Source organism: Agromyces sp. GQ35, from assembly GCF_059758475.1.
The window spans coordinates 791639-904192 of sequence record NZ_JCAXEO010000001.1; the positions used below are offsets into that span (position 1 = coordinate 791639).

The window sequence follows — 112554 nt, forward strand, 5'->3', positions numbered from 1 at the left end:
TGCTCGTCGGGTCGCTGTCGAAATCCATGGCGCAGGGGTTCGGACTCGGCTGGGCGGTCATGCCTCGATCGCTTCGCGAGCGTATTCCCGTCGCGGACCGGTCGAGGCCGTCGACGCTTGAGCAGGCCGCCCTCGCCGAGTTCATCGCTGCCGGCGACCTCGAACGACACCTGCGAGCGGCGCGCGGACGGTTCCGCCGGCGCCGCACCGCACTGCTCGCGGCGATCGCACGAGAGCTGCCCGGTCTCACGGTCACCGGCATCGCCGCGGGCATGCACGCGGTACTCGAGCTGCCGCTCGGCGTCGACGCGAGCCGAGTTCGCGACGCGGCATCCGCGCTCGAGGTGGCGGTCACCGACCTGACGAGGTACCGCGCATCGAGCGCCGGACCGTCGACCGAGGCGCTCGTCATCGGCTACGGCAACCTCTCCGATGCGCTCGTCGACGAGGCGGTGGCGAGACTCGCACGGGCCATCGCCTCGTCGGCTTGAGCTGTCCGAGTCCGGCGGAGCCTAGGCGAGCCGTGCGACGGATACCTCGACGCCGGCCCAGAACCGTTCGACGTCGATCTCGGTCGCGACCCACGCATTCGGCTCGCGTCCGAGCATGCCGTCGAGGTCGACGCTCGTGGCTCCGGCCGTCTCCGTGCCGGTGAGTTCGACGTCGAGTCGGGTGCGCACCAGCCCGATGCAGCCGGGGTCGGCGAGCACGGCGACGGCGACGGGATCGTGCAGTGGCCCGTCGGGCATGCCGAACACCTCGTCGTTGGTGCGGCAGAAGAACTCGAACAGCTCCTCGCCGAACGCCGACGTGGCGGTGCCGACCGCAGCGAACCGTTCGCGTACGGCGCTGGTGACGAGCGCCCGGTGGGTGACGTTCAGTCCGACCATGGTGAATCGCACGCCGCTGCGCACCACGAGGTCGAGCGCCTCGGGGTCGACCCACGCGTTGAACTCGGCGTACGGCGTGACATTGCCTCGCTCGGTCGACCCGCCCATCCAGACGACCTCGCGGATGCGGTCGGCGAGGTCGGGCCGGTCGCGCAGCAGCACCGCGACATTCGTGATCGGCCCCGTCGCGACGATCGCAACGGGCTCGGCCGAGGCGATGAGGGTGTCGGCGATCAGCTCGGTCGCCGTGCGCTGATCGAGCGGCACGGTCGGCTCGGGCAGCTCGGGGCCGCCGAGCCCGTTCTCTCCGTGGATCCACTCGGCGGTCTGCAGCCGGCGCACGAGCGGGCCGGCGGCCCCGGCGGCGACCGGCACGTCGGTCACGCCGGCGACCGTGAGGGCGATGCGCGCGTTGCGGCTCGTGTGCTCGAGCGGCACGTTGCCGCCGACGGTCGTCACGGCCACGAGATCGAGTGACGGATGCCCCGCCGCCAGCCAGAGGGCGAAGACGTCGTCGTGGCCGGGGTCGCAGTCGATGATCACGGGGATGGTCATGCGGCGCTCATTCCAGGTGGGTGACGGGTGCGGACGGGGCTGCGTCCGCCTCTGCAGCGCCGCGGGCCTGCGCGTGGGCCCGCGCAGCGGCGAGCACGGCGGCCCGCGGGGCGTAGGAGTCGACGGTGCCGCGCGCCTGCACGGCGAGTGCGCCGGCCGCGACCGCGATGCCGAGTGCCTCGGGCAGTGGCCGGCCCTCGGCGAGGAACGCCGCGAGCGTTCCCGTGAACCCGTCGCCGGCGCCCGTCGTGTCGACCGCGACCACGTGCGGCGCCGCGGCCGCCCACGAGCCGGTGGAATCGGCCGCCACGGCGCCCGCAGCACCGAGCGTCACGACGAGCGAGCGAGCGATGCCGCCGGCAGCGGATGCCGCGAGCCCGCGCCAGTCGTCGAGGGAGGCGTCGGCCGGGGCATCCGTGCCGACGCCGACGGCTCTGGCCTCGTGCTCGTTCAACACGAGCGGATCCGCGGTGCGCAGCGTCGCGGATGCGACGGGTGCCGGCGGCGCGAGGTTCAGCACGAAGCGCACACCGAGTTCGGCCGTGAGTGCCGCGACGCGATCGATCGTGTCGACCGGCAACTCGCCCTGAGTGAGCACGAGCTCGGCTGCGGCGATGCGATCCCGCTCGGCGTCGACCGCCGCCGGTGCGAGCGCGAGGTTGGCACCGCCGGTGACGATGACGGTGTTCTCACCGGAGTCGGCGACGGTGATCTGCGCGACGCCCGTCGTGGCATCCGCCACCTGCTGGAGCGCCGACAACGGCAGTCCCAAGCGCTCGAGCGTCGCTCGTGCGAAGGCGCCGCTCGAGTCATCGCCGATACGAGCGACCAGCTCGACCGGAAGGCCGGCGACATGTGCCGCGACGGCCTGGTTCGTGCCCTTGCCGCCGAGGGCGACCTGGAAGCCATGCGCCAGGATCGTCTCGCCGGGAGCAGGGAACGCCTCGACGTAGCTCGTCGAATCCACGTTCAGGGAGCCGAACACGACGACCGTGCGCGGTCGCACCGGTGATCCGGCCACGCCGTGCACCCCGGTCAGGCCGCCGGCACGGGGCCGTTGATCGGTCCCGTCAGCGGCTCACCGCCCGCGCGGTTGGCGAAGCAGAAGTAGCTGCGCTGGCCCTCGGCCCACTGCACCTCCAACGGGAAGGCGCCCTGCACCTGCAGGTCGCCGATGCCCGCGATGAGCGTCAACTCGAAGACACCTGCGGCCTGGCAGAGGATCGGCATCTGCGCAGCGAGTTCCGCCTCGCCCGGATACGGTGCAGCGGCGTCACCGGGCAGCGTTCCCCGATACACGAGCTGGGCCGCGTGCGGCGCCGCGCAATCGACGACGGTGAACTCGCTTGCCCACGCGTCGACGAAGGGGTCGAGGCACTCGCCTCCGAAGAGGGTGTCCCACGCGTGCACGCCGGCGGGCTGCGGCGCGGTCGGCGCCGCGACGGGTGTCTCGGTCGCACTCGCCGGCGCGCTGCCCGTCGCTTGCTCTGCGCCACCGCCGTTGCCGCCCAATTGCGTGCCGAAGAAATAGAGCCCGGCGATCACGAGCACCACGACGAGACCGCCGGCGACCCAGATCAGCGTGCGCACCGTGCGGTTGCCGCCCTTGGCGGAACCGGAACCCGGGTCGCTGCCGCCGCGACCGCCGCCGGCGCCGCCTGCGCCGCCACCGCCCCCTGTGCCACCAGGCCCACTCGGCTCACCGGTGCGGGCGGGACCGCCAGTCGAGTACGGGCTGCCGGTGCCGGGAGGTGTGCTGGATGGTGTGCCGGCGAATGCGCCGAACGACTGCTCGGCGTCGCGTCGCCGCGCGGGGTCGATTCCCGTCGCCGGAGGGTATGCGGCTCCGGCGCCGGCGCCAAGACCGGCCTCTGCGCCGCCGAACAGGGCCGCGAGCGGGTCGTCTCCGGAGACGTCGCCGGACGGCGCGTCGCGCTGCGGGACGATCGCGGTCGGGGTGTCGACCGCGGGGAACATCACCGTGGCGGCATCCGTTGCCGGGTCGTCGGACTCGGCCGCGACGTCCGCCTCGGGTTCGTCATGCCATGCCGCCGCGGATGCCTCGGCGAAGGGGTTCACGTCGTCTGCGCTGACTGCGCCGTCGTCTGCGCTGTCCGCGCCGTCGTCGGCACCGCCGGTCGCCGCCAGGAACGACGTCGCCACCGCCTCCGGCCGGTCCTTGGGGTCTTCGGCATTCGGGTCTGGAGTCAGGTTCCAGAAGTACCCGGTCTCGGACATCTCGCGCGAGATCGACGAGTCGTCGTCACCGGGAACGGGATCCGGATGCCACTCGCCACCGCCACCGCCTCGACCGAAGAATCGGCCGCGGATCCCGGTGGCCGACGCCTCGTCGTGATCATCGCGCGTCGGCTCGCCATCTGGGTCGTCGTCGCCGGCCTCATCGTCGAATCCCAGCCCGAGAGCGTCGAGACCTGAGGGCACGGGGCCGGTCGGCGGCGTCGAGCCGCCGCCATGGGATGCCCCATGCTGAGCGGGCGGCACGGCATCGCGTCCGCGCGCTCCGCCGCCACCGAGGGAGGCGAGCAGATCATCGACGGGAGCGGGCGGCTCGCGAGTGGGGTCGTCATCACCGCGGTTCGAGCCCGACGCGAACGCGGGGAACGGCGTGGTGTTGAACGCGCCGGCCTCGCGTGCCGGAGCGCCGACCGGGGTGCTGCGAGCCGATTCCGCGGCACCCCGCACCTCGAGGAACGGAAAGCCGCCGGGCGACTCGGGATCGGGCGCGGCGGCCGGGGCACGGAGTTCGGGCACGGGGTTCGATGCGGGTTCCGGCGTCGACACCGGAGCGGAGGTCTGCACGGGCGGGAGCGCCGGCGGCTGTACGGGCAACGCCGTCGCTGCGGTCAGCGCCGCGAACGGGTCGGTCGCCTCGGTCGCGAATGCGGCGAAGCGACCAGGTTCCGCGTGCGGCGCCGGCGCCGGTGCCGCCGCCGCGGACGGCTCTGCGGTCGGTTCCGCCTCGTGCAGCGCGGCCCACAGTTCGTCGTCGTACCTGGCGGCAGGCGTCTCGACTGGTGGTCGGCGCTCGTCCCAGCCGGCGGGTGCGTTCGCCGGTGCGGTCGGATGCGTCGGCGCCGGCGAAGAGACCGGGGTGAACGACTGCCGGGCGACCGGCGGTGCCGAGTATCCCGCGAACGGCGAGGGGTCGACGGGCGCGACCGGATCGAACAGGGAACCGGCGGTCGAAGCGGATTCCGGCGCACCGGGCATCGGCGGTGTCGGCGGTGTCGGCGGAACAGCCTGGCTCGTGGCGGCAGCGTGCGACGGGGCGGACGGCTCGTGAGCTGCAGCATCTGACGACGATGTCGGAAGCGGCGACGACGGCTCGGCGAGGCTGCGGAACGCTGCCCGGATGGAGTCTTCGGACTCGAGTGCCTCGTCACCCCAGGTCAGCGCGAACGGAGCCGTGGGAGTGACCGGGCCCGGGGGTACCGGCGCGGGCGCCGCGGGCACGCCCGGAGCTCCGGGCGGCACGGGTGCGGCGGAAACACTCGGCGCACCGCCGGGTACCGGCGCCTGACCAGGCGTCTGTGCCGAGGAGCCGACCGGAGGCTCGACCTGCGTCAGGTGGACGGGCGGGCTCGCGGGCGGCCTCGGCTGCGCGACCGCGAAGGGCGGTGTCCATGACGGGGCGCTCGGCGCCGTCGGCGGAGGAGTTGGAGCTGCAGCCGGGGCCGACGGCGCGACGGGGGCCGACGGCGCGACGGGGGCCGACGGCGTGACCGGCGCCGACGCGCCAGGATCCGGCGCGATGGGCATCTGCGGTACCGGGCCGCCGATGACGGGCAGCGCACGGGTCTCGACCTCGGCCGGGGCAGGAGCCTCGGAGAACCAGTCGAGAACTTCCTCGCGCCGCGGCGCAGCGGAACGCTGGCTCCCGGGCGGAGCGACCGGTGGCGTGGCCGGGGCCTGCACCGTAGGCGGCACGGGCCGGGCGGGTGGTACCGGCGCTGCGGCGTCGGGGTCGACGGGCGTCTCGGGCTGGTCGCTGCGCTGCGGCGGAGTGCCGTTCGCCAGCTGGGCGAGGAGCCAATCGGCTCCGTCGCCGCCCAAGTCGTGCCCGTCGCCGCTCATCAGGCCAACCCCAGGTCTTCCAGCCCGATGGCGTAGAGGTAGGGCACACCCGCGGCCTCGATGATCTCGCGGGCACCGGTCGCCCGGTCGACGACCACGGCCACGGCCACGACCTCGGCACCGACCTTGCGCAGCGCCTCGATGGCCTTCAGCGGGGACCCGCCCGTCGTCGAGGTGTCTTCGAGCACGATGACTCGCTTGCCGGCGAGGTCGGGGCCCTCGACCTGCTTGCCACGACCGTGGTCTTTCGGCTCCTTGCGCACGACGAAGGCGTCGTACTCGAGCCCCTGCGCGGCGCCCTGGTGCAGGATCGCCGCGGCGATCGGGTCTGCGCCCATCGTGAGCCCGCCCACGGCGAAGACATCGGGCACGTCTTTGATGACGTCGATCATGACCTGGCCGATGAGCGGCGCGACCCGGTGGTCGAGGCTCACCTTGCGGAGGTCGACGTAGTACGTGGCCTTCTTGCCGCTCGTCAGGGTGAAGTCTCCGTGGAACACGGCGTCGGCGGCGATGAAGTCGATCAACTGGGCGCGCACGGCGTCGATGGGCTGGGGCTCACGGAGGGTCACCCGAATACTCTACGACCCGGTTGCCTGAGAGGAAGGGGCGGATTCATCTGCGGCGGTCGGCGGCGCCGCGGCATCCGCTCGATCGCGGCGTCGCACGGGCCGTGCACGGAGCCCCCACAACGAGCGGGGCGTGCCCGGCACGAGCCGCGCCCAGAACGGCGGTGTCTCGGTCTCGGTGAGCGCGGCCGGAACCTCGATGTGGAACTGCGCGATCTCCTCGGCGCCGTGATGCGCGAAACGGTAGAGCGCCGTGCCGATGAGCACGCCGAGGGCGATCGACATGACCGAAGTCAGCGCGGCCGCGAAGTCCTCCGTGCCCCCGGCCGTGCCGACCGCTTCGGTGAGCCCGACGAGTCCGGCCGCGCCCGGTACGAGCAGCCAGAACGCCGGAAGGAAGGTCAATTGCGAGGGGACGCCGTGACGCAGGGTCGCGATCCAGAGCACGACGGGCGTCATCGCCAGCGCACCGATGAACCCGCTGATCGTGGCGCCGATCAGGACCGTGCCGAGCTGCTGGCCGGCGTACGCGGCGATCAGCGCGAGGAGCACCCAGCCGAACGTCGACGGCGGCGCTGAGAAATGCAGGAAGTTGCCGACCGCGAAGAGCAGCACCCCCACGATCGACGTCCACCACGGGAAGGCGGCGGATGTCTCCAGTGACGCGTACTCCGAACTCTCGACGCCGACGATCGTGCCCGCTGCGAGGATCCCGAACGCGAGCAGGGTGAGCTGGACGAGCCCGAACACGAGCCGCGACGCTCCCGCGATCATCTGACCGGCCGCGAGTTCGACCGTCGCAGTCGTGAGCGCCCCGCCCGGAAGGAACGTCGCAAGGGGTGCGATCAGCAACCGGAGCGGATCGCCGATGGCGATGTGCGGCGCGAGCAGGAAGACCGCGAGCGCGCACGCGAACGCCGCGAAGACCGGGAAGACGATCTGCAGCGTCGGCGAGCGCACCATCTTCGCGAGCCCCATGAGCGCGCCGAGGCCGAATGCGACGAGGGCGCCCTGCCAGGTCGGCGCGAGCAACAGCGCCAGGCCGGTGGTGAGCAGTGCGTGCCCGAAGGTGCGCACGAGCCATCCGTGCGCCGGCCTCATCGCCCCGATCTCGTTCAGTCGGCGGATGCCCTCGACGGGCTCGATCGCGCCTCGCTTCGCCAGCTCGATGACCGGATACAGCGCGGCGATCTGATCGAAGCGGAACGACGCGTTCACCGCGGAACGGATCGCGACCCGACCGGCCTCGCCGCGACCGGTCTCGACGAGGATCACCGTCGGCAGCAGCAGGAAGTCGGTGTCCTCCCGGCCGTACGCCTTGGAGACGGCGATCATCGTCTCGTGGATCCCGTTCATGGGTTCCCCGGCTGCGTTCAGTCCCTCGGCGAGGCCGAGCAGGAATCGGCGCAGGACGGCACTGTCGTCGGCGATCATGTCCGCCACGCCACGATGATGAGGGAGCGCGCGATGCCGATGCCCATGGCGGCAGTGGTCGCGACCTGCACGTGCGTCATCGTTCCCCCAAACGTCGTGCCTGGGCACACGCTAGCGGGACACGATCGGCCGCGCGGAGTGCCGCGCGCGGAGGGCTGCGGATCGGTTCCCCCGGTGCATCCCGACACATGCATGACGAAGGGCCGCTCCGCGGGGTGTCCCTCCCCCGCGCAGCGGCCCTGCACTCCCGGGGAACGGACCCCCGGGGTTCGCGTCGGCGCCTAGACGGTGCGCGCGAACGTCTCTCGCGGCTGACGACGGTAACCGTCACGCACGGTGACGACGATCGAGCCGATGATGGCGACGGCGGAGACGACGCCGAGGATCACGAAGATGCTGAACATGGTGGTTCCTTTCGAAGTACGAGCGGGCTGATCGAGCGATCGATGCGCCGTTGCACGTGTTCGATGACTCAATTCTCGCGCCGAAGACCCTTCAGCACAAGCTCACAATTCTACAATGACGATGTAGTCTGGCTACATGGACGTACGCCGACTGGACCTGCTGCGCGAGCTCGCCGAACGGGGCAGCGTCACGGCAGTCGCGGAGGCCACCGGCCGCACCCCGTCGGCCGTTTCGCAACAACTCAAGGTGCTCGAGCGCGAGGCCGGCATGCCGCTCACCGAGCGCAGCGGCCGCGGAGTCGTGCTGACGAGTGCCGGACATGCGCTGGCCCGCAGTGCGGCCGATGTCGCGATCGCCCTCGAACACGCCACCGCCCTGTGGGACGAGTTCCGCAACCACCCGAGCGGCGAGGTGACGCTGCTCACCTTCCCCACGATCGGGGCGACCCTGCTGCCGGCCGTGCTCTCCGACCTCGCCCGGGTCGCGGGCCTCGTCGTGCGCGCCACCGACCTCGACCCCGAGCTCGCCGAATTCGCCGACCTCACGAGCGACTACGACATCGTGCTCGCGCACACCATGCCGGGGGTGCTGCCGTGGGGCGGCCGCGGGCTGAGAGCGGTGCCGCTGCTCACCGAGCCGCTCGACATCGGCCTGCCCGCCGACCACCGGCTCGCCGGGCGCGCGCACCTCACGCCGGCCGATCTCGTCGGCGAGACCTGGCTCGGCGTACCGCCGGGCTTCCCGTTCGAACGCATCCTGCACGCCATCGAGCAGCAGGCCGGCCAGCGCGCCACTGTCAGCCAGCGATTCAGCGACATGCGCATCATCGAGGCGTTCATCGAGGCGGGCCTCGGCATCGCCTTCGTGCCGCGATTCACCAACGGCACGGTGCCCGATTCGATCGTGTTGAAGCCGCTGCGCGGCGTGGCATCCGCTCGGCAGATCGTGGCCCTCGTGCGACCGGATGTCGCGGAGCGCCTCGCCGTGCGCACGGTGCTCGACGTGCTCGTGGCGCGCGCGTCGCGCCTCGAACAGGCGCACACCGTCGGCTGAGCCGGCTGCCACCCCATCTGGACCACTCGTGTCGGACCGGACCGCCGATGTCGAGTGTCCCGCGCGACACGAGTGAGCCTGAGGGTCGAAGTAGACTCCACGTCCATGAGCGACGACGCGATCCTGTTCGACGTGACCGACGGGCTCGCCCGCATCACCCTCAATCGGCCCGCCCGGCTGAACGCCGTCGACCCCGAGGCGATCGCGCGCTGGCAGTCGCTCGCGCACGAGATCGCCGAGCGCGACGACGTCGGCGCGGTGCTCTTCGACGCCAACGGGCGAGCGTTCTGCGCGGGCGGCGACGTCGTCGCGATGTCGCAGCTCGCCACCGGGGAGCCCGACGCCGGAGCCGTCATCACCGCGCTCGCCGACCGCATCCACGACGGTCATCGCGTGCTGCGCGAGAGCGCCAAGCCCATCGTCGCCGCCGTGCAGGGCCCGGTCGCCGGCGGCGGTCTCGGCTTCATGCTCGTGGCCGACCTCATCGTGGCCTCCGAACGCGCGACGTTCGCAAGCAGGTATGCGGATGTCGCGTTGACCCCCGACTGCGGAGTGAGCACACTGCTGCCCGAGGCCATCGGTACGCGACGGGCGCTCGAACTCACCCTGACCTCGCGCACGCTCTCGGCGGCCGAGGCGCTCGAGTGGGGACTCGTCACCGAGGTCGTCGCGCCGGAAGCGCTCGAGGAGCGGGCACGAGCGATCGCCGAATCCTGGCTGCGCGGGGCGACCGGCGCATTCGGGCAGGCGAAGCGGCTCGTGCGATCCGGGCTCGAGCGCTCGTTCGCCGAGGCGCTCGACGACGAGGCGCGCACGATCGGCGCCGCGTTCGAGACACCCGCCGCGCAGGCCGCGATCGCGGCGTTCACGGCGAGATCGGCCAGGCCGCAGACGTCGGCGACGCGCTGACGCGCGAGTCATCGAGGAATCGGAGTATTGAGATGGAGGATCCGGCCGAGGAGTTCGCAGCGATCGCGCGTGAGATCGCCGAGCGCGCACAGGCAGCGGGCATCGGTGTGGCGACCGCGGAGTCGCTGACGAGCGGCGCCATCGCCAATGCCCTCGGCGCAGCACCCGAGGCCTCGAAGTGGTTCCAGGGCGGCGTCGTGGCGTACACGGAATCGGTGAAGCGGAACGTGCTCGGCGTGACCGCCGAATCCGTCACCTCGACGGCATGCGCCCGAGAGCTCGCGTCCGGTGCGTCACGGCTGCTCGGCGCCGAGGCCGCGGTCGCCGTGACGGGTGTCGGCGGCCCCGAGCCCGATGGTGACGAGCCGGCGGGCAGCGTGTACGCCGCGGTCCTCGTGCGCGGCGACATCCGCGACGTGCATTTCCAGTTCGAAGGAGACGACCCCGCGATCGTCGTGCACCAGACCGTGCGCGCCGCGCTCGAGTTACTGCGCGACGCCCTGCCGGAGACCCCAGTCGATCGGAGCTGAGACCGGCTTCGCTATTCGTGCTGCGGGAAGCCCAGGTTCAGTCCACCATGGCTCGGGTCGAGCCAGCGCGACGTGATCGCCTTCTCCTGCGTGAAGAAGTCGAAGCCGCGCGGGCCGTACGCCTTGGCGTCGCCGAAGAGCGAGTCCTTCCAGCCGCCGAACGAGTGGTAGGCCACCGGCACGGGAATCGGCACGTTGATGCCGATCATGCCGACGGTCACCTCCCGCTGGAATCGACGGGCGGCTCCGCCGTCGTTCGTGAAGATCGCCGTGCCGTTGCCGTAGGGCGAGGCGTTGATCACGTCGAGGCCGGCCTGGTAGCCGTCGACGCGCACGATCGACAGCACCGGCCCGAAGATCTCGTCGCGGTAGACGGATGACTCGAGCGGCACCCGGTCGACGAGGGTCGGGCCGAGCCAGAATCCGTCGGCGTCCCCGTCGATCTCGACCGACCGGCCGTCGACCACCACCGTCGCGCCATCGGAGACCGCGACGTCGAGATATCCCACGACCTTGTCGCGGTGCTCGCGCGTGATGAGCGGCCCCATGTCGCAGCCGCGGGTGCCGTCGCCGGTCGTCAGCTGCGACATCCGCTCGCCGATCTTGGCGACGAGTTCATCGGCGACGGTGTCGACGGCGAGCACCACCGAGACCGCCATACAGCGCTCCCCCGCCGAACCGAAGCCGGCGTTGACGGCGGCATCGGCGGCCAGGTCGAGGTCGGCGTCGGGCAGCACGAGCATGTGGTTCTTCGCTCCGCCGAGCGCCTGCACGCGCTTGCCGTGGCTCGCCGCCGTCTCGTAGATGTACTTCGCGATCGGCGTCGAGCCGACGAACGAGATCGAGCGCACGACCGGGTGCACGAGCAGCGCATCGACCGCCACCTTGTCGCCGTGCACGACGTTCAGGACCCCGTCGGGCAGACCTGCCTCCTGCATCAGCCGGGCGAGCCAGATCGCCGCCGACGGGTCCTTCTCGGACGGCTTCAGCACGACCGTGTTACCCGTCGCGATCGCGAGCGGGAAGAACCACAGCGGCACCATCGCCGGAAAGTTGAACGGGCTGATGATGCCCACGACGCCCACGGGCTGCTTCGTCGAGTAGACGTCGATGCCCGTCGACACGTTCTCGGAGTACTCGCCCTTCGCATACCCCGGCATGGCGCAGGCGAGTTCGACGACCTCGAGCCCGCGGGCGATCTCGCCTGCGGCATCCGACAGCACCTTGCCGTGCTCGCTCGTGAGGATCGCCGCGAGCTCGCCGCTGCGCGCGTTGAGCAGCTCCCGGAACGCGAACATCACCTGCTGGCGCTTCGCGATCGAGGTGTCGCGCCAGCCGGGGAAGGCCCGGGCGGCGGCCTGCACTGCCGTGTCGACGTCGTCGGTCGAGGCGAAGCGCACGCGCTTCTGCTCGGTGCCGAGTGCCGGGTTGTAGACGGGTCCGGTGCGGCTCGCATCGCCGGCGACGGATGCACCGTCGATCCAGTGCTCGATGAACTCGGTCATGATCAGTTCTCTCCTTCGAGTGCGGTGCTGAGCACCTCGTCGTACATCGCCACGGCTTCGGCGACCTCGTCGGCCGTCACGACGCACGGCGGCACGACATGGATGCGGTTGTCCTGCACGAAGGGCAGCAGCCCGCGCTCGACGAGCGCCGACTTGATGCGGCCCATCGATGCCGCCGGCAGCGGCTCGCGAGTGTCGCGATCGGCGACGAGTTCCATCGCCCAGAACACGCCCTCGCCGCGCACCTCGCCGACGACGCGGTGACGGTCGGCGAGATCGGCGAGCGCCGGGGCGATGACCGTATCGCCGATGTCGCGGGCGTTGTCGACGATGCCCTCCGACGCCATCGCATCGAGCGTCGCGACGATCGATGCCATCGCGAGCGGATGCCCCGAGTACGTGAGCCCGCCCGGGAACACCCGCTCGTCGAACGTCGCGGCGATCGGTTCGTCGATGACCACGCCGCCCGCGGGAATGTAGCCCGAGTTCACCCCCTTCGCGAAGGTGATGAGGTCGGGGCGCACGTCGTAGCCGTCGAACGCGAACCATCGGCCGGTTCGGCCGAACCCGCACATCACCTCGTCGAGGATGAGCAGGATGCCGTGCCGGTCGCAGAGATCGCGCACCCCCGCGAGGTAGCCGGGCGGCGGCACGAGAACGCCCGCGGTGCCCGGAATCGTCTCGAGCAGCACCGCCGCGATCGACGACGGGCCCTCGGCCTCGATCACGCGGCGCAAGTGCTGCAGGGCCCGTTCGCTCTCCTGCTCGGGCGTGGCCGCCCAGAACTCGGAGCGATACAGGTACGGACCGAAGAAGTGCACGTGCGCGCGGGCGAACTCGTTCGGCACCCGCCGCCAGTCGCCCGTCGCGACCACGGCGGCGCCGGTGTTGCCGTGATACGAGCGGTAGGTCGAGAGCACCTTGTCGCGGCCGGTGTGCAGCCGCGCCATGCGGATCGCGTTCTCATTGGCGTCGGCGCCGCCGTTCGTGAAGAACACCCTGCGGAAGCCGGATGGCGCGTGCGCGACGATGCGCTTGGCGGCCTCGCCTCGCGCGAGGTTCACGGTCGAGGGTGCGATCGTCGTCAGCAGCTCGGCCTGTTCGCGAATCGCCTGCACGACCGAGGGATGCTGGTGGCCGATGTTGACGTTGACGAGCTGGCTCGAGAAGTCGAGGTATTCGCGTCCGGCGTGATCCCACACTCGGGCGCCCCGGCCGCTCGCGATCACGAGGCTCGACGGGTTCGCCTGAGCCGACCACGAGTGGAAGACGTGCTCGCGATCGAGTTCGCGGGCGCGTTCGTCGAGGCCGTCGGTGAGGGAGGTGTCGGTCATGGCGTCTCTGCCTTTCCTGTTCATTCGCCGATCGAGTGGCGCCGCGCCCCGGCGCGGTGCGTATCGAGATCTCTCAACGGGGTCTCGATACGCACCCTCCTTCGTCGGGCGCCACTCGACCGGCGGTCGGTGCTAGTTGCCGCCCTCGACGAGTTCGACGTCGATGGGTTCGAAGCCCTCACCCGTGACGTCGACGCCGTCGGCCTTCAGTTCGTCGAGCGCCATCGTGATCCACTCGTTCGACCACGCGGACGCCGGCGGCTCCTCGGTGATCGGGCTCGCGCCCGACTCGTTCACCGCCGAGAGCGCCCCGGCCACCGTGGCATCCCAGGCCGCCTCATCGATCATGCCGATGCCGTTCGGTGCCGGCCAGATGAGCTTGTTGGTCTCGTTGACCATCCAGAGCTCGTGGCTGGGGCCCCAGCCGGAGCCCTCGGCGATCGTGATCTCCGATGCCTCCTCGGGGTTCTCGGCCGCGTAGATCCAGCCCTTGATGACCGCCTTGAGGAACGAGACGGTCGTCTCCTGGTACGCCTCGTCACTCTCGAGCCGCTCGGTGTCGGCCCAGATCGCGTCCTGCAGCATGGCCCCGACCGTGTCCTGGTACGAGATCACGTTGAAGTCCTCGGGCTGGTACAGCTCGCCCGTGTCGGGGTTCGGCGTCTCGAGCAGCTGCGCGTACTCGTTGTAGGTCATCGCCTGGGCCGCATCGATGTCGCCCTGCAGGAAGGCGTTCATGTTGAAGTCCTGCGTGATGATCTGCACCGTCGAGGAGTCGAGGCCCTCTGCGGCCATGGCTGCGAAGATCTCCCACTCGTTGCCGAAGCCCCACGAGCCGATCTTCTTGCCCTCGAAGTCGGCGACGGAGTCGATGCCCGAGTCGGCCCACGAAACCTGCAGGGTGCCTGACTTCTGGAAGATCTGGGCGATGTTGGTGAGGTTCGCGCCCTGCTCGATCGAGCCGAGCACCTTCGGCACCCAGGCGATCGCGTAGTCGACGTCGCCGTTGGCGAGTGCGTCCTGCGGAACGATGTCGCCGCCGGAGGGGATGATCTCGACGTCCAGTCCCTCCTCTTCGAAGTAGCCCTGGTCGACGGCCGCGAAATAGCCGGCGAACTGGCCCTGCGGCAGCCATTGGAGCTGGAGCTTCACCTCGGTGAGGTCGCCCCCGGCGTCGCCGCCGGAGCCGCCGTCCGACCCGTCGCCGGATGCCGAGCACGCGGTGAGGACGAGCGCCGCCGAGATGGCGAGCGCGCCCCCGATTGTCGCGAAGCGACGTCTGCTGTGGTTCATGTCGGTCCTTTCGTGGTGCGGTGTGGTGCGGTGGTGGTGGGAACGCGGCGCTGCAGCAACCGTTCGAGGCCGAGCGTCGCGAGGTAGAAGAGCAGGCCGAGGGCGATGGACGCCACGACGTAGGCCCAGGCCCTGGCGTAGGCGCTCGATGCGGCCGAGGTCGAGATGAGCCCGCCGAGGCCGCCGCGCGGGCCGCCGAAGTACTCGGCGACGAGCGCTGAGATCACGGCGAGCGATGAGGCGATGCGGATGCCGGTGAGGATGAACGGTCGCGCGGTGGGCAGCGTCAAGGTACGCAGCACCTGGCCCGAACTCGCGGCGTACGCCTTCATCAGGTCGCGATGCACGGGCGTCGTCTGCCGGAATCCCCGCAGGGTGTTGATGAAGACCGGCACGAACGAGGCGAGCGCGGCGATCGCCTGGCGGCCGAACTGGCTGTCGGCGCCGAACATCGAGTTCAGCACCGGCGCGAGGGCGACGATCGGGATGACGGCGAGCGACGCCACGACGGGCGCGCTCATGCCGTCGATCGAGCGCCACCTCGCGGCGAGCGCGGCGAGCGCGATGCCGAGGAGCGATCCGACGATGAGGCCGATGAGGGCGTTGGTGCCGGTGAGCAGCGTCGCCTGCACGACCGACGGCCAGTACGCCACGAGTTCCTCGACGATCGAGGCCGGGCTCGGCAGCAGGTAGTCGCTCACCCCGACGACGGTCACGAGGAACTGCCAGACGCCGAGCACGATGAGGCCCACCGCGATCGGCGCGACGAGGCGGAGCGTCGTCTCGGTGCGCGGGCTCATGCCGCGTGGCCGTGATCGTGGGCCGGACCCGCGCGGTGCAGCGCCGGCGGCCGTGCTCGCGGTGGCGGTGGACATCAGCGGTTCTCCACTCCGCGCGCGCCGGTCGCGACCGGCGAGCCGCCGTGGAGCGCCTCGCGCACGGCCGTGACCATGTCGAAGAAGTCTCGCTCCTCGCGAAGCTCCTCGGTGCGGGCCGCGCGTTGCGCGTCGGCGCCGAGCCGCATCGGCACGATCTGCTGGATGCGACCCGGCCGAGGCGACATCACGACCACCCGGTCGGAGAGGAACACGGCCTCGGGGATCGAGTGCGTGACGAAGACGACCGCGGCGCCGGTCTCTGCGGAGATGCGCACGAGGTCGGACTGCATCTTCTCGCGCGTCATCTCGTCGAGCGCGCCGAACGGCTCGTCCATGAGCAGCAGGCGCGGCTGCTCGGCGAGCGCGCGGGCGATCGCCACGCGTTGCTGCATGCCACCCGAGAGCTGGTCGGGATACCGGTCGGCGAAGTCGGAGAGCCCCACCATGTCGAGCAGTTCCGCCACGCGAGCGGTTCGAGCAGCGGATGCTGCGCCGTGCAGTTCGAGCGGCAGGGCCACGTTGCCCGCGACCGTGCGCCACGGCAGCAGGCCGGCCTGCTGGAACGCGATGCCGTACTCCTGGTCGAGCCTGGCCTTTCTCGCGCTCTTGCCGAAGACCGTGAGCCCACCGCCTGTCAGCTCGTCGAGATCGGCGATGATGCGCATGAGCGTCGACTTGCCGCATCCGCTCGGGCCGATGAGCGAGACGAACTCGCCCGCCGCGACCGTCAGGTCGATCGAGTCGAGCGCCTGCACCTGACCGGAGCGGGTCTCGAACACCTTGTCGACCCCGCTGATCTCGACTGCCGCCTCTGCCGCCGCGAGGTGAGCCGCGCCGTCTGCGGCTCGAGCCTGCCGCATTCCATCGTCGGTCATGCCGCCTCCTCGGTTCGTCGGTAGTTCTTGAGCATCACGCCGAGCAGCGCGACCGAGCCGGCGGCCACGAGCCCGAGCACGATCGAGCCGAAGATCGGGCCCCATGCCTTGGCCGGGTCGCCGGAGGCCTGCCCCGCGAACTGGATCAGGATGCGCCCGATTCCGCCCTGCAGTCCGGTCGAGACCTCGGCGACCACGGCACCGATCACGGCGTTCGCGGCACCGAGCCGCAGCGCGGGCAGCAGGTACGGCACGGAGGCCGGCATCCGCAGCTTCACGAGTGTCTGCCAGTAGCCCGCCGCGTACGTCTGCATGAGCTCCTCGTGGATGCGGTCGGGCGACTGCAGGCCCTTCAACGCCCCGATGGCGATCGGGAAGAACGCGAGGTAGCTCGCGATGAGCGCGACCGACATCCAGTCCTGCCACTCGAACGCGCCGATCTCGACGCGCGAACCCCAACTCTTCACGACGGGCGCGAAGGCGATGAGCGGCACGGTCTGGCTGATCACGATCCACGGCAGCAGGCCCCACTCGGCCAGCCGCCACCGCTGCATGACGAGGGCGAAGCCGATGCCCACGACGACGCCCACGAGCCATCCGGCCGCGGCGATGCCGAGGGTGGTGAGTGCGGCGAGGGCGACCACCGCCCAGAGCGGCAACGCGTCGTCGGCTCGGGTGACCGGTTCGCCGAGCCGGGCGAGCATGTCCCAGATGTGCGGCATCGCGAGGTCGGTCGTGCGCGGCAGCACTCGGGTCTCGCCGAGCACGACGCCGTCGGCGGGACCGATCGCCTTGTAGCCCTCCCAGACGAGCGCGACGACGAGGATGCCGGCGAGGCCCCAGCCCCAGCGGGCGAGCTCACGTCGACCGCGGCCGGGCCTGTTCGCCGGTCGAGTAGCGAGCGCCAGCGAGCGTATCGAGGCCTCGGGAGCTGCCTCGGCAGGTCTCGATACGGCCCCGGGGGGCCTACTCGACCGGCGGGTGTCGGTCATGCCTTCGCCGTGAGGTGCTCGGAGAGCGCGGGGATCACGGTCTCGCCGTAGACCCGGAGCGTCTCCTCCTTGTTGTCGTGCTGGAGGTAGCCGGCGAACTGGTCGACGCCGAGTGCCTTGAGCTGCTCGAGCTTCTCGATGTGCTGCTCGGCAGTGCCGAGCACGCAGAACCGGTCGACGATCTCGTCGGGCACGAATGTCGTGTGCGCGTTGCCCGCACGCCCGTGCTCGTTGTAGTCGTACCCTTCACGGCCCGCGATGTACTCGGTCAGCGCCTCGGGCACGTCGCCGTGCGCACCGTACTTCGCGACGATGTCGGCCACGTGGTTGCCGACCATGCCGCCGAACCAGCGGCACTGCTCGCGCATGTGCTCCCAGTCGTCGCCGATGTACATCGGCGCGGCGACGCAGAACTTCACCGACATCGGGTCGCGACCCGCGGCCTCTGCCGCGTCGCGCACATGCTTGATCATCCACGCGGCGATGTCGACGTCGGCCAGCTGCAGGATGAAGCCGTCGCCGACCTCGCCCGCGAGCTTCAACGCCAGCGGACCGTAGGCGGCCACCCACACCTCGAGCTCGGAGCCGTGGCTCCACGGGAACTGCAGCGTGGAGCCGTGGTACTCGACCGGCCGGCTGTTCGCGAGCTCGCGGATGACGTGGATCGACTCGCGCAACTCGGCGATCGTGGTCGGCTTGCCGTTCGTCACCCGCACCGCCGAGTCGCCGCGGCCGATGCCGCAGACGGTGCGGTTGCCGTACATCTCGTTGAGGGTCGCGAAGACCGAGGCCGTCACCGTCCAGTCGCGCGTCGCGGGGTTCGTGACGAACGGCCCCACCTTCACCTTGCGGGTCTCGGCGAGGATCTGGCTGTAGATGACGTACGGCTCCTGCCAGAGGATGTGCGAGTCGAAGGTCCAGACGTGCGTGAACCCGTGGTTCTCGGCGAGCTTCGCGAGCTGCACGGTTCGCGATGCCGGGGGGTTGGTCTGCAGGACCGCTCCGAATTCCATGCGTGCTCCGTTCGTTTCGCCGGTCGAGTAGGCCCGGATGGCCGTATCGAGACCTATGTTCGGTTGAGACATCCGTGTTCGGTTGAGACATCCGCTGGTCTCGATACGCGCTTCGCGCTACTCGACCGGCGGTGGGACTAGATGAGGTACTGGCTGAGGCCGCGCTTGAGGAAGCGACCGTCGCCCTTGGCGCCGAGGTACTGGTCGCCATCGACGATGACCTTGCCGCGCGAGAGCACCGTGTCGACGTGGCCGTCGATCTCGTAGCCCTCCCACGCGGAGTGATCCATGTTCATGTGATGGGCCTTGCCGACGCCGATCGAGGTGTGTCCATTCGGGTCGTAGACCACGACGTCGGCGTCGGCGCCCGGCTGGATGACGCCCTTCTGTCCGTACAGGCCGAACATTCGGGCGGGCGTGGTGCTGGTGAGTTCGACCCAGCGTTCGAGCGTGATCTCGCCGGTGACGACGCCCTGGTACATGAGGTCCATGCGGTGCTCGATCGAGCCGATGCCGTTCGGGATCTTGCGGAAGTCGCCGAGCCCGAGCTCCTTCTGGTCTTTCATGCAGAACGGGCAGTGGTCGGTCGAGACCATCTGCAGGTCGTTCGTGCGCAGCGCCTGCCACATCGACTGCTGGTGCCCCTCTTCACGGGAGCGCAGCGGCGTCGAGCAGACCCATTTCGCCCCCTCGAACGCGCCCCACTCGTCGCTCTTCGCGCCGAGCTGGTCTTCGAGGCTCAGGTAGAGGTACTGCGGGCAGGTCTCCCCGTAGACGTTCTGCCCCTTGTCGCGCGCCCACGCGAGCTGTTCGACGGCCTGCTTGGCCGACACGTGCACGACGTAGAGCGGTGCGCCGGTGAGCTTCGCGAGCATGATCGCGCGGTGCGTCGCCTCCTCTTCCATCTCCCAGGCGCGGGCGATGCCGTGATAGTACGGGTCGGTCTTGCCCTGGTCGACGAGCTGCTGGGCGAGCACGTCGATCGCGGGCCCGTTCTCGGCGTGCATCATCGTGAGCATGCCGGTGTCGCGGGAGACCTGCATGGCCTTCAGGATCTGCGCGTCGTCGGAGTAGAAGACGCCCGGGTAGGCCATGAAGAGCTTGAAGCTCGTGATGCCCTCGTCGGGCAGCTTCGCGATCGAGGCGAGGGATGCCTCGTTGACGTCGCCCACGATCTGGTGGAACGCGTAGTCGATCGCGCAGTTGCCTGCCGCCTTCGAATGCCAGGCGGCGAGCCCGTCTTCGATGCGCTGCCCGTAGGTCTGCACGGCGAAGTCGACGATCGAGGTCGTGCCGCCCCACGCGGCCGCCCTGGTGCCGGTCTCGAAGGTGTCGATCGCGGCGGTGCCGCCGAACGGCAGTTCCATGTGAGTGTGGGCGTCGATGCCCCCCGGAATCACGTACTTGCCGGTTGCGTCGATCACCCGGTCGACGGATGCCGCGACATCCGTGCCCAGGATGCGGCTGCCGGGCTCGAGCACGGCGCGGATGGTCTCGCCGTCGATGAGCACGTCGGCCGCGGCTCGGCCCGTCGCACTCACGACGGTGCCGCCGGTGATGAGGGTCGTGGTCATGCTGGCTCCTCTCTTCGGTGATCGAGTAGGCCGCTTGCGGCCGTATCGAGATCTCGCGTGCTGGTCTCGATACGCTTCGCTACTCGACCGACGGTGTGTCTACGGCTTGGCGATCGCGGTGTACGAGTCGGGGCGACGGTCGCGGTAGAACTGCCAGTCGTCGCGCATCTGCTGCACCATGTCGAGATCGAGGTCGCGCACGAGCAGTTCCTCGTGCTCGCTCGACCCTCGCTCGCCGACGAAGTTTCCGCGCGGATCGATGATCTGGCTCGTGCCGTAGAAGTCGACGGCGAGGTCGCCGTACTCGTTGTCTTCGCGGCCGACGCGGTTCGGCTGCAGCACGAAGTATCCGTTGGCGACCGCCGCGCACGGCCCCTCGACCTCCCACAGGCGGTTCGAGAGCCCGGGCTTCGTGGCGTTCGGGTTGAAGACCATGTGCGCGTCGTTCAGGCCGAGCTCGCGCCATCCCTCGGGGAAATGCCGGTCGTAGCAGATGTACATGCCCACCCGTCCGACGGCCGTGTCGAAGACCGGGTAGCCGAGGTTGCCCGGCCGGAAGTAGAACTTCTCCCAGAAGCGGTCGAGGTGCGGCAGGTGGTGCTTGCGGTAGGTGCCGAGGATCGAGCCGTCGGCATCGACGAGCACCGAGGAGTTGTAGTAGACGCCCGTCTGCGCCTCTTCGTAGATCGGCAGCACCATGACCGTGCCGAGCTCTTTCGCGAGGTCGGCGAAGCGCTGCACGATGGGACCGTCGGCCGGCTCGGCGAAACGGTAGTACTTCTGGTCTTGCGTGATGCCGAAGTACGGGCCGTAGAACAGCTCCTGGAAGCAGACGACTTGCGAGCCCTGCGCCGCGGCATCCCGGGCGAACTGCTCGTGCTTGTCGAGCATCGACTCTTTGTCGCCGGTCCAGGTCGTCTGCGTGATGGCCGCTCGGACGATCGTCATGGTGCCTCCTGCATCGGTCGGCGTCAGTGCCGTGCACTCGATGGGCGTGGAACGGAACTGCTCATCGGGTGGTGCGGTGACGCCGAGAGGGTGTGCCACGGACCGCGTCGTCCGTGGTGGTCGAACGGGACGAGTGAACCGTTCTGTTATTCTTCGGCGTGAACATTTCTCTTGTGTTTCACACTGTGACGTTGTGGTTACTTATCCTGTCCCTTGCGCCGTGAGGAGGCAATGGTCGTGTCAGGTATTCATGTGAATGCTCGTCATGCGCCCGACGCTCGCCTCGACGCCGCGACCCTCCTCGCGCTCGCCGAGTTCCCCGACGCGAGCCCGCGCGGCATCGCCGGGGTCATCGCGAGACTCGTGAACTCGGGCGAGCTCGGCTCCGGTTCCCGCCTGCCGACGGTACGCGAACTCGCGAGCGGGCTCGGCGTGAGCCCGGCAACCGTGAGCCAGGCGTGGCAGGCACTCTCCCGAGCCGGCCTCATCGAGTCGCGCGGTCGCGCCGGCAGCTTCGTGCGGCCGCTCTCGCAGGGCTGGCTCGCCCCGCGCATGCGCGGCATGGCGGCACCGAACGACCCCGTGCGACTCGACCTCTCGCGCGGCACCCCCGACCCGCTCCTGCTGCCGGCGCTCGGCCCGGCGCTCTCCCGCGTCTCGGCGCGCGCCGAGACGGGAAGCTATCACGACGAACCCGTGATCCCGGCTCTCGCGGCGGTGCTCGCCGATTCGTGGCCGTCTGCAGTCGACACGATCATGGTCGTCGACGGCGCGCTCGACGCGATCTCGCGCACGCTCGAGCAACTCGTGCGTTTCGGCGACCGGGTCGTCGTCGAGAGCCCCGGCTTTCCGCCGTTCCTCGACCTGCTCGACGTGCTCGGCGCCGAGGCGGTGCCCGTGCGACTCGACGAGCAGGGCATGGTGCCCGAGGCTCTCGCCCGGGCACTCCATCGTCGGCCCGTCGCGGTGCTCCTGCAGCCGCGCGCGCAGAACCCGACCGGGGCATCGATGAACGCCGAGCGTGCCGCGGCGCTGGCTCGCGTCATCCGTTCGGCCGACGACGTCGACGACCTCGTCGTGATCGAAGACGATCACTCGGGCCTCATCTCGACCGAGGGCGACGTCTCGATCGGCACCTCGTTGCCCGGCCGGGTGGTGCACGTGCGCAGCTTCTCGAAGTCGCACGGCCCCGACCTCCGCATCGCGGCAGTCGGCGGGCCCCGCGAGCTCGTCGAGCGGGTCGTCGCGCGGCGCATGCTCGGACCCGGCTGGACCTCGCGCATGGTGCAGACGATCCTGCTCGACCTGCTCACCGAAGCGGCGTCGATCGACGCCGTCGCCGAGGCGCGTCATCAGTACGCTGCGCGCCAGCGCGCCCTCGGCGACGCGCTCCGCGACCGGGGCGTCGAGGTCGCCGCCGCCGACGGCATCAATCTCTGGATGCCCGTGCTGAGCGAACGCTCGGCCCTCGTGCAACTCGCGGCGGCCGGCATCCGGGTCGCGGCGGGCACGCCCTTCCTCGCCGCCTCCGACGCCGCGGATGCCGTCAACGGTGCCCGCCCGCGGGCCGACGGCGACTTCGTGCGCGTGACGGTCGGCCTGCTGCGCGAAGGCACCGACGAGGTGGCGGCTGCGCTCGCCTCGGCCGCCCATCACCTCGCAGCGGGCGGGTACTGACCGCAGCCGACTCCGGCCCTCAGCGCGCGTCGATGAGCCGGGCGCCGACCCGGGCGAGCTCGCGCATCGCGGCGCTCTCGGGCTCGGCGTCTGTGATGATGCCGGCGACCGCGTCGAGTGGCAGCACACGATACGGGGATGCCGCCCCGATCTTCTCGACGCTCGCGAGCACGTAGGTCTCGGCCGCCGAACGCGCGAGGGCGCGCTTCATCGCCGCCTCCTCGGCGTCGCCCGTGGTGAGCGCCTCGGCGGCGTGCACTCCCGTCACCCCGAGGAAGAAGAGGTCGGCGCGCACGTCGCGCAACGACTCGATCGCGAGTGCGCCGCTCGCCACCATCGAGTGACGGAAGATCCTGCCTCCGATGAGCTGCACCTCGATCTGCTCGTGCGCAGCGAGCGCGACGGCGATCGTCGGGCTGTGCGTGACGACCGTGGCGTGCAGCGTGCGCGGCAGTGCGTCGACGAGCGCGAGGGCGGTGGTGCCGCCGTCGATCAGCACCGTTGCCCCGGGCTCGACGAGCCGTGCGGCGGTCGCCGCGACGCGGTGCTTGCTCTCGGGCGCGATGCGGGTGCGCGCGTCGTACGGTTCCACGGCCGGCGACGCCGGGAGTGCGCCGCCGTAGACCCGCTGGCAGAGACCCGCCGCCGCGAGCTCGCGCAGATCGCGACGGATCGTGTCTTCGGAGATGGTGAGTTCTGTCGCGATCTCAGCCGCGACGATGCAGCCGTCTCGTCGTAGTCGGTCGAGCAGCAGCTCTCGACGCTGTGCGGTCAGCATGCACGTTCCTCCTTGTTCATTCACATTCTTGCACGTTATGGTGGCGGCATGTCGAAACCACTCCTCATCCTCATCGCCGGCCCCTACCGATCCGGCACCGACGGCGATCCGGCCCGAATCGCCAGCAACCTCGAGCGGCTCGAAGCGGAATCCCTGCCCATCTACGCGCGCGGACACGTGCCGATGATCGGCGAGTGGGTCGCGCTGCCGATCCTGCGTGTCGCGTCGACGGATGGCCCGGACTCCGCCACCTCGGCCGAGTCGACGACCCTCGAGGGCGACGTCATGTACACGACCGCCCACCGCCTGCTGCAGCACTGCGACGCCGTGCTGCGACTCGAGGGCGCCTCGCACGGGGCCGACCAGGACGTGCGGATCGCCGAGGCCCGAGGCATCCCCGTCTACCGCTCGATCGACGAGATCCCGATGCGCGCCGCGGACGCGGCCGACGCCGCCTGACTCGACTCCGGACCCCGCACGGCCGCCGTAGGGTTGCAGGGTGCAGATCACGGTGCTCGCGGGCGGAGTCGGAGGCTCGCGCTTCGTGCGCGGCGTGCGCGAGGAGTGCGCGAGGCGCTGGCCCGACGGGCAGGGCGGCTCCGAGGCATCCGTCACCGTGATCGTGAACACCGGCGACGACCTCTGGCTCGCGGGCGTGCGCCTCATGCCCGACTTCGACTCGCTGCTCTACTCGCTCGCGGGCGTCAACGACACCGAGCGCGGCTGGGGCCGTGCGGGCGAGACCGAGCGCGTCTCGGCCGAGTTGCGCGAGTGGGGCGTCGGCTGGCCGTGGTTCACCCTCGGCGACCTCGACCTCGGCACGCACCTCGCCCGAACCTCCTGGCTGCGCGAAGGCCTCGCCCCGAGCGAAGTCGCGCATCGCCTGCAGCAGCGCTGGCCGCTCGGCGTGCAGCTGATTCCGGCGACCGACACCGAAGTCGACACGCACGTCGAGGTGGCCGATCCCGACGTGCCGGGTGGCGAGCGCGAGATGCACTTCCAGGAGTGGTGGACCCGCTACCGGGCCGCCCTTCCCGCGCTCGCCTTCCGCCAGCGCAACCTCGAGACGGCTCGCCCCGCTCCCGGCGTCGTCGAGGCAATCGCCGGTGCCGACCTCGTGCTCGTCGCTCCGTCCAATCCGGTCGTGTCGATCGGCACGATCGTCGCCATCCCCGGCGTGCGCCAAGCCCTCGCCGAGACCTCGGCCCCGGTCGTCGGCATCTCACCGATCATCGGCGGCAAGGTCGTGCGCGGCATGGCCGACGCATGCCTGAGCGCCATCGGCGTCGAGACGACCGCCGAAGCGGTCGGCCGGCACTACGGTGCCAGGTCGGCCGGCGGCCTTCTCGACGCCTGGCTCGTCGACGATGCGGATGCCGCGGCGCTCGCGCCGCTCGACGGCATCGGGCTGCCCGCGGCATCCGCTCCGCTCTGGATGCACGACCTCGACACCTCCGCCGACCTCGCCGGAGCCGCCATCGACCTCGGCGGGCGCCTTCCACGCTGAACGTGCCCGCGAAGCGGCGGCGCACGAGCGGCCGCTCGGTCGTAGGATGGAGACGACCGCCGATGTGATTTCATCGGTCGTGACGGCCCGGGATTGGGTCGCGTGTCGCCGACGATGTCGGCTCCTGATCACGCCTGCCTCCCGGAGACCCATGCCCCGCACACGTTCGTTCCATACGCGCCACCGTTCGCTCACCCTCGTGCTGACCGCCGCGGCGACCGTCGCCCTGCTCACCGGCTGCGCCGCCACCGCAGGGGCCGAGGGCTCGGATGCCGGGGGCGAGGCGGACGACTCGAGTGCCGCGTTCCCCGTCACGATCGACAACTGCGGCACCGAGGTCACCTTCGACGCGGCACCCGAGCGCGTCGTCACGATCAAGTCGTCGACCCTTGAACTGCTGCTCGCCCTCGGCGTCGGCGACCGCGTCGTCGGCACCGCCTTCAGCGACGGGCCCGTGCCCGACGAGTACGAGGGCGCCGCCTCCGAGCTCGAGGTGCTCTCCGACAAGGTCCCCTCGCAGGAGGTCACGCTCGCGGCCGAGCCCGACCTCGTGTTCGCGGGCTGGGAGTCGAACCTCTCGGCCGAGGGCGCGGGCGACCGCGAGACCCTCGACAAGCTCGGCGTCGACACCTACGTCGCCCCCGCCGCGTGCAAGGGCGAGGGCTACATGCCGAACCCGCTGACCTTCGACGAGGTCTTCCGCGAGTTCGAGGAGGCCGGCGACATCTTCGGCGTTCCGGATGCCGCCGCGGCCCTCGTGGCCTCGCAGCGGGCCGAGCTCGACGCGATCGAGCCCGACGCCGATGACCTCACCGCGCTCTGGTACAGCTCGGGAGACGACACGCCGTTCGTCGGCGCCGGCATCGGCGCACCGCAGATGATCATGTCGGCCGCCGGACTCGAGAACATCGCCGCCGACGTCGACGACACGTGGACGTCGATGGGCTGGGAGGCGATCGTCGCCGCGAACCCCGACGTGATCGTGCTCGTCGACGCCGCCTGGAACACCGCCGAGCAGAAGATCGCCCACCTCGAGTCGAGCCCGGCGACGGCGGCGCTGCCGGCCGTGCAGCAGCAGCGTTACCTCATCGTCGACTTCCCGGCGAGCGAGGCGGGCGTGCGCAACGTCTCGGCCGTCGCCTCGCTCGTCGACCAGCTGGCAGCGCTGGGTCTCTGATGTCCCGCCCCGCCGGTCGAGGAGCGAGCGCCCCGTCCATCGCCGGTCGAGGAGCGAGCGCCAGCGAGCGTATCGAGACCCCCGAAGCGAGCAACGGCGCGGCGGATCTCGATACGCTCGCTGAGCGCCCTACTCGACCGACGGGATCTCGACCGGCGGCGGGTCGGCGCACGGCAACCTGGGCGGTCGTGCTCGGCGTGCTGCTCGCGGCATCCGTCATCGCCGCCGTCACCATCGGACCGGCGGGGCTCGCACCCTCCGACGTCATCGCGAGCGTCGTGGCGCATCTCGGCCTCGGCGATCCGACCCTCACCCCGCTGCGCGACGGCATCGTCTGGGAACTGCGCATGCCGCGGGTGCTCACCGCTGCCGCGGTCGGCGCCGGCCTCGCACTGTGCGGAGCGGTCATGCAGGCGCTGACCCGCAACCCGCTCGCCGACCCCTACCTGCTCGGCCTCTCGTCGGGCGCCTCGGTCGGCGCGGTCGTGGTCATCGTGCTCGGCGTCGGCCTCCTGCTGCCGTTCGCCGCGTTCGCCGGCGCACTGGCCGCGCTCGCCGCGACCCTCGCCCTCGCCGGTGCTGCCGGCCGCGGCCGGTCGGGTGGCGCGGCCGGCGGGCTCACCCCGACCCGCACCGTGCTCGCCGGTCTCGCGGTCTCCTCGGTGTTCGGCGCACTCACGAGCCTCGTGATCTTCTGGAGCGCGACCGGCGACAGCTATCGCGAGATCCTGAACTGGCTGCTCGGCTCGCTCGCCGGCACCGACTGGGTCTCCGTGGCGATCGCCGGCGGCGCACTCGCCGTCATCGGCATCCCCCTCATCACGAGCGCGCGCACGCTCGACGCATTCGCGTTCGGCGACGCCGCAGCATCCGCGCTCGGGGTGCACGTCGGCCGCAGCCGCCTGCTGCTGCTCGGCGGCACGGCGCTGCTCACCGGAGCACTCGTGGCGGTGAGCGGATCGATCGGATTCGTCGGGCTGATCCTGCCGCATGCCGTGCGCCTGCTCGTCGGCTCCCGTCACCGTGCGCTGCTGCCGCTCTCGGCGCTCGCCGGAGCCCTGTTCCTGATCTGGGCGGACACCGCCGCCCGCACGCTCTTCGACCCGCGCGAGTTGCCCGTCGGCATCATCACGGCCCTCGTCGGCGGGCCGGTGTTCGCGTTCCTCCTGATGCGACGGAGGGTCTCGTGAGCGACGGCCTCGACCTCGCCCGCGTGCGCTTCTCGCGCACCGGTCGCCTCATCATCGACGACATCGACGCCACGGTGCCCGAGGGCTCATTCGGCGCGCTGCTCGGCCCGAACGGCGCCGGCAAGTCGACGCTGCTGCACCTCATCGCCGGCATCGAGCGAGCGGATGCCGGTGCGCTCGCCTTCGCCGGGAGCGAGCTCTCCACTCTGCGCCGACGCGATCGTGCGCGACGCGTCGCGCTCGCCGAGCAGGAGACGCACGACGCGCCCGAGCTCCTCGTCGAGGAGGTCGTCGCACTCGGCCGCACGCCGCATCTCGGGGCGTGGTCGGGGCTCGGCGAGCGCGACCGCGCCGTGGTCGCCGACTCGCTCGCAGTGCTCGGGCTCGAGCAGCTCGCGGCCCGGGAGTACGCGACGCTGTCCGGCGGCGAGCGCCAGCGCGTGAATCTCGCGCGGGCCCTCGCGCAGGAACCCGAGCTGCTGCTGCTCGACGAGCCCACGAACCATCTCGACGTGCGCGCCCAGCTCACGAGCCTCGAGCTCCTGCGCACGCTCGCCGGGCAGGGGCGCACCGTGCTCGCGGCCCTGCACGATCTCGGGCTCGCCGCGGCGTACGCCGATCACGTGGTCGTGCTCGCCGCCGGCCGGGTCGTGGCGGCCGGCGCGCCGACCGAGGTGCTGCGGCCCGCACTCATCCGCGAGGTCTGGAGCGTCGAAGCCGAGGTGCTCGAACACCCGGCGACGGGCCGCCCGATCATCGCCTACTCGGGTGTCGCGGCGGCATCCACGCCCGACATCGCGCTCGACGCCCGCTGAGCACCTATTGGGGCGCGTCGACCGCCGCACGCTCGCGGGTGTTCCGTGCAATCTCTTCGGTTGCGGCCGCGATCCGGCGCAGCGCACCGATGACGCTGATCACGGCGAAGAAGATGAAGAGCGCGGCGGCGATCACCAAGAAGTCCATGCGGCGAGCATAGGGGTGCTCGACAGCCTCGGAGCCGGCAACCGCGCGTACGCTGAAGGTATGACGCGAACGGCCTACGAGGCGCAACCGCGCGATGAGCTGCTCGCGGGCATCGTCGAGGAGTTCCTCCACCATGTGCCGCGCGGCCGGCGGCTCATCGCGATCGAGAGCGGGCCGGCTGCGGCGACGGGCGATGCCGCGCGCTTCGCTGACGACCTCGCCGGATCGCTCATCGCGCACGAACAGTCGGTCGTGCGTGCCTCCGTCGGCGCGACCGACGAAGCCGCGCTCCGCGCCGGGGTGGTCGAGCCCTTCCGTGCAGGCACCACGCCCGGGGCATCCGATGACTCGGTGCTCGTCGTCGACGGGCGAGCTCTGCTCGACGACCCCGTGCGCGGCGTCTGGCACTTCTCGGTGTGGCTGATGGCGGGCGACGAGCTGCCGCACTCAGGGGCATCCGTCGTCGTCGACGTCACCGACGACGCCGCGCCGAGTCGATTCTTCTACGACTACTGCGCGCTGCCGCCGAGCGTGAATCGACCCGGCCTGCGCTGACCGCCGCCTGCAGTGACTGCGGCCGGCACGGACTGCCGCGCCACCGGGCGCGACCCGGTTCGGCTCGACCCGTTGCCGTCGAACCCGTCGCGGTCTACGGTGGGGGCATCCAACAGGTTGTACCCGATTCGGGGGGTCCCCAATGGTCAACGTCGTCCGCCGCGCCGCGCTTCGTCGCGTGAGCGCAGCACTCGCCGCAACGCTCGCGGTCGGAGCACTCGCCGCTGCCGCTCCGGCTTCCGCTCTGCCGTCCGCCGCTCCTTCGGGCCTGTTCGCCGCCGGACGCCCGGCACCACCGGCACCGTCGACCTCGACGGGCTCCGGCGGCGCGGTGTCATCCGTCGACTCCGAGGCGAGCGCGGTGGGCCTCGAGGTGCTGCGAAAGGGCGGCAACGCCGTCGACGCCGCCGTGGCCACGGCCGCCGCGCTCGGCGTCACCGAGCCGTACAGCGCCGGCATCGGCGGCGGCGGCTACCTCGTGTACTTCGACGCCGCGACCGGGGCGGTCACCACGCTCGACGGACGCGAGACGGCACCGGCGGCCATGCCCGGCGACGCGTTCATCGATCCCGCAACGGGCCAGCCGTACCCATTCGCCGCCGCCGTCTCGTCGGGGCTCTCGGTCGGGGTTCCCGGCACCCTCGCCACCTGGGAGGCGGCACTCGACCGCTACGGCAGCGAGTCGCTGCACGCCATGCTGAAGCCCTCGATCCTGCTCGCGACGCGTGGGTTCCGGGTCGACGAGACGTTCGCCCAGCAGACGGCCGCCAATGCGGCCCGGTTCGCGGCCTTCCCCGCCACGGCCGAACTGTTCCTGCCGAACGGCGCACCCCCGGTGGTCGGATCGACCTTCAAGAACCCCGACCTGGCGAAGACGCTTCGAACGATCGCGGTGCACGGCACCGACGTCTTCTACGACGGCCCGATCGCCGACGAGATCGCCGACATCGCGCAGGATCCGCAGACCGATCCGGCGGCGACGCTGCCCGCGTTCCCCGGCTATCTGACCGCCGAAGACCTCGCTACGTACGAGGTGCTCGAGCAGGACCCGACGCACGTGGAGTACCGCGGACTCGACGTCTACGGCATGGCGCCGTCGTCGTCAGGCGGAACGACGGTCGGCGAGTCGCTCAACATCCTCGAGAACTACGACCTCGGGAGCGAGCAGGTGCCGCAGGCGCTGCACCTGTATCTCGAGGCCACCGCCCACGCCTTCGCCGACCGCAACGCCTACGTCGGCGACCCGGCATTCGTCGACGTGCCGACCGAGACCCTGCTGAGCCAGGACTTCGCCGACGCGCGAGCGTGCGTGATCGATCCCGACGTCGCGTCGGTCAAGCCCGTGGCGCCGGCGCCACTCGATGCTGCGGGCTGCGAGCTCGTGGCCGCCGCCGACCCGGCCGACACCGAGAACATCTCGACGACGCATCTCTCGGTGGTCGACCGGTGGGGCAACGCCGTCGCCTACACCCTCACGATCGAGCAGACGGGCGGCTCGGGCATGACCGTGCCGGGGCGCGGGTTCCTGCTGAACAACGAGCTCACCGATTTCAACTTCGTACCGAACCCCGCAGACCCGAACACCGTCGAACCCGGCAAGCGCCCGCGCTCGTCGATGTCGCCGACGATCGTGCTCGACGGCGGCGACGTGCGCTACGTGCTCGGTTCGCCGGGCGGCTCCACGATCATCACGACCGTGGCGCAGGTGCTCGTGAACCGCATCGACCTCGGCATGACCCTTCCCGAGGCGGTCGCGGCACCGCGCGCGTCGCAGCGCAACACCGCCAACGTCTCGGCCGAGCAGGCGTTCCTCGATGCGTACGCCGCCGAGCTCGCGCCGTACGGCCACGCGTTCGGGGCGCCGGCCGAGATCGGTGCGGTCGCCGCCATCGAGGTCGACGCCGGCGGACTCATGACCGCGGTGGCCGAACCCATTCGCCGCGGCGGCGGCACCGGGCTGGTGGTCGAACCGACTCGCTAGCCGGGGCGCCTCGCCGGTCGAGTAGCGACGAAGGAGCGTACCGAGACCTCTTGCGAGATCTCGATACGGCCCTGGCGTGCCTCCTCGATCAACGGGATCTCGAGACCGAAATGTCAGAGCGCCCGAAGGCGCGGCGCGATGTCGCGCGCGAAGAGCTCCTGGAATCGAGCCTGATCGTGACCAGGCGCGTGGAAGACGAGGTGGTTGAAGCCCCAGTCGACATACTGCTTGATGCCGGCGACGACCTCGTCGGGGTCGCTGCCGACGATCCAGCGCTTGGCGATCTGCTCGATCGGCAGGGCGTCGGCCGCCCGCTCCATCTCGACGGGGTCGGTGATGTCGTGCTTCTGCTCGGCCGAGAGCGACAGCGGCGACCAGAACCGCGTGTTCTCGAGCGCGGCCGTGGCGTCGGTGTCGTACGAGAGCTTGATCTCGATCATGCGGTCGAGCGCGTCATAGGAGCGACCGCCCGCCGCGACGCCTTCCTTCACGGCCGGGATGAGCTGTTCGGTGTAGAGCTCCATGCCCTTGCCCGATGTGCAGATGAACCCGTCGCCCGCGCGCCCCGCGTACTTCGCGACGGTCGGACCGCCCGCCGCGATGTAGACCGGCACCGGGACATCCGGTCGGTCGTAGATCGACGCGTCGTGGGTCGAGTAGTACTCGCCCTCGAAGCTCACCTGCTCGTCATCGGTCCAGAGCGCGCGCATGAGCCGCACCGACTCCCGGAGCCGTGCGAAGCGCTCGCGGAACTCGGGCCAGTCCTGCTCGCCCGCGCCGCGGAAGCCGGTCGCGATCTCGTTCAGCGCTTCGCCAGTGCCGAAGCCCGCGATGATGCGCCCCGGGTAGAGGCAGCCGAGGCTCGCGAACGCCTGCGCGAGCACGGCCGGGTTGTAGCGGAACGTCGGCGTCATGACGCTCGTGCCGATCCTGATCGTCGAGGTGCGCTCGCCCACGGCCGCCATCCAGGTGAGCGAGAACGGCGCGTGTCCGCCGTCGTGCCGCCACGGCTGGAAGTGATCGCTCGTGAACACCGATTCGAAGCCGTTCGCTTCGGCCGCGACCGCGATCTCGACGAGCTCGCGCGGGGCGAACTGCTCGGCTGAGGCCTTGTATCCGAGGGTGAGCGTCATGCTTCGATCCTCGCACGATCGGCGCGGCTCGGCGCCGATCGATCGGGAGCTCGCTCCGGGAGGCAGCGTGAACAGGAGCACCGCTAACGAGCGCCGGCGCTGCCCCGCGACGAAATGCCCGCGGCCGCCGCCCGCGTCAGCGGTCCGACACCGAGCGCGAGCGCGTCGGCGAGCGCGTCGATCGTGTCGACGTCGCGTCTGAGGCCGGCGGATGCCTCGAGCTCGACGAACCCGGCGGCGGCATGCCGCGCGGCCGAGTCAGCGCCGAAGGCCGGCGCGAGCTCCACCCCGGCCGAGGCCGTCGCGAGCGTCGTGCCCGTGCCGTCGGCGTCGCGCACGAAGGCGAGCGGATGCCGCGACGCGGCGTCGAGCGCGGCGTCGAGTTCTTCGGGCGCGAGGGCCGGCAGGTCGCCGAGCAGCACGGCCACGGGCCGGAGCCCCGCCTCCTCATCGCCCACCCGGGCATGCGCGATGGCGTGGGCGATCGCCCGGGTCAACCCGCGCGGCGCATCGGCCGGCTCTGGCAGGAACTCGGCCGCACCCGCGAGCAATGGGTCGTCGCCGACGACGATCACGCGCGCGACCGACCCGGCGGCGCCCGCGGCGGCGACCGTGTCGAGCGCGAACGCCCGGGCGAGCGCCTCCCGCTCGACCGGCGGCACCGCGGCGGCGAGCCGGGTCTTGGCGCCGGCCGGCGCCTTCACGGGGATCACGACGGTCCACCGCTCGCCGGAGCGCTCGCTCACGCGCGGAGCCCGGGCAGCACGTCGCGGCCGAACGCCTCGAGGAACCCGGCCTGGTCGCGCCCGGCATTGTGCAGGTAGACGCGGTCGAAGCCGAGGTCGAGGTGGCGCTGGATTTCGGCACGGTGCACGTCGAGGTCGGCTGACACCACCATTCGCCCGGCGAAGTCCTCGGGGCGCACGGTGCGGGCGAGCTGCTCGAACTCGAACGGCGATCGGATGTCGCCGCGCGGAATGCGCAAGCCGCCGTTCGGCCACTCGGTCAGCGCGTGACGCATGGCCTCCTCGTCGGTGGGCGCCCACGACAGGTGCAACTGCAGCACCTTGGGCATGCGGTCGGCGTTCCGGCCGACCTCGCGAGCGCCTTCGCGGAACCGGGTGAGCAGCGCTGCGAGCTTGTCGACGGGCGCGCCCGTCGTGATCATGCCGTCGACCGTACGGCCGGCGCGCTTGGCGGTCACGGGGCCGGACGCCGCGACGAGGATCTCGGGCGCCACCGGCGGCATGGTCCAGAGCCGCGAGGCCTCGAGTTTGAAGTGCTGGCCGACATGACGTACGTCACGACCGGCGATCGAGCCGGCGAAGAGCTTCTTGATCACGTCGACCGCCTCGAACATGCGGTTGATGCGGTCGGGGGCCTCTGGCCAGTACGCCCCCACGACGTGCTCGTTGAGCGCCTCGCCCGATCCGATCCCGAGCCAGTGGCGACCGGGATGCATCGCCGCAAGGGTCGCGCTCGCCTGGGCGACGACGGCAGGGTGCATGCGGTACCCCGGCGTGGTCACGCCCGGTCCGAAGTCTCCGCTCGTGCGTTCGGCGATCGCGCCGAGCACGCTCCACACGAACGAGGACTGTCCCTGGGCGGGGATCCAGGGCTGGAAGTGGTCGCTCGCCATGACGCCCGTGAAACCATGCGACTCGGCGACCGCGCAGAGCGCCACCGCCTCGGCGGGCGGAAACCGTTCGAGCATCGCGGCGTAGCCGATCTGTGCTGACACCCGTCCATTCTCCCGCTTCGGCGGCGCGTCGCGGCCCGCCCCGTCACGTCTGGGCGAGCGGCCCCTCGGCCTGCGACTCGTCGAACCCGTCGCGGTACCCCTCGTTGTACGCCTCGTCGGCGCCGACCCGGAACAGGTCGCGCTCGGCCGGCCGCTGGATCGAGCGCGCCCCCGGCAGGTCGAGATCACCGACGAGATGCCCGAGCCCGCGCACGACGGCGACCGGCACCCCCGTCGACTTGCCCTTCACGAGCTCCGCGGCGCCCGCGATCTCGTCGGCCACGCACGGCATGGTGACCGAGAGCGGCTTGCCGGAGGCATCCGTCGAACCGCGCAGGTCGTCGAAGACGCGCACACCCGCCGCACCGATCGCGAGGTCGGTCTGCCCCTCGCGCCACGGGCGTCCGAGCGTGTCGGAGAGGATGACGCCGACGTGCGTCCCGGTGAGGGCGCGGAGGCCGGTGGCCAGCGCCCGCGCCGAGGCATCCGGATCGACCGGCAGCAGAAGCACCGTGCCCTCGGGTGCGTTCGACGCGTCGACCCCGGCCGCGGCACCGACGATGCCCTGCCGGTTCTCGACGATGCGGGTCACGCCACCCTCGAAGGCGCGGCTCGCGACGACCCGCACGGTCTCATCGGTGATCGCCTGCTCACGATCGGCCGCCTGCACGATGCGGCCCTCGGCTTTCGAGACGATCTTCGAGGTGATGACGAGGATGTCGCCGTCGTCGAGTACGACCGCCTGCGCGATGAGCGCAGCGAGGTCGGCGCCCTTCGCGATCTCGGGCAACCCCTCGACGCCTTCGATGCTGAACCTCACGGCCACCCCCGCTCACCCGACTGAGTGAATCATCGCAGTTCCGCGAGCCGCTCGGCCAATTGCGTCATCGGACCGCGCTTGTCCAGCCCTTGAGGCGCAGGATGCCTCTGGCGATAGCATCGCGTATGGCCACCGATCCCCCGCTCGACGACCACCGCCACGATCGCCGCGACGGACGCAACGAGACGCGCATCGAGCGCCTCGACCGCAACTGGAACGACATCCTGCAGGAGCTCCGGGCGACCCAGACCGGCACCCAGATCATCACCGGCTTCCTGCTGGCTGCGGCGTTCCAGCCTCGATTCACCGATCTCGACGGCTACCAGCTCGTGCTCTACCTGGTGCTCGTCGGGCTCGCCTGCATCGCGACCCTGCTCGGGCTCGCGCCCGTCATCCTGCATCGGCAGTTGTTCGGGCAGCGGCAGAAGGAGCGGATCGTGCAGCGTGGGAATCGGCTGCTCCTCGCGCACCTCGCGGTGGCGTCGTTGCTCGCGGCGGGCGTCGCCGGGCTCATCTTCGAGCTGGCGCTCAGTCGCACGGCGGGCTTCGTGGCGCTCGGCGTCGCGCTCGTCGCGACCGCGCTGCTGTGGATCGCGGTGCCCCGACTCTCGGGCACGGCCGCCGATCGGCGGCGCGACGAGCAGCAGTCCGACGGCGCATCGCCCGACTGATCGCGTCATGGGCTGCGGATACGCTGGGAACCATGCGCATCGCCACCTGGAACGTCAACTCGATCCGCGCCCGAGTGGGGCGAACCGTCGATTGGATGGTGCGCGAAGACGTCGACGTGCTCGCGATGCAGGAGATCAAGTGCAAGCCCGAGCAGTTCCCGATCGAGGCCTTCGAAGCGGCGGGCTACGAGGTGGCGATCCACGGGCTGAACCAGTGGAACGGCGTCGCCATCGCCAGCCGCTCTCCGATCGGCGAGGTCGAGACGTCGTTCCCCGGCATGCCGGGCTTCCTCAAGGGCCTCGAGGGCCCCGACCAGCCGCAAGAGGCGCGTGCCATCGGCGCCACCGTCGACGGTGTGCGGGTCTGGAGCCTCTACGTGCCCAACGGGCGTTCGCTCGGCGACCCGCACTACACCTACAAGCTCGACTGGCTCGCGGCGCTCACCGAGTACACGCGCGCCGAGACATCCGCTCGCCCTGAAGTGCCGTTCGCGCTCATGGGCGACTTCAACATCGCGCCGCTCGATGAAGACAACGGCGACCCGGCCGTCGTCGAGGGGCTCACGACGCACGTCTCCCCGCCCGAGCGACAGGCGTTCTTCACGCTCGAGAACGCCGGGGTGAGCGACGTGGTGCGCCCGCGCATCCCCGAGGGCTACACCTACTGGGACTACAAGCAGCTGAAGTTCCCGCGCAACGAGGGGCTGCGCATCGACTTCATCCTCGGCTCGGCCGCGTTCGCGGAGGCGGTGACCGACGCCTCGATCCACCGCAACGAGCGCAAGGGCGACGCGCCCAGCGACCACGTGCCGGTGCTGGTCGAACTCGCCCTCGGCGACGACGACGACGATCGCCCGATGATCTTCTGAGGCGCAACCGGCTCACGTGGCCTCGCGCCACATCGGCTGGAGCTCGGGTGCGTCATCAGCCACGTGGATCGGCGCGCCGAGATCACGAAACCCGTGACGCAGGTAGAAGCGTCGATTGTCGGCCGAGGAGGCTTCGAGGTACACGGGCAGACCCTGGGCTTCGGCATCGGCGATGCCTGCGGCGAGCATGATGCCGCCGATGCCGCCACCCCGCAGCCCCGGGTGCACCGCCATCGAGGGAAGGTAGATGTGCGCCGATCGCGGGCGCTTCGCGTCGGTCGCGTACTGGAGGGCGCGCATTCGCTGCGAGAGCGGATCATCGCCGATGATCTCGCTCGTGTGCACGGTCGACGAGTGCTGCCAGATCGAAGCACCCAACGGAACCCCATCGGCCGCCGTGGCGGTGATGACGATGCCGGATGCAATCGTTTCGCCCAGCGACGCCTCGAACATGAAGTGCAGGGTTTCGAGTCGGCTGTGCTGCTCGGGGTGCATCCACTGAGTGAGCGCGTCGTCGTCGAATGCCGACGCGCACAGTTCGACGATCGCTGCGGTGTCGCGCGAGGTGGCGATTCGTGCGCGGATTCCGGAATCGTTCATCGAGTTGCGTTCCTCTCTGATGGTGATCTGCGACGGCCGCTCGGGCGACGTCACGGCGTGGCCCCTCGCGCGCTCGGCGAGAGACGACCGACGATCGCCGGCGCCTTCCGCACGAGCTCATCGTTCGTGAGCGCCTCGATCATGAAGAGGGCGTAGTCGACGCGTCGCGTTCGGTCGCTTGCGAGCAACGGGTCGCCGACGTGCTCGGCCCACACGGGGAGCCCCTGAGCGGCCCCTTCTTCGAGCGTGCTGCCACGCACGACCGTCCATCTCGTGGGGCTCGCGAAGATGCGGCGGGCGGCATCGACCTGGTCGTCGATGTCCATGACGCGAAGCGCCCGCATGAGCTTCGTCATCGCGGCCTGCGCACGGAGTGTCGTCACCGGGTACTGATCGTTCTCGTCGCGCGGAACATGCCAGCCGCAGGAGAAGATCAGCCGGGCACCGGGCTCTGCGAAGTCGAGTACCGCCTGCGCAGTGCCGGAGGAATACTGTCGGGTACCCCACGGCACCAAAACGGTGAGCACTCCGTCGCATCCAGCGACCGCCTGCTGGATGACGTGTCGATCATTGGTGTCGCCCGGCACCACGGTGATGCGCTCCGACAACTCGCCGAGCTTGTCGACGCTTCGCTGCCGGCATACTCCGACCACCTCGTACCCGCGGTCCAAGGCCTGCCTGACCAGGTACTTGCCGAGCTTGCCGGATGAGCCGATCACGCACACCCTGCGGATGCCTGTCGCATTCATCTCTCCTCCATCTGCATCGTCAACCGTACTTACGGTGTAAGTAACACACACTTACACTGTAAGCAACTGCAACCATCGAGCGACGGACGGAAGGGCCATGGGAAGCACGAACACCTCCGCGCCGCGGCGCACACCGTTGAGCCGTGCGCGCATCGTCGATGCGGCGATCGACCTGGCCGATCGCTCGGGGCCGTCCGCGATCACCATGCGCGCAGTGGCTGCCGCGCTCGAGGTTGAGGCGATGTCGCTGTACAACCACGTCGCCAACCGGGCAGATCTCCTCGACGGGATGATCGACGCCGTCTTCTCGGAGATCGAACTCCCCAAGGTCACTCTGCCCTGGCGAATCAGCTTGCAGGCCCTCGCCGCCTCGACCCGTGATGCGCTGCGGCACCACCCCTGGGCGATCGGCATGATGGATTCGCGCAGCGCGCCTGGGCCCGCAACGCTGCGCCACCATGACGCTGCGCTCGGAACACTGCGTCGAGCGGGCTTCTCGACCACGATGTCGGTGCACGCGATGGCGGCACTCGACAGCTACGTCTACGGCAGCCTGCTCCAGGAACGCAGCCTTCCGCTCGACGCGGTCCGGAATCCCGGTGCGGCGGCAGCACATCTGGTCTCGACGCTGTCGACAACCGACTATCCGCATCTCGCGGAGATCGCCATCGAACGCGCGGCGTCCGGAGACACGGCGTCCCGTCCCGACGACGAGTTCAGGTTCGGGCTCGCGCTGATCATCGATGGCCTGAGCCCCGACACCCATCGACTCGCTGACACCGAACCGGGTTGATACGAGACCGGTCGGCGCATCGCAACCCCCTCGGGTGAACTCGCGGGCTCCCAGCCGACGCCGTTACCCTCGAATGGTGACCAGTACCGAACAGCGAGCGACGAGTGACCCGTTCACGGGTGCCACGCTCGGCGGGCGATACCGCCTCGACGCGCTCATCGGACGCGGCGGCATGGCGACCGTCTACCGGGGTGTCGATCTCAGTCTGGGCCGCTCCGTCGCCGTGAAGGTCTTCGCCGCAGCGGCAGAGGGCATCGACGATGTCGGGCGGCGTCGCTCCGAGACGGCACTGCTCGCAAGCGTCGAACACCACGCGCTCGTGCGGCTCTACGACGCGGCGCACGACGACGCGACCGATCGCGAGTACCTCGTGATGGAACTCGTCGACGGGCGCGACCTCCGGCAGTCGCTGCGCCTCGGCCGCATGAGCCCGGCAGATGCCGCGGGCGTGGCGGCCGACCTCGCCGAGGCACTGCACGTGATCCACGAACGCGGCATCGTGCACCGCGACGTGAAGCCGGCGAACGTGCTGCTGTCACCCGCGCACCTGCCCACCCGCACCTGGAGTGCGAAGCTCGCCGACTTCGGCATCGCCCGGCTCATCGACGACGCCCGGCTCACGCGCACCGGCGCGTTCGTCGGCACGGCGGGCTATCTCAGCCCCGAGCAGGTCGGCGGCGACGCCCCCGGCACCGCGTCCGACATCTACTCGCTCGGGCTCGTGCTGCTCGAGGCGCGCACCGGGTTGCAGGCCTTCCCCGGCTCGGCCACCGAATCCGCGGCCGCACGGCTCGTGCGCGACCCCGAGATCCCCGCCGAGCTCGGCACCGAGTGGGTGGCGTTGCTGCGCGCGATGACCGACCGCGACCCGGCCGCCCGGCCATCGGCACTCGACGTGACCATGGCAGCCGGCCGACTCGACGTGGCCGCGGCGCCGGAGCAGGTGCCGGCGAGTTCGGCGTCGACCACGACTGCCGAAGCAATCGACGCAGCCACCATGGTGCTGCCCGTCGACGAACGAACGGATGTCCCAGCACTCGGCGCGACCGCGACGACGCAGGTGATGACGCGCGGCGGCGCTCGAAGCGTCGACGGTGCCGCTGCCGGAACCGACCACGACATCGCCGCCAGGGCCGTCGCGACCGCGCTGCGTCCGTCACCGTCGCCGTCGCGGCGGTGGCTGCGACCCGTGATCGCCGTCGTGCTGCTCGCGATCATCGCAGTCGGCGCGATCACCCTGATCCCGCCCGTGGTCGCCGGCCTCGCGTCGACGCCGACGACGCCCGAGGAACCGCTGCCGAGCCTTCCAGGTGAACTCGGCGTGCACCTCCAGCGCCTCGATGAGGCGGTGACCCGATGAACCGCCGAATTCGCTCGGCAGCGGCCGCCGGAGCCATCGCCGTATCGCTCGTCTTCGGCCTCGCGGCGTGCACGCCGTCGGCCGAAGCGGTCGCCGCCGACCTGCACGCCTCGGTGGTGCAGGTCGCCACGCGCGCCGAGGCCGGTGACTACATCGGTGCGCTCGCCGAACTCGCGCTGCTCGACCAAGACGTCACCGACGCGGTCGACGACGGCACGATCGACGCCGAACAGGCGCAGGAGATCCGCGAGGCGCTCGCGCTCGTGCAGGCCGACCTCGAGGCCGCCGAGGTCGCGAGCACCCCGGCTCCCGAGCCCGAACCCGCGCCCGTACCTGAGGATGACGACGACAGCGGCCCCGGCAACAGCGACAAGGGGAACGACGACAAGGGCAAAGACAACAAGGGGAACGACGACAAGGGCAAGAACGACGACTGAGCCGGCGCACCGCATTGCGTACGCTCGAAGCATGCCCACCCTCTCCGTTCCCGGCGCCGAGCTCTGCTACGAATCCGCCGGCCCCGCCTCAGCGCCCGCACTCCTCCTCATCCCCGCGGGCATCGCGACGCTGCGCATGTGGGATGCCCAGGTCGACGCCCTCGCCGACGACCACTTCGTCGTCAGGTACGACCCGCGAGGGTACGGCGGAACGCGTCACGACGAGGCGGTGCCGTTCGCGAATCACGCCGATGCCGTCGCACTGCTCGATCACCTCGGCATCGCGGGGGCGACCCTCGTCGGCGCGAGTCGCGGCGGACGCATCGCGCTCGACACCGCCCTCGCCTCCCCTGACCGCGTGCACGGCGTGGTGACGATCGGCACCGAGCCGGCCGGCGCCCCCGACCTGCCCCTCACCGACGAGGAGCAGCGTCGCTTCGACGAGATCGAGGCGATCGACCTGGGCGAGGATGCCGCGCGCTCCATGCGGCTCGAGGCTGAGTTCTGGGCGACGGGGCCCGATCGATCGGCGGCCGACGTGGATCCGGAGTTCCTGCGGCGAGCGCGGGAACTCAACGCGCTCAACGTCTCGCACGCGGCCGACGACGGCACCGTCGTGCAGCTCGAACCGCCGGCGTACGACCGACTCGGCGACATCCGCTCGCCCGCGCTCGTCATCGTCGGCGAGTACGACCTCAGCCCGGAGCTCGCGGCGTACGAGCACCTGCTCGCGCACCTGCCCGACGCGACCGGAATACGCCTCGCGAACACCGCACACCTGCCGAGCGTCGAACGACCGGCGGAGTTCACCCGCCTGCTGCTCGACTGGCTGGGCGAGCGCGAGCTCTGAGGGCTCTGCGCGATCAGCGCCGCCCGGTGAACCGCTCCATCGAGCGGTAGACGCCGAAGCCCTCGCCGACGAGCCGGTCGAAGACGCGGGTCGGCAGCAGGCCGCGAAGCGCGCGCGAGACGCCGACGCTCCAGGGCAGCTCGAGCAGCGGGCGCCCGTCGAGCATCGCCCGCCACACGCGGTCGACGACGTACTCGGGGTCGAGCACGGGGGTCAGCACCGGCCCGCGGGCTCCGGCGAACATGCCTGTCGAGATGTAGCTCGGCGTGACGGTGGTGACCTTCACGTTGCCGTGGTCGGCCTGCTCGAGTTCGAGCCGAAGCGAGTCGCTCCAGGCGATGAGCGCCGCCTTCGATGCCGCGTAGACCGCCATGCGCGGGTTCGCGAGAGTTCCGGCGGCGCTCGCGATGTTCACGATGCGCGCGGGCCGGTACGCATCGGCGATCATGCCGGGCAGGAACTCGCGGGTGAGGTACATCGGCGCGAGCGCGTTGACCTGCATGGTCGGCCGGGTGTCCTCGCCGTTGTCGGTCTCCCAGAAGTAGCGGTTGCCGCGCACGATGCCGGCGTTGTTGATGAGCACGTCGGGGTTGCCCACGTCTCTGCGCACCTTCTGCGCGGTCTTCGCGATCGCACCGGCGTCACTGACATCGACGACGAACGACTGGATGCGGGTGCGCCCCTTCGACACCGCACCGAGTTCGTCGACGGTGCGGGCGAGCGCGGCCGCGTCGCGGTCCCAGAGCGTGACGGCCGCCGCGTGCTCGGCCACCGCCCGCGCGGCGTACATGCGGCCCATGCCACCGGCCGCCCCCGTGATGAGGACCTTCGCGCCGCGCACCGTTCTCGTCATCCTTCCATCTTCGCGCACGCCGTCGCGTGCTTCCGCAGCGTCGACTGTTACGCCGTGGGTCGCACGCGGCTGACACCGCCGCGGCACGTCGATAGCTTCGAATGGATCCCCCATCCCCTTCGAGGAGTCCCCATGTCGGCGACATCCGCCCTCTCCCGCGAGACGTCGGGCTCGGCCGAGGCCGCGCCCGTCTCGTTCCGGGGTGTCGGACGGGCGTTCGGTGCGGCCGGCAGCACTCGTCAGGTGCTGCGCGACATCGATCTCGAGGTCGAGTCGGGCGAGATCGTGGCGATCCTCGGCCCGAGCGGATGCGGCAAGTCGACGCTGCTGCGCATCGCGGGCGGGCTCGACGGAGCGACCGAGGGCACCGTGAGCGTCGACGGCACACCCGTCACGTCGTACGACCGGCGTTCCGCCGTGGGCTTCCAGGAGCCCCGGCTGCTGCCGTGGCGCACGGTCGCGGGCAACGTCGCGCTCGGCCTGCCGCGCGGCACGCCGAAGGCTGCCGGACGCGACAAGGTCGCCCGGCTCATCGAGCTCGTCGGGCTGAGCGACTTCGCCGGCCACCGTCCACGCGAGATCTCGGGCGGCATGGCGCAGCGCACCTCGCTGGCTCGCGCGCTCGCCCGAAACCCCGGTGTGCTGCTGCTCGACGAGCCCTTCGGCGCGCTCGACGCCCTCACCCGCTTGAAGATGCAAGACCTCCTGCTCGACGTGCACGCGGCCGCCCCCACGACGGCCCTGCTCGTCACGCATGACGTCGACGAAGCCCTGCAACTCGCCGACCGCGTGATCCTGCTCGGCAGCGACGGTGCGACGCCGGGCGCCGACATCCGTCAGATCGTCGTCGTGCCGGGTGCCCGACCGCGCGACCGTGGCTCGGCAGAGCTCGCCGAGCTGCGCGGGCGCCTGCTCGACGGGCTCGGCATCGACCGGCACGGCGCCGCGCGCGGCATCGCCTCCACCACGACCATCCCGCACTACCCGTTCTGACCGGCGCCCACAGCACCCGCGCCACCACCCTGAAGGAGTCCACGTGTCCCGCACCCCGTTCTTCCGCACCGCGCTCGTCGCGGGCGCGGCCGCCGCAGCGCTCCTGCTCTCCGGTTGCGTCGCCGGCGAGGGCCAGGCCGCCGAGCCCGAGCCCGCCGAGACCGGTGAAGCCGTCTCGCTCGAGGGCCAGACGCTCAACATCGACTTCGCGACCTACAACCCGCTGAGCCTCATCATCAAAGACCAGGGGTGGCTCGAAGACGCGGGTCTCACGGTGAACTGGGTGCAGTCGGCCGGCTCGAACAAGGCGAACGAGGCGCTGCGCGCCGGGGCCATCGACGTCGGTTCGACCGCCGGCTCGGCCGCACTCCTGGCCCGTTCGAACGGCTCGCCCATCCAGGTGATCGACATCTACTCGCAGCCCGAGTGGTCGGCGCTCGTCGCCCCCGACGGCTCGGCCATCAGCTCGGTCGACGACCTCAAGGGCAAGCAGGTCGCGGCGACCAAGGGCACCGACCCCTACTTCTTCCTGCTGCAGTCGCTCGAGGCCGAGGGGCTCGAGGCATCCGACATCACCGTGCAGAACCTTCAGCACGCCGACGGTTGGGCGGCTCTGCAGAACGGCTCGGTCGACGCGTGGGCGGGACTCGACCCGATCATGGCGGGCGCCGAGGAGCAGGGTGCGACCCTGTTCTACCGCAACGTCGACTTCAACAGCTACGGCTTCCTGAACGCGACCGAGTCCTTCATCGCCGAGAAGCCCGAGGTGGCCCAGGCCGTCGTCGACGCGTACGAGCAGGCTCGTGCGTGGGCGGCCGAGAACCCCGAGGAGACCGCGCAGATCCTCGCTGATGTCGCCGGGCTCGATCCCGCCGTCGCCACGAAGGTCATCACCGAGCGCTCGAACCTCGACGTCGACCCGGTGCCCGGTGACGCGCAGGTCGAGGTACTCCAGAAGATCGGCCCGATCTTCGTCGAACTCGGCGACGTCGCCACGCAGGAGCAGGTCGACCAGGCGCTCGAGACGATCATCAACGACACCTTCGTCACGACGGCCGACCCGAACCGCTTCACGGAGTAGGCGATCACGATGACGGATGCCTCGGGCGCGACGCTCACCACCGGTGCGGCGATCCACGACGGCGACGACGTGCGGGTCGCCGGGAACGGCGGCATGACGTCGGTCGCGTCCGGGCGCGAGGCATCCGTCGCTCCCGAGACGCCCAGCGGCAGACGCCGGCTCGTCGATCGTCGCTGGTTCCGCATCGTCGGCGGCGCGCTCATTCCCGTCGCGCTGCTCGTGCTGTGGCAGTGGGTCTCGACGGCGGGGCTCGTGCCGCTCTCGCAGCTGCCGTCGCCCGAGATGGTCTGGCTGGCCGCCGTCGACCTCGCCGAACGCGGCGTGCTCGGACTCTACGTCGCGATCTCGACGCAGCGGGTGTTCCTGGGCTTCGCCTTCGGCGCAGCCATCGGCCTCGCGCTCGGCGCGGTGGTGGGGCTCTCCAAGCTCGGCGACATCCTGCTCGCCCCGGCGCTCGGCGGCATCCGCGCCGTGCCGTCGCTCGCCTGGGTGCCGCTCCTCATCCTGTGGTTCGGCATCGGCGAGGACTCGAAAGTCATCCTCATCGCGATCGGCGCATTCTTCCCGGTCTACACGATCGTGGCGGCGGCGCTGCGGCACGTCGACCGGCACCTGATCGAGGCGGGGCGCGCGTTCGGATTGCACGGGGTGGCGCTGTTCGCCACCGTGCAGTTGCCATCGGTGGTGCCCTCCGTGCTGTCGGCGCTGCGGCTCGCGCTCGCGCAGTCGTGGCTCTTCCTCGTCGCGGCCGAGCTCATCGCCTCATCGATGGGCCTCGGATTCCTGCTCCTCGACTCGGGGCAGAACGGCCGCATCGATCGCATCTTCCTCGCGATCATCCTGCTCGCGGTGCTCGGCAAGCTCACCGATTCGGTGGTCGCGCTCGTCGAGCGGTGGGCGGTGCGTCGCTGGGCGTGACACATGCCCGCCGGCATCACTCCGACACGAGCCGCGCTGGCATCATGGAACGATGATCGACGACGTTCGTCTCATCCCCAAGTCCGAAGCCGAGGTCGCCGCCTGGCTGCCGATCGCGATGGCGGCGTATGAAGAGGCCCGGCGCAGCGCCGGCGACGACGCCGAGCAGGCGACCACCGCGCGCCGGGCGTCTGAGGAGCAGTTCTTTCCAGACGGCCGCCTCGTCGACGGGCACTTGCTCTTCACCGTCGAGGCTGCCGGAGAAGATGCCGGCTGGCTCTGGGTCGGCCCGATGACCGACGCCGCCAACTGGTACGTCTGGGACGTCGCCATTCACGAGACGCATCGGGGTCGCGGCCTCGGACGGCGAGCGATGGAGCTCGCCGAGGAAGTGGCGCGCGAGCACGGTGCCGTGAACCTGCGCCTGAACGTCTTCGCGTACAACGAACCGGCGATCCGGCTCTACACGGGCCTCGGCTACACCGTCGGGGCAATGCACATGGGCAAGCCGCTCTGACGGACGAGGCCGCTCACCTCAGGCGCTTGCGCATACTGATCGACGTCGTCTCGTAGCCGAGCGACTCGTACAGCGGGCGCCCCATCACCATGGTTCGTCGGCGCCGGGCATCAGCGCGCGCATCTTGGCCACGCCGTCGGGGAAGCAGGCGTCGAGGATCTCGGTCGCGGAGAGCTCGTCGCCGTAGTCGCCGGTCAGGCGGAGGCCGACGACCGCGTTGATGAGCATGCCGGTCGCCATGAACTGGCGTGTCTGCTCCTCAGAGAATCCGGCCTCCTCGCGCACGAAGCGCCAGATCTCGCTGAAGCCGTTGCGTGCGACGCGGCCGATCACCGGTTCGCCGCCGAGCGCCGTGGACCCCGCGATGACCGGCAGCATGCCGCGTTCGGCGAGCAGGCTCGTGTACGCCGTGCCCATGCGTTCGGCACGGCCCTCGACCGACCCCGGCAATGCCGCGCGGAACTCGGCGAGCAGGCGGGCGTAGGCGCGTTCGATGACCTCGACGAAGAGCTTCTCTTTCGTGCCGAAGAGCCGCACGACGTAGGGCTGGCTCACCCCGGCCGCGCGGGCCACTTCGTCGGTCGTGGTGCCGACGTAGGTCTTGGCGCCGAACACCGCAGTCGCCGCGACGAGGATCTGCTCGCGCCGATCGGCCGACCTCATTCGCGGGACCGGTGCGACTTCTTCCACGGTCATGCTTGACATGTTATCAGTCGATTACTACTGTCCAAGTAATCATCCGATTACAAACAAGGAGCAAGGCCGTGTCCTCAACGATCGACGCAGCAGGCACACTGCGCACCCGCCGACCGAGCCCGCTGTGGCTCGTGCTCATCGCCACGGCGCTGCCGATGTTCATGGCGACGCTCGACAACCTCGTCATGACGAACGCCCTGCCGGTGCTGCACTCGGAGTTCGGGGCATCCGTCGAAGAGCTGCAGTGGTTCATGAACGCCTACACACTCGCCTTCGCCAGCACGATCCTGATGGCCGTCGCCCTCGGCGACCGCTTCGGCCGGCGCACGCTCTTCGTGATCGGCATCGTCGTCTTCACGCTGAGCTCGGCGCTCGCGGCGCTCGCCACCGACCCGACCCAGCTCATCACCGCCCGGGCCGCGCAGGGCTTCGGCGCCGCGGCGATCATGCCCCTCTCGCTCACCCTGCTCGCGGGCGCCGTGCCACTCGCCCGGCGGCCGCTCGCGATCGGCATCTGGGGCGGCGTCGCCGGACTCGGCGTCGCCACGGGCCCGCTCATCGGCGGCGCGGTCATCGAGGGCTGGGCGTGGCAGGCCATCTTCTGGATCAACGTGCCGGTGGGTGTCGTCTCGATCGCACTCGCCCTCACTGCCCTGCCGAACAGCTTCGGTGCACGTCTTCGCGCCGACGTCGTCGGCCTCTTGCTCTCGGGCGTCGGCCTGCTCGGCGTCGTCTACGGCATCGTGCGCGGCAACGACGCGGGCTGGTCGAGCTTCGAGGTGCTCGGCAGCCTGATCGCCGGCGGTGCGCTGCTGCTCGCCTTCATCGCCTGGGAGTCCCGCGCCTCGGCGCCACTGCTGCCGCTCCGCCTGTTCCGCGATCGCAGCTTCACCGTGGCGAACCTCGCGGGCTTCGGGTTCAGCTTCGGCGCCTTCGGATCGATCTTCATCCTGATCCAGTTCCTGCAGGTCGTGCAGGGCGCGAGCCCGCTCGAGGCAGCCGTGCAGACCTCGCCGTGGACGCTCGCTCCCATGATCGTGGCGCCGCTCGCCGGCGTGTTCGCAGGGCGTATCGGCACGCGTGCACTCATCGTCGCCGGCCTGCTCGCGCTCTCTGGGGCGCTCTTCTGGCTCACGCAACTGCTCGAGGCGGGCACCGACTACTCGGCCTACATCGCGCCGTTCATCGTCGCGGGCATCGGCATGGGGCTCGTCTTCGCGCCCTCGGCGACCGCGGTGCTCGCGACCATGGCACCCGACGACCACGCCAAGGCGAGCGGCACCAACTCGATGCTGCGCGAGGTCGGCGTGGCACTCGGCATCGCCGTGTCGACCGCGGTGTTCACCGGCGCCGGCGGCGCCCTGACGCCGGCCGAGTACGGCGCCGGCGCCCAGCCGGCCGTCGTGGTCGGTGCCGCGGTGCTGCTCGTGTCGGGACTCATCGCGCTGCTGCTGCCGGCGGGCCGGGTCACGGGGGCTGCAACGACGGTGACCGCGACGAGCACCGAGGCGGCATCCGCTCGCGAACCGGAGCGCGTGCACTGAACGTTCGGCACGAACGACGAAGTCCCCGCCGGGCCTGAGCCGGGCGGGGACTTCGTGGTGACGGCCTAGTAGGTCGTGAGGGTCGCGGTCGACGCGGCGATCGAGAACGTGACGATCATGATGATGACGAAGAGCACGATCGAGATGAAGCCGATGATGATCGCGGCGATGGCGAGGCCGCGGCCGCGCTCACCGGTCTTCTTGACCTGGTTCAGGCCGATGAAGCCGAGCACGATCGCGACGACGTTGAAGCCGAGGAGCGAGAGCACGAAGCCGACGATCGACAGAACGTTCCACTTCTCGGCGGACGCCGGCTGCGAAGGCACTGGGGCGGGGGCGGGAGTGGTCATGTGTGAGGGTTCCTTGCTGTTGGGAAGCGGCTGATTGCCGAACGCATCTTGACAGTGCGCGTCGGCCTGTGTCAATGGACAGAACTCCCCGTTTCGCCACGAGACGTGGCGGGAGCTCGCAGAACCGCCCGAAACCTCGCTTCGCGAGGAGCTGCGCCGCGCAGCGATCTTCGCCGTGAATTCTGGCGGCCACGCAACAATCCCGCGCTCGGGCACAACCAATCGCGGAGCCCCGGCTCGTAGCCTTGATGTGGCCGACGAATCCCGTCGCGCCGTCACCCGCGCGCCGCGCACACCCTCATCGAGGATCGGAGGTTCACATGTCGAGCACCACCATGACCGACGCCATCATCGGCGAACCCGAGGTTCTCGAAGACGAGGTGAGCCCCGCCGAGCTCACGCTCGCCGACGGCGTCGAGACGGATGCCGCGTGGCTCCGTCTCAAGGAGGCGGCGACCGCGTTGCAGTCGCTGCAGGTGAAAGACGGATCGGTGCCCGAGCAGGGCGACCAGCCGGAGGCATCCCGCCTCGTCGACGCCATCGTCGAGTCGATCGAGGCGCTCGCGCCACGGTTCCCGCACGAGGCAGAGTACCTCGCGGCATCCGTCGTCGACTTCCGCCGCTGGCAGGCCGAGGGCTTCGGCGTGCCCGACTTCCTCGACTCCCTCGTGGCATTCGAGCCGCAGCGGCACCGGGTCGACGGCATCCGTCACCTCGTGGTCTTCCCCATGTACACGCAGAACGGCTCGACCGAGCGGCACGTCGAGGCGCTCGTGGTCGAGACGATCTGGCCCGAGTTCATCGCGGCGCTCGAGGCCGGCGACTACGGCAACAAGCTCTTCGTGAGCCTGCGCCTCGTCGACTTCACGCCCGGCTACGACACGAACTCGGCGGTGCTCTTCCCCGAGACCGTCGCCATGCGCGAGATCCCGACGTTCACGTGGGGCGCGATCTTCCAGGATCGCGAGGCGGCACGCTACCGCAGGGTCGTGCGCGCGGCATCCGAGATCACGAAGCTCGAACTGCCCGCCGATGCGAGAGCGCTGCTCGACGACCAGGAGCTCGCCGAGCGCACCTTCGTGATGTGGGACATCATCCACGACCGCACGCACATGCGCGGCGACCTGCCGTTCGACCCGTTCATGATCAAGCAGCGCATGCCGTTCTTCCTCTACTCGCTCGAGGAGCTGCGGTGCGACCTCACCGCGTTCCGCGAGTCGGTGAAGATCGAGCGGCAGCTGCGCAAGCGGTCGACAGCGCATGCTGAGGAAGGCGGTGAGTCGCTGTCGGCCGTCGAATCGCAGCTGCTCGAGCACGGCAAGCTCGTGCAGTACGCGGTGATCTTCGACCGCATCTTCCGCTTCGCGATCACGGGCTCGCGCGTGCGCAACTACGACGGGCTCGGCGGTCAGCTGCTGTTCGCGTGGCTGCACCAGAAGCACGTGCTCGAGTGGACGGATGTCTCGCTGAGCTTCGACTGGGACGCCGTGCCCGACGCGGTCGTCGAACTCGGCGACGCGATCGACGAACTGTACTGGAAGTCGATCGACCGGCCGAAGACGGCGCACTGGCTCGCCGCGTACGAACTGGTTCGCTCGGTGCTCACGCCGAACCCGGCATCCGTGTGGGCAGCGGGCCTCCCGCGCGAGGTGCTCGCGGGCGCACCGAAGGGGTACACCGACCTCGTGATGGACGACGAGTTCCCCCTCTCGATGTTCTACGAGGCCCTCGACAAGAAGATGAAGCCGGTCATCGAGTCGACGGTCGGCATCACCGCCCAGTCGACGGACGAGTAGCGACGCCGCCGGTCGAGTAGCGACGCCTCCGCACGCCGCCGGTCGAGTAGCGACGAAGGAGCGTATCGAGACCAACGCCACGTACGGTGGACTCGATACGCTTCGCTACTCGACCAACGCGGCACTCGACCGGCGCAGCACTCGATCAACGCAACACTCGCCAACGCATCGATGAGGAGCAGCACGTGAAGGAACTCACCGACAAGGTCGTGCTCATCGCCGGCGCGACGAGCACGTCCGGCCGAGTCGTCGCACGCACCCTGCTCGACGCCGGCGCACGGGTGGTCGCCGTCGGCAGCGACCAGGGTCGCATCGAGCAGCTCGAGGCGGAACTGCCCGGTGTGATCGGAGAACGCGCCGACCTCACCGACGGCGACGACGTGCTCGAGCTCGCCATGCGCGTGCACGCCCGAGTCGGCGACGTCGACGGGGTCGTGCACCTCGTCGGCGGCTGGCGCGGTGGCGGTGGAATCCCCGGACAGACCGAAGAGGACTACCGCGTACTCGAACGGTCGTTCACGGCGCTGCGCTACATCAGCCGGGTCTTCTGGGACGATCTCGTCGCTTCACCGGCCGGCCGTATCGCGATCGTCTCCTCGACCACCGTCGAGCGCCCCACCGCGGGCGGCGCCAACTACACGTCCATCAAGGCGGCGAGCGAGTCGTGGATGCGCTCGCTCGCCCAGGGCTTCGACAAGGCCGGTCGAGCGGCCGACGACGGAGGCGAGTCGAAACCGACCGCCGCCACTGCGGCCGCGGTCACGTTCCGGGTGCAGGCGCTCGCTGGCCTCGAAGACCGGCTCGCGACATCCGTCGTGGCGCTCTGGAGCACGGATGCCGCCGAGTTGAACGGCACCGTCGTCGAACTCACCGCCTGACCGGGGCGAGCGCACCGCCGCTCAGTCGACCAGTTCGGCCGATGGTGCGTCGCTCTCAGCCGATGGTGCGTCGCTCTCAGCCGGCGGGGCGTCGCTCTCGAGCGCCGGCGGGGCTTCGCTCTCAGCCGGCGGTGGCGGAGGTGTGGCGGAGGTCGGTGGCTGCTGATCGGCCCGCATCGCCTCGCCGATGCATCCGTCGTCGGCGGCGCCGTCGCCCTCGAGCGCGAGGCGCCACGCCGCCTGCTGCTCGACCGTGAGGTCGTCGGGCAGCGCCGGGGCGGTGGAGGTCGGGTTGCGCGGCTCGGTGTTCCACCACTCCCAGTAGCGGTACTCCTGGCCTGCCGTGGTCATGCACTCGCGGACGAGTTGCTGGAACCCGAGCCAGGCCTGCTGCTCGTCGGCGGTGGGCTCGGGATCTGCGGGAGGAGCGGGCGTCGGACTCGGGCTCGGAGCCGGAGTCGGAGTGGGAGCCGGGTCGCCGACCGGAGGGGTCGACGGCGCGCTGGGCAGCGGGGAATCGTCGTTGCCGTCGGCGCCGTCTGCCGGAACCCGCGGCTCGCCGCCCTGCACCCCACCGGTCTCGACGCCGAAGCCGTCGGATGCCGGTGCGGCCGGCTGGGGCGACCTCGCGTCATAGAGCACCGGGGCCCCAGTCGTGGCAACGGCGACGCCGACGAAGATGGAGCCGACGAAGAGGGCCGCGACGGCGGCACTGAAGAGTACGGTCTTCCGCATCGGGCACCTCCCGCCGCGATTCGGGAACGACCGCCGGCCGCTCAGGGTGTCCGCCCCATGCTACACGTCCCCCGAACGGGGGTGACCCGAGGTCATGTCGCGCGCCGAGACACGCGACTCACCCGGCCGTCGGCCCCGCGATCTCCGTCGAATCCTCCGGCGCGTCCGATTCTTCGCCGGTCGCGACATCCGCCGGTGAACCCTGTCTGCGGCTCAGCCACAGGAACGGCACCGCGAGCACCTGGATGCCGCCGCTGACGAGGAGGGAACCCGGATATCCCCAGATGTCGGCCGAGCGCCCGAGCACCGGCTGGATCACCGCGCCGCCAGTGCTGCCCAGCAGGGAGTCGAACGACAGCACGGTGGCACGCTGCTGCGAGGGGATCATGTCGTTGAGATAGGCCTGCTGCACCGGGCCGGCCGCGGCGTCGACGAGACCCCACACGGTGAGCAGCACGAGCGCGATCCAGAAGTTGTGGTTCACGCCGAGCGCGAGCAGCACGAGCGTCGAGACGATGAGACTCGCGATGATGGTCGTCGTCCGCTTGCGGAACCTCCGCCGCACCCATGGCGCGGCGAGTCCGCCGATCATCTGCGAGCCGGAGAGGATCGCCGCCGCAAGACCGGCGATGGAATAGGCTCCGGTGTCGCCCCAGAGCTCCACGAGGTACGGCTGCAGTGCGTAGAAGACGTAGAAGCCGACGCCCGTCGTGAAGAACGAGGCGAACATGACGTATCGAACCGGTCGTCGGCCGAGGCCGTATTTCACCGAGGCACGGAAGACCTCCTTCGTGGCACGCAATGGGTGCGCCCGCCCGGCAGGCGTGAAGCCGAGATCGCGCATCACCAGGGCGGCCACGACGAACATCACGACGAGGATGCCCGCCCTGATCAGGAACGGCACGCCCAGGTTCGTGACCTGTGCGATGACGCCGCCCGCGATGGAGCCGACGAACATGGCGGCCCCGGAGAGCGCCAGACCCCGCCCGAAGACCCGCTCGAGTCCGCCGGTGTAACCGGTCGCCGTGAGCGCGTCGACGAGCCACGCCTCGACCGCGCCGGAGAAGAACGTGAAGCCGAGCCCCAGCAGCACCGAGACGACCGCCCACATCCAGAACGGCGAGTGGGCGACCCAGAGCAGGTAGTACAGCACGGTCGTCGCGGCGAGGGTGACGGTGCCGAGCAGGTAGGAGACCCGACGCCCCATCGTGTCGGCGACGACGCCCGTCGGCACCTCGAAGATCACCATGCCCACCGAGAAGAACGCGTTCGCGGCGAACGCTTCGAGGTTCGTCAGGCCGGCGTCGAGCAGGAACAGGGTGTTGACGCCCCAGATGAACGACGCGGCGAGCGTGTTGCCGATCAGCAGGGTGAAGTACGCCGCCTGCACCCGCTTGGCCGCCGGATTGGGGGCGGGACTCGACGCATCGCGCGTGGCACGTTCAGCCATGTGCACATCATGCTCGCTCCGGGGCCCGCCGCCAAGATGCAGTGACGGATGTCGCACCGACCGCTACGCTCGCGGCATGGTGCGTTTCCTGATCCGCGCGGCGATCTTCCTCGGCACCGCCGCCCTCGGACTCCTCATCGCCTGGTGGCTGCTTCCGGGCTTCGACATCAACTGGGCCGGGTTCGTCGTCGCGATGCTGATCTTCGCGATCGCCCAATCGCTCCTGAGCCCGCTCGTCTCCAAGCTCGCCGCGCGGCATGCACCGGCGATCCTCGGCGGTGTCGGCCTCGTCTCGACCTTCCTCGCGCTCGCGCTCGCGCACTGGATCGGCAACGGACTGCAGATCGACGGCGTGCTCACGTGGGTGCTCGCGACGCTCATCGTCTGGCTCGTGACCGCGCTCGGCACGTGGCTGCTGCCGCTCGTCTTCCTGAAGCAGCGGGCGGGCGAACGGCGGGACGCGCGCGACTGAGGTCGGGCGACATCTCCGCCGCGGGGTGGATTCGTGCGCCGCGCTTGCTCGCTAGCGTGGTGGCATGGCCGACGCAGCAGTACCCGCCGGCGCGACACCGGTAGTCGAGGGCATCGAATGGGTGCGCCCTCGGCCAGGCCGGCGCGCCTTCCGCAATGACGTGATCCTCGCCCTCGTGCTCGCAGCGGGCACCGCCGCGAGCGTCGTGCTGTATCGCGTCACGGGGTGGGGCGAGGATGCCCCGTGGTGGGGCTCGGTCGTCTGGGTCGCCGCGATGACGCTGCCGCTCGCCGTGCGGCGGTGGCGGCCCGAGATCGTGGCGCTCGTGACATCCGTCGCCTTCGTCGTCGGCGGCGTCGTCGAGCTCGGCGAGATCCTCTTCAGCAATATCGCCCTGTTCATCGCGATCTACACGGTCGGCGCGTGGGGTCGCAGCCGCCGGGTGGCGACGATCGTGCGCGGCGTCATCGTCGTGGGGATGTTCGTGTGGCTCTTCTGGGGGCTCATCTACTTCTCGACCGTGCAGGGCCACCTGCCCGGTCTCTCCCGCGAGGGCACGATCTCGCCGTACCTCGCGTTCGGTCTCATCAACGTGCTCACGAACCTGCTGTACTTCGGCGGCGCGTGGTACTTCGGCGATTCGGCATACCGTTCGGCGCGCTCGCGCGCCGAACTCGAGCAGCGCACCACTGAGCTCGCCTCGGAGCGCGAGCGCACCCGGGCACAGGCCGTCGCCATCGAGCGGCTCCGCATCGCGCGCGAACTGCACGACGTCGTGGCGCACCACGTCTCGGTGATCGGGGTGCAGGCCGGCGCTGCACGGCGGGTGCTGGCGAAAGACCCCGAGGCGGCGTCGGCGGCCCTCTCATCGATCGAGTCGAGTGCCCGCGACGCGGTCGACGAATTGCACGGGCTGCTCGGCACCCTGCGCGGCGACGCCGAGACCGGACCGACCGCCATCCTCGACGACACCCTGCGCGTGCCGTTCGACGCGGCGACGAGCACCTCGACCCGCGGCCTCGAGCGCCTCGACGAACTCGTGGCCGAGAGTTCGGCGAACGGCCTGCCGACCACGCTCGAGATCATCGGCGAGCCGGTGCAGGTCACTGCGGTCGTCGATCTCGGCGCCTACCGCATCGCGCAGGAGGCGCTCACGAACGTGCGCAAGCACGCCGGCGCGGCGGCGACGGCCGAGGTGCGCGTGCGCTGGGCGAACGAGTCGGTCGAGGTCGAGGTGACGAACACGGGAGCCGTGCGCCCGCCCCGGTCCGGTGCGGCGCGGGATGTCGCGAGCCACGGCCTCGGGCAATTGGGCATGCAGGAGCGGGTCGCCGCGGCCGGCGGCCACCTCGAGCTCGGACCGCGCGCGCGCGGCGGCTACCTCGTGCGCGCACGGTTCCCGCTGCGGCGGGTCGAGGAGGTTCGCGCGTGAGCATCCGCGTACTCGTCGTCGACGACCAGAGCCTCGTGCGAGGCGGGTTCCGCACCATCCTCGACTCCGAAGACGGCATCGAAGTGGTCGGCGAGGCCGCGAACGGCGTGGAGGCCATCGCCAAGGTCGCCGAGCTCTCCCCCGACGTGGTCTGCATGGACGTGCAGATGCCCGGCATGGACGGTCTCGAGGCCACGCGACGCATCACCGCCGACGCGACATCCGACGCCGCGGTGCTCGTGCTCACGACCTTCAACCGTGAGGATTACCTGTTCGCCGCCCTCGAGGCGGGAGCGAGCGGATTCCTCCTGAAGAACTCCAGCCCCGAGCAGCTCATCGAGGCGGTGCAGGTGGTCGCGCGCGGTGACGCACTGCTGTCGCCGGACGTCACGCGCCGCGTGATCGAGGCGGCGTCCGGACGCACCGCCGCCCTCCGACCGGCGAGCTCCTCGATGCCGGATGCCGCAGCAGCCGAGCCCCGGACCGCGCGGCCGGCCGAGCTCGAGACCCTCACCGAGCGCGAGCGGGAGGTGCTCCAGCACCTCGCGGCCGGCATCTCCAACGCCGAGATCGCGCAGCGGATGTGGGTCGGCGAGGCGACCGTGAAGACGCACGTCTCGAAGGTGCTCATGAAGCTCCGCCTGCGCGACCGCGTGCACGCCGTGGTCTACGCGTACGAGCACGGGGTGGTACGGCCGCAAGGCTGAGGGGCCCGGAGTCGCCTCCGAGCCCCCTCGCACTGCCTCGATCAGGCCGCCCGGCGGATCACCGGGTCGCGCTCGGACGCGTGCCCGCGCGCCGCCGGGAGACGACCACCACGGCCGCACCGAGCAGGAGCAGCATCGTGGCGACGAGCAGCGCCGGAACCGGAGTCACGCCGGTGCTCGCGATCGCTCCGGCCGGGCGCTCGGGCGCCGCGCATGCCACTGCGCTGTCGGTGAGGTCGTTGTGGCTGAGCCCCGCGGTGTTGGCGAAGCCGCCGTTCGAGCTCGATCCGGGCTCGGGGCAGGCGAACGTCGACGCATCGCTCGCCGCGACATCCACTTCCGCGACGACCCGCACCTGATAGGTGTGCGTGCCGCCGGCCGGAAGTGTCACATCGGCGGCGACGACGTTGACGGTGTCGCCCTCGGCGCCCTGACCCGTCCACGTGCCCGCGGCCGTCACGCCATCGGGCGCGCGAACGACCTGCGCGGCCGCAACCTCGATGCCGGCTCCGTAGCGGAGACGGTCGACGACGGTGTACACCCCGGCTGCGGCACCCGTGTTCGAGGCGACGATGTCGTAGGTGATGGTCCAGGAGCCGCCCGCGCTGCGGACCGGTCCGGCGGCGACCGACTTGGCGATGTCGATCGACGGCAGTGCCGCGCAATCGGTGTCGGTGACGGTGTCACCGGTCTCATCGGTGAGCGTGGCCGCGTTGTTCAGGCCCTGGCGCACGAGGTTGGAGCCGGCCGGTGCGGTGCACGCCGGCGAGCCGGTCCCGTCCTCGCCGATCTCCTCTGCGTCGAACGCCAGCGGGACGCCCGCCGTGACGGTGACCCGGTAGACGTGCGGCGCGTAGCCGTCGTCATCCAGTCCTGCGATGCTCACGTCCGTGGCGATGCGCGTGTGCTCCCCGCCATCGAACGCGTCGTCGATCGCGACGCCGTCGGGACCTGCCACCTCCGCCGTGTCGACGGTGACCGTCTCGGCGAACCGCAGTTCGTCGTCGAGGTCGTACGTGGTCGCCTCGTGGCCGACGTTCCCGACCGTGAGGTCGTAGACGACCTGCCACTGGCCGCCGCCGACGGGCGAGGCCGAGACGAGGGCCTTGTCGAGCGTCGGCTTGCCGGGACGCACGCACTCCTCGTCGGTGTCGCGCAGCCCGTTCCAGGTGACCCCGGCGACGTTGTTCAGCCCGCCGGCGACCGTGCCGCTCGAGTCGGTGCACGAGTCGGCCGGGGAGACGTCGATCGCGCCGAGCTCCGCGGCATACCGGACGACCACCGCGTATTCGTGCGTGACCGGTGCTCCGGCGGCTCCGGCGATGGGCTGCCCGGTGACGATCCGGACGTCGGTGAGGCCGTCGAAGTCCGGGTTGATGCCGACCGAGGCCGGCGCCGTCGTCGAGACGCTCTCGATGCCCTCGATCGTGACGCCCTCACCGGGCGCCAGCTCGTCGTCGAGATCGTAGACCCCGACGCCCGGTCCCCGGTTCGTGACCGTCACCTCGTACGTGACGTCGTAGACGCCGTCCTGTCCGTCGACGGGAACCACCGCGCCCGAGAGCGACTTGGTGATCTCGATCAGCGGCAGCGGAGCACACGCCTCAGCGTCGCTCACCTCGCCGTTGTGGCTCAGCTCGACGGTGTTCGCCAATCCGCGTCGGGCGTCGGAGCCCGCCGGTGGGCACGCGAGATCCCCGGGCGTCACCGTTGCCTCGTCGAGCGACACGACGACCTGTGCACGATACGTGTGCGACCCACCTCCGCCGAGTGAGACGTCTGCGGCGATCTCATTCTCGGCGGCGCTTTCGACGCCCTGGCCGGTCCACGCGCTCGGGTCGGGTACACCGTCCGGCGTGGTGGTGACGTCGGCGGACTCCACGACGATTCCGATGCCGTGCCGGAGCCGGTCTGCGAGGTCGTACACGCCCTCGGCCCCACCGGCATTGGTCGCGACCAGGTCGTAGGTGGTGGTCCAGGTGCCGTCTCCATTGGGCGTCGGTCCCTCGCTGATCGTCTTCGCGATGCGGATCAGCGGCAGGGAGGCGCACACGTCGTCGGCGTGAATGATGCCGTTGTGATTGAGGAGGGCGGTGTTCGCAAGCCCGCCGGCCTCGCCGGATCCCGGCGGAGGGCAGGCAAGGGCGGACGGGTCGATGGTGGACTCGTCCATCTCGATCACCACCTGCACGCGGTAGGTGTGCAGGCCGCCCGCCTCGAGCTCCACGCTCTCGGCGATGAGATTCTCCGGGGCATCCGGCTCGGAGCCGAGGCCGGTCCAGGTCGCCTCCGCGTCAACGCCGTCGGGTGTGTCCACGACGTCTGCCGAGACGATCTCGATGCCGTCGCCGTACTCCAGCCGGTCTGCGATGTCGTACGAACCGGTCGCAGCGCCCACGTTGCGGGCGTCGAGGTCGTACGTGATCGTCCAGGTGCCGTCACCGTTCGCGACGGGACCGTCGCTGATGCGCTTCTCCACCACGATGTACGCGAGCGCCACGCACGCCTCAGCGGTGGCGGACTCATCGTTGTGCTCGATACCGCCGACGTTCGACAGTCCGCCGTTGCCGCTCTCGCCCGCGGCCGCGCACGCACTCACGACCAGTTCCGCATCGGGGTTCTCGATGAGGACCACGACCTCGATGCGGTAGGTGTGCTCCGCACCGGACGGAAGGCTCACGTCGGAGGCGATCACGTTCTCGGGCGCCCCTTCGGCACCCAGGCCGGTCCACGTCGCCGCCGGGACGACGCCGTCGGGACTCGCGACCACCGTCGCGGACTCGATGACGAGGTCGCCGTCAGCGGTCATGCCGTCGGTGACCTCGTAGAGGCCGCCCGCGCCACCGTCATTGGTCGCAACGATGTCGTACGTGACCGTCCACGTGCCGTCGCCGTTGTCGATGGGGCCGTTCGACACCGTCTTGGCGATCTCGATCGAGGGCAGCGCCGCGCACGCGGCATCCGTCTCGAGCTGGCCCGCCTCGTCGGTCAGCGACGAGGTGTTCGTCAGCGCGCGTGCGAGCGAGGCGTCCTCGCCGTCGGCGGCGCAGCGTGCCGGGTCCGTGCCCTCATCCGAGCCGGCACCGTCGAGCTGCAAGGGCACCTCGGCGACGACGGTCAGTCGGTACACGTGCGGCGCGTACGCCGGATCATCGTTGCCGGGCAACGGCACCGCCGAGGCGATGCGCGTCTGCGTCGCGCCATCCCACGCGGCCGGCGTCACGCCGGCCGGCGCCGACGTCACGCCAGCCGAGACGACGGTGGTCTCGTCGGAGTAGCGCAGCGTGTCGTCCAGGTCGTACAGCGTCGCGCCGGTGCCCAGGTTCTGCACCGTCAGGTCGTACTCGACCTGCCAACGGCCGTCGCCGATCGGGGTCGCCGACACGAGCGACTTCTCGTGCGTCGCCTGACCGAGCTCACGGCACTCGGAATCGAGGGCCCGGTAGCCGTTGAACGAGGTGGCCGCGCCGTTGAGCAGGCCGGTGCCGTCCTCGCCGCCCTCGACCAGGGAGCAGTCGGACGCGTCCGGCTGCGCCGGCGGGTTCGGCAGATCGAAGGTGTAGCGCACGGTGACCTCGTAGACGTGCGTCGCTCCGCCCGCGATGGGCTCGTCGCCCACGACCGTGACCTCGTCGACGCCGTCGTAGCCGGCGTTCGTCTCGATCCCGCCGGGCTCGACGTTCGCCACCTCGACCGACTCGATCTCGACGGCCGAACCGAATCGGAGTCGATCCGTCAGGTCGTAGTCCGTCGCGACGTCGGACTCGTTGGTGACCTCGAGGCCGTACACGACCTCCCAGAGACCCGGCTCGCCGGCACGGTCCACGACGCGCGGCTCCACCTCGACGGTCTTGACGAGGCTGACGAGGGGCAGGTCGGCGCACTCGTCGTCGACGATGTCCTCATGACCGCTCGGGTCGAGGGTCGCGACGTTGAACAGGCCGGTCGTCGGCCCACCGGGCGACTGGTCCGGCCCGCAGGCGAGCTCCGACGGGTCGGCGACGGCCTCACCGGTCACGGCATCGGACGCGAGACGAACGGTCACGTCGAGGGTGTACACGTGCGCCGTGCCGGCGGCCTCGGTGGATCCGGCCGCGATCGGCAGCCGGTCGGTGATCACCGACTGGTCGGCGAGGCCGTCCCATGCCGGGTTGAGCGCCGCGCCGGCCGGCCCTGCGACGACCTCGGTGCCGACGACCTCGATCCCCTCGCCGTAGCCCGACAGGTCGTCGGTCAGGAGATACGAACCGTTCACATCGGAGGGATTCTCGACGACGAGCTCGTAGCTGAGGCTCCAGGTGCCGTCGTCGTCAGGGTTCTCAGTCGGTCCGGACACCGTGCGCTTGGTGAACTCGTAATCCACCTGGGAGAAGCCGAAGTCGATCGTGTGGTCGTTCTCACCCGGGTCGCCGGTCGTGATCGCCGCGAACGGGAACGCCCCTGCATCGGTCTCCTCCACGAGACCGTCGGAGTCGTTGCGATCGGGCTCGGGTGAGAGCGCGTCGCCGGTGTCCGCCGTGGTCGGGGACCAGCCGAACAGCGGTCCGCCCTCGGCGTAGTCGGCCGGATCGTCGACGCCGACGACGTACTCGGTGCCCGTCTCGAGGGCGTAGCCGTTCGCGTTGAGGGCCGGGTTGGACGAGAAGTAGTACTCGCCGATCGCGCTGGTGGTGGTGGATGAGACCAGCGTGCGAACGCCACCCGCGTCGACCTCGTACAGGTTCACCGTCGCTCCGGGCACCGGTGCCTCGTCGGGGTCCTGGACGCCGTCATTGTCGACGTCGTACCAGACGTAGTTGCCGATCTCGATCGGCGCGGCGGACGCCAACGCGGTCAGTTCGCCGAGGCCGTTGCCCTTGGTGGTCACGCCGAGCACATTCGTACCGGTGACGATCGCGGCGCCGCGCGGGTCCACCACGCGTCCGTCGCCCTGGAACAAGCGTCGCGTGCCGACCTGGTAGGCGCCCTCCGCGACGTGGATTCCCGTCTCGAGCACGCCGTCGGGCCGGCTCGGGACGACGAGCACGGCGCCGAGGTGCTCGGGACCCTGCCACCACTGGTCGATGAAGTACTTGTTCGGGCCGGTCGGCCCGTTCAGGAGCGCCCCTGCGCCCGCACCGGCGCCCGCGACGCCGTTCACGACGCCGTTCTGCTCGATGGTGAACGTGCCGTCGCCGTTGCCGCCCGCGAGCAGGAGCTCGCCGCCGTTGGTGCGTGCACGAACGATCCGCATGTCGGTCGGGCTGTCGGAGAGGTACGTGTACGAGCCGAACACGTCGCCGTCGAGGGCGCGGATGCCGATGACGAGGTCGCCGTGCAGGAATCGGGCGTCACTGACGACCGGCACGGAGGTTCCGATCACGTCGCCGTTGTAGTACGGCGCGTAGTCCGCGGGATCGACGCTCCACGGCTGGTAGTCGGCGTCGAAGCCGCCCCAACCCGTGCCCCGGTCGTAGCCCAGGGGGAAGTCCAGCACCTCGCGAAGCGTGGTCGGGTCTTCGGGGAAGAACGCGTAGACGTGCGCGCTCAGGTCGGCCCGGTCGCCCGAGGTCTCCGCCGTGTTCGTCGCCGTGAGGTAGAGCTCGTTGGTCAGCGGGTTCGACGAGAGCCCGAAGGGGCGCAGGTCCGAGGAGTCGGGGAAGTACGCATCGAGCTCGAACTCCTGGACGTCGATGACGTTCGCGCCGGTCCGATCGATCTCGACCCGCACGAGCGAGCGGTGATGCAGGTTCACCGCGAAGAGGTAACGCTGGTCGGTGGAGATCTCCATACCGCCGAGGCCGACACGGCCGACCTTGTCCCATGCCTGAGCGTCACGCCGCCAGTCGTACGCCGGGTTCTGGCTGGTCACGACGGGCCGGAGCCCGTTCGGATCGCCGGTGACGGCGCCCGGGTCGTTGTCGGAGCCGAGGTCGATGCCGCTGGCGGCGAGATCGACGAGCAGCGAGGCCGAAGCGGTCGGCGACGTGGCGGTGCCGTCATCGGGGAACACCCGGTAGATGGCGCCGATGCCGGACGGCCCGAAGCCCGAGTGCCGGCGCACGTACGCCGAGGCGAAGAGCGTCCCGAGGGCACCAGGCGCCGGAGCTTGCTGCCATGCGGTGCCGAACGTGGCGCCGACTTCATTGAACGGCACGTTCCACGTCGTCGGCACGGTCCCCTGGCTGTGCGCGCTCATGGCGTCGTACAGGTGGGCCGTGCCGCCGAACAACCCGCCCTGGGCGCCGTCGCTCGCGCCGTAGCGGTAGGCCGGGAGGAACACCAGCGGGTTGTTCTCGACATACGCGCCGGGCACCTGGAACGAGAAGTCGACACCGGTCGTCCCGCCGTCGGGCACGTCGACGAACTGCACGGTCGTGCCGTTGCTCGTGCCCGCGGTTCGACCGACGGCGGAGTCCTTCCAGCCGTCCCACTGGGGTGTGTCGGGGACACTGGCCTCGACACGCCAGCGCGCGGCATCCGACGTCACCTGCAGCGAGTACGTGCCGTCTGCAGCGGTCGTCACCGGGCCGGCAGCATTCCCGGCGCCGTCGTACGCGCGCACCTCGACACCGGCGAGGCGCCCGGAGTCCTCGAACGTGTCCAGGATGCCGTTGGAGTCGTAGTCCTGCCAGACGGTGCCGGTGACCGTATCGCCCACGGCGGCCTGCGCGGGAGCGATCGCCAGGGCGCTCAAGCCGGTGCCGACGACGCCGATCGCGATGAGCATGGCCACGCTGCGGCGAACGCTTCCCCCCGCCGTCTGGAGATGACGCGACGACGTTCTCGGCATGCTGCGCATGGAACCCCCCTTGTTCCGGCACACGCCGGCCCCCAAAGAAATTCGCGCCCTCGGAGGCGCGACGGTGCCTTGTTTAGCAGGAAGCTGAGAGTTTGCGCAATACTCTGTCGGCGCGCCGCTGCGATTTCGTCTCGACCGGCACGCCGTATGCCATCTCTCGACGGCACGCCGCGTGCCGTCCGCCTAAACTCGTCGCCATGGGGACCAGTGCGAGGCGTCGAGTCGTTGCGAGCCTCGCGGGAGTCCTCCTGGCGACGGTCGTCGTCGGCTGCACGCCGAATGATGCGTCGGTCGGTGATGCGTCGTCGGCTGACGGGGCGCCGGTCGTTCGCGTTCCGGAGGATGCGCCGACCATCGGCGACGGCATCGAGCTCGTGGCGAGCGGGGGCATGGTGCTGGTCGGCCCCGGCACCTACGCCGAAGAGGTCACGATCGACAAGCCGGATGTCACGCTGCGCGGCGTCGACCGCAACACCACGGTGATCGACGGCGGCGGAATCCGTTCGTTCGGCGTATTCGCCTCCGCGGACGGCGTGCGGATCGAGAACCTCACGGTGCACTCGACCCTCTTCTACGGCGTGCTCGTCACGGGCATGCACGATGAGAACGGCCCGCTCGCCCACGGCGGACCGGGGTACACCGAACTCGACCCGGCCGAGTTCCCGCCGCTCGAGCGATTCTCGGTCGACCATGTGACCGCCTACAACAACGGGTTGTACGGCATCTACGCGTTCAACGCCCGGCACGGTTCGATCACGGATTCCTACGCGTCGGGTTCGGCTGACTCGGGGTTCTATGTCGGGCAATGCGTGGAGTGCGACATCCTCGTCGCGCGCAACGTCGCCGAGCGCAACGCCATCGGCTTCGAGAACGCCAATGCCTCCGATTCGCTGACCATCGCCGGCAACCGATTCGCCGGCAACCGGATCGGAATGACGCTGATCTCCAACTACCAGGAGGCGTTCACGCCGCAGCGCGGCAATGTCGTCGTGGGCAACATGATCGCCGGAAACGCGAACGGCGACTCACCCTCACACGCGCTGGGCGGCTTCGGCATCGGCCTTGCGGTCAACGGTGGCCAGGCCAACCGCATCACCGCCAACCGCATCGAAGGCAACCCGGTCGCCGGCATCCTGCTCTCGAACGCCGAGGATCTCGCGGCGATCGACAACGAGTTCACGGGCAATTCGCTCGCGGCCAACGGCATCGACGCGGCGGATGTCTCGGCGGCGCGCGCTCCCGGGAGCGGCAACTGCTTCCGCGACAACGTCGCGACCACGTCTTCGCCGCCGGAGTTGCTCGCGAGTGCGTGTCCCATCGCCGCCCCGTCCGCCGCCACCACCGTCCTGCCCACGGTGCCCGTGCCTCAGGGGATGAGCTTCCTCAAGGTCCCCGCCCCGCCTGCGCAACCGGGTCTCGACGAGGTGGACCGTCTTCCCGATCCCCTGCCTGATGCGATCGACGTGCCGCCGGCATCCGACTTCCCGCTTCCCGACGTGAATCTGCTCGCGGATCGGGCGGCAGCGGAGTGACGTCGACGATCCGTCTCGTACGGCGCATGGTGGCGATGGCGGCCGCTACGGCGCTGCTCTCCGGCACGATCGCGTGCACGGGTCAGGCGGCTCCGGGCGATGACCCCGCCGCCGCCGGTGGCCCGTCGTCGGGTGCCGGGTCGTCGTCCGACGCATCGCCGCGACCGATGACGACGGAGGAGGCGCAGCGCCTCTCGATCATGCGCTTCACGAACTTCGACACCGGCATCCGGTCGGTCTCGTTCGAGCTCGCAGAAGGCGGCACACGGTACGAACTCCGTGGCTGGGTCGATTACGTGGCCGGCCTCGGCTATGCGACGTTGCGCGCCGACGGCGACGCTGCGCTCATCGTGTGGAGCGACCAGGTCATCGGCTCGCACGCGACTGACGAGTCGGATGCGGACACGGGCGAGATGACGCAGTTGCCGCCGCTCCCGCCGCCGGTCGTGTCGGCCGACGATCCGACGTGGACCACCAGCGACCTCTCCCCGAACGTCTCCCGCCTGCACGCAGCGCTCTCCGTCATCCTCGCGGCGGGACACGACCGCCCCGACAATCCGCTGCTGCTCCAGCAGACCGATGCTCGGTGGCTCCGCTCCGACCAGCTCGACGGCGACGAGGTGGACGTGGTCGCGGGCCCCACCTCCGACCACGTGTTCGACCCTGAGACCTCCGCCGGCGACGGCAGCGACGCGACGGTGCGGTACTGGATCGACCGCGACGGTGTGCTGCACCGCATGGAGGTGCGACTGGGCGGATCCGGCGAGTGGACCGTGCTCGAATTCGGGGCCGGGGACGGCGTCGAGTTCGCCGGCGCTTTCGGCGCGGGCCTGGTGGCCGGATGACGGGCCCACGACGTCGCGACGTCCTGCGCGGCTTCGCGGCGGCAGGTCTCGGCGCGGCGGCGGGAGTGGCGGGCGGCTGGGTCGCATCGGAAACGCTGCGGGATGAGGGAACGGCAGCCGGGGCGCTCGAATCGCCTCCGGGGGCTCCGCGTCGCGTTCACCCGCACGGCGCGCATCAAGCGGGCATCGCCCGACCCGCGACGCCGCAACCGCACGGCGTCATGGCCGTGCTCGATCTGCACGACGCGCCGCCATCCGCCGCCGATCCGGCGTTCGCAGTTTGGCTCCGGGCGCTGGTAGCCCAGCTGGGCGTGGACATCTCGTCCCTGACCGCGCCACTCGACTCCGATGAAGCGCCGACGGACGCCCTGCCCGACGGCGCAGGCGACCTCTCGGTCACGGTCGGACTCGGCCCCCGCGTGATCGCGGCCGTCGACCCGTCCCTGCCCGGCGCCGAACCACTGCCCCGCTTCGCCTCCGACGCCGGCCTGGCCACCGACCGCAACGGCGGCGACATCATGCTCGCCGCATACAGTAGCGACCCGAACGCCGCCGGCCAGGCCGTCAACTGGCTCGCCGCACGCATACCCGGCGCGTCCGTTCGCTGGGTTCAGCGTCTCTTCCGCGGCCCCGGACAGGGAACGGTGACCCGCAATCCACTCGGATTCCATGACGGCATCATCGTTCCGCATGGGGCAGAGCTCGATGCGCATGTGTGGATTGCCGACGGGCCGTTCGCAGGCGGCACGATCTGCGTCATCCGTCGTCTTCGGCTGCAGGCGAGCCGCTTCGAGGCTGAATCGCGGGCGCGCCAGGAGAAGATCATCGGGCGGCGGAAGGCCGACGGCACACCCCTGTCGGGCGGCGACCCCCACGGCGAGGTGGACCTGCTGGCGAAGTCGCCGGAGGGCGACTTCATCGTGCCGGCACGATCGCACGTGCGGGCCGCCCATCCGTCGTTCACGGGCAGCAACCTGATGCTGCGCCGCGGGTATGCATTCGACGACGGCCCGATCGGTGACGATCCCGAGGCCCGCGACGCGGGGCTCATGTTCACGTGCTTCCAGCGCGATCTCCGCACCTTCGTGCAGACGCAGCACCGCCTCGACGAGACCGACGACCTGATGGCCTACGTCACGCCGACCGCGAGCGCGACATTTCTGGTGCTGCCGGGCTTCGCCCCCGATCGGCCGCTCGGTTCGAGCATCCGCCCGGCCGGCTGAGTGGTGGGGCGGCACGGGTGATGCCCGTGGCGCGCGACGGTCAGGCCGCGTGCGGCGAGCGGTGAACGCCGGCGACGCCGGGCTCGGCGGCATCCGCTCCGAGCGCGACGATGGCGTTCGATGCGTCGACGTGCACGATGTGCGGCCGGAATGCTCGTGCGTCCGAGTCGTCCATCTGCCCGTAGGAGATGAGGATCACGACGTCCCCGGGATGCACGAGGTGCGCTGCGGCACCGTTGATGCCGAGCACGCCCGACCCGCGCTCGCCCTCGATGACGTACGTCTCGAGCCGCGCGCCGTTCGTCACGTCGACGATCGAGACCTGCTCGCCGGGCAGCAGGTCGGCGGCGTCCATGAGCTCGCGATCGACCGTCACGGAGCCGACGTAGTGCAGGTCGGCGTGGGTGACGGTAGCGCGGTGGATCTTCGACTTCAGCATGGTGCGCAACACGATTCCAGACTACGCGCGTGCGATGGCCGGGTGCCTTGCCCGGGGCCGCGGCGCAGCGTCTGGGACGGGATCTCCTGAATTTCTGCCGCGACTCCCTTGACAGCAGGGACGGAAGCATCCTAATTTAAGGACATCATTAATTAAGGAGTTGCTTACATGCAGAACGGGCCCGACGAGCTCAGCCTCGTGTTCCAGGCGCTCGCCGATCCGACCCGGCGCGAGATCCTCTCGCGACTCCGCGGCGGCCCGACGACCGTCGGCGAACTGGCCGAGCCCTTCGCGATGAGCCGACCCGCGATCTCGCAACACCTCAAGGTGCTCGAACGCGCCGGACTCATCGAGCGCACCGCGACGGCCCAGTGGCGCACCTGCACCCTCCGCACCGAGCCGCTCGACGAGGCATCCGCCTGGGTCGAACGCCATCGAGGCGAATGGAACGCGCGCTTCGACGCGCTCGACGAGCGACTCCGCGAGCTGAAAGGACAGACGGATGCCTGAGCAGACCGCCTCCGCAACGAAGCAGTTCACCATCACGCGCGTCTTCGACGCACCCCGCGACGTGGTGTGGCGCGCATGGACCGACCCCGACGAGGCCGCTGTCTGGTGGCACCCCCGGGGCATCACCACGCCCCGCGAGAGCGTCGAACTCGACGTGCGACCCGGCGGCAGGTACCGCTACACGATGATCGCGCCCGACGGCACCGAGTATCCGACGGCGGGCGTCTACCGAGAGATCACCCCACCCGAGCGACTCGTCATGACGTGGGGCTCGCCCGGCGACCCCGACGAGATCGCACCGGTGCTCACGATCGAGCTCGCCGAACACGGCGAGCGCCGCGAGCAGACGCGCATGACCTTCCACGTGCTCGGCATCGATGCCGCACCGGGCGACGAGAACGTCTACGACGGATGGGACTCCGCATTCGACCTGCTCGTCGAGCACCTCGACGAGCAGCCCGACGAGCAGGGAGCGCGCTGATGGGTCGCCTCATCGTCGAGCAGATCGTGAGCGTCGACGGGTACGCCGCCGAGCTCGACGGCGGCATCGACTTCTTCGACGCACTCGTGCAGCCGGGCGAGAACGGCGAGGTCGATTTCAACGACGCCGAACAGCTCGACTACGTCTCACGGGCCGACGCCATCCTGTTCGGCGCGACCACGTACGGCATGTTCGCCGACTACTGGCCGGACGTCGACCCCGAGGTCGAGCGCGTCGCCGAACTCATCAACCGGCTGCCGAAGTTCGTGGTCTCGAACTCGCTGCACGAGGCGCCGTGGGGCGACGGCACGATCGAGATCCTCCACGGCGACGGCGCCGAGGCGACCGCGGCCCTGAGGCAGCGATTCGACACCGTCATCGTGTGGGGAAGCCTGACGCTCACCGACGCCCTGCTGCGCGCCGGGCTCGTCGACGAGTTGCACCTGCGCATCGTGCCCGTGCTCCTCGGCGAAGGTCGCTCCTTCACGCCGGCCGGCGTCGGCGACCACCGGCTCGAACTCGATCGCGCCGCGACCCGCCCGGGCGGAGTCGTCAGCCTGCGCTACGTCGTGCGCTGAACGGGAGCGGGATCGGATGTCGCGGCCGGCCCGTCGGCTCCCGATCCGTCGGCTCCCGGCCCATCGGCTTCCGGCCCATCGGCTTCCGGCCCGTCGGACTCCGGTTGCCCCGTCGAGCCGGTGCCCTGCTGGTACTCCGCCGACAGCATGCGATACGAGCGCGTGCCGAACGCGACGATCGCGAGCACCACCATCGCGAGCCCGCTGAACAGGAAGACGAGCGCGATGCCGCGCGCATCGCCGTCGCCGAGGAGCCAGCCCCAGGTCGCCTGACCGCGATCGGACTCCATGTACGGGATGATCCAGAACTCCGCGATCGGTGCGATGAGGAAGGCGGTGATCGGTGCTGCTGCCGCCTCGAACGCCTGCGCGAAGCCGAAGACCCTGCCCTGCCGCCGATACGGCACGACCTTCTGGATGACGGTCTGCTCGGCAGCCTCGACCACCGGGATGAGCGTCATGTAGATCCAGATGCCGACCGCGTACAGCACCCACCACTCACGGATCGTGAACAGCGCACCGAGCAGCCCCATCGCGACGACGACGAGCAGCATCGTGCGGATCGGGTTGCGCCCGAGCCCCCACTTCGCGATCGCGAGACCGCCGATGATGAAGCCCGTCGCGGTGACGCCGAGCACGACGCCCCACGCCTCGACCGGGAACAGCGTGAGGCCGTACGGGTCCATGAGCGCCATGTAGACGCCGCCGATGAGGTTGTTGAACGTCGAGAACAGGATGAGCGCGAAGAGGCCGGGTGCCGCCCGGATCGCCGCGATGCTGCCGCGGAGGTCGATCGCCGGGCTGTGGTCTCCGTCGACCACGGGGTGATCTTCGGGGATGCGCACGAACAGCAGGTGCACGAGGGCGACGAGGGTCGCCGCGATCGCGATGGCGAGGGTCCAGCCCATGCCGGCCAAGCCGATCGCGAGACCGCTGAAGACGCTCGTCACGATGAACGCCAGCCCCTGCACCGTGCCCACCATGCCGTTCGCGTTGGCGTGCCGCGGCTCGGGCACGAGCAGGGTGACGGTGGTCGACAGGGCGATGTTGCGCATGTTCTCGACGACCGAGCCGAAGAGGATGATGCCGGAGAACAGCCAGAACCACGGCCCGCCGAGGTCGAGCAGCGCCGACTCGGGCTGGGTCGCGTAGAGCACCCCCGCCACGACGAACGACCCGAGCGTCACCAGGCTCGAGAACACCATGACGCGATGCTTGCGGTATCGGTCGACGATCGTGCCGAAGAAGATGGAGAACACGGCGATGAGCAGCATGTACGCGCCGCCGATGATGCCCGTCGCGAGCACGGAACGGGTCTCGAGGTAGACCCAGAACGTGAGCGCGAACCAGAGGAAGCTCGTGGTGACGTTCGCGATCATCGTGTTCACGAGCACCTGGATGAAGGTGCGCATGCCGTTCGGCGGCGGCGACACGGCTGACGCAGGCGGCGACTTCGCCGACGCAGCCGGCGTCGCCGCGCGGGATGCCGCCGCGGGCGCCTGCGGCGTCTCGGACTCCCCTGCCCCGTTCGTCACCGTGTGATCGTAACCAGTGCCGCCGACATCCGGAAGACCCTCCGTCGTACGGCGGAGCCGTCGGCAGGGGCCGGCCGCGAAACCCGTCGTACGGCGGATGCCCCGGCTCCGAGTCATCCGTAGCGTGAAGCCATGCTCGAACTCAACGACGTGACCAAACGCTACGGCGAGCGCCTCGCCCTCGACCACGTGAGCTTCACCGTCGGCGACGGCCGGCTCACCGGCTTCGTCGGCGGCAACGGCGCCGGCAAGACCACGACGATGCGCATCATTCTCGGCGTGCTGGCCTCCGACGGCGGAACGGTCGAGCTCGGCGGGGAGACCATCACCGCGGTCGACCGGCGCCGCTTCGGCTACATGCCGGAGGAGCGCGGGCTCTACCCCAAGATGCGCGTGCTCGAGCAGACGATCTACCTCGCCCGCCTCCACGGCTGGTCGGCTGCCGCAGCCCACCGCAACGCGGTCGAGCTGCTCGAACGCCTCGGCCTCGGCGAGCGCACGAACGACACGATCGAGTCGCTCTCGCTCGGCAACCAGCAGCGCGCCCAGATCGCTGCGGCGCTCGTGCACCGCCCCGAGGTGCTCGTGCTCGACGAGCCCTTCTCGGGCCTCGACCCGATGGCCGTCGAGACGGTGCAGGGCGTGCTGGCGGATGTCGCGGCATCCGGTGCCCCGGTGCTCTTCTCCTCGCACCAGCTCGACATCGTCGAGCGCCTCTGCGACGACCTCGTCATCATCGCCGGCGGACGCATCGCCGCCTCGGGAACCGCCGACACCCTGCGCACCGAGCACGGCTCAGAGCGCTGGGAGCTGCTCTCCTCGGGCGACCTGGGCTGGCTGCGCCAGCAGCCCGGCATCCGCGTCGCGGAGTTCGACGGCGGCTGGGCCGTCTTCGAGGCCGAGTCGGATGCCGCCCGGCAGGCCGCACTCGCCGAGGCCGTCACTCGCGGCGAGGTCGTGAGCTTCACCCGCGAGCACACCACGCTCGCCCAGATCTTCAAGGAGGTCGTGCTGTGAGCATCGGACCCAACGCATCGCGCACATCTCGACCGACCAATCGCGCCGAGCACCGCACACCGAGCTTCGTCGACACCGTCACCCTCGTCGCCGGGCGCGAGATCACGATGCGGATGCGCAGCAAGGCGTTCCTCATCTCGACGGGCATCCTCATGCTCGCCGTGCTCGCGTCGGTGGTGCTCGGCAGCATCTTCGGCGGGCAGTCGGAGATCCCGAAGGTGGCCGTGATCGCCGGGGCGACCGACGTCGTCGCGGGCAACGAGTCGCTCGAGGCGGTGCCGGCGACCGATCAGGACGCGGCGGAGCAGATGCTGCGCGACGGCGAGGTCGAGGCGATCGTCGCCCCCGCGGCATCCGAGCCACTCGGCGTCGTCGTGATCGGCCTCGACTCGGCACCCAACTCGGTCGTCTCGGCGCTCTCGGTGAACCCGACGGTCGAACTGCTCGACCCGGCTGCGGTCGATCCGGGCCTCGCGTACCTCGTCGCGTTCGGCTTCGGCATCGTGTTCTTCATGTCGGCGATCACCTTCGGTTCGACGATCTCGCAGTCGGTCGTCGAGGAGAAGCAGACCCGCGTCGTCGAGATCCTGCTCTCGGCCGTCTCGGCACGCGCCCTGCTCACGGGCAAGGTGATCGGCAACAGCGTGCTCGCGTTCGCGCAGATCCTCGCGATCGCGGTGCTCGCGATCCTCGGGCTGATGCTCACCGATCAGCAGGTGCTGCTCGGTGTGCTCGGGGCATCCGTCGTCTGGTTCGTGGTGTTCTTCGCGATCGGGTTCGTGATGCTCGCCGCGCTCTTCGCCGCAAGCGCCGCCCTCGTGTCGCGCGCCGAAGACATCGGCTCGGTGACGACGCCGGTGACGATGCTCGTGATGATCCCGTACTTCCTCGTGATCTTCTTCAACGACAACCCCGTCGTGCTCACGATCATGAGTTACGTGCCGTTCTCGGCGCCCGTCGGCATGCCGATGCGGATCTTCCTCGGACAGGCCGAGTGGTGGGAGCCCATCGTCTCGCTCGCGCTGCTCATCGCCACCACGGCGCTCGCCGTCGTGATCGGGGAGCGCATCTACCGCAACTCGCTCTTGAAGACGGGTGCCCGGGTGCCGTTCTCCGAGGCGCTGCGCGGCTGACGCGCGGACGCTCCCACGAACACCCGCTGAGCGGGCGAAGACACGCGGTCCGGAAGGTTCCGGACCGCGTGTCTTCGCCGTCTCATGGCACGGCCGGGGCGGTCTCGGGGAACGGGGCGGGCTCGGCAACCGACCTGCCCGCGCTGATGGGAGGATGGTTCGGTGACTGAACAGCTCCACGACCGCTCCGTCCGCGGCTTCGCCTCCGACAACTACTCGGGCGTGCACCCCGAGGTGCTCGCCGCCATCGCCACCGCCAACGACGGCCACCAGGTCGCCTACGGCGAAGACGTCTACACCGAGCGCCTGCAGCAGGTGTTCGCGCAGCACTTCGGCGAGGGCATCGAGGCGTTCCCCGTCTTCAACGGCACCGGGGCGAACGTCACCGGGCTGCAGTCGATGCTTCCCCGTTGGGGCGCGGTCATCAGCGCCTCGACCGCGCACATCAACTCCGACGAGGGCGGCGCACCCGAGCGCGTCGGCGGCATCAAGCTGCTCACCGTGCCCGCACCCGACGGCAAGCTCACGACCGACCTCATCGACCGCGAGGCGTGGGGCTGGGGCGACGAGCACCGTGCCCAACCGCTCGTCGTGTCGATCACGCAGACCACCGAGCTCGGCACGGCCTACACCGCCGACGAGGTGCGCGCGATCGCCGACCACGCGCACGAGCGCGGCATGATGCTGCACATGGACGGCGCGCGCCTCTCCAACGCCGCCGCGTCGCTCGACCTGCCGCTCCGGGCATTCACCCGCGACGCAGGCGTCGACGTGGTGAGCGTCGGCGGCACCAAGAACGGCGCGCTCGGCGCCGAGGCGATCGTGGTGCTGAACCCCGCGGCATCCGAGGGGCTGAAGTACCTGCGCAAGCTCAACATGCAACTCGCGTCGAAGATGCGCTTCACCTCGGCGCAGCTCATCGCCCTCTACGAGGGCGACCTCTGGCTCGAGAACGCACGGCACGCGAACGCCATGGCCCGGCGCCTGCGCGACGCCCTCGACGCCGGTATCGCGACGGGCGAGCTGCCCGGTCTCGGCTTCACACAGCAGACGCAGTCGAACGGCGTCTTCGCGACCGTGCCTGCCGGCGTCGCCGATCGGCTGCGCGAGCGCTTCCGCTTCTACGACTGGGATGCCGCGCGCGGCGAGGTGCGCTGGATGTGCTCGTTCGACACGAGCGAAGCCGACATCGACGCGTTCGTCGCCGGCATCCGCGAGGAACTCACGCGTCCCTGAACGCCTGATGGCACCGCCGCGTGGGCCTTGCATCGGCGCCGTGTCCGCGCTTCAGGACAGCTCGTGTCCCGATCGAGCTGAGACCGCGCCGAGAATATGCAGAAGCATGGAATAGCGGATGTCGCGAGGGGTTGCACCCGGTGGGACGACGGCGCCCCGGCATCCGTTCCCCGCAAGAAAGCTGCTCGCGCATGACACTCATCACCGACATCACCTCCCGCCGCGCCGAGACCGACGCGCCCCTCATCGCGCCGCTCGTCGAGCGCTTCAGCCCCCGGGCGTACGACCCCACGGCCGTGATCGAACCCGAGCTCATCCGCACGATCCTCGAGGCCGCGCGCTGGGCGCCCTCGGCGAACAACGTGCAACCGTGGCGCTTCATCGTCGCGCGGCGCGGCACCGACGCCTTCGCGAAGGTGCACGGCGCGATGCTCGGATTCAACCAGGCGTGGGCCGACTCGGCCGCCGTGCTCATCGCGAACATCGCCGAGACCGTCGACGCCGAAGGCAAGCCCCGCCCCTGGGCCCGCTACGACCTCGGCCAGGCGGTCGCGCACCTCACGGTGCAGGCGCAGCACGAGGGTCTGCACACCCACCAGATGGGCGGCTTCGAGGGCGACGAGATCCGCGCGGCCTTCGGGCTCGCCGACGGGCTCGAGGTCGTCTCGATCACCGCGATCGGCGTGCTCGGCGACGTCGATGCCCTGCCCGAGGCGCTTCGCGAGCGCGAGAGCGCCCCACGACTGCGCAAGCCGCTCGAGGAGCTCGTGCTCGTCGGCGAGTAGCCCGCACCCCGCGTGCACCGTCGTTAGGATCGGACGGTTGCAGTCGGAGGGAATCGGATGGGCAAGGCACGGAGCACCCGCACGCGCGGCGTCATGCGACCCGCCCGCCCGCGCGTCGACGAATCCGAACCGATCGGCGGCACGTTCCCGATCGCGCTCATCTCGATCGGGGCGGTGCTGGTCGCCGCCGTGCCCTTGGTCATGCTCGATCCGCAGGCCGACGACGGAATCGCCGTCATGGTCGCCTGGATCGGGGTGCCCGCATTCGCTTCAGCCGTGATCGTCGAGATACTGCGGCGTCGGCTGACACCCGAACGACGACTTCGCGGCGGCTGGATGTGGTGGGTGTTCGGTGTCGTGCCGATCGGCATCGTCCTGTGCAGCATCCCCGCCATTCTGCGCAACCGGGAGTACTTCGCCGCCGAGTCCGTCGGGGCCATGCTCGGCGCACTCGCCATGTCGTACCTGGTGGTGTGGATCGGGCTCCTCCTCGGTGCGATCGCCTGGTTCTTCGTCGTCTTCCCCCTCGTGCACCTCGTCAGCGCGCTGGTTCTCGTGGCCCGCGGCGAGCGTGCCGGCGCTGCCGGACTGGTGATGCCGCTCGCCATGTTGACGGTGACCGCGATCATCATCGTCGGGGCGCTCACACTCGACGACCTCCTGCCGGGTCGAATGGCAGGCGGCCAGATCGTCATGGCGCTGCTCGGCGTGCCCGGCTCGTACGAGGTCGTGTGGCCCGCGGGCCTCTGGATCGTGCGAGGGCTCGTCGCTGCGCTGATCCTCGCCGCGGTCTCGCCGAAGCTCAGACGTCACTTCACGGCCGCAGCAACACCGTGATCGCGCGGCGCCCGTGCGCAACGCTCGGGCGCGACGACGGAAGATGAGCGGATGCCGCGGCATCCGCTCATCTCAGGTCAGCTCGCCGACTGCTCGTGCAGGTGGGCCCGCACGTGCTGTACGACCAGGTCGTGGTCGGCGCGCTGCGGCAGCCCCGACACGCCGACAGCGCCGATGACCCCGGCGTCTCGGATGCGGATCGGCACGACCCCGCCGTGCGCCGCGAATTCACGCGGGTCGAGGCGGGCATGCAGGTCGAAGTCCTCGCCCTTCGCGCGGAATTCCTCGCCGACGAGCATCGACGCCCGGCCGAAGCGCGCGACCACGCGGTGCTTGCGATCGAGCCAGGCGTCGTTGTCGGCCGACGCGCCTGGGAGGGCGGCGTGGAACACGCGTTGCGGCCCGAACCAGATCGCGATGGCGACCGGGAGGCCGGCCTCTGCGGCCGTCGCCCGAAGGCGACCGCCGAGCACCCACGCATCGTCGAGGGTGAACCGCGCGAACTGCAGTTCGGATTCTTCGGCGACGAGCCGTTCGAGAAACTCGCTCACGGCCGCAGCAGCACCTTGATGGCGCGGCGCTCGTCCATCGCGGCATACCCCGCGGCGGCGTCGGCGAGCGGCAGCTCGAGATCGAAGACGAGCCCGGGTTCGATCGCGCCCGAGCGCACGTCCGGCAGCAGTTCCTCGATGTAGCCGCGCACCGGCGCGACACCGCCATTCACGCCGACGTTGCGATTGAAGAGGGGGCGCACCGGCAGCTCGGGTCCGCCGTTCGGCACGCCGACGTAGCCGACCATGCCGCCGGGGCGGGTCGAGCGGATCGCCTGGTCCATGGATTCCTTGGTGCCCACGCACTCGAGCACGCGGTCGGCGCCGATGCCGTCGGTGAGCTCCAGCACGCGAGCGACGCCCTCGTCGCCGCGCTCGGCGACCACGTGCGTCGCGCCGAACCGCCGGGCGAGCGCCTGGCGCTCGGGATGCCGCGACATCGCGATGATCGTCGTGGCTCCGAGACGCTTCGCCGCGATGATCGCGCAGAGCCCCACGGCGCCATCACCGACGACCGCGACCGTGTCACCCGGCTCGACTCCCGCCGAGACGGCGGCGTGATGGCCGGTGCCCATGACGTCGGAGAGCGTCAGCAGTCCCGGCACCTCCTCGTCGGCCACGGGACCCGGCACGACGACGAGCGTGCCGTCGGCGAGGGGCACCCGCACCCGCTCGCCCTGGCCGCCATCGGCGAAGGCGCCCTGACGGTCGTCGCCGCCCCACCATCCGCCGTTCAGGCACGAGGTCGAGACGCCGTTGCGACAGTTCGCGCACGTGTTGTCGCACACGTAGAAGGGCGCGATCACGAAGTCGCCGACGGCGACGGCCGCGACGTCGGAGCCCACGGCCTCGACGACGCCAACGAACTCGTGCCCGATGCGGTGCGGTTCGGTCGTCGGCGTGACGCCCCGGTACGGCCAGAGGTCGGAGCCGCACACGCACGCGGCCACGACCCTCACGATGGCGTCGCCACCGGTCGAGAGCACGGGGTCGGGAACGGTGTCGACACGGATGTCGCGTGGTGCATGAATGACGGTTGCGAGCATGATCCCGAGCCTACGACGACGGTCGGGCGAGATGCGATCCTCGACGAAGCCGCCGCCTCGACTTCCGACGACGGGCGGACTGTGTTTCAGTGGGACGGTGTTCCCCCACGCACCATCGCCCCCGCCTGCCCCGGCAGCACGCCGCACCCCCACCGCACGCTGCGAGCTCGCGTGAACCGTGGCTGCTGACCACGGACTCGGGTGGTACGACCCCGAAGTGCTCGCTCCGATCCAGCGCCGTGCCGTGTCCGCCTACCTGAGTTCCCGACGTCCGGCCGGCGTGGTCGGTCAGGGCGAGCGGAACGATGCGTTCCTCCGCGAATTGACGGTGTGTTCGGCGGCGGCCTTCCCGGCCGACGGCCGAAACGAGACCGAGGAGTCGTGGGGCGTCCTCGAGACCTCCGAGCGCGGCGCCGTGCTGGTGCCGGCTGAGCTCGCCGCGGCCGCCACCGTGGCACGGGCACCCATCGGGCTCCGCCGTCTCGCCGCCCGGGTCGGCCCGACTCGGCGACGACTCGAGGCCGCGCAGGCCGCGGTCGAGCACCGGCCCGCCGTTCGCCGCCTGCGGAGCCGGTTCATCGCGGCGGCCATCGCGCACTCCGCGCTGCACCGGCAGCTGGAGGAATGGTCGTCGGGCGCCGCAGGTGCCTCACCCCCATTTCTGGGGGAGCGCTGAACGATCGGTGGCGCTCGGCGCGTGGGCGCTTCGCCCGTTTCGCGCGGATCTCGGGCCATTCCCGACGACGGGGTCATGGCGGAACGGGCAGCTGCCCGAGTCGAGTCGATGTACAGGCCGAACTCCATCGTGTGAGAATCGCGACGTACCATCGGGCGACGCGGAGAACGGCCTCTCTCCGGGGGGAGCACGGTGGCGCGGAGACCTGTCGGGGGGCGGGTCTCCGCACGAACCCTCCACCTGCACCGCAGGCAACGGGGCCGACCGCAGCAGCGGCCGACCCCGTCGGGTGAATCAGGAACTGACGAGCGTCAGCGTCTGATCGCGGCGAGCGCGTTCACGATGCCCGCGCCGTAGAACCCGTTGTTCGTGGGCCCCCCTTCGCAGGTGTGCGTCGAGGTCGCCGTGTTGCCGTTCGGCAGGATGCGCACGTAGGTGAACTCCGCGGGCACCGGGCACGCCGTGTCGACGGCCGATGACAGCAGCTTCGACTCGACAGCGTCGGGCGACAGCGTCTTACCGCCGAACTGCTTGTCGCGCTTGCCGAACTGGCCCACGATCAGCGCCGCGACTCCAGCGGCGTGCGGCGAGGCCATCGAGGTGCCCTGCAGGTACTGGTAGTACCCGCAGGTCTCGCCGGATGCGTCGCAGCTCTCGACCGCCCACGGCACGATGACGTCGCCGTTCTCGTCGATCGCGCCCTCGGCTTCGGCGAGTGCCGTCGGGTACGCCGCGAGGATGCCGGCGGCGTAGTCGCGCTCACCCGTCGCGGTGTCGTAGACGTCGCCGCCGGGTGCGGCGACATCCACGTAGCCGTTGCCGTAGTCGGAGTAGTACGACTTGCGCTCGCTCGGGCCGGTGCTGCTGACGGTGATGACGCCGCTGCCCTCGCTCGGCATCGAGGTGCACGAGGCCGGGTCGAGCAGGTCGCGCGTGTAGGCGATCTCGCCGGGCTCGCTCGCGAAGTCGGGGCTCGACGAGTCGCTGATGACCTTCGTGTAGTCGGTCGCGCCGTTGCCGGCGGCCGAGACGAGGGTCACGCCGTTGCCGCGTGCGTAGTCGAGCGCCCGCTGCATCGCCGTGATGACGGTCTGCTGCTCGGCCTGGTCTTCGGGCGAGTCGGCGGGGTGCGAGGTGCAGTTGAAGAGCCACGGGTCGACGTAGTAGCTCATGTTGACGACGTCGATGCCGTGGTCGCCTGCATACGTGAGTGCGTCGAGCGAGGCCTGCAGGAAGAAGTATCCCGAGTCCTGCCCGGCGCGCAGGTTGACGATCGTCGCGTCGGGAGCGACGCCGGCGATGCCGATGCCGTTGATGGGCGAGGCGATCGTCGAGGCGACGTGCGTGCCGTGCCCGTTCTCGTCGACGTCGGCGGCGTCGTCGCACGACTGGTCGGGCTCATCGGCACACGCGCCGTCGATCGGGTCGCCGTTGGCGTCCGTTTCGATGTCGACCGTGAAGTTGCGGCTCAGTTCGGCGTCGAAGTTCGGTGCGATGTCGGGGTGCGATCCGTCGACACCGGTGTCGAGGATGCCGACGAGCACGCCCTTGGTCTTGTCGTGCCGGTACGAGCCGTCGACCGTCGCGTCGATCGCCTGCATGTCCCACTGCAGCTCGGCGAGCGGTTCGGCGACGGGCTTGCCCTTCGACGGGCGCGTGGCCGGCTTGCCGGCGACGGAAGCGCCTGCAGCGCGGAGATCGGCCTTCGCAGCGTCGAACTTCGCGGCGGCGCCTGCGCCCTTCTGCGCTTGGGGAACGTCGGCGATGACGCGGTTGAGGGCCGTGCCCTCGATCACGGGCTGAGCTGCGGCTTCGGCTGCGAAGTCGGTCTCGGTCGTCACGACGGTCGCGACGCCGACCTCGGCGTTCTCGGCGACGATCGTTCCGCCGGCGGCTTCGACCGCCGCTCGCGTCGCCTCGGCCGAGGCGCCCTCGGTGAAGAGCACGACGTACTGCTGTTCACCACTCACCTCGCCCTCGGTCGAGTAGGCCGCGCCGGCCGGCCCGGCGACGAGCGCCGTCAGCGCGAGCGCCAGCGCGGAGGTTGTTGCTATGGATTTGCGTCTCAACATGTTCGTCCATTCCGTTGGCCGTCAATGTGCGCGATCCTGCCATGACCCGCGTACGGGGGGCAAGAGCGCAGCGCGAAGCTCCCGCGCATCCGCGTGGAGGCGCGCTGATGGCGCACGATCGCGACCGTGCAGACAACAATCGTGCGCTGACGGCCGCGGCTCGCCCGGCTCACACGTGCGGCACGAACGCCTGCCACGCGAGTCGTTTCTCACGTCGCGGATCGAGCTCGACACGATCCACCCCGTCGAAGATGACGGTGCACCGGCCGGCCTCGTCGTAGCGCGGCCAGTCATCACCGGGTGCTCCGGATGCTGCGAAGCCCACCCAGTGCCGCTGCATCCGTCGCCCGACCGCACGGAACATCCGGCGCCCGCCGAGCAGGGTGAGGCCCGTGCCGGTGGGGGTGTCGAACTTCTCGAAGAGGGCGAAGAGTTCGAGGCCGTGCGTGGCGTCGAGGCCGAGGAGCCGCGGCATCCGGGGCGCAGCGTCGAAGCGGTAGCCGTAGGTCGGCGCGAAGCGCGAGTGCCGTTCGGCGACCTTCACCGAGGGGAACCAGAACGTGAAGTCGCCCCCGAAGTCGGCGGCGGGCCGACGCTCGGGCAAGCCCGGATACTGGCGCTTGATGGCCTTGCGGGCCTTCTTCTTCGTGTTCGCGAAGATGGCGCGAATGCGCGGCTTCGTCGTCGGCAGGATGTCGATGCGACCTTCGAAGAGCGAACCCTCCCGGTCATTCGTGCCGATGATGAGCGGCACCCGGTGCGCGAGCCCGTCGCGGAACGCGTCGAGGGGCCGGTGCGGCAGGAACTCTCCGTCGATGACCGGGGCGAGGCTGATCGTGCCGGGGTTCTCGTCGGGGGTGCGAGTCGTGAGCGCCGTCGTCGCCTCGGCGAGCAGCATCGGGTCGGCGGTCGTGAGCATCGCCGCGGCATCCTCGACCGATTCGCTCTCGAGATCGTCGTCGTCGACCACGCGGCTGAGCAGCTGCACGTATTCGCCTGCCCAGCGCTGCGCCACGTCGGGCAGGTACACGGCGTTCGCCGGCGAGCTCTGGGCGATCGCCCGATGGAAGAGCCCTTCGGCGGCGGGCACGGTGAGCAGGGTGGTCACCGAGTTGGCGCCGGCGGATTCGCCGAAGAGCGTCACTCGGTCGGGATCGCCGCCGAAGGCGCGGATGTTGCGGCGCACCCACTCGAGCGCCGCGACCTGGTCGCGGAGGCCGAGGTTCACCTCGATCGGATGCCCGGGCCGGGAGTAGGCGCGGAAGTCGAGCCAGCCGAGCGCGCCGAGCCGGTAGTTGAGGCTCACGTAGACGACGCCGTGCTGCCGTGCCAGGCGCTCGCCCTGCGGCGGGTACTCCCCCGACGAGCCGACGCTGTAGGCGCCGCCGTGGATGAAGACCATGACCGGATGCCCCGTGCCGGAACCCGTTGCCTCGGCCCCATCGGGCGCGATCACGTTGAGGCTCAGGCAGTCCTCGCTGCGCGGCAGGTGCGGCGCAGCGCCGATGAACTGCCCACGGCGATGCTGCGGGGCGACCGGCCCGAAGCGGGTGGCGTCGCGCACGCCGTCCCAACCCGCGGCCGGCCGCGGCGCGCGGAAACGGTGCTCGCCCGCCGTCGAAGCCGCGTACGGGATGCCCCGCCACATCCGTACGCCGTGACGGCGCAGGCCGGACACGGCACCGCGATCGGTCTCGACCACGAGATCGCGTGACGTGCCCTCGCGCAACAGCATGCCCGAAGCGTAGAGCCGCAAGGTGAACCTCGGGTGTGCGATGTCGTCGATGTCGGCGGCGTCGGCCAAGATATTCAGGTGATCGGCATCAGGAGCTTCTGGAACGCCCTCCCCACCGAGGGGCGCTGGCTGCTGTCGACGGTCGCGATCCAGACGCTCGGCCGCGGGCTGACGCTGCCGTTCACGATCATCTACCTGCACGAGGTGCGCGGATTCGACCTCGGGCTCTCCGGCGCGCTGATGGGCGTGATCGCGGTCGTCGGGCTCATCGTGACCGGCCCCGGCGGCACCCTCATCGACCGGTTCGGGGCCCGCAAGGTGCTGCTCGTCGGGCTCGCGGCGATGATCGTCGGTTGCACCTTGCTCGCGTACGCGACGCACCCCGGAGTCGCCGCCGTCGCCCTCGTGCTGATCGGCGTGAACTTCGGCGTCTCGTGGCCGGGCTTCAACGCGCTCATCGCCGCAGTGGTCGAGGGCGACCTGCGCCAGCAGTACTTCGGCGTCAACTTCGCCCTCGTCAACCTCGGCATCGGCGTCGGCGGCGTCATCGGCGGCTTCTTCATCGACGTCGACGCCCCCGAGACGTTCACCGCGATCTTCCTCATCGACGCGATCAGCTGCCTCGTGCCTGCGGCCCTGCTGCTCGGGCCCCTGCGACATGTGCGCACGCACGCCGACCCGTCGTCCGAAGACGCGAACGCCCCGGCGACCGCGGGGTACCGCGAGATCCTCCGCCAGCCCGCGGTGCTGTGGTTGACGCTGCTCACCTTCATCGCCATGTTCATCGGGTACGGCCAGATGGAGGCGGGGTTCCCCGCGTACGCGCGTCAGGTGGCCGAGGTCTCGACGCGCGTGGTCGGCTTCGCCTTCGCCGTCAACACCGTCGTCATCGTGCTGCTGCAGTTCACCGTGCTCAAGTTCATCACCGGCAAGCGGCGCACGAGGGTCATGTGGGTGATGGCGGGCGTGTGGGCCGTGGCATGGCTGCTGCTGGGCGCCGCCGGACTGCTGCCCGACTCGCTCGCCGCGGCGATCGGCGTCTTGGCGTTCATGGGCGTGTTCGCCTTCGGCGAGACGCTGCTGCAACCGACCGTGCCGGCGATCTACAACGACCTCGCTTCCGACCGCAACCGAGGTCGTTACAACGCGATCAATGCTGCGGCGTTCCAGGGCGGCGCGATCGCCGGCCCGATCGCGGCGGGCTTGCTGCTCGACCAGGGTCTCGACGCGCTCTTCATCGCCGTCATGGTCGTCGGCTGCATCGGCATCGGCGTGCTGTCGAGCGCGCTCGAGCGGCGCATCCCGGCGAGCGTGAACGGCGTGCGCGAGCCCGCGCGCACAGACGTGGCCGAGGCGGAGCCCCGGCCACAGTCCGTCGACGACTGACGCCGACGACAGCGCGGCGTCAGCCGCTCGTCGTGACGATCGACGCGAGCCGTCCCTTCGCCTCACGCACGTCCTGCTCCGTCGAGGCGGGGTTCGTGCGCACCGTCTCCGCAGCGAGCACCGCCTCGCCCCAGGTCATCGCGACACCGCCGTAGGTGACGGGTGTCGAGAGGTCGACCGACCCGTTGGCGAAGTTCAGCCACGCGGCGAGCAGGAACTGGTCGAACTGTTCATCGGCGCCGTTCTTCGGCGGCGAGTGGAAGATGTCGACCGCGTCCGCCCGGTCGAGCGGGGAGTCGAACACCGTGCTGAAGAACACCGCGATGTCGAGGTAGCACTCGAGTTCGGCCGCGGTGAAGTCGTTCGACTTCTTCTCGCGGTACTGGTTCAGCCACCAGCCGTGCTGCTTGGACTTCGTACCGTCGCCGACCACGACCACCGCGGCCGAGTCGGAGGCGGTGCCGCCGTCGTCGTCCTCGACCTCGGTGACCAGCTCGTACAGGCACGCCTCGGCGTACACGTGGTCGGCCGAGAGGTCGACGTCGCGCGGCTGCACGCTCGGCGACTTCGGAGGGTCGAGCGCCGGCGGGTTCACGAGAGAGGTCTCGGAACTCGTCGAGCCGTCGCCCCAGTCCCACGTGACGGTGAGGTCGTCGCTGCCCGGGTCGGTCGTCGTGAGCGGCACCTCGAGGTTGCCGCCGGCGTCGAGCACGAAGGCCTCGACCCCGTCGTAGACCTGCGTTCCCGAGGTGTCGATCTCGATCGTCGGATCGACGTTCGAGACGTCGACGACAACCGTCGCGCACGTCGTCGAATCATCGTCGGAGCCGCAGACCTCGACGTCGAAGAGACCGTTGTCGCCGTAGTCGAACAGCACCTCGAACGTGAGGGTCGCGTCCGGCCGCAAGTTCTCCTCGACGCCGGCGAGGGCGAGTGGCCCCGTGCCGTCATCGAGATCGAGCGTCGCCGACAGGTCGTCGAGCCAGCCCGGATCGGTGATGACTCCACTGATCGTGACCGTACGCGTCGCCTCGTCGATGGGCGCGACCGGATCGATCATGACCACCGGCTCGACGTTCGCGACGTCGACGGTCGTCGTGTCGGTCGCCGTGTTGCCGAACGCATCGGTCACGCGCAATCCGATCGGATAGGAGCCGTCCTGGCCGACCCGATCGAACGTCGGGTTCTCGCCCGTCGCGTCGTCGTACTGGCCGTCGGCGTCGAAGTCCCACTCCCATGCCGCGATCGCGCCGGCGCTCGGGTCGGAGCCTGCGCTCGAACCGGCCGCCGTCAGCGCGACATCCGTGCCCTCGTCCGTGGCATACGGACCGCCGGCATCCGCTGTCGGCCCGCACGCGGCAGGCAGCGTGAAGTCGTCGACTTGGGCGCCGTGGCCGTTCGTGCCGGCCGCGACCGCGAGCTCGCCGAGCCCACGCTGCGCGAACGCCGACCAGATTGCGCAGACGTTCGCGCCGGCGTTCGTCGCGACATCCGCCGCGATGAGCCCGTTGCGGGCGTCGACGAAGGTCGGCTTGCTGCCCACGTTCGTGTTCTTCATGCCGTCGATGACGAGTTGCTCGGCGACGGGCAGCCCGACCAGGGCTCGCACGGCGTAGACCATGGTCGCCCAGATGGTGCCGTTGCCGTGCGGGCTGCCGTCGGCGGGCACGTAGTCGTTGTAGTCCGAGTAGACGAGTGGTGAGGTGTCGTAGGCGACCGAGCGGATGCCCGTGGTCGCGTTGCCCGTGACGTATTCGCCGATGACCGCGTCGCCCCACTTCAGGAAGGACAGCACGTCGCTCCAGCCCTCGCCCAGGGCGCCGGTCTGGTCGTCGCCGTAGTCGAAGCTGCCGCCACCGACCAGTCGGGTCGAGACGCCGTGCCCGAACTCGTGGGCGATCACGTCGCCGTCCAACGATCCATCGCGATACGGACGGCCGCTCGGCGACCACATGTACATCTGCATGCGCGGGCTGTCGCCGTCACCGGGAGTGCCGAAGTTCGCGTTGTTCCGGCATCGGATATCGTTCGGCGGGTCGGCCTGGTCCTGACATCCGAAGTCCCAGCCGTCTTGCGCCTCGGCGTTCACCGGGTCGCCGTCGCTGCCGCCGTTGCCGAAGTTGTCGATCTGGAAGTTGCGCCACGCCTCGGTGAAGCCGAGGTCGTACGTGTAGTCGTGCAGCACGTTCGTGTAGTAGAAGAGCTGCGTCGTGATCGCGTCGAGGTCGGCGTCGAGGCTCGCCTGGCTGCCGTCGGCGTTCGTGCGCCAGGCATCCGTGAAGGCGTAGTCGAAGACCTGATAGCCCGGGTCGCCCATCGCGGGCGTGTTGGGCTGGTACTCGTCGTTCGCGTCGCTGTCATCGAGGTCTCGGTAGGCGTTGACGTTGTTGCCGCTCGTCGTGGTGTCACCGACCCACGTGCCGTTGATGCCGGTGAACGGATGCAGCTCGCGGCCGGCGCCCGTGGCGTCGGGGTGCTGCTCGTCGAAGACGCGGCCCTCGGGGGCGGCGTGCGCGTAGCGGCTCGACTCGGCGAGCACTTCACCGCTCGCCGCGTCGACGACGGACTCGACCCAGATCTCGCCCGACAGTTCGACGTCGGTGACCCAGGCGAGCCGCAGTGCGGCGCCGTCGTCGACCATGTACCAACGCTGCTCGGCCGTCAGCGGCGCAGGGTCGACGACACCCTCGGCGATGGTGTTGGGCACTTCGACGCTCGCGCGATCAGTGGTGTCCGCCCCCTGGGGCACATCGTCCGTCGTGATCGCGGCACCGGAGGCTTCGACCGCCGCACCGACGATCGCATCGGCCGCGGTGACCGCAGGGGTCGGGGGCGCTGCCGACCGAGCGGCCGGGACATCCGCTGCGACGCCGCCGACGTGCACGAGCCGGCCCTCGGCGTCGACGCTCGCGGTGATGATCGCGTCGTGCACCGGGATCGACTGCACCTGCTGGCGCAGTTGCACGTAGCTCACCCCGTTCGGATCGGTGATGACCTCGTCGGCCGCGAGGCTCTCGAGTCCGCCGCCGTCGAGTCCGAACGCGGCACGGTGCTCGTCGAGGTAGCCGAGCACGATGTCGGCAGGCGCGGCGGCGGATGCGTCGGTGAGTGCGCCCGTCGGGTTCATGACGGACAGCACGTCGCCGAGCGAGTCGACGCGCACGAGCATGCCCGCACCGAATTCGTCGGCGAGGCCGGGCGGCGCGGCAGTCGGTGGACTGGTCGGCGGCGCGGCGGCCGCGGCGAGCGGCTGGCTGAGCACGAGAGCGAATGCGCCGAGAATTGCGACGGCGCCGATCGGACGGACCATGACGGCCTCCCGAAGGGAACTTCGAGGAAGCCCGGGGCGATCCCCCCAGCCGCCCCGAGCATGGCTCACTGAGCCGTCGCACAAGCTACGCCCAGCTGACACCCGCCGGTAGGGGGTCGGGGACGAATCCCTACCTCCAAAACGGGGGACACGCCCGGGTGCCGGATGCTGCCAGCAGGCCGTTCAGATGAGTTCGCGGAGTTCAGCGGTCATGCCGCCGCCTGCATCGCCCGTGTTCACGGTGCCGACCGGCTCGACGAGCAACGCGTGCACTTCGCCCTCCGCTTTCGGGCGGTGTTCGACACCTTTGGGTACGACGTAGACATCATTCGGCCCGAGGGTGATGTCGCGGTCTCGGAGCTGGATGGTGAGTTCGCCGGAGAGCACCAGGAAGAGCTCGTCGGTGTCCGGGTGGCTGTGCCAGACGAATTCGCCGTGCATCTTGACGACTTTGACGTCGTAGTCGTTGATGCTGGTGAGCCGGTGCGGTTGCCAGTGCTCCGAGATGCTCGCAAGGGCTGCGGTGATGTTGCGTACGTCGTCGGTCATGACGGTGTTCCAATCTGGCGGGTGAGTCCGTTGCGGAGTGCGACGAGGTGGGCGCGGCTGAGCTCGGACGCGCTGTCTGCGTCTCGGGCTGCGATCGCTTCGACGATCGCCTCGTGGGTGCGTTGATCGCGATCGGTGCCCGGCTCGCCGTTGAGCTCGAGCATCTGGATCATCGCGTCGCGGCTCCGGACGGCGAAGGTGTCGAAGAGTTCGGTCAGCACCTCGTTGCGGCTCGCGACAACGACGCTTCGATGGAACGCGGTATCGGTGTCGACTCTGACCTCGATCGTGATGCGGTCGGCGTCGCGGAGCGCCAGGGCGGCGCGAATAGCGAGCATGTCGTCTCGTGTATGGCGCTCAGCAGCGAGTGCTGCTGCTTCGCACTCGATGGCGATGCGCGCCTCGAGGATCGCCGTGATGTTCGATCGCGTCACCAGCGCGTCCCAGTCGTCGGCCGGATCGACTGCGTGCAGGAACACGCCCGCACCTTGCCGGGTCAGCAGTACACCCTGCCCGCTCAACTGACGGATCGCCTCCCGCACCGTCGAGCGCCCCACACCGAGTTGTGGGGCCAACGTGGTCTCGCTCGGCAGTTTCTGCCCGACTTCCCACTCTCCCGCCTGGATGCGTTCGAGGAGATGCCGCGCAACCTGGTCGGAAAGTGACTCACGACGAACAGAACTCATCCCCTGATCATACTCCTCAGCTTGTCTGAGGAGTTGTGTTAGCGTTGCGCCGTGACCATCCTTGACTCTCGCCTGTCCACTCCGGCAGGCCCGGTTCCGAGTTCCTCGCCGCACTGGAACCGGCAACGCCGCTCCCAGATGCCCTCCGCCCGGTACGAAGACCTCTTCGCGCGTGTCGACGTGCCGCTCCGTGATCGCGAGTGGCCGTCGCGCCGTCTGACGGAAGCGCCGCTCTGGGTGCCGGTGGATCTTCGCGATGGCAACCAGTCGCTGGCCGAGCCGATGGACCCGAGCAGGAAGCGGGGCTTCTTCGAACTGATGGTCTCGATGGGGTACAAGGAGATCGAAGTCGGGTACCCGTCTGCGTCCCAGACGGACTACGACTTCGTGCGGCTGATCGCCGAGACTGAGATCGCCCCGCACGACGTCACCATCGTGGTGTTCACCCCGGCACGTCGTGACCTCATCGAACGAACCGTGGAGTCGATCCGCGGCATTCGCAACCCGGTGGTCATCCACATGTACACGGCGACAGCCCCACTCTGGCGCGACGTCGTGCTCGGCCACGATCGCGCGTCGCTGCGGGAACTGATCCTCGGCGGCGGTCGTGACGTGCTCGACTTCGCCGGCGACCTCGACGGCGTGCGGTTCGAGTTCTCACCGGAAGTCTTCAACCTCACCGAACCCGACTACAGCCTCGAACTCTGCAACGCCATCACGGGTCTCTGGGACGCCTCCACTGATCGGCCGGTGATCCTCAACCTCCCGGCGACGGTCGAGGCGGCGACTCCGAATGTGTACGCGGACCAGATCGAGTACATGCACCGGAACCTCGACCGACGTTCCGCGGTGATCCTCTCGGTTCATCCCCACAACGATCGCGGTACCGGCATCGCGTGCGCCGAGCTCGCCATGCTCGCCGGCGCGCAACGGGTCGAGGGTTGCATCTTCGGCAACGGTGAGCGAACAGGCAACGTCGATATCGCCACCCTGGCCCTGAACCTCCATGCGCAAGGCATCGACCCCATGATCGACTTCTCCGACATCGACCACATCCGCCGTGTCGTGGAGCACAGCAACCGCATCGAGATCCACCCACGACATCCCTACGTCGGAGACCTGGTGCACACCGCGTTCTCGGGCACGCACCAGGATGCGATCAAGAAGGGCCTCACCGAGCATCGCGCCCGCGCGGAAGCCACCGGCACCTCCCCTGACCGTCTCCCGTGGCGAGTGCCCTACCTGCCCGTCGACCCCGGAGACCTCGGCCGCAGCTACGAGGCCGTGATCAGAGTGAACTCCCAATCGGGCAAGGGCGGCATCGCCTATCTGCTCGAACGCGACTACGGCATCGAGATGCCCCGCCGGCTGCAGATCGACTTCTCCCGCCGCGTGCAGCAGCACGCCGACGACACCGGCCTCGAGCTCGACGCCGCGCAGCTGTTCACGATTTTCGAGCGCAGCTACCTCACCCCGGATGCAACCCCGCTCGAGCTCCTCGAACTGGACATCACCACAGTGGGCAGCTCGACGAGGACCGCGCTCCGGGTCGACATCGACGGCATCGAGCATGCGGCGGCATTCGACGATGTCGGGCTGGTGGAAGCGACCACGCTCGTGCTCAGCGCCGCCGGAATACCCATCGAGATCGTGTCGCTGCACCAGACATCACTCGCCGCCGGAAACGACAGCGACGCTCTCACCCTGCTCGAATACCGGTACGGGTCCGACACGAATTGGGCGGCCGGCCGCCACCGTTCCGTACTCGACGCGACCGTTCTCGCGGTGATCAACGCTGCGGCGACACAGAAGAACCACGGTGACCAGGCCTCCGGCTGAGCCATCGGCCGGCGGCTACTCCGCTGGTGCCTCGGCCCGCACCACCGTCAGCGAGTCGCCGTCATCGGCGAGACCGACCACGACGGTGTCGCCGTCGCGGACCTCACCGGTGAGCAGTGCCCGCGCGAGGCGGTCGTCGATCTCATGCTGCATGAGTCGGCGCAGGGGCCGTGCACCGTAGAGCGGGTCGTAGCCGCGCTCGGCGAGCCAGGCCCGCGCGTCGGGCGTGACCCCGAGCTGCAGTCTCCGCTCGTGCAGCCGCGACGAGAGCCGATCGATGTAGAGGTTCACGATCTCGGCGAGCTCCTGCTCGCTGAGCGCCGAGAACACGACGATGTCGTCGAGGCGGTTCACGAACTCGGGCTTGAACGCCTGCCGCACGGTCTGCAGCACGGCTTGCTCCTTCTCGTCCCAGCTCAGCGTCGGGTCGATCAGGTACTGCGAGCCGAGGTTCGAGGTGAGGATCAGGATCGTGTTCCGGAAGTCGACCGTGCGACCCTGGCCGTCGGTCAGTCGCCCGTCGTCGAGCACCTGCAGCAGCACGTCGAAGACCTCGGGGTGCGCCTTCTCGACCTCGTCGAAGAGGATCACCGAGTAGGGGCGCCGACGCACGGCCTCGGTCAACTGGCCGCCCTGGTCGTAGCCGACATATCCCGGAGGGGCGCCGACGAGACGCGAGACCGAGAATTTCTCGCCGTACTCCGACATGTCGATGCGCACCATGGCGTGCTCATCGTCGAAGAGGAAGTCGGCGAGCGACTTCGCCAGCTCGGTCTTGCCGACGCCGGTCGGGCCGAGGAAGAGGAACGAACCCGTCGGGCGATTGGGGTCACTGATGCCGGCGCGCGATCGGCGCACCGAGTCGGCGACCGCCGCGACCGCGCGCTTCTGGCCGATCAGTCGCTTGCCGAGCTCCTGCTCCAGGTGCAGCAGCTTCTCGGTCTCGCCCTGCAGCAGCCGGCCGACGGGGATGCCGGTCCAGGCGGCGATCACCTGCGCGATGTCCTCCTCGGTGACCTGCTCGTTGACCATGCGCGGCTCATCGGGTGCCTCTTCGGCCTGTTCGGCCGCCTCGAGGTCGCGTTGCAGTTGGGCGATCGTCTCGTACTCGAGCTTGGAGGCCTTCGCATAGTCGGCCTCGCGCATGGCGCGGTCGCGCTGCGTGACGGCGTCGTCGAGCTGCTTCTTCAGGTCGCCGACGCGATTCAGCGACATCCGCTCGCGCGCCCAACGGGCTTCGAGTTCGGAGAGTTCGCGCTCCTGTTCGACGAGGGTCTCGTGCAGCTTCGCGAGCCGCTCCTTCGACGCGTCGTCCTTCTCCTTCTTGAGGGCGAGCTCCTCGAGCTTCATGCGATCGACCTGGCGCTTGAGCTGGTCGATCTCGACGGGGCTCGAATCGATCTCCATCTTGAGGCGCGACATGGCCTCGTCGACGAGGTCGATCGCCTTGTCGGGCAGTTGTCGTGCCGAGATGTAGCGGTTCGACAGGGATGCCGCGGCGACGAGCGCCGCGTCGGAGATGGTCACCCCGTGGTGCGCCTCGTAACGGCCCTTGAGGCCGCGGAGGATCGCGATCGTGTCCTCCACCGACGGTTCGCCGACGTACACCTGCTGGAAGCGGCGTTCGAGCGCGGCATCCTTCTCGATGTACTCGCGGTATTCGTTGAGGGTCGTCGCGCCGATGAGCCGCAGCTCGCCGCGCGCGAGCATGGGCTTCAGCATGTTCGACGCCGCGACGGAGCCCTCACCGCCGCCGGCACCCATGAGCAGGTGCAGCTCGTCGACGAAGGTGATGATCTGGCCTTCGGCGTCGTTGATCTCCTTGAGCACCGCCTTCAGCCGCTCCTCGAACTGGCCGCGGTACATGGCCCCGGCCACGAGAGCCGAGATGTCGAGCGAGATGAGCTGCTTGTTCTTCAGCGATTCGGCCACGTCGCCCGCGACGATGCGCTGTGCCAGGCCCTCGACGACGGCGGTCTTGCCGACGCCGGGCTCGCCGATGAGCACGGGGTTGTTCTTGGTGCGCCGGGTGAGCACCTGGCTGACGCGGCGGATCTCGGCGTCGCGCCCGATCACCGGGTCGAGCTTGCCCGCCTTCGCGATCTCGGTGAGGTTGACGCCGTACTGTTCGAGCGCCGACTTCTGCTCTTCTTGCGTGCTCGGCGCGCCTTGCATGTTGGCCATAGGCAGGTCCTTTCTCCTCGGAACAGGCCCTTCGTCAAACTTGAGCCTACTAGACTCAACTTTGGCGACATGGTCGGTATTCCGCCATTCGCACCGAATTTTCCCCGAACTTCACGCTAGACGGATGCCGCGTGGCCCGCCAGTGACGACGGCACGGAACCGGTCAGGGGGTCGCCTCGACGGAGAGCATCGTGGTGCGCAACACGCCGGCAGACGTCGGCAGCTCGAATCGCACCGGCATACCGGGATGCGAGCGGGCGAACCAGAACGACTCCACCGGAGCATCCGACGCGTCGTCGACCCGGGTGTCGTAGCGACGGCACTCGACGCGACCGATCGGCAGCTCGAGCCGCTCGTCGCTGACCGTCGTACGGTCGGCAGGGAATGCGGCGTGCCCCTGCAGTTCGCGCCACGTCACCCGACCCGCCGAGATCTCGCCGTCGACACCGCCGTCGGCGGCGATGCGCCATCGCTCCAGCGTGGCCCCTTCGTCATCGCACTCGCTAAAACGGTTGATGCGTTCGTAGCTCTCGCCGCCCGGCTCTTCGACGAGCAGCCGAATCGTCTTGCCCGAGCCGCTCGCCGCCCGAATCTCAGCCGCAGTGAACGGCGTCGGCAGCAGTCCAGGACCGAGCACGCGAGGGTCGCTCATACACGCAATTCTGCGTCATCCGCTGTCATCTTCAGCGCATCTCGGGCAGATTCAATGCGTTCTCATACATTCATGGGCCATGCTCGAAGTCCGACCCTGGGGAGCAGACATGCAGAAGCGCACCAAGATCATCACCGTTTCCATCGTCGCCGGAGCGATCGTGCTCGGCGCCACCGCCGCCGTGGCAGGACCGATCTTCTATCGCGACGTGATCGTCGGCGAGGCCGAAGCGGCCCCGTCGGTCACGGCCCGCCCGACCGCCACGAGCGAAGCCGGAACCGCGGCATCCGACCTCAGCGGCGCCTGGAGCGTCGCAGCCGGCTCGTACGCCGGCTACCGCCTCGACGAGGTGCTGAACGGCACCGATGTCACGGTGGTCGGCCGGACCGAACAGGTCACCGGATCGCTCACCGTCGAAGGCGATACGCTCACCGCCGGCGAGATCACCGTCGACATGGCCTCGATCGCGACGGACTCCGGCAATCGAGACGCGTACTTCCGCGACACCGCACTTCGCACCTCGGAGTTCCCGACCGCGACGTTCGCCCTGACCGGCCCCGTCACCGCGACCGCACCGCCCGTCGCCGGCGAGGTGCAGAAGGTGACCGCGACCGGCGACCTCACGATCGCCGGGGTCACCCGATCGGTGGGCGTCGAGCTCGACGCCGTGCTGAACAGCGCCGACGGGCAGGTCGCCGGCAGCATCCCGATCACCTTCGCCGACTTCGGCGTCGAGGCGCCGAACCTCGGGTTCGTCTCGGTCGAGCCCGACGGCTTCATCGAGTTCTCGCTCGTGCTCGCACCCGCCTGAGCAGGAGGAGCCGCGTGAGCGGCGATGTGGCAGTCTCATGCCATGGACGCATCCGCTGATCACCCGCAGATCGGAACCCTCACCGTCGACCCCTCGGCGCTCGACGATGAGGGTTCCGAGCTCCGGGACGCGATCGCCGGGCTCGGGTTTCCGGTGTCGACCGCAGGGATTCCCGACGGAACACCCACGTCGGGGTGGCGAGTGATCGCGCGGCGTGAACACTCGGTCGTACTCGCCGCCCCGGTCGACGACCGACCGGGGTGGTGGAGTCTCGCGCACGTCGAGCGACCGCGAGACGGGCAACCGCGGGCGCAGGTGCGGGTGCATCCCGAACCCCAGCCGTTGCGACCGAGTCGCGCCGAGCGCGGCCGGGGTCTCGTGCTGCGGTGGCCCGAGACCACTCGCACGGAGCCCGACCTCGACCAGCTCGCCGTCGACGTCGTCAACGCAGGCGAGCAGCGCTGGCGACCCGACGGCGACTCGTTCCGGGCCATCGGGTTCATCGCCCGCCCCGGTGGAGGAACGGGCGCCGGTTACTTCGGCTTCGTCGGCGGCGGGCCCTCCGCGTTCGCGCTCGACCCCGGCGAGTACGCGCGAGTGCCGGTGCATCTCGACGCGAGCCAGTGGAAAGACCTCGAGGCCGGACGCCACGAGATCTCCGCGACGCTCACTGAGCTCAGCGTGCGCACCGAGACGCCGCTCGAGGTGGAGTTGACCGCAGAGCAGATTGCGCAGCGTCAGCCGCGCGCCGATCGGGCACACCCATCCGCACCCGATCAGCGCGGTGAGTTGCAGACACGACTCGAGATGGTTCGCGCGTTGCTCGCCGCGAACGATCGACTTGCCGACGTGCTCGAGGTCGTCACGAAGTCGAGCGTTGACGAGGAGGCGGCACGCCACGAGATGCGAGAGCTGCTCGGGTGCTCGCCGGATGCGGCGCGACTCGTCTTCGAGATGTCGCTCCGTCGGTTCCGCCCGGACAGCATCGACCGACTCGCCGAGGAAGCAGCACGGCTCGAGCGGAGGATCGAGCACTCGGCTTCGGACGGCTCATCCGCAGCCGGGCCATCCTGATCGCCCCTTCGCGCGAACCACGTCGCCGCGCTCAGCCGCCGCCCCTGCCGAAGTCCGTGTCGAACCAGCGCCCGATCGAGGCGTCGGGGAACGCTCGCCGACGATAGGTGCCCGGCACACGCTCGACGTCGGAGATGCGGTCGAAGCGGAACGTGCGCCAGTCGTCGCGGTCGAGGTCGAAGCCCACGAGATACCAGCGGCCCGCGCTGAGCACGTGGCGATACGGGTCGACGACTCGAGCGGTCGACGCCCCATTGCCGTCGCGGTAGGCGAAGCGGATGCGTCCGGATCCGGCGACGGCGTCGGCGACCGTGCCGACGTCATGTGCCGCGATGGCGTGATCTTCGTCGAGCACCTCGGTCGCGAGGTCGATCGCGTCAGCGCGGCGCCGGAGGGCAGGCGGCAGCACCCGCTCGAGCTTCGCCATCGCGGTGGCTGCACTCTCATCGCCCTGCAGTCGAGGCGCGATCAGGCGCAGGCCGGCGACGATCGCCGCGACCTCGTCGGCGGTGAACAGCAGCGGCGGAATCGCCTGCCCCGGCCCGAGTCGATACGTACTTGCAGGGCCGGGGCGAGCGGTGATCGTGTACCCGAGCCGGCGGAGCCGATCGACGTCGCGCCGAACGGTGCGCAGGCTGATGCCGAGCCGGGCGGCCAATGCCCCGGCGGTCCAGTCGGCGCCACTCTGGAGCACCGCCAGGAGTGTCAGGGCTCGCGCGGTCGGATCGCGTTCCATCCCTCCATTGTGGCTGCAGTGGAGGCCATCATCTGTCCGCCACTGTCGTTACCGTGAAGCCGATCGGTCTCGACGAGCCGATCGGTCTCAACGAGAGGAAAGAACGCCCATGCGAATCGCCGTCACCACCCCGACGGGAAACGTCGGCCACCACGTGGTCGCCATGCTCGTACGCGCGGGAGCACGACCCCTCGTGCTCGCACGGGATCCCGAGCACCTGCCACCCGAGATCCGGCCGATGGTCGACGCCGTCGCGGTCGACCAGTTCGACGCAGCAGCGGTGGCCGAAGCGACGAGAGGCATCGATGCGCTCTACTGGGTCGATCCACCCGCGGCGAGCGCCGACCCGCTCGACGACTACCACCGGGCCACGGCGAGCGTCGTGCGTGCGGTCGAGGTGAACGGCATCGCGCGCGTCGTCTTCCAGAGCAGCGTCGGTGCCGAGAAACGGCACGGCGTCGGTGAGATCGACGGCCTGGCCGCCACCGAGGTCGCGCTCGACGCCACCGCAGCCAGCGTGACCCACCTTCGTTGCGGCTACTTCTTCACCAACCTCGAGCTCCAACTCGAGATGGTGCGCGCCGGCGCCCTGCAGGTGCTCCTCTCCATCGACCAGCCGCTCGCGTGGGTCGCTCCGCGTGACATCGCCGAAGTCGCCGTCGCTCGACTGCTCTCGACCGAATGGAGCGGCCGCGAGGTACTGGCCGTGCATGGGCCGGAAGACCTCTCGTGGCAGCGCGTCGCCGAGATCGTCTCCGCAGCGACGGGACATCCACTCGAGGTCGAGCGCGTCCCCGACGATGCGATGCGCGACGGCCTGCGACAGGCCGGCATGGCGGATGCAGCGATCGAAGCGATGCTCGGAATGTCGACGGGGTTCCGCGACGGCTTCGTTCCCGAGCAACCGCGCTCGATCCGGTCCACCACGCCGACCACTCTGGCCTCCTGGGCATATGACGTGCTGCGTCCGCAGCTCTGAAGCCCGGCGGACCAGGGGCGCCGCCCGCGAATCGGGGAGTTCGGGGCGGCGCGGAAACCGGCCGCGCCCCGCCGCCGGCTTGAACGACGACGGGGCGCGGGTCTGGAGGGTCGAACCTAACCGACGCCTTCGAGCGCGTCTGTTTCGGTGTTTCCGATGTTGCGGACAACCTCGGGGCGACGCTTCGCAAGATACAGGTACCAGGCCAGCGCCGCGACCATCGTGATCAAGAACAGGTACGGAATGATGTTCAGCGGCCACGCCGGCACCGGCACGACGTTCGCGAAGAACACGTAGGCCATGGCGACCACCGCGACCGTGGCACACACCCACACGAGCCCGTTGCGCATCTTCTCGCGTCGCGTGTAGACGACGCACGCGATGGCGACGAGGGCGTACGCGACCATGTACCCGTACGTGCCGTAGGTGTCGACCCAGACGACGATGTCCATCGGGTGCACGCCGATCGCGAGCAGCACGATGTCGAGCGCGATGGCTGCCGGCCCGGCGACGAGCAGTACGCGGTGCGGGGTGAGGTGGCGGTCGTGGGTGCGGCCGAAGCGCTCCGCGACGACCCCCTCCTTGCCCATCACGTAGATGATGCGGCCGACGACGTTGAGCGGAGCGACGACGACCGCGAAGAACGAGGCACCGACGCCGAAGGTGAGGATGGGTGCGAACCAGCCGGGCATGCCGATCTTCGTCGCGATGTCCTCGAGCGGGCTCGCGCTCGATGCGAGTCCTTCGCCGAGCACGGCGATCTGCGTGTACGCCGCGAAGACGTAGAGCACGCCCACGGTGACGGCACTCCACATGATCGCTCGCGGGATCGCGGTGTACGGGTTCTTCGCCTCACGGCCGAGCGCATCGGCCGATGAGAAGCCCACGAACCCGAGGATGCCGAGCACCATGCCCGCGGCGACGCCCTGCAGGGGCACGCCCTCGAACGAGAACTGCGCCGGGTCCCACGCGGCCGGGCCCGCCCAGACGAGCGCGAGCACGAGGAGCACCAGGATGATCGCGACCGAGACGAGCTCGAGCACGAGCGAGACCCGAGCCGAGAGACGGATGCCGCGGATGGTGAAGAGCGTCGCGAGCCCGCCGAGCACGATGGCGAGCGCGATCTGCCAGCCGACCCCGTCGGCGGGGATGCCGATGAGCACGAGGAACTGGTTCATGTACGAAACGGCACCGCCGAGCGAGCCGGCGGCGATGCCCCAGCAGCCGACGAGCAGTGCGACCCCGGCGAGGTAGGCACCGAAGGGCCCGAGCCCCTTCGCGACATACGTGTACAGCGAACCGGCCGAGGCGTGCCGCTTCGCGAACACCGCGACGCAGTAACCGACGGCGAGGATCACGAGGGTCGCGAGCACGAACGAGAGCACGGTGCCGTTGCCGGCGCCGAGGTAGATCGCTGCCGCGGTGAACGCGATGACCGCGCTCGGGGCGATGTTGGCGATCGCCTGGGCGGCGAGCTCGGGCCCGCTCATGACGCCGCGGCGGAGCCCGGCGTCGACGGGTGCCTCGGCGCGGGCCGCCGGTGCGTGGGTGGTGGGGGAAGCCATGGAACTCTCCAGTGAGTCGGGTGATGACGGATGGATCAGGGGATGAGCAGCGTGCGCAGCGCTTCGCCGGATTCGAGGTCGTCGAATGCCGCGGCGGCTTCGGCGAGCGGACGGCGCGCCGAGATCAGCGGGTCGAGCAGCAACTGGCCGTCCATGTAGCGGTCGACCAGCGCGGGGATGTCGATGGAGGGTCGAACCGAGCCGTAGTTCGATCCGAGGATGCGCTGATCGGCCTCGGCGAGCACGAGCGGCTCGAACGACGCCTTCGCGCCGGTCGGCGGCAGTCCGACGATGACGGCGGCACCGCCGAGGCCGAGCATGCGAATCGCCTGTTCGGTCGTGGAGGTGCGGCCGATCGCGTCGAACGCGTAGTCGACGCCGTCGGGAATGAGGGCGAACAGCGCGTCGACGGCGTCGACCTGCGAGGCGTCGATCTGGTCTGTTGCGCCGAACTGCACCGCGAGCGCGGTCTTGTCGGGGCGCACGTCGATCGCGACGATGCGTTCCGCCCCGGCGAGCCGGGCGCCCTGCACGACGTTGAGGCCGACCCCGCCGCATCCGATGACGACGACGGTCGCGCCCGGTTCGACGGCGGCGGTGTTGAGCACCGCGCCGACACCCGTTGCGACGGCGCAGCCGACCACCGCGACGACGTCGAGCGGCGCGTCGTCGCGCACCTTGACAGCTCCGGATGCCGGGACGACGACCTCTTCGGCGAACGACGAGACCCCGAGGTAGTGGTGCAGCGACTCGTCGCCCTTCGCGAGCCGCGAGGTGCCGTCGAAGAGCACTCCCTTGGGAGCGACGACGGTGGCGACCTTCTGGCAACGGGCTTCGTGGCCCGAACGGCAGTAGCGGCACTCGCCGCAAGGCGGCACCCATGAGAGCACGACGTGGTCGCCGACGGCGAGCGAGGTGACGCCTTCGCCGAGCTCGACGACCACGCCCGACCCCTCATGGCCCATGACGAGCGGTGCCGGGGCGTCCCATTCCCCTCGCTTCACGTGCAGGTCGGAGTGGCAGACGCCCGCCGCCGCGATCTTGACGCGCACCTCGCCGGCCTTGGGGGCGGCGAGTTCGACGTCGGCGACCTCGATCGGCGTCTCCGGGGCGCGGAAGACGATGGCTTTCATGATGCTCCCTTGAATCCAGTGCTGGGGTACGCCCGATGCTAGGCACGGTCGATGCGTTGCGTCACTGTGAAGAATGATGAACCGATGCCGGATGTCTCAGCATTTCGTACACTCGAGGCATGGCCCGTGACGTGCTCTCCATCGCCCGAGTGGTCGACGGTGAGCTCATCGGTTCGGCCGTCGCGAACGCCACCCCGGTCGATGCGGCCATTCGCCTCGACGAGTTCAGCGTCGTGGGCCATCCCGGCTTCGCCACCCTCGTGGTCGCGGGAGCCGAGCCGCTCATCACCGCACTCGCGGCCGGCGGACCGCTCGTGGAGGCCCTTCGCGGTGCCGTGCTCGTGACGCACGGCGCGAGCTGCACGCTCCGGCGGGCCATCGAAGCCGCCGGAGTGACGGCGATCATCGGCACCGAGGCCGCCGACACCGTGCTGCATCCGCTGCTCGTCGCCCTGCTCGCCACCGACCAGGCCGCAGAAGACCGGCTCGTGACCACGGGAACGAAGGTGCTCACCCAGGTGGCCCGTCGCGGCGGCGTCAGCGCCGTGATCGCCGAACTCGCCCGCCGCATCGACGGCTGGGCCGTGCTCCTCGACCCGCACGGCCAGGTGATCTCGACCGCCGGGGCCGGCGGTCTGCACGTGCAGGACGCCGTGGCGGTGGCGTTCAGCCGACCCGTGCGAGTGCGGCATCCCGGCCTCCAGGTGCACCCGGTCGGCACCGGCGAAGACCTCAGCGCGTACCTCGTCATCTCTTCGCGCGAGGGGTCGATGAGCCGAGGGCGGGATCTCGCCTCGCAAGCCGCCGCCCTGCTCGACCTCATCCTGCGCACCCATGACCGCACCACGACCGAGCGACTCGGGCGCGAGCTGATGATCGGCACCCTGCTCGACGGCGGACCGTCGGCCGCCACCCTGCTTCGCCGCTGGGGCGTGCACGAGGCCTCGCTGACGGGATTCGCCCTCACCGCACGCTCGAAATCGGTCGACCTCGAGCGCATCGTCACGCGCTGGCTCGACGAGCTCGGCAGTGCCCATCTCATCACCGAGGAACCCGGGCATCTCCTCGGCTTCCTCCGCGACGACCGGGTCGATGACCTCGTGCGCCGCGTCGACGACTTCACGGCGGAGGCCCGGGTGCCACTGCGGCTCGGGCTCGGCTCGCCGGCGGCATCCGACGCCCTGTCGCGCACCGCGGCCGAAGCGAGGCAGGCGCTCGACATCGCCGTGACCGACGGTCGCACGGTGTCGCGCTACCGAGCCCTGCCGACGATCGCGCTCGTGCTCGATCGTCTCGACCCCGGCGACGGCGCCCGTCTCGCGCAGGCACTCGACCCGCTGCTGGGCGACGACGGCCGGCACGGCGAGCTCACCCGGACCTTGCGCGTCTACCTCGCCGAACACGGTTCGTGGGGCGTCGCCGCCGAGCGGCTCGGCGTGCACCGGCAGACGCTCACCAACCGCATTCACCGGGTCGAGGAGCTCACCGGACTCTCGATGGGCAACCCCGACGATCGCACCGCCGCGTGGCTCGCGCTTCGGGCACTCGAGCGCTGACGGAATGCTCCGGAGCGGTCGCGGGTTGTCTTCGGAGAACCATCGAGGAGGATCCATGCCGTTGGAAGGCGAGTACGAACCCGGAACGTCGAGCTGGGCCCGCACGCAGGCCGAATCGTTCGAGGCATCCGGCGGCCAGAAGTCGAACAACCTGCGAGGGCGCCCGATCATGCTGCTGACGACGGTCGGTGCGAAGACGGGCAAGCTGCGCAAGACGCCGCTCATGCGTGTCGAGCACGACGGCGAGTACGCCGCCGTGGCGTCGCTCGGCGGGGCTCCGAAGCATCCGGTCTGGTACTGGAACATCACGAAGCACCCCCACGTCGAGCTGCAAGACGGCGCAGAGAAGCACGACTACGTCGCGCGTGAGCTCGACGGCGACGAGCGCGAGACCTGGTGGGCGCGCGCCGTCGAGGCGTACCCCTCGTACGCCGACTACCAGGTGAAGACCGACCGCGTGATCCCGGTCTTCCTGCTCACCCGGATCACGCTCTGACCCGACGGCTCGTCCGCAGCACGAGCTGGCATGCGCTCGGCTTCAGAGCCAGCGCATCGTGAAGGCGCGGGCGAGCAGGGCTCGCAGCGGGGGCACGGCGAGGGTGCGCACGGCAGCGTTGCGCAGCCGGAGGCGAAGACCCGTGGAAGGCGCCCCCATGGCCATGTTGAACGCGGCCTGCCGCATGGCCCGTGCCGCCGCGCTCCGGCGAGTACGGGCATAGCGTTCGAACGCCTCGAACGGCGCGCCGGCGTCGAGGGCTGCGGCCAGTTCGTGGTCGAGGGAGACCGCATCGAGCCAGCCGAGGTTCATGCCCTGGCCGCCGATGGGGCTGACCTCGTGCGCGGCGTCGCCGACGAGTGCGACCCGGCCCTGCGACATCCGCTCGGCGAGGTGCTGGCGCGCCTCGAACCCGCTCGGCTCCGACGCCGACGCGAGATCGAACGTCTCGCCGGTTCGGCTCGCGACGATCGTCGCGAGCGCGTCGGCATCGAGCCGGGCCGGCGGTCGACGCACCCACGCCACCCACCGTCGCCGCTGCCCCGGCATCGGGAACGACTCGACGACGCCGGCGGGCTCGAAGTGCAGCAGCGCCGTCGTGGGAGCGTCGGTGTCGTCGCGGGTGTCGCCCATCACGTAGTGCGCGCGGCCGGGCCAGCCGTTCCAGCCGATGCCGGCGAGGCTTCGGATGCCGCTGCGCACGCCGTCGGCCCCGACCACGTACCGCGCGGCGACCTCGACCGACTCGCCGCCGCGGGCACCGATGACCTCGACGTGGGTGCCCCGGTCGCGGAGGCCGACGACTTCGACGCCGCGTTCGAGGCCGGCCGGCGCGAGTTCGGCGAGCCGCCGCTCGAGCAGCGCCTCGGTCTCGAGCTGCGGCAGCGACCACACCGAACCTGCACCGCGGAACGACATCGCGCCGAGCACTCGTCCCTGGCAGGTGACGCGCCCGTCGCCCATCTCGACCGCGGCGGCCCGCACCTCGACCTCGATGCCGGCGCGGCCGAGGGCGCGAAGCCCCGGCGGGTGGATGCCGATGGCCCGCGACCGGCCGGTTCGCTCCGTTCGGCGTTCGAGCACGACGATGTCGCGCCCGCGGAGCGCGAGGAGGCAGCCGAGCAACAAGCCGACCGGGCCGCCACCCACGATCACCACGTCGTGCATGCGAGTCACGGATGCCTCAGACATCCGCACCCCAGACGACCTCGAGCCGCGACGGGAACGCCCGGCGGGCACCCCAGCCCGCGGGCAGCACCGCCGCGAGCTCGGCGGCGGTGTGGCTGCGGCGGATCGAGGTGAGCCCGTCGGGCCGGATGTACGACCCCGCGAGCAGGTTGGCCGCGAACGGCAGCGTGCCGAGCCAGAAGCCGGCATACCCGAGCCGGGTGCGCTCGATGTCGCCGTGCACGGCGAGACCGCCCCCGCCGAGCAGTAACTCACTGTCGCGCAGCAGCGCGCCGAGCTCGCGCCCGTCGAGATGATGCAGCACGTGGTTCGACAGCACGAGGTCGAAGCGCTCGCCGGCCTCGACGAGCTCGCCGCTCAGCGCGCGCTGCAGCGTGAGCCCCGGCATCGCCGGTTGGGCCGCGGCCCAGTTCATGGCCCGTGCATCGGGGTCGATCGCGGTGATCTCGAGCCGCAGCCCATCGGCCTTCGCCCAGCGCAACAGCCGCCGCGGCAGGTCGGCGCTGCCCGAACCGATGTCAACGAGGCGAGTTGCCCGCACCCGCGAGAGCCGCGGCCGCACCCAGCGCCGGTACACCGCGCGTTCGCCCGAGACGACCGCGTTCACCAGCCGGAACCGCCGGTACGTCTTCGCGAGCATCTCGGGGTCGGCCGCGGGGTCGTCCATCAGCTCGGTGACGCTGTCGTCACGGCGACCGAGGCCGCCGGCGCGCCGTCGTGGATCTCCGGAGTCGTGCACGAGATCACCCTCGAACCGTCATGAGCAGGCGGAGCACGACATCAGACCCGAACGGTCATCAGCGCCGACTCGACCGTGATGCCGGGCCCGAACGCCATCGCCGCGACCCGGTCTCCGTCGGCCGCGGCATCGGAGTGCAGGATGTTGCGGAGGACGAACAGCACCGTCGCGCTCGACATGTTGCCGAAGTCGCGCAGCGTCTCGCGGGCGGGCACGAGTTGCGCCTCGGTGAGCACGAGTCGCGACTCGACCTTGTCGAGGATGCTGCGTCCGCCCGGGTGGATCGCCCAGTGCTCGATGGCGGCAGAGGATCCGTCGGTCGCCAGCGCCGCGGCGAGCGCCTCGTCGTGGGCGAAGAGCGGCTCGAGCGCACCCGTGATGTGGTCGTCGATGATCGAGGGAATCGCGTTGGAGAGCAGCATCTCGAAACCGTGGTCGCCGATCTTCCACGCCATGTCGCCCTCGCCGACAGGGGTGATGCGGGTCGCGAAGCGGTCGAGTTCGAACGCCCGCTCGCCCGGCTCGAGTGGCCGTGCAGTGACGATGCCCGCGCCCGCCCCGTCTCCGAAGAGCGACGACGCGACGATCGTGTCGGGATCGTTCGAGGCACGCAGGTGCAGCGAGCAGAGCTCCACGCTCACGACGAGCACGACCGCCGAGGCATCCGCCTTCGCCAGTTGCGACGCGATGCGTAGTGCAGGAATCGACGCGTAGCAGCCCATGAAGCCGAGGTGGTACCGCTCGACGCCGGGGTCGAGCCCCAGTTCGCGGGCGATCATGAAGTCGGGCCCGGGCGCGTAGAAGCCGGTGCACGAGACGGTGATGACGTGCGTGACATCGGATGCCTCGAGGCCCGGCGTCGCCGCGATGGCGGCGCGCCCCGCCTCGACGTAGAGTCGGGTGGCCTCGGCGGCATAGATCTCGTTGCGCACCTTGGTGCCCGGAAAGAGGAGCTCGCCGGACTCGACATCGAAGAAGACCGGCTCATCGGGATGCGCGTCGAAGCTGAGCTCGCCGAGCACGGTGTGCCGCGTCTGGATGCCCGACACGTTGAACGAAGTGGCCACGATCCGCTGGCCGAGACGGTTCAGTCCGGGCTGGGCGGCGAACACGTCGCGAACCTGGTCTTGCACGAGAACGGTCGGCGGAACGACGGTGGAGACGCCCCTCAGAGTGACGGTCATGCCTCAGTGTAGGCAATGGGTCGGGCGTGGAGATCGGACTCCCACGAGGCTCGCAGTCTCACCCGAGGAGCTTCGCCTTCGCCGCTGCGAACTCGTCGTCGGTGAGGATGCCCTGTTGCTTCAGCGCACCGAGCTTCTGCAGTTCGGCGACGATGTCGGTGCCGCCCGCCGGAGCGGCGGGCTGTTGCGCCGCGGCGCCCATCGCCGCCTGCTGCTGCGCCACTGCGGCCTGGGCCGCTGCGTCGACCTGCGCCTGCTGCTGCTGGGCCTCGTACTGCTGTTGCTCGTACTGGCCCTGTGCCTTCTCCTGCTGGCGTCGCTGCATCCCGCCGCTGACGGCGGTGGCAGTACCGGCGACGACCGCGGTGCGAGCGGCCATGCCGATCAGCCCCGGGCGTCCCATTCTTCTGAACGGCATCTTCCTACTCCTCTTCGGCTTCGGCCAGGGCGGCGTTCACGACGGGCGCGGGGATGCGCTCGGTCTGCAGCACGATGCCGCCTGCTGCGGCGAACCTCGACGCGAGGCGCTTCGCCCAGACGAGTTCGATCGCGAGCAGCGCACCCGAGGTGCCGGGCGGAATGCCGTCGGCGAGCGCGGTGGCGTCTTCGTCGGCGACGAGGCCGATCGCCTCGAGCTCGACGGTGCCGAAGCCGTACTCGTCGCTCACGTCGGCGAACTCCGTGACCGTGACCGCGCCGTCGTCGGCCTTCGAGATCACGAGGAAGTCGAGCAGCTTGATCTCGCCGCCCTCGATCAGCTCGCGAATCGCGTCGAGGCTGCCGGCATCGGGCCGATCCCCCTCGAATCCCACCAGGTACAGGTCCACGGGACCGTACTCGAATTCCGCCATGATCTCCCCCTTCACGTGCTTGCACACTACGCGCGCGGCATGCACGTGCGCCACCGTTTCGCGTGAATCCTCGGAGAACTGCGACCCGTGCCTAGGTCACATGCGGGTCGCCCGAGAGTCGGCGCAGCGATGCCGCGCGCGCGTCGGGTTCCAGCAGCAGCGCCCGCATCAGCAGGGTCAGCGGAATGCAGAGGATCGCGCCGATCGGGCCGATCACGAACGCCCAGAACACGACCGAGAAGAACGTCAGGGTGAGGCTCAGCCCCACCGCATCGCTGACGAACTTCGGCTGCACGAGCACCTGGAGCACGACGTTGATCACCACGTAGACCGCGATCACCACGATCATGAGCGGCCAGCCGCCGACGACGAGCGCGAGCACCGCGGGCGGAATCAGGCCGATCACGAATCCGATGTTCGGGATGAAGTTGGTCACGAACGCGAGGATCGCCCAGACGATCGGGATCGGAACGCCGATCGCCCACAGCACGAGTCCGTCGAGCACGGCGACGATGAGGCCGAAGGTCGCGTTCACCACGTAGTAGCGACGCACGCTCGTGAAATAGTGGCCGCCGATCGCGTCGGCCGCCGCGGTGCCGAACACGCGGCCGCTCCGCCCGAGCGCCGAGGCATCCGCCGCCATGAAGATGACGTAGGCGAGCACGAAGAAGAAGGCCGTCGCGAACCCGAGCACGGCTTCGGCGATCGCCGTGCCGATGGCGACGAGGTTCTCCGGATCGAGTGCCGAGGCGGCCGCACTGCCCGCCTCGTCGCCGAGCCCGAGCGACTCGAGCCAATCGGCGATGACCTTCGCCGTGGCCTGCAGCTCATCGGCGTAGTCGGGGATCATGCGCACGAACTGCACCGAGGCGATGACGAGCATCACCGCGAGCACCGCGAGGATCGCGTACGCCACCACGATGACCGCGGTCGTCGCGAGCCAGCTCGGCCATCCGCGCCGTTCGAGCGGGCGGCGCACCGGGTGCGCGATGATCACCACGACCGCGGCGAGCGCGGCAGGTGCGAGCAGGTCGCGGGCGAACCAGATGCCGGCGAACACGATGATCGCGGCGGCGAGGGTGAGCAGTATCCGGGTGCCGTGGGCGAGGCCCGTCCCCGTGGCCGGCCCCGTGCCATGCCCCGTGCCACCCGTCATCAGAAGCTCCCGATGCCCTTGCCGATCACGACGACGCCGATCACGAGCAGCAGCACGGCCATGACCGTCGCGTTGTTCTGCACGAGCCAGGTGCGCAGCGCCTCGAGGGGCCCGGCCATCCGCTTCGCCGCGAGCAGGTAGGCGATCACGGGCACGGCGACGGAACACGCGGCGACGAGGGTGAAGATCACGATCGAGAGGGTGACGGCGCCGCCGCTGAGACCGGCCGTGCCGATCACGACGCCCGCGGCGACCGCCATCAGGAGGTTCTTCGGGTTCACCGCCGAGAGCAGGAACCCGAGCACGAGGCCGCGCACCGCGGTCATCGAGTCGATCGCCGACATCCACTTCGGCAGTGCCGCCGTCTCACCGTGAGCCGGTCGCGCCCGCCACTGCTTCACCGCGAGGAGGAGCAGGCCGACGCCGAGCAGGATCTTGATCCACCCGGCGATCGGCTTGGACGCGTCGGCGTCCTGCTCGGGAATGACCGAGGCGAGCAGCGTGAACACCACCACCGCGACCACGATGCCGAGCACCCAGCCGATCATGAAGCCGACGCTCGTGCCCTTCGCCTTCGGCGAGAGCAGCATGAGGATCGCCGCGATGATCGGAATCGGGCTGATCGCGATGCCGAGTGCGAGGGGGAGGATGTCCCCGATGACGGATCCCATGTTCATCTTCTCCCTGCGGCGGTCGCCGCGTCAGTCGTTCGGGCCGGCGAGCGCAACGAGCGCGGCCCGGTTCGTGTCGTAGATCCGGTGAGTGCCGAGCAACCCGAGCGTCTCGAGGCGCGCTCGGGCGTCGGGCCGCACGCGGCTGAACCCGAGCTCGATGTCGTGCCCCGTCAGCCACGCCTCGAGCGACTCGAAGGCCTCTGCGCCCGTGACATCGACATCGGTGACGGCCTCCATGTCGACGACGACGTGGCGCACGGATGCCTCGGGCACGGCCTTCACCGCGCGCTTGACCGCATCCGCGAAGACCGAGCCGTTGGCGAAGAAGAGCGGCGCCGCCAACCGCACCACGATGACGCCCGGTGCCGTGACCTCGCCGACCGGGGCGTCGGCGAGCAACGAGTCACTCGGCTCGCCGTTGCCCTCGAGCACATCGATCGCGGGATTCGCCGCACGCTTCGCCAGGTTGATGAGCGCGAGCACGAAGGCGACCAGGATGCCGGGGATCGAGCCGATGAACAGGGTGACGAGGAAGCACACCGCGCCGACGGCGAACTCGAAGCGATCGACCTTCCACAGGCGGGCGAAGTCCGAGATGCCGAGCAGCGGCAGGATGGCGACACCGACGATCGCACCGATCGCCGGTGACGGGATGTCGGCGAGCAGGGCGGTGCCGAAGAGCAGGAGCAGCAACGTGCCGACTGCCAGCACGAGCGACGGCAACTGCGTGCGCGACCCCGCCTGGTCCATCGCCGCCGTGCGCGACGTCGAGGACCCGACGGCGAAGCTGCCGCTCGCGCCCGCGGCGATGTTGCCGAGGCCGAAGGCGAACAGGTCGCGGTTGGGGCTCGTCGAGTAGCCGCGCTTCTCTCCGTACGACCGCGAGACGAGGAGCCCCTCGGCCGTCGTGACGAGGGTGAGGGCCATCGCCGACGGAATCAGGACGAGCCACATCGACCAGTCGATGACCGGCCAGGTGAGCGCGGGCGGCCCTGCAGGCACCGAACCGAGCACGGCGACGCCCGCGTCGTCGAGACCCGCCACGACCACCAGGAGCGTCGCGAGGACGAGCACCACCAGCGCCCACGGCACCATGCCGGCGAGCCGCTTGCCGAAGAGCAGCACGGCGACCGAGACGGCCGAGATGAGCATCGACCAGCCGTTCGCGGTCCCGAGCCCGGTGACGAGCCCGACCACCTTGTCGACGAACTCACCGCCGGACTCGATCTTCACGCCGAGCATCTTCGCGACCTGGCTGACGAGGATGTCGAGGGCGAGACCGCCGACGAAGCCGATGAGGATGGGCTTGGACAGGAAGTTCGCGAGAAACCCGAGCTTGAACACGGCGAGCAGCAGGAACATGATGCCGCAGAGGATCGCCTGCGCGAGCGCGAGCGTCGCGTAGTCGGCGCTGCCGGCCGCCGCGAGCCCGCCGATCGAGGAGGCGACGAGGGCGGCGGCCGCGGCATCCGGTGAGGCCACGACCTGACGCGACGAGACGACGAGTGCGTAGACGATCGTCGGCAGGATCAGCGCGTAGAGGCCGGCTGTCGGGGGCAGTCCGGCGATCTGCGCGTACCCGATGTTCAGCGGAATCGCGATCGCGAGCAGGGTGACGCCCGCGGTCAGTTCGCGAACCAGGTTTCTGCGGCCGAGTCCTGCGAGTGGTTTCTGCAACCGGGCCCCCTCCCGTCTCTCCAGACCTTAGCGAGCGGATGCCGCGGAGCGCCTCCCCCGCCCGCGGCGTGCACGGAAATCAGGCAGAACGGCGCCGCAGCGGGGTTGCGGTGATCACCCGGTTGGTGGACGCGACGATATTCGAAGCGATAGGTTCGCCACAGCAGCGCTCATGGGGGGCGCTCGATCTGTATCGAAAGGCTGCGCACATGAGTCTCTGGTCGAATTTCTGGGACCTGATCTGGTGGTTCCTGTGGATCTTCGCGTTCACCGCGTACCTGTTCGCGTTGTTCGCCATCATCGGCGACCTGTTCCGCGACACGAAGCTGAACGGGTGGGGCAAGGCGATCTGGATCATCTTCCTGCTGTTCGTCCCGTTCCTGACCGCGCTGGTCTACCTGATCGCCCGCGGCAACGGCATGGCCGAACGCTCGCAGAAGGAAGCCCGGCAGTACCAGTCCGCCGCCGACGACTACATCCGCCAGACGGCGGGCGCGCACAGCCCGGCCGACGAGATCGCGAAGGCCAAGGGCCTGCTCGACGCCGGAACGATCAACCAGCAGGAGTACGAGCTCCTGAAGGCCAAGGCGCTCGCGCACCCCACGCAGAACGTCTGATCGAAACGATCAGCTGAGAGGGTCGGATGCCGCGGCATCCGACCCTCTTCGCATGCTCGTCAACCCGCAGCCGTCGGCACGGGGATCTCGGCGGCCGGTGTCGCCGCGGCATCCGCCGCCGGCTGCCCGTGCATCGCACCCGAGTTGCGGAGGAACACGATGATCCAGCTGAAGATGAGCACGGCCGCCACGAGCTCGACCGCCGTCAGGTTGTAGTAGCCGGTGGCGAAGTACACGGCGAGCAGAACGATCACGCCGACGTAGACGTAGCCGAGCAGGATGAAGACCCTCGGCATCGAGGGGATGAACCAGCGGAGCCCGATCACCAGGACGGCGAAGGCGATCGTCATGCCCGTCGCCACGGTGTTGTGCACGACGAAGAACCGATCGACCGGGAAGATGCCGACGCATCCGAGGAAGATGCCGAGCAGGATCATGCCGACCCGCACGATGGTGCGCCCCCGCACCTCGGCCGGGGTCGTCGTCGGCACTGCGGCAGTGGCGTAGCGTGCGATGGTCGTGACGATCACGCCGGCGATGATGAGGGTCAGGTTGAAGGCGAGAGCCGAGATGTCGTCGGTCATGCCGAGCGCGCTCAGGTTCTTCTGCCACCAGAGCGGATCGCTCGAGCTCAGCATGCTCGCGAGCGCCCCCACGACGAGGAACAGCGCGAGCACGAACGACAGCAGCATGGGCGTCAGGTGCGCCGAGGAGAGGAACACGGCGTAGGCGGTGACGGCCATGCCGACGCCGGCGAGCACCGCGCCCGGGATGGTGAAGACGACCGCGCCCTGGAAGCTGCGTTCGAGCAGGTCGGCAAGGCCCACCCACCCGAGCAGCGCGATGAACGCGTGGGCCAGCGCGATCGCGGTGAGGTCGAACCAGTGGATGCGTGCGCCCGGCGCATCGAGTCCCGGCAGATGCACCTCGGCGAGACCGGCGGACCGGCGGGTGCGCAGCGCCAGACGCCCCAGCACGAAGGCGATCAGCGTGGCGATCGCGGCGCCGATGCCCACGAACTCGCCGAGCGATCCCCGGCCGGCGATCTCCAAGTCGCGGCCGAGGAAGGTGATCCATGCGACGAGCCCGCCGACCACGAACGTCGCGGCGCCGATGAGCAGGGCGATGGACTCGAGCGATTCGGCCGTGGCCGCCGGATGCCGCAGCACCCCGGCGATCGACGACGGAACTCGAGTGCTGGTCGCGGTGGCTCTGCTCACGGAAGGCTCCTTCGAGGTGTGCTCGGCATCAGCATGTCAGCCATCGGGCGGTCGGGCGAGGAACGACGCGGGGCGCCGGGGGCGCCAGGGGCCGCCGACTCGACCGGCGGGGTGCGGGTCAGCCGGTGATCGGGTCGAGCACTTCGAGCATCGAGCCCTGCACGAACCCCGCCCACTCGTAGGCGGCGCGCAGGTAGTCGTCGCGGGTCTCGTCGGAGTCCGCCTCGTCTTCATCGACGATGCCGACGCGCTCGGCGAGGATCAGCCGAAGGTCGGTGAGGAACGTCAGCCACCCCCACGCCTCGGCCTGGTCGAGCTCGATCTGCACGACCCCGCCGGCCTCGTCGACGGCGGTCGCATCGCGCACGCGCTGCGCCGCCTGGCGCTTGCCGTCGACGAGGCTGTCGCGCGTGTAGCGAGTGAAGTCTCGGGAGGCGTCGTGGTCGTCGGGATATGCGTTCGGCAGCAGGCGGTCGAGCGCCGGGTCGTCGGCCTCGCCGAGCAGCAGCACCGAGTCGACCTGATCGGCGAGTTCGGAGAGCAGCATCGCCTCTTCGATCTCGAGCACGAGGCGCACGCCGTCACCACCGCCGAGGCCCGCGACGATCATGGGTCGACCCGCTCGACGGTGGCCTGCAGGCCGTAGCCGTGCATCGCCTGCACGTGCCGCTCCATCGCCTCGCGGTTGCCCGAGGCGACGACCGCCCGGCCCTCGTTGTGCACGAGCAGCATGAGCCGCTCGGCCTCCGCCCGGGCGATGCCGAAGTAGCTGCGGAAGACGTAGCTCACATACGTCATGAGGTTCACCGGGTCGTCCCATACGACCACGCGCCACGAACGCTCCGACAGGGTTCGTTCGATGGTGTCGGAGTCGATCTGCTCGAGGGTGGACGTCACCCGACCAGCCTGACACGACCATCGGCCGGTGGGAACCCCGGCGTCGACCCGGCCGGATCACGCGGAACAGCGCCTGGAGGACGCGGCGGGTACACGAGGGTGACGAGCACGACCGAGATGATCATCAGGAGGAACCACGACACGAGCTTGGAGGGCGACACGAGCTGCCATCCGTCGAGCTGGTCGGGGTAGAGCCAGGCGCCGGCCCAGGTGGCGATGTTCTCGGCGAACCAGATGAACAGGGCGACGAGCGCGAACGTCACCAGCACCGGCCAGCGGAGCGTCCGGCGCCAGACGCGGAAGTGCATCACGGTGGGCCACCAGACGATGACCACGGCGGCGAGCAGCAGCCAGCGCAGGTCGAAGATGTAGTGGTGCGTGAAGAAGTTCACGTAGATGGCCACGGCGACGACGGCCGTGACCCAGCGGCGCGGGTACCGCGTGAACCCGAGGTCGAAGAGCCGGTGCACCCGCACCATGTACGAGCCGACCGCCGCGTACATGAACCCGGAGAAGAGCGGCACTCCGGCGATGCGCAGCACGCCGTCGCCGTCGTACGACCAGGAGCCGACGTCGGTCTTGAAGATCTCCATGAGAGTACCGGTGAGGTGGAAGAGCACGATGACCCAGAGCTCGCGGCCCGATTCGAGGCGGGTCGCGACCATCACGACCTGGATCGCGATCGCAGCGATCGTGAGGGCGTCGTTCCGTGCGAGCGCCGCGTCGTCGGGGTACCAGAGCTTCGCCGCGATGATCACCGCGAGCAGGGCACCGCCGAAGATGCACGCCCAGGCCTGCTTCGCCCCGAAGACCAGGAACTCGATGAGCCCGGCGCGGATGCCTCGCTCCGACGCCCCCGCGAGCAGGCGATGCGCGACACGATCGACTGCGCGCTCGACCGCGGTGAGCTGCTGCTCGTGATCCGGTACGGCCGTGCGCTCCGATGCTCGAGCAGACGCCGGGTCGTGCCGACTCACGTGGCCCGCCGCGACGCGGTGACCGTGAACTTCGCGTTACGGGCGATCTGACGCGTCGGGCCGACGACGCGTTCGAGCAGCGGCCGGTAGCGCAGGTGCGAGTTCCACACGCACCAGAGCTCGCCGCCGGGAGCCAGCACGCGCCCGGCGTCGGCGAAGAGGTGCGCGGCGATGCCCGTCGAGATCGCCGCATCGCTGTGGAACGGCGGATTCAGGACGATGAGGGTTTCGCTGGCATCGGCGAACGATTCGAGGCCGTCGGCCTGCTCGACGCGCACACGGTCGGCGACGCCGTTCGCCTCGGCGGTCAGGCGAGCGGATGCCGCGGCCGACGCCGAGCGATCGGTCGCCACGACCCGCACCGCCGGGCGGGTTCGCGCCAGCCAGGTCGCCACGATTCCCGTGCCGCATGCGAGATCGACGGCGGTCGCGGCATCCGGGACGGCGTCGCCGAGCTGCCCGATCAGGAACCGGGTGCCGATGTCGACCCCGGTGCCGGCGAAGACGCCGCCGTGGGCGACCACCTCGAGGTCGAGGTCGTCATGCCGGGCGCGTCGCGGCCAGCCCGCCTCCGCCGGTCGAGGAGCAGCCCCCACCCCCGCCGGTCGAGTAGTGAGCGAAGCGAGCGTATCGAGACCCCGCCGCGCGGTCAGCACCCGTGACTTCTGCCGCGCGTGAGACACGTCGAGACGACCGAAGTGCCGCCGAAGCACGTCGTTCATCCCGAGCGACATGTGCTTCACACGACCACCGGCGACGACCACGACGTCGGGGCGGGCGTGCGCGGCGATCAGCCCCGCCACTTCGTCGAGTCGGTCGAGCGATCGAGGCAGGCGGAGCAGCACGAGCTCGGCGTCGACGACGAGTTCGGGGCTGAGCGGCATCGGCTGCACGGATGCCTCGAGCCCGAGCCGGCGGGCATTCGCGGCGAGCGCCCGTTCGCCCGTGATGAGGTCTTGGTGCACGCGGATCGGGTCGGCTCCCGCGCCGGCTGCGGCGAGTGCGAGCGCCCCGTACGAATCGTCGACGACCGCGATCGTGCCGGCACCGGCCGCACCGATCAGGGCAGCGGCCTCATCGAGGATCAGGCGGTCTGCGGCATCCGACGCCTCGAGTCCCGGCCCCTCGACATCGGGATGACGACGCAGGGCGTCGAAGTCGAAGAGCATGTCACAAGGGTACGCGGGCGAACCGGCGGCGCCCCGCACGCCTGATCACGGCCACAATCCTGAGTGCGGTTCCCAGCGGGGTTTGCTACTCTCGGGGCCGCATGCAGCACGCACAGCCAGGGGGACGGCGCGCGGCGCGACACGGAGTCGCGACGCCCGTGTCGCGTACCCCGAACACTGCCGACGCGGCATCGCACGGCGCTCATCGGAGTCGCCGACCGCTCGCCGCCGCCGCCGTGCTCTCGGTGATCGGCTTGCTCGCCGGCCTCGCGCTCGCCCCGCAACCGCGTGCCGGCGAAGCGCTCGCGTTCACGGGCGCCGGCTCACCCCATGCCGGCGCGGTGCAGAGCTTCAACGTCACAGCGGATGTCGCTGCTCCAGCGGTCTCGCGCGAGTCGTACACCGCGACGACCGGCACGCAGACCCTCGTCGCCGGCGGCACGAACGTCGATTGGGCCAAGCTCGTGCTGATCGAAGGCGGCTGGCCGGTCACCGAGGAGAACATCACCTTCATGATGCGCTGGATGCGTCAGGAGAACGGCGCCGACAACTGGTGGAACCGCAACAACCCGCTGAACAACGGCCAGGGCTCGGGCGGCGGCTCGGGTCTCGGCAGCTATCCGAGCCTCATCGAGGCTGCGTACTACGCGGCCGAGAACCTGCAGTCGGGGCGCTACCCGGCGGTCGATGCGGCGCTCGCGCGCGGCGACTCGGCGGATGCCACGGCGCAGGCGATCTGGGCTTCGGCGTGGGCATCGAGCCACTACGGGTACGGTACGCACTGGAGCTCGCACCCCTACGAGGTCATCGACGCACCCGACTCGGCCTGGGGTCGCTGACTCGTCTCGGCACGGCATCCCGGTGCGCGCATGCGGCAGCGCGTGGTGCGGTCAGCGATCGAGCGGGCGCCACACGACGACCGCGTTCTCGCGCCTGACGCGGGTGCCGGCGCGCACCGACACCACCTCGCCGGCGGACCCGGCGGCGAAGACCCGGCGGCCCGGGCGATTCAGCATCTCGTCGGCGAGCGCGGCCTCGAGTTCGCGCACCCGGGCACGGAGCGTCGTCACCTCGTCTTCGAGGCCGAGCACGCGGCGGATGCCCTCGAGGCT

106 protein-coding genes (2 of these 106 only partly in view) are annotated in these 112554 nt (G+C 70.1%); 49 read left to right on the forward strand and 57 right to left on the reverse strand.

Features of this window, described 5'->3' with window-relative positions:
• Positions 1–491 carry the end of a MocR-like pyridoxine biosynthesis transcription factor PdxR gene (pdxR, locus tag AC6CH0_RS03690; protein WP_498098338.1) on the forward strand. 1045 nt of this gene lie to the left of the window's left edge, so 491 of the gene's 1536 nt are visible here — the last part of the coding sequence; its start codon lies off the left edge, out of view; the stop codon is at positions 489–491.
• Between the two features lie 21 nt (positions 492–512).
• On the opposite strand, the gene AC6CH0_RS03695 is transcribed toward pdxR, so the two are convergent.
• The 6 genes from AC6CH0_RS03695 to AC6CH0_RS03720 form a co-directional block, all read right to left on the reverse strand.
• On the reverse strand, positions 513–1445 hold the full coding sequence (locus tag AC6CH0_RS03695; protein ID WP_498098339.1) for a nucleoside hydrolase: 933 nt from the start codon (positions 1443–1445) through the stop codon (positions 513–515).
• Between the two features lie 7 nt (positions 1446–1452).
• On the reverse strand, positions 1453–2466 hold the full coding sequence (locus AC6CH0_RS03700; protein ID WP_498098340.1) for a ribokinase: 1014 nt from the start codon (positions 2464–2466) through the stop codon (positions 1453–1455).
• 14 nt (positions 2467–2480) lie between these two features.
• Positions 2481–5540, reverse strand: a complete 3060-nt coding sequence (locus AC6CH0_RS03705) for a hypothetical protein (protein ID WP_498098341.1) — start codon at positions 5538–5540, stop codon at positions 2481–2483.
• Positions 5540–6112 (reverse strand): orotate phosphoribosyltransferase, encoded by a 573-nt coding sequence (gene pyrE, locus AC6CH0_RS03710; protein WP_498098342.1) that lies wholly within the window; start codon positions 6110–6112, stop codon positions 5540–5542. The genes AC6CH0_RS03705 and pyrE overlap by 1 nt, the downstream gene beginning before the upstream one ends.
• Positions 6113–6121: 9 nt before the next feature.
• Entirely contained in the window at positions 6122–7543 is a 1422-nt protein-coding gene (locus AC6CH0_RS03715; RefSeq protein WP_498101012.1) for a threonine/serine exporter family protein, read from the reverse strand.
• Between the two features lie 281 nt (positions 7544–7824).
• On the reverse strand, positions 7825–7947 hold the full coding sequence (locus AC6CH0_RS03720; RefSeq protein WP_498098343.1) for a hypothetical protein: 123 nt from the start codon (positions 7945–7947) through the stop codon (positions 7825–7827).
• Between the two features lie 136 nt (positions 7948–8083).
• On the opposite strand from AC6CH0_RS03720, the gene AC6CH0_RS03725 reads away from it, so the two are divergent.
• From AC6CH0_RS03725 to AC6CH0_RS03735, 3 genes are all read left to right on the forward strand, one after another.
• Positions 8084–9001 (forward strand): LysR family transcriptional regulator, encoded by a 918-nt coding sequence (locus AC6CH0_RS03725; protein ID WP_498098344.1) that lies wholly within the window; start codon positions 8084–8086, stop codon positions 8999–9001.
• 105 nt (positions 9002–9106) lie between these two features.
• Positions 9107–9910, forward strand: a complete 804-nt coding sequence (locus AC6CH0_RS03730; RefSeq protein ID WP_498098345.1) for an enoyl-CoA hydratase/isomerase family protein — start codon at positions 9107–9109, stop codon at positions 9908–9910.
• A 32-nt stretch (positions 9911–9942) separates the two neighbouring features.
• Positions 9943–10440, forward strand: a complete 498-nt coding sequence (locus AC6CH0_RS03735; RefSeq protein ID WP_498098347.1) for a CinA family protein — start codon at positions 9943–9945, stop codon at positions 10438–10440.
• An 11-nt stretch (positions 10441–10451) separates the two neighbouring features.
• Here the strand turns inward: AC6CH0_RS03735 and AC6CH0_RS03740 are convergent, their stop codons facing one another.
• The 9 genes from AC6CH0_RS03740 to AC6CH0_RS03780 form a co-directional block, all read right to left on the reverse strand.
• Complete coding sequence (locus AC6CH0_RS03740) at positions 10452–11945, reverse strand: CoA-acylating methylmalonate-semialdehyde dehydrogenase (RefSeq protein WP_498098348.1); 1494 nt, start codon at positions 11943–11945, stop codon at positions 10452–10454.
• Between the two features lie 2 nt (positions 11946–11947).
• Positions 11948–13279: an aspartate aminotransferase family protein gene (locus AC6CH0_RS03745; protein WP_498098349.1), complete on the reverse strand. Its 1332-nt coding sequence runs from the start codon at positions 13277–13279 to the stop codon at positions 11948–11950.
• 132 nt (positions 13280–13411) lie between these two features.
• Positions 13412–14572 (reverse strand): ABC transporter substrate-binding protein, encoded by a 1161-nt coding sequence (locus AC6CH0_RS03750; RefSeq protein ID WP_498098350.1) that lies wholly within the window; start codon positions 14570–14572, stop codon positions 13412–13414.
• Positions 14569–15372 (reverse strand): ABC transporter permease, encoded by an 804-nt coding sequence (locus AC6CH0_RS03755; RefSeq protein WP_498098351.1) that lies wholly within the window; start codon positions 15370–15372, stop codon positions 14569–14571. Before AC6CH0_RS03755 ends, AC6CH0_RS03750 begins: the two co-directional genes overlap by 4 nt.
• A 74-nt stretch (positions 15373–15446) precedes the next feature.
• Positions 15447–16325: an ABC transporter ATP-binding protein gene (locus AC6CH0_RS03760; protein WP_498098353.1), complete on the reverse strand. Its 879-nt coding sequence runs from the start codon at positions 16323–16325 to the stop codon at positions 15447–15449.
• Positions 16322–17317 (reverse strand): ABC transporter permease, encoded by a 996-nt coding sequence (locus AC6CH0_RS03765; RefSeq protein ID WP_498098354.1) that lies wholly within the window; start codon positions 17315–17317, stop codon positions 16322–16324. The genes AC6CH0_RS03760 and AC6CH0_RS03765 overlap by 4 nt, the downstream gene beginning before the upstream one ends.
• Positions 17314–18330, reverse strand: coding sequence for a TIGR03842 family LLM class F420-dependent oxidoreductase (locus AC6CH0_RS03770; protein ID WP_498098355.1), 1017 nt, complete (start codon positions 18328–18330; stop codon positions 17314–17316). The genes AC6CH0_RS03765 and AC6CH0_RS03770 overlap by 4 nt, the downstream gene beginning before the upstream one ends.
• 137 nt (positions 18331–18467) lie before the next feature.
• Positions 18468–19904: a dihydropyrimidinase gene (hydA, locus tag AC6CH0_RS03775; protein ID WP_498098356.1), complete on the reverse strand. Its 1437-nt coding sequence runs from the start codon at positions 19902–19904 to the stop codon at positions 18468–18470.
• A gap of 99 nt (positions 19905–20003) precedes the next feature.
• A complete protein-coding gene (locus AC6CH0_RS03780; protein ID WP_498098357.1) occupies positions 20004–20852 on the reverse strand; it encodes a nitrilase-related carbon-nitrogen hydrolase in 849 nt (282 codons plus the stop codon).
• A 237-nt stretch (positions 20853–21089) separates the two neighbouring features.
• Here AC6CH0_RS03780 and AC6CH0_RS03785 point away from each other — a divergent pair, with 237 nt between their 5' ends.
• A complete protein-coding gene (locus AC6CH0_RS03785) occupies positions 21090–22529 on the forward strand; it encodes an aminotransferase-like domain-containing protein (protein ID WP_498098358.1) in 1440 nt (479 codons plus the stop codon).
• 19 nt (positions 22530–22548) lie between these two features.
• On the opposite strand, the gene AC6CH0_RS03790 is transcribed toward AC6CH0_RS03785, so the two are convergent.
• Positions 22549–23307 (reverse strand): DeoR/GlpR family DNA-binding transcription regulator, encoded by a 759-nt coding sequence (locus AC6CH0_RS03790; protein ID WP_498098359.1) that lies wholly within the window; start codon positions 23305–23307, stop codon positions 22549–22551.
• Positions 23308–23355: 48 nt separating this feature from the next.
• On the opposite strand from AC6CH0_RS03790, the gene AC6CH0_RS03795 reads away from it, so the two are divergent.
• From AC6CH0_RS03795 to AC6CH0_RS03815, 5 genes are all read left to right on the forward strand, one after another.
• Positions 23356–23766: a DUF4406 domain-containing protein gene (locus AC6CH0_RS03795; protein WP_498098360.1), complete on the forward strand. Its 411-nt coding sequence runs from the start codon at positions 23356–23358 to the stop codon at positions 23764–23766.
• A gap of 40 nt (positions 23767–23806) precedes the next feature.
• Positions 23807–24814 carry a 2-phospho-L-lactate transferase gene (gene cofD, locus AC6CH0_RS03800; RefSeq protein ID WP_498098361.1) on the forward strand — a complete coding sequence of 336 codons (1008 nt, stop codon included), beginning with the start codon at positions 23807–23809 and terminating at the stop codon, positions 24812–24814.
• Between the two features lie 151 nt (positions 24815–24965).
• Complete coding sequence (locus AC6CH0_RS03805; protein WP_498098363.1) at positions 24966–25991, forward strand: putative F420-0 ABC transporter substrate-binding protein; 1026 nt, start codon at positions 24966–24968, stop codon at positions 25989–25991.
• The gene (locus AC6CH0_RS03810) at positions 25991–27181 is read left to right on the forward strand and encodes a putative F420-0 ABC transporter permease subunit (protein WP_498098365.1); all 1191 of its coding nucleotides are present in this window, start codon (positions 25991–25993) and stop codon (positions 27179–27181) included. The genes AC6CH0_RS03805 and AC6CH0_RS03810 overlap by 1 nt, the downstream gene beginning before the upstream one ends.
• Entirely contained in the window at positions 27178–27996 is an 819-nt protein-coding gene (locus tag AC6CH0_RS03815; protein WP_498098366.1) for an ABC transporter ATP-binding protein, read from the forward strand. The genes AC6CH0_RS03810 and AC6CH0_RS03815 overlap by 4 nt, the downstream gene beginning before the upstream one ends.
• A gap of 4 nt (positions 27997–28000) precedes the next feature.
• Here AC6CH0_RS03815 and AC6CH0_RS03820 read toward each other — a convergent pair whose 3' ends face one another.
• Complete coding sequence (locus AC6CH0_RS03820; RefSeq protein ID WP_498098367.1) at positions 28001–28144, reverse strand: hypothetical protein; 144 nt, start codon at positions 28142–28144, stop codon at positions 28001–28003.
• A gap of 60 nt (positions 28145–28204) precedes the next feature.
• On the opposite strand from AC6CH0_RS03820, the gene AC6CH0_RS03825 reads away from it, so the two are divergent.
• Complete coding sequence (locus tag AC6CH0_RS03825; protein ID WP_498098368.1) at positions 28205–28699, forward strand: nucleoside/nucleotide kinase family protein; 495 nt, start codon at positions 28205–28207, stop codon at positions 28697–28699.
• 142 nt (positions 28700–28841) lie between these two features.
• Positions 28842–30680: a gamma-glutamyltransferase gene (gene ggt, locus AC6CH0_RS03830; RefSeq protein ID WP_498098369.1), complete on the forward strand. Its 1839-nt coding sequence runs from the start codon at positions 28842–28844 to the stop codon at positions 30678–30680.
• A gap of 113 nt (positions 30681–30793) precedes the next feature.
• Here the strand turns inward: ggt and fgd are convergent, their stop codons facing one another.
• The 4 genes from fgd to AC6CH0_RS03850 all read right to left on the reverse strand — a co-directional run bounded on the left by fgd (position 30794) and on the right by AC6CH0_RS03850 (position 34380).
• Positions 30794–31813, reverse strand: a complete 1020-nt coding sequence (fgd, locus tag AC6CH0_RS03835) for a glucose-6-phosphate dehydrogenase (coenzyme-F420) (RefSeq protein WP_498098370.1) — start codon at positions 31811–31813, stop codon at positions 30794–30796.
• Between the two features lie 83 nt (positions 31814–31896).
• The gene (gene cofC, locus AC6CH0_RS03840; protein WP_498098371.1) at positions 31897–32559 is read right to left on the reverse strand and encodes a 2-phospho-L-lactate guanylyltransferase; all 663 of its coding nucleotides are present in this window, start codon (positions 32557–32559) and stop codon (positions 31897–31899) included.
• Positions 32556–33554, reverse strand: a complete 999-nt coding sequence (locus AC6CH0_RS03845) for a TIGR03557 family F420-dependent LLM class oxidoreductase (RefSeq protein ID WP_498098373.1) — start codon at positions 33552–33554, stop codon at positions 32556–32558. The genes cofC and AC6CH0_RS03845 overlap by 4 nt, the downstream gene beginning before the upstream one ends.
• A gap of 43 nt (positions 33555–33597) precedes the next feature.
• Positions 33598–34380 carry a coenzyme F420-0:L-glutamate ligase gene (locus tag AC6CH0_RS03850; protein ID WP_498098374.1) on the reverse strand — a complete coding sequence of 261 codons (783 nt, stop codon included), beginning with the start codon at positions 34378–34380 and terminating at the stop codon, positions 33598–33600.
• A gap of 119 nt (positions 34381–34499) precedes the next feature.
• On the opposite strand from AC6CH0_RS03850, the gene AC6CH0_RS03855 reads away from it, so the two are divergent.
• The gene (locus AC6CH0_RS03855) at positions 34500–35045 is read left to right on the forward strand and encodes a DUF6328 family protein (protein ID WP_498098375.1); all 546 of its coding nucleotides are present in this window, start codon (positions 34500–34502) and stop codon (positions 35043–35045) included.
• A 32-nt stretch (positions 35046–35077) separates the two neighbouring features.
• Entirely contained in the window at positions 35078–35914 is an 837-nt protein-coding gene (locus AC6CH0_RS03860) for an exodeoxyribonuclease III (protein ID WP_498098376.1), read from the forward strand.
• A gap of 12 nt (positions 35915–35926) precedes the next feature.
• Here AC6CH0_RS03860 and AC6CH0_RS03865 read toward each other — a convergent pair whose 3' ends face one another.
• Both AC6CH0_RS03865 and AC6CH0_RS03870 read right to left on the reverse strand, forming a co-directional pair.
• Positions 35927–36514 (reverse strand): GNAT family N-acetyltransferase, encoded by a 588-nt coding sequence (locus AC6CH0_RS03865; RefSeq protein WP_498098378.1) that lies wholly within the window; start codon positions 36512–36514, stop codon positions 35927–35929.
• A 50-nt stretch (positions 36515–36564) separates the two neighbouring features.
• Positions 36565–37263, reverse strand: coding sequence for an NAD(P)-dependent oxidoreductase (locus tag AC6CH0_RS03870; protein ID WP_498098379.1), 699 nt, complete (start codon positions 37261–37263; stop codon positions 36565–36567).
• A 97-nt stretch (positions 37264–37360) separates the two neighbouring features.
• Between AC6CH0_RS03870 and AC6CH0_RS03875 the strand changes: the two genes are divergently transcribed.
• The 4 genes from AC6CH0_RS03875 (at position 37361) to AC6CH0_RS03890 (ending at position 40703) form a co-directional block, all read left to right on the forward strand.
• Positions 37361–38056, forward strand: a complete 696-nt coding sequence (locus tag AC6CH0_RS03875) for a TetR/AcrR family transcriptional regulator (protein ID WP_498098380.1) — start codon at positions 37361–37363, stop codon at positions 38054–38056.
• Between the two features lie 76 nt (positions 38057–38132).
• Complete coding sequence (locus AC6CH0_RS03880; RefSeq protein ID WP_498098381.1) at positions 38133–39416, forward strand: serine/threonine-protein kinase; 1284 nt, start codon at positions 38133–38135, stop codon at positions 39414–39416.
• On the forward strand, positions 39413–39853 hold the full coding sequence (locus AC6CH0_RS03885) for a phage regulatory CII family protein (RefSeq protein ID WP_498098382.1): 441 nt from the start codon (positions 39413–39415) through the stop codon (positions 39851–39853). The genes AC6CH0_RS03880 and AC6CH0_RS03885 overlap by 4 nt, the downstream gene beginning before the upstream one ends.
• A 31-nt stretch (positions 39854–39884) precedes the next feature.
• Complete coding sequence (locus AC6CH0_RS03890) at positions 39885–40703, forward strand: alpha/beta fold hydrolase (protein WP_498098383.1); 819 nt, start codon at positions 39885–39887, stop codon at positions 40701–40703.
• A 13-nt stretch (positions 40704–40716) separates the two neighbouring features.
• On the opposite strand, the gene AC6CH0_RS03895 is transcribed toward AC6CH0_RS03890, so the two are convergent.
• Entirely contained in the window at positions 40717–41556 is an 840-nt protein-coding gene (locus AC6CH0_RS03895; RefSeq protein ID WP_498098384.1) for an SDR family NAD(P)-dependent oxidoreductase, read from the reverse strand.
• A gap of 132 nt (positions 41557–41688) precedes the next feature.
• On the opposite strand from AC6CH0_RS03895, the gene AC6CH0_RS03900 reads away from it, so the two are divergent.
• The 4 genes from AC6CH0_RS03900 to AC6CH0_RS03915 all read left to right on the forward strand — a co-directional run bounded on the left by AC6CH0_RS03900 (position 41689) and on the right by AC6CH0_RS03915 (position 45065).
• Positions 41689–42549 carry an ABC transporter ATP-binding protein gene (locus tag AC6CH0_RS03900; protein WP_498098385.1) on the forward strand — a complete coding sequence of 287 codons (861 nt, stop codon included), beginning with the start codon at positions 41689–41691 and terminating at the stop codon, positions 42547–42549.
• A gap of 43 nt (positions 42550–42592) precedes the next feature.
• The gene (locus AC6CH0_RS03905) at positions 42593–43630 is read left to right on the forward strand and encodes an aliphatic sulfonate ABC transporter substrate-binding protein (RefSeq protein WP_498098386.1); all 1038 of its coding nucleotides are present in this window, start codon (positions 42593–42595) and stop codon (positions 43628–43630) included.
• Between the two features lie 93 nt (positions 43631–43723).
• Positions 43724–44548, forward strand: a complete 825-nt coding sequence (locus AC6CH0_RS03910) for an ABC transporter permease (RefSeq protein WP_498101014.1) — start codon at positions 43724–43726, stop codon at positions 44546–44548.
• Between the two features lie 52 nt (positions 44549–44600).
• A complete protein-coding gene (locus AC6CH0_RS03915; RefSeq protein ID WP_498098387.1) occupies positions 44601–45065 on the forward strand; it encodes a GNAT family N-acetyltransferase in 465 nt (154 codons plus the stop codon).
• An 84-nt stretch (positions 45066–45149) separates the two neighbouring features.
• Here AC6CH0_RS03915 and AC6CH0_RS03920 read toward each other — a convergent pair whose 3' ends face one another.
• On the reverse strand, positions 45150–45770 hold the full coding sequence (locus AC6CH0_RS03920) for a TetR/AcrR family transcriptional regulator (RefSeq protein WP_498098388.1): 621 nt from the start codon (positions 45768–45770) through the stop codon (positions 45150–45152).
• A 59-nt stretch (positions 45771–45829) separates the two neighbouring features.
• Between AC6CH0_RS03920 and AC6CH0_RS03925 the strand changes: the two genes are divergently transcribed.
• Positions 45830–47305 (forward strand): DHA2 family efflux MFS transporter permease subunit, encoded by a 1476-nt coding sequence (locus AC6CH0_RS03925; protein WP_498098389.1) that lies wholly within the window; start codon positions 45830–45832, stop codon positions 47303–47305.
• Between the two features lie 65 nt (positions 47306–47370).
• Here AC6CH0_RS03925 and AC6CH0_RS03930 read toward each other — a convergent pair whose 3' ends face one another.
• A complete protein-coding gene (locus AC6CH0_RS03930) occupies positions 47371–47655 on the reverse strand; it encodes a DUF4190 domain-containing protein (protein ID WP_498098390.1) in 285 nt (94 codons plus the stop codon).
• 320 nt (positions 47656–47975) lie between these two features.
• Between AC6CH0_RS03930 and AC6CH0_RS03935 the strand changes: the two genes are divergently transcribed.
• Both AC6CH0_RS03935 and AC6CH0_RS03940 read left to right on the forward strand, forming a co-directional pair.
• Positions 47976–49451: a DUF6421 family protein gene (locus tag AC6CH0_RS03935; protein ID WP_498098392.1), complete on the forward strand. Its 1476-nt coding sequence runs from the start codon at positions 47976–47978 to the stop codon at positions 49449–49451.
• A 185-nt stretch (positions 49452–49636) separates the two neighbouring features.
• Positions 49637–50329: an SDR family NAD(P)-dependent oxidoreductase gene (locus AC6CH0_RS03940; protein WP_498098394.1), complete on the forward strand. Its 693-nt coding sequence runs from the start codon at positions 49637–49639 to the stop codon at positions 50327–50329.
• A gap of 21 nt (positions 50330–50350) precedes the next feature.
• Here AC6CH0_RS03940 and AC6CH0_RS03945 read toward each other — a convergent pair whose 3' ends face one another.
• Both AC6CH0_RS03945 and AC6CH0_RS03950 read right to left on the reverse strand, forming a co-directional pair.
• A complete protein-coding gene (locus AC6CH0_RS03945; RefSeq protein ID WP_498098396.1) occupies positions 50351–51064 on the reverse strand; it encodes a hypothetical protein in 714 nt (237 codons plus the stop codon).
• Positions 51065–51182: 118 nt separating this feature from the next.
• Complete coding sequence (locus AC6CH0_RS03950) at positions 51183–52514, reverse strand: MFS transporter (RefSeq protein WP_498098398.1); 1332 nt, start codon at positions 52512–52514, stop codon at positions 51183–51185.
• A 76-nt stretch (positions 52515–52590) separates the two neighbouring features.
• Between AC6CH0_RS03950 and AC6CH0_RS03955 the strand changes: the two genes are divergently transcribed.
• The 3 genes from AC6CH0_RS03955 to AC6CH0_RS03965 all read left to right on the forward strand — a co-directional run bounded on the left by AC6CH0_RS03955 (position 52591) and on the right by AC6CH0_RS03965 (position 55125).
• Complete coding sequence (locus AC6CH0_RS03955) at positions 52591–52986, forward strand: phage holin family protein (RefSeq protein WP_498098400.1); 396 nt, start codon at positions 52591–52593, stop codon at positions 52984–52986.
• A 64-nt stretch (positions 52987–53050) separates the two neighbouring features.
• Positions 53051–54418 carry a sensor histidine kinase gene (locus AC6CH0_RS03960; RefSeq protein ID WP_498098402.1) on the forward strand — a complete coding sequence of 456 codons (1368 nt, stop codon included), beginning with the start codon at positions 53051–53053 and terminating at the stop codon, positions 54416–54418.
• Entirely contained in the window at positions 54415–55125 is a 711-nt protein-coding gene (locus AC6CH0_RS03965; RefSeq protein ID WP_498098404.1) for a response regulator, read from the forward strand. Before AC6CH0_RS03960 ends, AC6CH0_RS03965 begins: the two co-directional genes overlap by 4 nt.
• Before the next feature lie 58 nt (positions 55126–55183).
• Here AC6CH0_RS03965 and AC6CH0_RS03970 read toward each other — a convergent pair whose 3' ends face one another.
• On the reverse strand, positions 55184–61834 hold the full coding sequence (locus tag AC6CH0_RS03970) for an SdrD B-like domain-containing protein (protein WP_498101016.1): 6651 nt from the start codon (positions 61832–61834) through the stop codon (positions 55184–55186).
• 269 nt (positions 61835–62103) lie between these two features.
• Here AC6CH0_RS03970 and AC6CH0_RS03975 point away from each other — a divergent pair, with 269 nt between their 5' ends.
• The 3 genes from AC6CH0_RS03975 to AC6CH0_RS03985 are packed head-to-tail and all read left to right on the forward strand — an operon-like array spanning position 62104 to position 65506.
• Positions 62104–63438: a right-handed parallel beta-helix repeat-containing protein gene (locus AC6CH0_RS03975; protein WP_498098406.1), complete on the forward strand. Its 1335-nt coding sequence runs from the start codon at positions 62104–62106 to the stop codon at positions 63436–63438.
• Positions 63435–64283, forward strand: coding sequence for a hypothetical protein (locus tag AC6CH0_RS03980; protein ID WP_498098408.1), 849 nt, complete (start codon positions 63435–63437; stop codon positions 64281–64283). Before AC6CH0_RS03975 ends, AC6CH0_RS03980 begins: the two co-directional genes overlap by 4 nt.
• Positions 64280–65506 (forward strand): Dyp-type peroxidase, encoded by a 1227-nt coding sequence (locus AC6CH0_RS03985; protein WP_498098410.1) that lies wholly within the window; start codon positions 64280–64282, stop codon positions 65504–65506. The genes AC6CH0_RS03980 and AC6CH0_RS03985 overlap by 4 nt, the downstream gene beginning before the upstream one ends.
• A gap of 40 nt (positions 65507–65546) precedes the next feature.
• On the opposite strand, the gene panD is transcribed toward AC6CH0_RS03985, so the two are convergent.
• Positions 65547–65957: an aspartate 1-decarboxylase gene (panD, locus tag AC6CH0_RS03990; RefSeq protein WP_498098412.1), complete on the reverse strand. Its 411-nt coding sequence runs from the start codon at positions 65955–65957 to the stop codon at positions 65547–65549.
• Between the two features lie 156 nt (positions 65958–66113).
• Here panD and AC6CH0_RS03995 point away from each other — a divergent pair, with 156 nt between their 5' ends.
• From AC6CH0_RS03995 to AC6CH0_RS04005, 3 genes are read left to right on the forward strand one after another with little or no spacing between them, the layout of a single operon-like run.
• On the forward strand, positions 66114–66455 hold the full coding sequence (locus tag AC6CH0_RS03995; protein WP_498098414.1) for an ArsR/SmtB family transcription factor: 342 nt from the start codon (positions 66114–66116) through the stop codon (positions 66453–66455).
• A complete protein-coding gene (locus AC6CH0_RS04000) occupies positions 66448–66936 on the forward strand; it encodes an SRPBCC family protein (protein WP_498098416.1) in 489 nt (162 codons plus the stop codon). Before AC6CH0_RS03995 ends, AC6CH0_RS04000 begins: the two co-directional genes overlap by 8 nt.
• Entirely contained in the window at positions 66936–67514 is a 579-nt protein-coding gene (locus AC6CH0_RS04005) for a dihydrofolate reductase family protein (protein ID WP_498098418.1), read from the forward strand. Before AC6CH0_RS04000 ends, AC6CH0_RS04005 begins: the two co-directional genes overlap by 1 nt.
• Here AC6CH0_RS04005 and AC6CH0_RS04010 read toward each other — a convergent pair.
• On the reverse strand, positions 67499–68926 hold the full coding sequence (locus AC6CH0_RS04010) for an MFS transporter (RefSeq protein WP_498101018.1): 1428 nt from the start codon (positions 68924–68926) through the stop codon (positions 67499–67501). The genes AC6CH0_RS04005 and AC6CH0_RS04010 overlap by 16 nt on opposite strands.
• A gap of 255 nt (positions 68927–69181) precedes the next feature.
• Between AC6CH0_RS04010 and AC6CH0_RS04015 the strand changes: the two genes are divergently transcribed.
• The 5 genes from AC6CH0_RS04015 (at position 69182) to AC6CH0_RS04035 (ending at position 74057) form a co-directional block, all read left to right on the forward strand.
• On the forward strand, positions 69182–70066 hold the full coding sequence (locus tag AC6CH0_RS04015; RefSeq protein WP_498098420.1) for an ABC transporter ATP-binding protein: 885 nt from the start codon (positions 69182–69184) through the stop codon (positions 70064–70066).
• Complete coding sequence (locus AC6CH0_RS04020; RefSeq protein ID WP_498098422.1) at positions 70063–71199, forward strand: ABC transporter permease; 1137 nt, start codon at positions 70063–70065, stop codon at positions 71197–71199. Before AC6CH0_RS04015 ends, AC6CH0_RS04020 begins: the two co-directional genes overlap by 4 nt.
• A gap of 162 nt (positions 71200–71361) precedes the next feature.
• Complete coding sequence (locus AC6CH0_RS04025) at positions 71362–72435, forward strand: threonine aldolase family protein (RefSeq protein ID WP_498098424.1); 1074 nt, start codon at positions 71362–71364, stop codon at positions 72433–72435.
• A gap of 191 nt (positions 72436–72626) precedes the next feature.
• Complete coding sequence (locus AC6CH0_RS04030) at positions 72627–73220, forward strand: nitroreductase family protein (protein WP_498098426.1); 594 nt, start codon at positions 72627–72629, stop codon at positions 73218–73220.
• Positions 73221–73277: 57 nt separating this feature from the next.
• Complete coding sequence (locus AC6CH0_RS04035; RefSeq protein WP_498098428.1) at positions 73278–74057, forward strand: hypothetical protein; 780 nt, start codon at positions 73278–73280, stop codon at positions 74055–74057.
• A 77-nt stretch (positions 74058–74134) separates the two neighbouring features.
• On the opposite strand, the gene AC6CH0_RS04040 is transcribed toward AC6CH0_RS04035, so the two are convergent.
• Both AC6CH0_RS04040 and AC6CH0_RS04045 read right to left on the reverse strand, forming a co-directional pair.
• Entirely contained in the window at positions 74135–74608 is a 474-nt protein-coding gene (locus AC6CH0_RS04040) for a heme-degrading domain-containing protein (protein ID WP_498098430.1), read from the reverse strand.
• A complete protein-coding gene (locus AC6CH0_RS04045) occupies positions 74605–75654 on the reverse strand; it encodes a zinc-dependent alcohol dehydrogenase family protein (protein WP_498098432.1) in 1050 nt (349 codons plus the stop codon). The genes AC6CH0_RS04040 and AC6CH0_RS04045 overlap by 4 nt, the downstream gene beginning before the upstream one ends.
• A 178-nt stretch (positions 75655–75832) precedes the next feature.
• Here AC6CH0_RS04045 and AC6CH0_RS04050 point away from each other — a divergent pair, with 178 nt between their 5' ends.
• On the forward strand, positions 75833–76330 hold the full coding sequence (locus AC6CH0_RS04050) for a hypothetical protein (protein WP_498098434.1): 498 nt from the start codon (positions 75833–75835) through the stop codon (positions 76328–76330).
• 311 nt (positions 76331–76641) lie between these two features.
• Here the strand turns inward: AC6CH0_RS04050 and AC6CH0_RS04055 are convergent, their stop codons facing one another.
• Together AC6CH0_RS04055 and AC6CH0_RS04060 are read right to left on the reverse strand one after the other, a co-directional pair.
• Positions 76642–78402, reverse strand: coding sequence for a S8 family serine peptidase (locus tag AC6CH0_RS04055; protein WP_498098436.1), 1761 nt, complete (start codon positions 78400–78402; stop codon positions 76642–76644).
• 169 nt (positions 78403–78571) lie between these two features.
• The gene (locus AC6CH0_RS04060; RefSeq protein ID WP_498098438.1) at positions 78572–80206 is read right to left on the reverse strand and encodes a carboxylesterase/lipase family protein; all 1635 of its coding nucleotides are present in this window, start codon (positions 80204–80206) and stop codon (positions 78572–78574) included.
• A 9-nt stretch (positions 80207–80215) separates the two neighbouring features.
• On the opposite strand from AC6CH0_RS04060, the gene AC6CH0_RS04065 reads away from it, so the two are divergent.
• Positions 80216–81523: an MFS transporter gene (locus AC6CH0_RS04065; protein ID WP_498098440.1), complete on the forward strand. Its 1308-nt coding sequence runs from the start codon at positions 80216–80218 to the stop codon at positions 81521–81523.
• Between the two features lie 19 nt (positions 81524–81542).
• On the opposite strand, the gene AC6CH0_RS04070 is transcribed toward AC6CH0_RS04065, so the two are convergent.
• From AC6CH0_RS04070 to AC6CH0_RS04080, 3 genes are all read right to left on the reverse strand, one after another.
• Complete coding sequence (locus tag AC6CH0_RS04070) at positions 81543–84833, reverse strand: M36 family metallopeptidase (protein WP_498098442.1); 3291 nt, start codon at positions 84831–84833, stop codon at positions 81543–81545.
• Between the two features lie 183 nt (positions 84834–85016).
• On the reverse strand, positions 85017–85382 hold the full coding sequence (locus AC6CH0_RS04075; RefSeq protein ID WP_498098444.1) for a cupin domain-containing protein: 366 nt from the start codon (positions 85380–85382) through the stop codon (positions 85017–85019).
• Positions 85379–86194 carry a FadR/GntR family transcriptional regulator gene (locus tag AC6CH0_RS04080; protein ID WP_498098446.1) on the reverse strand — a complete coding sequence of 272 codons (816 nt, stop codon included), beginning with the start codon at positions 86192–86194 and terminating at the stop codon, positions 85379–85381. Before AC6CH0_RS04080 ends, AC6CH0_RS04075 begins: the two co-directional genes overlap by 4 nt.
• A gap of 12 nt (positions 86195–86206) precedes the next feature.
• Here AC6CH0_RS04080 and AC6CH0_RS04085 point away from each other — a divergent pair, with 12 nt between their 5' ends.
• A complete protein-coding gene (locus tag AC6CH0_RS04085; protein ID WP_498098448.1) occupies positions 86207–87907 on the forward strand; it encodes a 2-isopropylmalate synthase in 1701 nt (566 codons plus the stop codon).
• A 15-nt stretch (positions 87908–87922) separates the two neighbouring features.
• Here the strand turns inward: AC6CH0_RS04085 and AC6CH0_RS04090 are convergent, their stop codons facing one another.
• A complete protein-coding gene (locus tag AC6CH0_RS04090) occupies positions 87923–90091 on the reverse strand; it encodes an ATP-dependent Clp protease ATP-binding subunit (RefSeq protein ID WP_498098449.1) in 2169 nt (722 codons plus the stop codon).
• Positions 90092–90254: 163 nt separating this feature from the next.
• Complete coding sequence (locus AC6CH0_RS04095; RefSeq protein ID WP_498098450.1) at positions 90255–90743, reverse strand: hypothetical protein; 489 nt, start codon at positions 90741–90743, stop codon at positions 90255–90257.
• Positions 90744–90852: 109 nt separating this feature from the next.
• On the opposite strand from AC6CH0_RS04095, the gene AC6CH0_RS04100 reads away from it, so the two are divergent.
• Both AC6CH0_RS04100 and AC6CH0_RS04105 read left to right on the forward strand, forming a co-directional pair.
• Entirely contained in the window at positions 90853–91554 is a 702-nt protein-coding gene (locus AC6CH0_RS04100; RefSeq protein WP_498098451.1) for a YceI family protein, read from the forward strand.
• Between the two features lie 42 nt (positions 91555–91596).
• On the forward strand, positions 91597–92628 hold the full coding sequence (locus AC6CH0_RS04105) for a hypothetical protein (protein WP_498098452.1): 1032 nt from the start codon (positions 91597–91599) through the stop codon (positions 92626–92628).
• A 31-nt stretch (positions 92629–92659) separates the two neighbouring features.
• On the opposite strand, the gene AC6CH0_RS04110 is transcribed toward AC6CH0_RS04105, so the two are convergent.
• Positions 92660–93364 (reverse strand): helix-turn-helix transcriptional regulator, encoded by a 705-nt coding sequence (locus AC6CH0_RS04110; RefSeq protein ID WP_498098453.1) that lies wholly within the window; start codon positions 93362–93364, stop codon positions 92660–92662.
• Positions 93365–93473: 109 nt separating this feature from the next.
• On the opposite strand from AC6CH0_RS04110, the gene AC6CH0_RS04115 reads away from it, so the two are divergent.
• Positions 93474–94343: an NAD(P)H-binding protein gene (locus tag AC6CH0_RS04115; RefSeq protein WP_498098454.1), complete on the forward strand. Its 870-nt coding sequence runs from the start codon at positions 93474–93476 to the stop codon at positions 94341–94343.
• 116 nt (positions 94344–94459) lie between these two features.
• Here AC6CH0_RS04115 and AC6CH0_RS04120 read toward each other — a convergent pair whose 3' ends face one another.
• Together AC6CH0_RS04120 and AC6CH0_RS04125 are read right to left on the reverse strand one after the other, a co-directional pair.
• A complete protein-coding gene (locus AC6CH0_RS04120; RefSeq protein WP_498101020.1) occupies positions 94460–95833 on the reverse strand; it encodes an APC family permease in 1374 nt (457 codons plus the stop codon).
• A gap of 110 nt (positions 95834–95943) precedes the next feature.
• Entirely contained in the window at positions 95944–97041 is a 1098-nt protein-coding gene (locus AC6CH0_RS04125; protein WP_498098455.1) for an alcohol dehydrogenase catalytic domain-containing protein, read from the reverse strand.
• A gap of 119 nt (positions 97042–97160) precedes the next feature.
• On the opposite strand from AC6CH0_RS04125, the gene AC6CH0_RS04130 reads away from it, so the two are divergent.
• Together AC6CH0_RS04130 and AC6CH0_RS04135 are read left to right on the forward strand one after the other, a co-directional pair.
• Positions 97161–98597 (forward strand): PucR family transcriptional regulator, encoded by a 1437-nt coding sequence (locus tag AC6CH0_RS04130; protein ID WP_498098456.1) that lies wholly within the window; start codon positions 97161–97163, stop codon positions 98595–98597.
• A gap of 55 nt (positions 98598–98652) precedes the next feature.
• A complete protein-coding gene (locus AC6CH0_RS04135; RefSeq protein WP_498098457.1) occupies positions 98653–99093 on the forward strand; it encodes a nitroreductase family deazaflavin-dependent oxidoreductase in 441 nt (146 codons plus the stop codon).
• 42 nt (positions 99094–99135) lie between these two features.
• Here AC6CH0_RS04135 and AC6CH0_RS04140 read toward each other — a convergent pair whose 3' ends face one another.
• From AC6CH0_RS04140 to AC6CH0_RS04175, 8 genes are all read right to left on the reverse strand, one after another.
• Entirely contained in the window at positions 99136–100284 is a 1149-nt protein-coding gene (locus tag AC6CH0_RS04140) for an FAD-dependent oxidoreductase (RefSeq protein ID WP_498098458.1), read from the reverse strand.
• Positions 100277–101020 (reverse strand): methyltransferase, encoded by a 744-nt coding sequence (locus AC6CH0_RS04145; RefSeq protein ID WP_498098459.1) that lies wholly within the window; start codon positions 101018–101020, stop codon positions 100277–100279. The genes AC6CH0_RS04140 and AC6CH0_RS04145 overlap by 8 nt, the downstream gene beginning before the upstream one ends.
• A gap of 41 nt (positions 101021–101061) precedes the next feature.
• Positions 101062–102204, reverse strand: a complete 1143-nt coding sequence (locus AC6CH0_RS04150) for a type III polyketide synthase (RefSeq protein ID WP_498098460.1) — start codon at positions 102202–102204, stop codon at positions 101062–101064.
• Positions 102205–102262: 58 nt separating this feature from the next.
• Positions 102263–102622 (reverse strand): SHOCT domain-containing protein, encoded by a 360-nt coding sequence (locus tag AC6CH0_RS04155; protein ID WP_498098461.1) that lies wholly within the window; start codon positions 102620–102622, stop codon positions 102263–102265.
• Between the two features lie 4 nt (positions 102623–102626).
• Positions 102627–103055, reverse strand: a complete 429-nt coding sequence (locus tag AC6CH0_RS04160; RefSeq protein ID WP_498098462.1) for a DUF6325 family protein — start codon at positions 103053–103055, stop codon at positions 102627–102629.
• Between the two features lie 91 nt (positions 103056–103146).
• Positions 103147–104211: an AI-2E family transporter gene (locus AC6CH0_RS04165; protein ID WP_498098464.1), complete on the reverse strand. Its 1065-nt coding sequence runs from the start codon at positions 104209–104211 to the stop codon at positions 103147–103149.
• Complete coding sequence (locus tag AC6CH0_RS04170; protein WP_498098465.1) at positions 104211–104882, reverse strand: GAP family protein; 672 nt, start codon at positions 104880–104882, stop codon at positions 104211–104213. The genes AC6CH0_RS04165 and AC6CH0_RS04170 overlap by 1 nt, the downstream gene beginning before the upstream one ends.
• 30 nt (positions 104883–104912) lie before the next feature.
• On the reverse strand, positions 104913–106562 hold the full coding sequence (locus tag AC6CH0_RS04175) for a SulP family inorganic anion transporter (RefSeq protein ID WP_498098466.1): 1650 nt from the start codon (positions 106560–106562) through the stop codon (positions 104913–104915).
• Between the two features lie 209 nt (positions 106563–106771).
• On the opposite strand from AC6CH0_RS04175, the gene AC6CH0_RS04180 reads away from it, so the two are divergent.
• On the forward strand, positions 106772–107179 hold the full coding sequence (locus AC6CH0_RS04180; RefSeq protein ID WP_498098467.1) for an SHOCT domain-containing protein: 408 nt from the start codon (positions 106772–106774) through the stop codon (positions 107177–107179).
• Positions 107180–107238: 59 nt separating this feature from the next.
• Here AC6CH0_RS04180 and AC6CH0_RS04185 read toward each other — a convergent pair whose 3' ends face one another.
• The 5 genes from AC6CH0_RS04185 to AC6CH0_RS04205 form a co-directional block, all read right to left on the reverse strand.
• On the reverse strand, positions 107239–108399 hold the full coding sequence (locus tag AC6CH0_RS04185; protein WP_498098468.1) for a DUF998 domain-containing protein: 1161 nt from the start codon (positions 108397–108399) through the stop codon (positions 107239–107241).
• A gap of 118 nt (positions 108400–108517) precedes the next feature.
• Positions 108518–109009 carry a DUF2017 family protein gene (locus tag AC6CH0_RS04190; RefSeq protein ID WP_498098469.1) on the reverse strand — a complete coding sequence of 164 codons (492 nt, stop codon included), beginning with the start codon at positions 109007–109009 and terminating at the stop codon, positions 108518–108520.
• Positions 109006–109296: an ATP-dependent Clp protease adapter ClpS gene (gene clpS, locus AC6CH0_RS04195; protein WP_498098470.1), complete on the reverse strand. Its 291-nt coding sequence runs from the start codon at positions 109294–109296 to the stop codon at positions 109006–109008. The genes AC6CH0_RS04190 and clpS overlap by 4 nt, the downstream gene beginning before the upstream one ends.
• A complete protein-coding gene (locus tag AC6CH0_RS04200; protein ID WP_498101022.1) occupies positions 109293–110162 on the reverse strand; it encodes a DUF817 domain-containing protein in 870 nt (289 codons plus the stop codon). Before AC6CH0_RS04200 ends, clpS begins: the two co-directional genes overlap by 4 nt.
• Positions 110163–110269: 107 nt before the next feature.
• Positions 110270–111442, reverse strand: coding sequence for a class I SAM-dependent methyltransferase (locus tag AC6CH0_RS04205; RefSeq protein WP_498098471.1), 1173 nt, complete (start codon positions 111440–111442; stop codon positions 110270–110272).
• Between the two features lie 158 nt (positions 111443–111600).
• On the opposite strand from AC6CH0_RS04205, the gene AC6CH0_RS04210 reads away from it, so the two are divergent.
• Entirely contained in the window at positions 111601–112281 is a 681-nt protein-coding gene (locus tag AC6CH0_RS04210; protein ID WP_498098472.1) for a hypothetical protein, read from the forward strand.
• 51 nt (positions 112282–112332) lie between these two features.
• Here AC6CH0_RS04210 and AC6CH0_RS04215 read toward each other — a convergent pair whose 3' ends face one another.
• Positions 112333–112554, reverse strand: partial view of a heat shock protein transcriptional repressor HspR gene (locus tag AC6CH0_RS04215; protein ID WP_498098473.1) — the 3' portion only. The gene runs 192 nt beyond the window's last position; 222 of the gene's 414 nt are visible here — the last part of the coding sequence; its start codon lies off the right edge, out of view; its stop codon occupies positions 112333–112335.

What these genes read in the sequence shown, in the direction of transcription:
- AC6CH0_RS03695 (WP_498098339.1), bottom strand. Translation starts at nt 1,445, where the DNA reads ATGACCATCCCCGTGATCATCGACTGCGACCCCGGCCACGACGACGTC.
- AC6CH0_RS03705 (WP_498098341.1), bottom strand. Translation starts at nt 5,540, where the DNA reads ATGAGCGGCGACGGGCACGACTTGGGCGGCGACGGAGCCGATTGGCTC.
- AC6CH0_RS03715 (WP_498101012.1), bottom strand. Translation starts at nt 7,543, where the DNA reads ATGATCGCCGACGACAGTGCCGTCCTGCGCCGATTCCTGCTCGGCCTC.
- AC6CH0_RS03720 (WP_498098343.1), bottom strand. Translation starts at nt 7,947, where the DNA reads ATGTTCAGCATCTTCGTGATCCTCGGCGTCGTCTCCGCCGTCGCCATC.
- AC6CH0_RS03725 (WP_498098344.1), top strand. Translation starts at nt 8,084, where the DNA reads ATGGACGTACGCCGACTGGACCTGCTGCGCGAGCTCGCCGAACGGGGC.
- AC6CH0_RS03730 (WP_498098345.1), top strand. Translation starts at nt 9,107, where the DNA reads ATGAGCGACGACGCGATCCTGTTCGACGTGACCGACGGGCTCGCCCGC.
- AC6CH0_RS03735 (WP_498098347.1), top strand. Translation starts at nt 9,943, where the DNA reads ATGGAGGATCCGGCCGAGGAGTTCGCAGCGATCGCGCGTGAGATCGCC.
- AC6CH0_RS03740 (WP_498098348.1), bottom strand. Translation starts at nt 11,945, where the DNA reads ATGACCGAGTTCATCGAGCACTGGATCGACGGTGCATCCGTCGCCGGC.
- AC6CH0_RS03745 (WP_498098349.1), bottom strand. Translation starts at nt 13,279, where the DNA reads ATGACCGACACCTCCCTCACCGACGGCCTCGACGAACGCGCCCGCGAA.
- AC6CH0_RS03750 (WP_498098350.1), bottom strand. Translation starts at nt 14,572, where the DNA reads ATGAACCACAGCAGACGTCGCTTCGCGACAATCGGGGGCGCGCTCGCC.
- AC6CH0_RS03755 (WP_498098351.1), bottom strand. Translation starts at nt 15,372, where the DNA reads ATGAGCCCGCGCACCGAGACGACGCTCCGCCTCGTCGCGCCGATCGCG.
- AC6CH0_RS03760 (WP_498098353.1), bottom strand. Translation starts at nt 16,325, where the DNA reads ATGACCGACGATGGAATGCGGCAGGCTCGAGCCGCAGACGGCGCGGCT.
- AC6CH0_RS03765 (WP_498098354.1), bottom strand. Translation starts at nt 17,317, where the DNA reads ATGACCGACACCCGCCGGTCGAGTAGGCCCCCCGGGGCCGTATCGAGA.
- AC6CH0_RS03770 (WP_498098355.1), bottom strand. Translation starts at nt 18,330, where the DNA reads ATGGAATTCGGAGCGGTCCTGCAGACCAACCCCCCGGCATCGCGAACC.
- hydA (WP_498098356.1), bottom strand. Translation starts at nt 19,904, where the DNA reads ATGACCACGACCCTCATCACCGGCGGCACCGTCGTGAGTGCGACGGGC.
- AC6CH0_RS03780 (WP_498098357.1), bottom strand. Translation starts at nt 20,852, where the DNA reads ATGACGATCGTCCGAGCGGCCATCACGCAGACGACCTGGACCGGCGAC.
- AC6CH0_RS03790 (WP_498098359.1), bottom strand. Translation starts at nt 23,307, where the DNA reads ATGCTGACCGCACAGCGTCGAGAGCTGCTGCTCGACCGACTACGACGA.
- AC6CH0_RS03795 (WP_498098360.1), top strand. Translation starts at nt 23,356, where the DNA reads ATGTCGAAACCACTCCTCATCCTCATCGCCGGCCCCTACCGATCCGGC.
- AC6CH0_RS03805 (WP_498098363.1), top strand. Translation starts at nt 24,966, where the DNA reads ATGCCCCGCACACGTTCGTTCCATACGCGCCACCGTTCGCTCACCCTC.
- AC6CH0_RS03810 (WP_498098365.1), top strand. Translation starts at nt 25,991, where the DNA reads ATGTCCCGCCCCGCCGGTCGAGGAGCGAGCGCCCCGTCCATCGCCGGT.
- AC6CH0_RS03820 (WP_498098367.1), bottom strand. Translation starts at nt 28,144, where the DNA reads ATGGACTTCTTGGTGATCGCCGCCGCGCTCTTCATCTTCTTCGCCGTG.
- AC6CH0_RS03825 (WP_498098368.1), top strand. Translation starts at nt 28,205, where the DNA reads ATGACGCGAACGGCCTACGAGGCGCAACCGCGCGATGAGCTGCTCGCG.
- ggt (WP_498098369.1), top strand. Translation starts at nt 28,842, where the DNA reads ATGGTCAACGTCGTCCGCCGCGCCGCGCTTCGTCGCGTGAGCGCAGCA.
- fgd (WP_498098370.1), bottom strand. Translation starts at nt 31,813, where the DNA reads ATGACGCTCACCCTCGGATACAAGGCCTCAGCCGAGCAGTTCGCCCCG.
- AC6CH0_RS03855 (WP_498098375.1), top strand. Translation starts at nt 34,500, where the DNA reads ATGGCCACCGATCCCCCGCTCGACGACCACCGCCACGATCGCCGCGAC.
- AC6CH0_RS03860 (WP_498098376.1), top strand. Translation starts at nt 35,078, where the DNA reads ATGCGCATCGCCACCTGGAACGTCAACTCGATCCGCGCCCGAGTGGGG.
- AC6CH0_RS03865 (WP_498098378.1), bottom strand. Translation starts at nt 36,514, where the DNA reads ATGAACGATTCCGGAATCCGCGCACGAATCGCCACCTCGCGCGACACC.
- AC6CH0_RS03870 (WP_498098379.1), bottom strand. Translation starts at nt 37,263, where the DNA reads ATGAATGCGACAGGCATCCGCAGGGTGTGCGTGATCGGCTCATCCGGC.
- AC6CH0_RS03875 (WP_498098380.1), top strand. Translation starts at nt 37,361, where the DNA reads ATGGGAAGCACGAACACCTCCGCGCCGCGGCGCACACCGTTGAGCCGT.
- AC6CH0_RS03885 (WP_498098382.1), top strand. Translation starts at nt 39,413, where the DNA reads ATGAACCGCCGAATTCGCTCGGCAGCGGCCGCCGGAGCCATCGCCGTA.
- AC6CH0_RS03890 (WP_498098383.1), top strand. Translation starts at nt 39,885, where the DNA reads ATGCCCACCCTCTCCGTTCCCGGCGCCGAGCTCTGCTACGAATCCGCC.
- AC6CH0_RS03895 (WP_498098384.1), bottom strand. Translation starts at nt 41,556, where the DNA reads ATGACGAGAACGGTGCGCGGCGCGAAGGTCCTCATCACGGGGGCGGCC.
- AC6CH0_RS03900 (WP_498098385.1), top strand. Translation starts at nt 41,689, where the DNA reads ATGTCGGCGACATCCGCCCTCTCCCGCGAGACGTCGGGCTCGGCCGAG.
- AC6CH0_RS03910 (WP_498101014.1), top strand. Translation starts at nt 43,724, where the DNA reads ATGACGTCGGTCGCGTCCGGGCGCGAGGCATCCGTCGCTCCCGAGACG.
- AC6CH0_RS03915 (WP_498098387.1), top strand. Translation starts at nt 44,601, where the DNA reads ATGATCGACGACGTTCGTCTCATCCCCAAGTCCGAAGCCGAGGTCGCC.
- AC6CH0_RS03920 (WP_498098388.1), bottom strand. Translation starts at nt 45,770, where the DNA reads ATGTCAAGCATGACCGTGGAAGAAGTCGCACCGGTCCCGCGAATGAGG.
- AC6CH0_RS03930 (WP_498098390.1), bottom strand. Translation starts at nt 47,655, where the DNA reads ATGACCACTCCCGCCCCCGCCCCAGTGCCTTCGCAGCCGGCGTCCGCC.
- AC6CH0_RS03935 (WP_498098392.1), top strand. Translation starts at nt 47,976, where the DNA reads ATGTCGAGCACCACCATGACCGACGCCATCATCGGCGAACCCGAGGTT.
- AC6CH0_RS03945 (WP_498098396.1), bottom strand. Translation starts at nt 51,064, where the DNA reads ATGCGGAAGACCGTACTCTTCAGTGCCGCCGTCGCGGCCCTCTTCGTC.
- AC6CH0_RS03950 (WP_498098398.1), bottom strand. Translation starts at nt 52,514, where the DNA reads ATGGCTGAACGTGCCACGCGCGATGCGTCGAGTCCCGCCCCCAATCCG.
- AC6CH0_RS03955 (WP_498098400.1), top strand. Translation starts at nt 52,591, where the DNA reads ATGGTGCGTTTCCTGATCCGCGCGGCGATCTTCCTCGGCACCGCCGCC.
- AC6CH0_RS03960 (WP_498098402.1), top strand. Translation starts at nt 53,051, where the DNA reads ATGGCCGACGCAGCAGTACCCGCCGGCGCGACACCGGTAGTCGAGGGC.
- AC6CH0_RS03970 (WP_498101016.1), bottom strand. Translation starts at nt 61,834, where the DNA reads ATGCTCATCGCGATCGGCGTCGTCGGCACCGGCTTGAGCGCCCTGGCG.
- AC6CH0_RS03975 (WP_498098406.1), top strand. Translation starts at nt 62,104, where the DNA reads ATGGGGACCAGTGCGAGGCGTCGAGTCGTTGCGAGCCTCGCGGGAGTC.
- AC6CH0_RS03985 (WP_498098410.1), top strand. Translation starts at nt 64,280, where the DNA reads ATGACGGGCCCACGACGTCGCGACGTCCTGCGCGGCTTCGCGGCGGCA.
- AC6CH0_RS03995 (WP_498098414.1), top strand. Translation starts at nt 66,114, where the DNA reads ATGCAGAACGGGCCCGACGAGCTCAGCCTCGTGTTCCAGGCGCTCGCC.
- AC6CH0_RS04000 (WP_498098416.1), top strand. Translation starts at nt 66,448, where the DNA reads ATGCCTGAGCAGACCGCCTCCGCAACGAAGCAGTTCACCATCACGCGC.
- AC6CH0_RS04005 (WP_498098418.1), top strand. Translation starts at nt 66,936, where the DNA reads ATGGGTCGCCTCATCGTCGAGCAGATCGTGAGCGTCGACGGGTACGCC.
- AC6CH0_RS04010 (WP_498101018.1), bottom strand. Translation starts at nt 68,926, where the DNA reads ATGCGCACCTTCATCCAGGTGCTCGTGAACACGATGATCGCGAACGTC.
- AC6CH0_RS04015 (WP_498098420.1), top strand. Translation starts at nt 69,182, where the DNA reads ATGCTCGAACTCAACGACGTGACCAAACGCTACGGCGAGCGCCTCGCC.
- AC6CH0_RS04030 (WP_498098426.1), top strand. Translation starts at nt 72,627, where the DNA reads ATGACACTCATCACCGACATCACCTCCCGCCGCGCCGAGACCGACGCG.
- AC6CH0_RS04035 (WP_498098428.1), top strand. Translation starts at nt 73,278, where the DNA reads ATGGGCAAGGCACGGAGCACCCGCACGCGCGGCGTCATGCGACCCGCC.
- AC6CH0_RS04045 (WP_498098432.1), bottom strand. Translation starts at nt 75,654, where the DNA reads ATGCTCGCAACCGTCATTCATGCACCACGCGACATCCGTGTCGACACC.
- AC6CH0_RS04055 (WP_498098436.1), bottom strand. Translation starts at nt 78,402, where the DNA reads ATGTTGAGACGCAAATCCATAGCAACAACCTCCGCGCTGGCGCTCGCG.
- AC6CH0_RS04070 (WP_498098442.1), bottom strand. Translation starts at nt 84,833, where the DNA reads ATGGTCCGTCCGATCGGCGCCGTCGCAATTCTCGGCGCATTCGCTCTC.
- AC6CH0_RS04075 (WP_498098444.1), bottom strand. Translation starts at nt 85,382, where the DNA reads ATGACCGACGACGTACGCAACATCACCGCAGCCCTTGCGAGCATCTCG.
- AC6CH0_RS04085 (WP_498098448.1), top strand. Translation starts at nt 86,207, where the DNA reads ATGCCCTCCGCCCGGTACGAAGACCTCTTCGCGCGTGTCGACGTGCCG.
- AC6CH0_RS04090 (WP_498098449.1), bottom strand. Translation starts at nt 90,091, where the DNA reads ATGGCCAACATGCAAGGCGCGCCGAGCACGCAAGAAGAGCAGAAGTCG.
- AC6CH0_RS04095 (WP_498098450.1), bottom strand. Translation starts at nt 90,743, where the DNA reads ATGAGCGACCCTCGCGTGCTCGGTCCTGGACTGCTGCCGACGCCGTTC.
- AC6CH0_RS04100 (WP_498098451.1), top strand. Translation starts at nt 90,853, where the DNA reads ATGCAGAAGCGCACCAAGATCATCACCGTTTCCATCGTCGCCGGAGCG.
- AC6CH0_RS04105 (WP_498098452.1), top strand. Translation starts at nt 91,597, where the DNA reads ATGGACGCATCCGCTGATCACCCGCAGATCGGAACCCTCACCGTCGAC.
- AC6CH0_RS04110 (WP_498098453.1), bottom strand. Translation starts at nt 93,364, where the DNA reads ATGGAACGCGATCCGACCGCGCGAGCCCTGACACTCCTGGCGGTGCTC.
- AC6CH0_RS04115 (WP_498098454.1), top strand. Translation starts at nt 93,474, where the DNA reads ATGCGAATCGCCGTCACCACCCCGACGGGAAACGTCGGCCACCACGTG.
- AC6CH0_RS04120 (WP_498101020.1), bottom strand. Translation starts at nt 95,833, where the DNA reads ATGAGCGGGCCCGAGCTCGCCGCCCAGGCGATCGCCAACATCGCCCCG.
- AC6CH0_RS04125 (WP_498098455.1), bottom strand. Translation starts at nt 97,041, where the DNA reads ATGAAAGCCATCGTCTTCCGCGCCCCGGAGACGCCGATCGAGGTCGCC.
- AC6CH0_RS04130 (WP_498098456.1), top strand. Translation starts at nt 97,161, where the DNA reads ATGGCCCGTGACGTGCTCTCCATCGCCCGAGTGGTCGACGGTGAGCTC.
- AC6CH0_RS04135 (WP_498098457.1), top strand. Translation starts at nt 98,653, where the DNA reads ATGCCGTTGGAAGGCGAGTACGAACCCGGAACGTCGAGCTGGGCCCGC.
- AC6CH0_RS04140 (WP_498098458.1), bottom strand. Translation starts at nt 100,284, where the DNA reads ATGTCTGAGGCATCCGTGACTCGCATGCACGACGTGGTGATCGTGGGT.
- AC6CH0_RS04150 (WP_498098460.1), bottom strand. Translation starts at nt 102,204, where the DNA reads ATGACCGTCACTCTGAGGGGCGTCTCCACCGTCGTTCCGCCGACCGTT.
- AC6CH0_RS04155 (WP_498098461.1), bottom strand. Translation starts at nt 102,622, where the DNA reads ATGCCGTTCAGAAGAATGGGACGCCCGGGGCTGATCGGCATGGCCGCT.
- AC6CH0_RS04160 (WP_498098462.1), bottom strand. Translation starts at nt 103,055, where the DNA reads ATGGCGGAATTCGAGTACGGTCCCGTGGACCTGTACCTGGTGGGATTC.
- AC6CH0_RS04165 (WP_498098464.1), bottom strand. Translation starts at nt 104,211, where the DNA reads ATGACGGGTGGCACGGGGCATGGCACGGGGCCGGCCACGGGGACGGGC.
- AC6CH0_RS04170 (WP_498098465.1), bottom strand. Translation starts at nt 104,882, where the DNA reads ATGGGATCCGTCATCGGGGACATCCTCCCCCTCGCACTCGGCATCGCG.
- AC6CH0_RS04180 (WP_498098467.1), top strand. Translation starts at nt 106,772, where the DNA reads ATGAGTCTCTGGTCGAATTTCTGGGACCTGATCTGGTGGTTCCTGTGG.
- AC6CH0_RS04190 (WP_498098469.1), bottom strand. Translation starts at nt 109,009, where the DNA reads ATGATCGTCGCGGGCCTCGGCGGTGGTGACGGCGTGCGCCTCGTGCTC.
- AC6CH0_RS04205 (WP_498098471.1), bottom strand. Translation starts at nt 111,442, where the DNA reads ATGCTCTTCGACTTCGACGCCCTGCGTCGTCATCCCGATGTCGAGGGG.